The organism is Pseudomonas sp. ME-P-057, assembly GCF_030208975.1.
GTDB lineage: Bacteria > Pseudomonadota > Gammaproteobacteria > Pseudomonadales > Pseudomonadaceae > Aquipseudomonas > Aquipseudomonas lutea.
In genome coordinates, this window is sequence record NZ_JARVSX010000042.1 from 1 (window position 1) to 115,343 (window position 115,343).

Annotated in this window: 98 protein-coding genes, 2 tRNA genes, 2 pseudogenes and 1 riboswitch (1 of these 103 running past the window's edge); of the genes and pseudogenes, 34 read left to right on the top strand and 68 right to left on the bottom strand. The window is 59.7% G+C overall.

Annotation, left to right across the window (positions count from 1 at the left end; genetic code table 11):
* Positions 1–109: 109 nt before the first annotated feature.
* Together QRN48_RS22345 and QRN48_RS22350 are read right to left on the bottom strand one after the other, a co-directional pair.
* Positions 110–1,120, bottom strand: a complete 1,011-nt coding sequence (locus QRN48_RS22345; RefSeq protein WP_037015619.1) for an AI-2E family transporter — start codon at positions 1,118–1,120, stop codon at positions 110–112.
* 188 nt (positions 1,121–1,308) lie between these two features.
* On the bottom strand, positions 1,309–1,599 hold the full coding sequence (locus QRN48_RS22350; RefSeq protein WP_037015622.1) for a PsiF family protein: 291 nt from the start codon (positions 1,597–1,599) through the stop codon (positions 1,309–1,311).
* 151 nt (positions 1,600–1,750) lie between these two features.
* Between QRN48_RS22350 and QRN48_RS22355 the strand changes: the two genes are divergently transcribed.
* Entirely contained in the window at positions 1,751–2,635 is an 885-nt protein-coding gene (locus QRN48_RS22355) for a DMT family transporter (RefSeq protein WP_285353484.1), read from the top strand.
* A 26-nt stretch (positions 2,636–2,661) separates the two neighbouring features.
* Here QRN48_RS22355 and QRN48_RS22360 read toward each other — a convergent pair whose 3' ends face one another.
* Entirely contained in the window at positions 2,662–2,898 is a 237-nt protein-coding gene (locus QRN48_RS22360; protein WP_037015625.1) for a hypothetical protein, read from the bottom strand.
* A 58-nt stretch (positions 2,899–2,956) separates the two neighbouring features.
* A complete protein-coding gene (locus tag QRN48_RS22365) occupies positions 2,957–3,847 on the bottom strand; it encodes an esterase/lipase family protein (protein WP_285353364.1) in 891 nt (296 codons plus the stop codon).
* A 187-nt stretch (positions 3,848–4,034) separates the two neighbouring features.
* Between QRN48_RS22365 and osmE the strand changes: the two genes are divergently transcribed.
* Entirely contained in the window at positions 4,035–4,373 is a 339-nt protein-coding gene (osmE, locus tag QRN48_RS22370; RefSeq protein WP_037015634.1) for an osmotically-inducible lipoprotein OsmE, read from the top strand.
* 272 nt (positions 4,374–4,645) lie between these two features.
* Positions 4,646–5,179: a ferritin-like domain-containing protein gene (locus QRN48_RS22375; RefSeq protein ID WP_191942755.1), complete on the top strand. Its 534-nt coding sequence runs from the start codon at positions 4,646–4,648 to the stop codon at positions 5,177–5,179.
* Positions 5,180–5,469: 290 nt separating this feature from the next.
* Here QRN48_RS22375 and QRN48_RS22380 read toward each other — a convergent pair whose 3' ends face one another.
* Positions 5,470–7,539 carry an AsmA family protein gene (locus tag QRN48_RS22380; RefSeq protein WP_285353365.1) on the bottom strand — a complete coding sequence of 690 codons (2,070 nt, stop codon included), beginning with the start codon at positions 7,537–7,539 and terminating at the stop codon, positions 5,470–5,472.
* A 315-nt stretch (positions 7,540–7,854) separates the two neighbouring features.
* Here QRN48_RS22380 and QRN48_RS22385 point away from each other — a divergent pair, with 315 nt between their 5' ends.
* From QRN48_RS22385 to QRN48_RS22415, 7 genes are all read left to right on the top strand, one after another.
* Positions 7,855–8,076, top strand: coding sequence for a hypothetical protein (locus QRN48_RS22385; RefSeq protein ID WP_037017492.1), 222 nt, complete (start codon positions 7,855–7,857; stop codon positions 8,074–8,076).
* Between the two features lie 125 nt (positions 8,077–8,201).
* The gene (locus QRN48_RS22390) at positions 8,202–8,834 is read left to right on the top strand and encodes a TetR family transcriptional regulator (RefSeq protein ID WP_037015642.1); all 633 of its coding nucleotides are present in this window, start codon (positions 8,202–8,204) and stop codon (positions 8,832–8,834) included.
* A gap of 423 nt (positions 8,835–9,257) precedes the next feature.
* The gene (ureE, locus tag QRN48_RS22395; protein WP_285353366.1) at positions 9,258–9,758 is read left to right on the top strand and encodes an urease accessory protein UreE; all 501 of its coding nucleotides are present in this window, start codon (positions 9,258–9,260) and stop codon (positions 9,756–9,758) included.
* Positions 9,755–10,429, top strand: a complete 675-nt coding sequence (locus QRN48_RS22400; RefSeq protein WP_285353367.1) for an urease accessory protein UreF — start codon at positions 9,755–9,757, stop codon at positions 10,427–10,429. Before ureE ends, QRN48_RS22400 begins: the two co-directional genes overlap by 4 nt.
* A gap of 58 nt (positions 10,430–10,487) precedes the next feature.
* Positions 10,488–11,102: an urease accessory protein UreG gene (ureG, locus tag QRN48_RS22405; protein ID WP_191942752.1), complete on the top strand. Its 615-nt coding sequence runs from the start codon at positions 10,488–10,490 to the stop codon at positions 11,100–11,102.
* Between the two features lie 49 nt (positions 11,103–11,151).
* A complete protein-coding gene (locus QRN48_RS22410; protein ID WP_191942751.1) occupies positions 11,152–11,724 on the top strand; it encodes a HupE/UreJ family protein in 573 nt (190 codons plus the stop codon).
* Positions 11,725–11,998: 274 nt separating this feature from the next.
* Complete coding sequence (locus QRN48_RS22415) at positions 11,999–13,135, top strand: AGE family epimerase/isomerase (protein WP_285353368.1); 1,137 nt, start codon at positions 11,999–12,001, stop codon at positions 13,133–13,135.
* 659 nt (positions 13,136–13,794) lie between these two features.
* On the opposite strand, the gene QRN48_RS22420 is transcribed toward QRN48_RS22415, so the two are convergent.
* The 8 genes from QRN48_RS22420 to amaB form a co-directional block, all read right to left on the bottom strand.
* On the bottom strand, positions 13,795–14,565 hold the full coding sequence (locus QRN48_RS22420; RefSeq protein WP_037015656.1) for an SDR family oxidoreductase: 771 nt from the start codon (positions 14,563–14,565) through the stop codon (positions 13,795–13,797).
* 771 nt (positions 14,566–15,336) lie between these two features.
* Positions 15,337–16,053 carry an ABC transporter ATP-binding protein gene (locus tag QRN48_RS22425; RefSeq protein ID WP_037015659.1) on the bottom strand — a complete coding sequence of 239 codons (717 nt, stop codon included), beginning with the start codon at positions 16,051–16,053 and terminating at the stop codon, positions 15,337–15,339.
* Positions 16,050–16,925 carry an ABC transporter ATP-binding protein gene (locus QRN48_RS22430; protein WP_285353371.1) on the bottom strand — a complete coding sequence of 292 codons (876 nt, stop codon included), beginning with the start codon at positions 16,923–16,925 and terminating at the stop codon, positions 16,050–16,052. The genes QRN48_RS22425 and QRN48_RS22430 overlap by 4 nt, the downstream gene beginning before the upstream one ends.
* A complete protein-coding gene (gene livM / locus QRN48_RS22435; RefSeq protein ID WP_037015665.1) occupies positions 16,925–18,220 on the bottom strand; it encodes a high-affinity branched-chain amino acid ABC transporter permease LivM in 1,296 nt (431 codons plus the stop codon). The genes QRN48_RS22430 and livM overlap by 1 nt, the downstream gene beginning before the upstream one ends.
* Before the next feature lie 2 nt (positions 18,221–18,222).
* Positions 18,223–19,137 (bottom strand): ABC transporter permease subunit, encoded by a 915-nt coding sequence (locus QRN48_RS22440; RefSeq protein WP_037015668.1) that lies wholly within the window; start codon positions 19,135–19,137, stop codon positions 18,223–18,225.
* A 184-nt stretch (positions 19,138–19,321) separates the two neighbouring features.
* Positions 19,322–20,458, bottom strand: a complete 1,137-nt coding sequence (locus QRN48_RS22445) for an ABC transporter substrate-binding protein (RefSeq protein ID WP_037015671.1) — start codon at positions 20,456–20,458, stop codon at positions 19,322–19,324.
* A 357-nt stretch (positions 20,459–20,815) separates the two neighbouring features.
* Positions 20,816–22,099 (bottom strand): L-pipecolate oxidase, encoded by a 1,284-nt coding sequence (gene amaA, locus QRN48_RS22450; RefSeq protein ID WP_285353375.1) that lies wholly within the window; start codon positions 22,097–22,099, stop codon positions 20,816–20,818.
* 161 nt (positions 22,100–22,260) lie between these two features.
* A complete protein-coding gene (amaB, locus tag QRN48_RS22455; protein ID WP_285353377.1) occupies positions 22,261–23,751 on the bottom strand; it encodes an L-piperidine-6-carboxylate dehydrogenase in 1,491 nt (496 codons plus the stop codon).
* Between the two features lie 156 nt (positions 23,752–23,907).
* Here amaB and QRN48_RS22460 point away from each other — a divergent pair, with 156 nt between their 5' ends.
* The 4 genes from QRN48_RS22460 to QRN48_RS22475 all read left to right on the top strand — a co-directional run bounded on the left by QRN48_RS22460 (position 23,908) and on the right by QRN48_RS22475 (position 28,935).
* On the top strand, positions 23,908–24,789 hold the full coding sequence (locus QRN48_RS22460; protein WP_285353379.1) for a LysR family transcriptional regulator: 882 nt from the start codon (positions 23,908–23,910) through the stop codon (positions 24,787–24,789).
* An 800-nt stretch (positions 24,790–25,589) separates the two neighbouring features.
* Positions 25,590–26,789: a nicotinate phosphoribosyltransferase gene (pncB, locus tag QRN48_RS22465; protein ID WP_285353486.1), complete on the top strand. Its 1,200-nt coding sequence runs from the start codon at positions 25,590–25,592 to the stop codon at positions 26,787–26,789.
* A gap of 60 nt (positions 26,790–26,849) precedes the next feature.
* Complete coding sequence (nadE, locus tag QRN48_RS22470; protein ID WP_191942744.1) at positions 26,850–27,677, top strand: NAD(+) synthase; 828 nt, start codon at positions 26,850–26,852, stop codon at positions 27,675–27,677.
* Positions 27,678–27,909: 232 nt separating this feature from the next.
* Positions 27,910–28,935 (top strand): DUF1338 domain-containing protein, encoded by a 1,026-nt coding sequence (locus QRN48_RS22475; RefSeq protein ID WP_191942743.1) that lies wholly within the window; start codon positions 27,910–27,912, stop codon positions 28,933–28,935.
* A gap of 3 nt (positions 28,936–28,938) precedes the next feature.
* Here QRN48_RS22475 and azu read toward each other — a convergent pair whose 3' ends face one another.
* Positions 28,939–29,385 carry an azurin gene (gene azu / locus QRN48_RS22480; protein ID WP_191942742.1) on the bottom strand — a complete coding sequence of 149 codons (447 nt, stop codon included), beginning with the start codon at positions 29,383–29,385 and terminating at the stop codon, positions 28,939–28,941.
* A 424-nt stretch (positions 29,386–29,809) separates the two neighbouring features.
* Between azu and QRN48_RS22485 the strand changes: the two genes are divergently transcribed.
* On the top strand, positions 29,810–30,022 hold the full coding sequence (locus tag QRN48_RS22485; RefSeq protein ID WP_037015685.1) for a hypothetical protein: 213 nt from the start codon (positions 29,810–29,812) through the stop codon (positions 30,020–30,022).
* 136 nt (positions 30,023–30,158) lie between these two features.
* Here QRN48_RS22485 and QRN48_RS22490 read toward each other — a convergent pair whose 3' ends face one another.
* From QRN48_RS22490 to QRN48_RS22500, 3 genes are all read right to left on the bottom strand, one after another.
* Positions 30,159–31,079, bottom strand: a complete 921-nt coding sequence (locus QRN48_RS22490) for a transglutaminase family protein (RefSeq protein WP_191942741.1) — start codon at positions 31,077–31,079, stop codon at positions 30,159–30,161.
* Positions 31,079–33,580 (bottom strand): circularly permuted type 2 ATP-grasp protein, encoded by a 2,502-nt coding sequence (locus QRN48_RS22495; protein WP_285353385.1) that lies wholly within the window; start codon positions 33,578–33,580, stop codon positions 31,079–31,081. The genes QRN48_RS22490 and QRN48_RS22495 overlap by 1 nt, the downstream gene beginning before the upstream one ends.
* Before the next feature lie 135 nt (positions 33,581–33,715).
* Complete coding sequence (locus QRN48_RS22500; protein ID WP_285353387.1) at positions 33,716–37,009, bottom strand: transglutaminase family protein; 3,294 nt, start codon at positions 37,007–37,009, stop codon at positions 33,716–33,718.
* Between the two features lie 288 nt (positions 37,010–37,297).
* On the opposite strand from QRN48_RS22500, the gene QRN48_RS22505 reads away from it, so the two are divergent.
* A complete protein-coding gene (locus tag QRN48_RS22505; protein WP_285353390.1) occupies positions 37,298–37,621 on the top strand; it encodes a hypothetical protein in 324 nt (107 codons plus the stop codon).
* Positions 37,622–37,652: 31 nt separating this feature from the next.
* Here the strand turns inward: QRN48_RS22505 and ssp4 are convergent, their stop codons facing one another.
* The 3 genes from ssp4 to QRN48_RS22520 all read right to left on the bottom strand — a co-directional run bounded on the left by ssp4 (position 37,653) and on the right by QRN48_RS22520 (position 40,442).
* Complete coding sequence (gene ssp4, locus QRN48_RS22510) at positions 37,653–38,570, bottom strand: Ssp4 family T6SS effector (protein ID WP_285353393.1); 918 nt, start codon at positions 38,568–38,570, stop codon at positions 37,653–37,655.
* A 283-nt stretch (positions 38,571–38,853) separates the two neighbouring features.
* The gene (locus QRN48_RS22515; RefSeq protein ID WP_285353395.1) at positions 38,854–39,639 is read right to left on the bottom strand and encodes a hypothetical protein; all 786 of its coding nucleotides are present in this window, start codon (positions 39,637–39,639) and stop codon (positions 38,854–38,856) included.
* A gap of 2 nt (positions 39,640–39,641) precedes the next feature.
* Positions 39,642–40,442, bottom strand: a complete 801-nt coding sequence (locus QRN48_RS22520; protein WP_285353397.1) for an NAD synthetase — start codon at positions 40,440–40,442, stop codon at positions 39,642–39,644.
* A gap of 254 nt (positions 40,443–40,696) precedes the next feature.
* On the opposite strand from QRN48_RS22520, the gene QRN48_RS22525 reads away from it, so the two are divergent.
* Positions 40,697–41,185: an Hcp family type VI secretion system effector gene (locus QRN48_RS22525; protein ID WP_285353399.1), complete on the top strand. Its 489-nt coding sequence runs from the start codon at positions 40,697–40,699 to the stop codon at positions 41,183–41,185.
* 48 nt (positions 41,186–41,233) lie between these two features.
* Here QRN48_RS22525 and QRN48_RS22530 read toward each other — a convergent pair whose 3' ends face one another.
* From QRN48_RS22530 to rnr, 8 genes are all read right to left on the bottom strand, one after another.
* On the bottom strand, positions 41,234–43,534 hold the full coding sequence (locus QRN48_RS22530) for a YgiQ family radical SAM protein (RefSeq protein WP_191942734.1): 2,301 nt from the start codon (positions 43,532–43,534) through the stop codon (positions 41,234–41,236).
* 303 nt (positions 43,535–43,837) lie between these two features.
* The gene (gene dnaB, locus QRN48_RS22535; RefSeq protein WP_037015699.1) at positions 43,838–45,235 is read right to left on the bottom strand and encodes a replicative DNA helicase; all 1,398 of its coding nucleotides are present in this window, start codon (positions 45,233–45,235) and stop codon (positions 43,838–43,840) included.
* 148 nt (positions 45,236–45,383) lie between these two features.
* On the bottom strand, positions 45,384–45,830 hold the full coding sequence (gene rplI / locus QRN48_RS22540; protein ID WP_037015702.1) for a 50S ribosomal protein L9: 447 nt from the start codon (positions 45,828–45,830) through the stop codon (positions 45,384–45,386).
* 20 nt (positions 45,831–45,850) lie between these two features.
* Positions 45,851–46,747, bottom strand: coding sequence for a YybS family protein (locus QRN48_RS22545; RefSeq protein ID WP_037015705.1), 897 nt, complete (start codon positions 46,745–46,747; stop codon positions 45,851–45,853).
* A gap of 38 nt (positions 46,748–46,785) precedes the next feature.
* Positions 46,786–47,016 (bottom strand): 30S ribosomal protein S18, encoded by a 231-nt coding sequence (rpsR, locus tag QRN48_RS22550; RefSeq protein ID WP_037015707.1) that lies wholly within the window; start codon positions 47,014–47,016, stop codon positions 46,786–46,788.
* A gap of 28 nt (positions 47,017–47,044) precedes the next feature.
* Positions 47,045–47,467, bottom strand: coding sequence for a 30S ribosomal protein S6 (gene rpsF, locus QRN48_RS22555; protein ID WP_037015709.1), 423 nt, complete (start codon positions 47,465–47,467; stop codon positions 47,045–47,047).
* 333 nt (positions 47,468–47,800) lie between these two features.
* Positions 47,801–48,550: a 23S rRNA (guanosine(2251)-2'-O)-methyltransferase RlmB gene (rlmB, locus tag QRN48_RS22560; protein ID WP_037015712.1), complete on the bottom strand. Its 750-nt coding sequence runs from the start codon at positions 48,548–48,550 to the stop codon at positions 47,801–47,803.
* On the bottom strand, positions 48,547–51,156 hold the full coding sequence (rnr, locus tag QRN48_RS22565; RefSeq protein ID WP_191942732.1) for a ribonuclease R: 2,610 nt from the start codon (positions 51,154–51,156) through the stop codon (positions 48,547–48,549). Before rnr ends, rlmB begins: the two co-directional genes overlap by 4 nt.
* A gap of 213 nt (positions 51,157–51,369) precedes the next feature.
* Between rnr and QRN48_RS22570 the strand changes: the two genes are divergently transcribed.
* Both QRN48_RS22570 and QRN48_RS22575 read left to right on the top strand, forming a co-directional pair.
* Positions 51,370–51,456: transfer RNA gene (locus QRN48_RS22570), tRNA-Leu, on the top strand.
* Between the two features lie 190 nt (positions 51,457–51,646).
* Positions 51,647–51,733: transfer RNA gene (locus tag QRN48_RS22575), tRNA-Leu, on the top strand.
* 53 nt (positions 51,734–51,786) lie between these two features.
* Here the strand turns inward: QRN48_RS22575 and QRN48_RS22580 are convergent.
* From QRN48_RS22580 to QRN48_RS22635, 12 genes are all read right to left on the bottom strand, one after another.
* Complete coding sequence (locus QRN48_RS22580; protein ID WP_285353410.1) at positions 51,787–53,721, bottom strand: methyl-accepting chemotaxis protein; 1,935 nt, start codon at positions 53,719–53,721, stop codon at positions 51,787–51,789.
* A 150-nt stretch (positions 53,722–53,871) separates the two neighbouring features.
* Positions 53,872–55,164, bottom strand: a complete 1,293-nt coding sequence (locus tag QRN48_RS22585; RefSeq protein WP_037015720.1) for an adenylosuccinate synthase — start codon at positions 55,162–55,164, stop codon at positions 53,872–53,874.
* A 54-nt stretch (positions 55,165–55,218) separates the two neighbouring features.
* The gene (locus QRN48_RS22590; protein ID WP_285353413.1) at positions 55,219–56,406 is read right to left on the bottom strand and encodes an ATP phosphoribosyltransferase regulatory subunit; all 1,188 of its coding nucleotides are present in this window, start codon (positions 56,404–56,406) and stop codon (positions 55,219–55,221) included.
* Positions 56,407–56,695: 289 nt separating this feature from the next.
* Positions 56,696–57,565: a protease modulator HflC gene (gene hflC, locus QRN48_RS22595; protein WP_037015724.1), complete on the bottom strand. Its 870-nt coding sequence runs from the start codon at positions 57,563–57,565 to the stop codon at positions 56,696–56,698.
* Positions 57,565–58,743: an FtsH protease activity modulator HflK gene (hflK, locus tag QRN48_RS22600; RefSeq protein ID WP_191942729.1), complete on the bottom strand. Its 1,179-nt coding sequence runs from the start codon at positions 58,741–58,743 to the stop codon at positions 57,565–57,567. The genes hflC and hflK overlap by 1 nt, the downstream gene beginning before the upstream one ends.
* A 96-nt stretch (positions 58,744–58,839) precedes the next feature.
* The gene (gene hflX / locus QRN48_RS22605) at positions 58,840–60,141 is read right to left on the bottom strand and encodes a ribosome rescue GTPase HflX (RefSeq protein ID WP_037015730.1); all 1,302 of its coding nucleotides are present in this window, start codon (positions 60,139–60,141) and stop codon (positions 58,840–58,842) included.
* 12 nt (positions 60,142–60,153) lie between these two features.
* Positions 60,154–60,414 carry an RNA chaperone Hfq gene (gene hfq, locus QRN48_RS22610; protein WP_037015731.1) on the bottom strand — a complete coding sequence of 87 codons (261 nt, stop codon included), beginning with the start codon at positions 60,412–60,414 and terminating at the stop codon, positions 60,154–60,156.
* A 90-nt stretch (positions 60,415–60,504) separates the two neighbouring features.
* The gene (gene miaA / locus QRN48_RS22615) at positions 60,505–61,476 is read right to left on the bottom strand and encodes a tRNA (adenosine(37)-N6)-dimethylallyltransferase MiaA (RefSeq protein WP_285353416.1); all 972 of its coding nucleotides are present in this window, start codon (positions 61,474–61,476) and stop codon (positions 60,505–60,507) included.
* Positions 61,476–63,425 (bottom strand): DNA mismatch repair endonuclease MutL, encoded by a 1,950-nt coding sequence (gene mutL / locus QRN48_RS22620; protein ID WP_285353488.1) that lies wholly within the window; start codon positions 63,423–63,425, stop codon positions 61,476–61,478. The genes miaA and mutL overlap by 1 nt, the downstream gene beginning before the upstream one ends.
* A 32-nt stretch (positions 63,426–63,457) precedes the next feature.
* Positions 63,458–64,885 (bottom strand): N-acetylmuramoyl-L-alanine amidase, encoded by a 1,428-nt coding sequence (locus tag QRN48_RS22625; protein WP_037015737.1) that lies wholly within the window; start codon positions 64,883–64,885, stop codon positions 63,458–63,460.
* Between the two features lie 25 nt (positions 64,886–64,910).
* Complete coding sequence (gene tsaE / locus QRN48_RS22630; RefSeq protein WP_037015740.1) at positions 64,911–65,381, bottom strand: tRNA (adenosine(37)-N6)-threonylcarbamoyltransferase complex ATPase subunit type 1 TsaE; 471 nt, start codon at positions 65,379–65,381, stop codon at positions 64,911–64,913.
* On the bottom strand, positions 65,369–66,865 hold the full coding sequence (locus QRN48_RS22635) for an NAD(P)H-hydrate dehydratase (protein ID WP_191942726.1): 1,497 nt from the start codon (positions 66,863–66,865) through the stop codon (positions 65,369–65,371). Before QRN48_RS22635 ends, tsaE begins: the two co-directional genes overlap by 13 nt.
* A gap of 62 nt (positions 66,866–66,927) precedes the next feature.
* On the opposite strand from QRN48_RS22635, the gene queG reads away from it, so the two are divergent.
* Entirely contained in the window at positions 66,928–68,046 is a 1,119-nt protein-coding gene (gene queG / locus QRN48_RS22640) for a tRNA epoxyqueuosine(34) reductase QueG (protein ID WP_285353419.1), read from the top strand.
* A 10-nt stretch (positions 68,047–68,056) separates the two neighbouring features.
* On the opposite strand, the gene QRN48_RS22645 is transcribed toward queG, so the two are convergent.
* Positions 68,057–68,668 (bottom strand): trimeric intracellular cation channel family protein, encoded by a 612-nt coding sequence (locus QRN48_RS22645; RefSeq protein WP_037015750.1) that lies wholly within the window; start codon positions 68,666–68,668, stop codon positions 68,057–68,059.
* 119 nt (positions 68,669–68,787) lie between these two features.
* The gene (gene orn, locus QRN48_RS22650; RefSeq protein WP_191942725.1) at positions 68,788–69,324 is read right to left on the bottom strand and encodes an oligoribonuclease; all 537 of its coding nucleotides are present in this window, start codon (positions 69,322–69,324) and stop codon (positions 68,788–68,790) included.
* A 114-nt stretch (positions 69,325–69,438) separates the two neighbouring features.
* Here orn and rsgA point away from each other — a divergent pair, with 114 nt between their 5' ends.
* Positions 69,439–70,470 carry a small ribosomal subunit biogenesis GTPase RsgA gene (rsgA, locus tag QRN48_RS22655; protein ID WP_037015758.1) on the top strand — a complete coding sequence of 344 codons (1,032 nt, stop codon included), beginning with the start codon at positions 69,439–69,441 and terminating at the stop codon, positions 70,468–70,470.
* Positions 70,471–70,682: 212 nt separating this feature from the next.
* On the opposite strand, the gene motB is transcribed toward rsgA, so the two are convergent.
* Complete coding sequence (motB, locus tag QRN48_RS22660; RefSeq protein WP_037015761.1) at positions 70,683–71,738, bottom strand: flagellar motor protein MotB; 1,056 nt, start codon at positions 71,736–71,738, stop codon at positions 70,683–70,685.
* A gap of 3 nt (positions 71,739–71,741) precedes the next feature.
* On the bottom strand, positions 71,742–72,593 hold the full coding sequence (motA, locus tag QRN48_RS22665) for a flagellar motor stator protein MotA (RefSeq protein ID WP_037015764.1): 852 nt from the start codon (positions 72,591–72,593) through the stop codon (positions 71,742–71,744).
* Between the two features lie 211 nt (positions 72,594–72,804).
* On the opposite strand from motA, the gene QRN48_RS22670 reads away from it, so the two are divergent.
* The 4 genes from QRN48_RS22670 to QRN48_RS22685 all read left to right on the top strand — a co-directional run bounded on the left by QRN48_RS22670 (position 72,805) and on the right by QRN48_RS22685 (position 78,178).
* Complete coding sequence (locus QRN48_RS22670) at positions 72,805–74,340, top strand: HDOD domain-containing protein (RefSeq protein WP_285353423.1); 1,536 nt, start codon at positions 72,805–72,807, stop codon at positions 74,338–74,340.
* A gap of 46 nt (positions 74,341–74,386) precedes the next feature.
* Positions 74,387–75,202 carry a rhodanese-like domain-containing protein gene (locus QRN48_RS22675; RefSeq protein WP_285353425.1) on the top strand — a complete coding sequence of 272 codons (816 nt, stop codon included), beginning with the start codon at positions 74,387–74,389 and terminating at the stop codon, positions 75,200–75,202.
* Positions 75,203–75,253: 51 nt separating this feature from the next.
* On the top strand, positions 75,254–76,123 hold the full coding sequence (asd, locus tag QRN48_RS22680; RefSeq protein ID WP_285353490.1) for an archaetidylserine decarboxylase: 870 nt from the start codon (positions 75,254–75,256) through the stop codon (positions 76,121–76,123).
* A gap of 270 nt (positions 76,124–76,393) precedes the next feature.
* Positions 76,394–78,178 carry a cyclic-di-GMP receptor FimW-related protein gene (locus QRN48_RS22685; protein ID WP_285353427.1) on the top strand — a complete coding sequence of 595 codons (1,785 nt, stop codon included), beginning with the start codon at positions 76,394–76,396 and terminating at the stop codon, positions 78,176–78,178.
* A gap of 45 nt (positions 78,179–78,223) precedes the next feature.
* On the opposite strand, the gene serB is transcribed toward QRN48_RS22685, so the two are convergent.
* Entirely contained in the window at positions 78,224–79,441 is a 1,218-nt protein-coding gene (serB, locus tag QRN48_RS22690) for a phosphoserine phosphatase SerB (protein ID WP_285353429.1), read from the bottom strand.
* 130 nt (positions 79,442–79,571) lie between these two features.
* Here serB and QRN48_RS25470 point away from each other — a divergent pair.
* Positions 79,572–80,324, top strand: a pseudogene (locus QRN48_RS25470) (AhpA/YtjB family protein); the annotation flags it as partial.
* Positions 80,325–80,396: 72 nt separating this feature from the next.
* Positions 80,397–81,101 (top strand): annotated as a pseudogene (locus tag QRN48_RS25475) (histidine kinase); the annotation flags it as partial.
* 72 nt (positions 81,102–81,173) lie between these two features.
* Here QRN48_RS25475 and QRN48_RS22700 read toward each other — a convergent pair.
* The 10 genes from QRN48_RS22700 to QRN48_RS22745 form a co-directional block, all read right to left on the bottom strand.
* Positions 81,174–81,881 carry a PqiC family protein gene (locus QRN48_RS22700; RefSeq protein WP_037017498.1) on the bottom strand — a complete coding sequence of 236 codons (708 nt, stop codon included), beginning with the start codon at positions 81,879–81,881 and terminating at the stop codon, positions 81,174–81,176.
* A 180-nt stretch (positions 81,882–82,061) separates the two neighbouring features.
* Positions 82,062–84,320, bottom strand: a complete 2,259-nt coding sequence (gene parC, locus QRN48_RS22705) for a DNA topoisomerase IV subunit A (RefSeq protein ID WP_285353433.1) — start codon at positions 84,318–84,320, stop codon at positions 82,062–82,064.
* Positions 84,321–84,330: 10 nt separating this feature from the next.
* Entirely contained in the window at positions 84,331–84,813 is a 483-nt protein-coding gene (locus QRN48_RS22710; RefSeq protein ID WP_285353435.1) for a retropepsin-like aspartic protease family protein, read from the bottom strand.
* A gap of 35 nt (positions 84,814–84,848) precedes the next feature.
* Entirely contained in the window at positions 84,849–85,826 is a 978-nt protein-coding gene (locus QRN48_RS22715; RefSeq protein WP_191942718.1) for an esterase-like activity of phytase family protein, read from the bottom strand.
* Positions 85,826–87,730, bottom strand: coding sequence for a DNA topoisomerase IV subunit B (parE, locus tag QRN48_RS22720; RefSeq protein WP_191942717.1), 1,905 nt, complete (start codon positions 87,728–87,730; stop codon positions 85,826–85,828). Before parE ends, QRN48_RS22715 begins: the two co-directional genes overlap by 1 nt.
* A 101-nt stretch (positions 87,731–87,831) precedes the next feature.
* Positions 87,832–88,449 (bottom strand): YqiA/YcfP family alpha/beta fold hydrolase, encoded by a 618-nt coding sequence (locus tag QRN48_RS22725; protein WP_285353438.1) that lies wholly within the window; start codon positions 88,447–88,449, stop codon positions 87,832–87,834.
* Between the two features lie 140 nt (positions 88,450–88,589).
* Positions 88,590–89,399, bottom strand: a complete 810-nt coding sequence (cpdA, locus tag QRN48_RS22730; protein ID WP_285353440.1) for a 3',5'-cyclic-AMP phosphodiesterase — start codon at positions 89,397–89,399, stop codon at positions 88,590–88,592.
* Positions 89,400–89,511: 112 nt separating this feature from the next.
* Entirely contained in the window at positions 89,512–89,868 is a 357-nt protein-coding gene (locus QRN48_RS22735; RefSeq protein WP_285353442.1) for a hypothetical protein, read from the bottom strand.
* 181 nt (positions 89,869–90,049) lie between these two features.
* Positions 90,050–90,502, bottom strand: a complete 453-nt coding sequence (locus tag QRN48_RS22740; RefSeq protein WP_037015821.1) for a DUF1249 domain-containing protein — start codon at positions 90,500–90,502, stop codon at positions 90,050–90,052.
* Complete coding sequence (locus QRN48_RS22745; protein WP_037015825.1) at positions 90,493–91,110, bottom strand: NUDIX domain-containing protein; 618 nt, start codon at positions 91,108–91,110, stop codon at positions 90,493–90,495. Before QRN48_RS22745 ends, QRN48_RS22740 begins: the two co-directional genes overlap by 10 nt.
* A gap of 221 nt (positions 91,111–91,331) precedes the next feature.
* Here QRN48_RS22745 and QRN48_RS22750 point away from each other — a divergent pair, with 221 nt between their 5' ends.
* A complete protein-coding gene (locus QRN48_RS22750) occupies positions 91,332–92,078 on the top strand; it encodes an RsiV family protein (RefSeq protein WP_037015827.1) in 747 nt (248 codons plus the stop codon).
* Here QRN48_RS22750 and cytX read toward each other — a convergent pair.
* Together cytX and thiC are read right to left on the bottom strand one after the other, a co-directional pair.
* Complete coding sequence (gene cytX / locus QRN48_RS22755) at positions 92,047–93,336, bottom strand: putative hydroxymethylpyrimidine transporter CytX (RefSeq protein ID WP_285353446.1); 1,290 nt, start codon at positions 93,334–93,336, stop codon at positions 92,047–92,049. The genes QRN48_RS22750 and cytX overlap by 32 nt on opposite strands.
* Before the next feature lie 149 nt (positions 93,337–93,485).
* Positions 93,486–95,387, bottom strand: coding sequence for a phosphomethylpyrimidine synthase ThiC (thiC, locus tag QRN48_RS22760; protein WP_191942713.1), 1,902 nt, complete (start codon positions 95,385–95,387; stop codon positions 93,486–93,488).
* A 170-nt stretch (positions 95,388–95,557) separates the two neighbouring features.
* Positions 95,558–95,662, bottom strand: a riboswitch (TPP riboswitch).
* Positions 95,663–95,842: 180 nt separating this feature from the next.
* On the opposite strand from thiC, the gene QRN48_RS22765 reads away from it, so the two are divergent.
* Positions 95,843–97,282, top strand: a complete 1,440-nt coding sequence (locus tag QRN48_RS22765) for a TolC family outer membrane protein (protein WP_037015836.1) — start codon at positions 95,843–95,845, stop codon at positions 97,280–97,282.
* Positions 97,283–98,662: 1,380 nt separating this feature from the next.
* Here the strand turns inward: QRN48_RS22765 and waaA are convergent.
* Positions 98,663–99,937 carry a lipid IV(A) 3-deoxy-D-manno-octulosonic acid transferase gene (gene waaA / locus QRN48_RS22770; RefSeq protein ID WP_191942712.1) on the bottom strand — a complete coding sequence of 425 codons (1,275 nt, stop codon included), beginning with the start codon at positions 99,935–99,937 and terminating at the stop codon, positions 98,663–98,665.
* Positions 99,938–100,082: 145 nt separating this feature from the next.
* Between waaA and QRN48_RS22775 the strand changes: the two genes are divergently transcribed.
* From QRN48_RS22775 to QRN48_RS22790, 4 genes are all read left to right on the top strand, one after another.
* On the top strand, positions 100,083–100,415 hold the full coding sequence (locus tag QRN48_RS22775; RefSeq protein WP_037015848.1) for a DMT family transporter: 333 nt from the start codon (positions 100,083–100,085) through the stop codon (positions 100,413–100,415).
* Between the two features lie 63 nt (positions 100,416–100,478).
* The gene (locus QRN48_RS22780; protein WP_285353450.1) at positions 100,479–101,654 is read left to right on the top strand and encodes an NAD(P)/FAD-dependent oxidoreductase; all 1,176 of its coding nucleotides are present in this window, start codon (positions 100,479–100,481) and stop codon (positions 101,652–101,654) included.
* On the top strand, positions 101,651–102,460 hold the full coding sequence (locus QRN48_RS22785) for an aldo/keto reductase (protein ID WP_191942710.1): 810 nt from the start codon (positions 101,651–101,653) through the stop codon (positions 102,458–102,460). The genes QRN48_RS22780 and QRN48_RS22785 overlap by 4 nt, the downstream gene beginning before the upstream one ends.
* 36 nt (positions 102,461–102,496) lie before the next feature.
* Positions 102,497–103,462 (top strand): metal ABC transporter ATPase, encoded by a 966-nt coding sequence (locus QRN48_RS22790; protein WP_191942709.1) that lies wholly within the window; start codon positions 102,497–102,499, stop codon positions 103,460–103,462.
* 8 nt (positions 103,463–103,470) lie between these two features.
* On the opposite strand, the gene QRN48_RS22795 is transcribed toward QRN48_RS22790, so the two are convergent.
* From QRN48_RS22795 to msbA, 7 genes are all read right to left on the bottom strand, one after another.
* A complete protein-coding gene (locus QRN48_RS22795) occupies positions 103,471–104,283 on the bottom strand; it encodes a hypothetical protein (protein WP_037017501.1) in 813 nt (270 codons plus the stop codon).
* A gap of 68 nt (positions 104,284–104,351) precedes the next feature.
* On the bottom strand, positions 104,352–105,062 hold the full coding sequence (locus tag QRN48_RS22800; RefSeq protein WP_285353453.1) for a hypothetical protein: 711 nt from the start codon (positions 105,060–105,062) through the stop codon (positions 104,352–104,354).
* On the bottom strand, positions 105,062–106,036 hold the full coding sequence (locus QRN48_RS22805; protein ID WP_285353455.1) for a glycosyltransferase family protein: 975 nt from the start codon (positions 106,034–106,036) through the stop codon (positions 105,062–105,064). The genes QRN48_RS22800 and QRN48_RS22805 overlap by 1 nt, the downstream gene beginning before the upstream one ends.
* A 72-nt stretch (positions 106,037–106,108) precedes the next feature.
* Positions 106,109–107,533 (bottom strand): bifunctional D-glycero-beta-D-manno-heptose-7-phosphate kinase/D-glycero-beta-D-manno-heptose 1-phosphate adenylyltransferase HldE, encoded by a 1,425-nt coding sequence (gene hldE / locus QRN48_RS22810; protein WP_191942706.1) that lies wholly within the window; start codon positions 107,531–107,533, stop codon positions 106,109–106,111.
* 91 nt (positions 107,534–107,624) lie between these two features.
* The gene (locus QRN48_RS22815; protein ID WP_037015866.1) at positions 107,625–109,028 is read right to left on the bottom strand and encodes a PIG-L deacetylase family protein; all 1,404 of its coding nucleotides are present in this window, start codon (positions 109,026–109,028) and stop codon (positions 107,625–107,627) included.
* Between the two features lies 1 nt (position 109,029).
* Complete coding sequence (locus tag QRN48_RS22820) at positions 109,030–109,926, bottom strand: GNAT family N-acetyltransferase (RefSeq protein ID WP_191942705.1); 897 nt, start codon at positions 109,924–109,926, stop codon at positions 109,030–109,032.
* Positions 109,920–111,740: a lipid A export permease/ATP-binding protein MsbA gene (gene msbA / locus QRN48_RS22825; RefSeq protein ID WP_037015872.1), complete on the bottom strand. Its 1,821-nt coding sequence runs from the start codon at positions 111,738–111,740 to the stop codon at positions 109,920–109,922. Before msbA ends, QRN48_RS22820 begins: the two co-directional genes overlap by 7 nt.
* Before the next feature lie 121 nt (positions 111,741–111,861).
* On the opposite strand from msbA, the gene QRN48_RS22830 reads away from it, so the two are divergent.
* Positions 111,862–112,503 (top strand): lipopolysaccharide kinase InaA family protein, encoded by a 642-nt coding sequence (locus QRN48_RS22830; RefSeq protein ID WP_191942704.1) that lies wholly within the window; start codon positions 111,862–111,864, stop codon positions 112,501–112,503.
* On the opposite strand, the gene QRN48_RS22835 is transcribed toward QRN48_RS22830, so the two are convergent.
* The 3 genes from QRN48_RS22835 to QRN48_RS22845 form a co-directional block, all read right to left on the bottom strand.
* Complete coding sequence (locus QRN48_RS22835; RefSeq protein ID WP_191942703.1) at positions 112,484–113,377, bottom strand: WaaZ-like lipopolysaccharide core biosynthesis protein; 894 nt, start codon at positions 113,375–113,377, stop codon at positions 112,484–112,486. The two genes, QRN48_RS22830 and QRN48_RS22835, sit on opposite strands and share 20 nt — an antisense overlap.
* Positions 113,364–114,527 carry an O-antigen ligase family protein gene (locus tag QRN48_RS22840; protein ID WP_285353461.1) on the bottom strand — a complete coding sequence of 388 codons (1,164 nt, stop codon included), beginning with the start codon at positions 114,525–114,527 and terminating at the stop codon, positions 113,364–113,366. The genes QRN48_RS22835 and QRN48_RS22840 overlap by 14 nt, the downstream gene beginning before the upstream one ends.
* Before the next feature lie 123 nt (positions 114,528–114,650).
* Positions 114,651–115,343, bottom strand: partial view of a glycosyltransferase gene (locus QRN48_RS22845; protein WP_037015879.1) — the 3' portion only. It continues 438 nt past the right edge of the window; 693 of the gene's 1,131 nt are visible here — the last part of the coding sequence; its start codon lies off the right edge, out of view; its stop codon occupies positions 114,651–114,653.

Consider the following 115,343-nt stretch of genomic DNA (forward strand, 5'->3'; position numbering starts at 1 on the left):
CCGCGAAATTGAAGTTGTTCGCGCAGGCCTCTTCCCGGCTGAAGCCGGTCCCACTAACCGCGTGCAGCCGTGAAAAGGGTGCGCATCACTTGAGCGCCTGGCGCCGGCGCTAAACCAACTCTGCCTTGCGCAGCTCGCTCTTCAGGTAGGCGTAATAGATCGGCCCCGCGACCACGCCGGGAAGGCCGAAGGCGGCTTCGAAGATCAGCATCGCCAGCAGCAACTCCCACGACTTGGCACTAATCTGCCCGCCGACGATCCGCGCGTTGAGGAAGTACTCGACCTTGTGGATCACGATCAGATAACCCAGCGCCGCCATTGCCACCCAGATCGACAGCGACATGCCGACGATAAAAATCAGCGTGTTGGACATGAGATTGCCCACCACCGGAAGCAAGCCCAGCAGGAACGTCAACACAATCAGCGTTTTGGTCAGCGGCAGGTGCACGCCACACAGTGGCAGGATGACCGCCAGGAAGATCGAGGTGAATGCCGTGTTGAGCAGTGAAATCTTGATCTGAGCGAAGACGATGTTGCGGAACGCCTGACTCAGCAGGTGCAAGCGCTCGAACAGCGCGGCGGCCAAAGGCTTGCGCTTGGTGACATCGGGGATGCGTTGCAGCGCGATGATCGCGCCCAGGACCATGCCAATCAGCAGCGTGACGAACATATGCGCCGCGCCTTTGCCGAGCAGCTGCAGCTCGCCGAGGTGCTTGGTCAGCCAGGCGCTCAGGGACACCTGAAATTCAGTGGCGCTGGCCGGCAGATAGTTGTCGATGAAAGGCGGCAGTTGACCGCGCGCGCGGTCCACCAGAATCATGAATTTATCCAGTGACGCCCCGGGGTTTTCCGCCTCATGCAGGAGAAAGCTGATCGCCCCTGCAAACAACAAGGCCAACACCGTAACCACCAGCGTGCCCAACAACGCCACGGCGAGCCAACGCGCGCGCTCGCCGGCGATCAGCCGCTGTAGCTGAGGCGTGAGCATGTCGACCAATTCATACACCAGCAAGCCCGCCAAAAGACTGGGCAACAAGTTGAGCGGCAGCACCAGCAGCAACCCGCCAAACACGAGAATGCAACTGGCCAGATACACTTGACGGGGCGAAAACGTTGGCATACAGCCTCAAAACGAGCGGCGTGGAGGATGGGCAGTCTGCCAGCGTTCTGAGTGGAGAACCAGCGACGCGAAAGCCCTTGAAGGCTCAAGCGTGAGGACGCTGCGATTGCAAAGGGGGTCATCGGCCGCAATCGCAGAAAATGCAGGGGGCGGCGCCGCATTTTGGCGCCAGGAATCGATCCGCGAATTTATTTCTTTTTAAGACAATCGCTCATGAAGGACTTGCGTGCATCGCCCTTAAGCGCCTGAGTGCTGGCCGTAGCGTTGCAGGTCTTCATCTTGTCTTGCTGAGTGGCAACCGGTGCGGGCGCAGCCTTGAGGCACGTGCTCATGAACGCCTTGCGCTCATCGCCCTTCAGGGATTTCGCCGAGGCGTCGGCGTTGCACGTGGTCATTTTGTTTTGCTGGGCCGTAGCGGCAAAACCTTGGGCACTCAACAGCAAGCCCATGACCAACAAGGGGATACGCAGCATCGTCATCGCCATTCTCCTGAGGCGCCATGCCCTTGCATGGCTCTGAAAGGAGTGTAGCCAAAGAATGTTGCTGCATATTTCTGACAAGCCGTTCCCTGCGCTGGACGTGCGGACTGACAGGCCGATAATGGCGCCTCACTCAACTGCCGGTCCGGTCATGCCATACCTTTATCCACTGCTCACCGTCATGATTTGGGCGGGCAACAACGTCATCACCAAAGCAGCGGCAGGGCGTATTTTCCCTGCCGAGATCGGTTTTTATCGCTGGGTCCTGGCGGCGTTGCTGTTCACGCCGTTCCTGCTGGCGCCCGTGCTGCGTAACCGCGCGCAGATCAAGCCGATCCTCGGCAAGGTCGTCGTACTGGGCGTGCTGGGTATGGCGATTTATCAAAGCTTGGCGTACTACGCGGCAAACATCACCACGGCCACGAATATGGGGATCATTCTGTCGCTGGTGCCGGTGATGACGTTGGGCATGTCGATCGCCAGCCTTGGTACGAGGCTGACTGCGGGCGCATTGGTCGGTGCGTTCGTGTCATTTGCCGGTGTGCTGTGGGTGGTGTCGCAGGGCAGCTGGAGTGCGTTGATCGCCCATGGCGTCAACGTTGGTGACGTGATGATGCTGGTGGCGACGCTGGCGTATGCAACCTACAGCACGCTGCTCAAGAAATGGCAGCTACGCATGCCGCCGTTGCAGCTGCTGTACCTGCAGATACTGGTAGCGATCATCGCGCTGTTTCCGCTGTATGTGATTTCGCCAAAGACGGGCCTGAACGCAAGCAACATTCCATTGGTGCTCTATGCGTGCATTCCGACCTCAATGTTGGCGCCGTTGCTGTGGATGAAAGCGATTTCAATCCTCGGACCCAGCCGCACCACCTTGTTTTTCAACCTGGTGCCCATCCTGACTGCGCTGGTTGCCGCGCTCGCGCTCGGCGAGCAACTGGCGTCTTATCACTTTATCGGCGGTGCCCTGACGCTGGGCGGGGTGATCCTGGCAGAACGCTGGACCACACCGCTGCGCAAGGCCGCGATCAGTTAAGGCTGCTTGCCCGACTTACCGGGCAATCAGGCTTTGTCGTGATCCTCCGCAGCGTGAATCGACACATCGGTAATGCCCAGCACATGCGGCAGGCCGATGGTGTCTTCACCGGTATCAAAAGGGTCATCTTCCACAGCGACGTTATGCTTGAGGGCCAGTTCGTGCACGACCTCAATAATCGGCACGTCGAGGTTTTCAATCAGATCGACATGGTGCTCACCGGCCAACGTGTATTCGATTTCATAAAGCTCTTTATCGCTCATCGCATCACTTCCTACGCGACCCCTCGGGTCGACTGATCACGAACAACGGCTAAGTAAGTCAAAGACCGGCGGCTTTTAAACGCGCGGCATGCTCCAGGAACAACCTCACGGGATCGGCTCCCTTGCCTACCAGCCCGAAGTGCTGGTTGACGATGTCGAAATGGTCGAGCGGATAGTCATCGCCAATGACTTTGCCAAGGTGAGAACTGAAACGCCCGACCATGCCATCAGATTGACCTCGCTCTTTCGTGAACGTGCGAGCAAATATTCGACAGGTAAGATTTGAGCTATCGAAGAGGTTCTTGCCGCGGTCGGTGCGCCCTGTTTGCAGCGTTCCGGACCAGGAGTAATAACGCACCCCGGCCACCTCTTCGTCGCCCTCCCCGCCCCAGTTTTTGGGGAGCCCCTGAGGGAATCGCAGGTTGAATCGCGCAACCCCGCAGGTGGTGAGGGAGTGGTGCGCAGCGTCGACATCCACGGGCAGCCGAGTGCCGCGATAACCGGTGTCGAGCGCACCGGTGATGAGCGTGGTGACGCGAATGGCAGCGTTGACCACACGCCCTTTTATCGTATGCGGCGGGAAGTGCTCTTCAAGGTAATCGGCCAATTCGGAGCCGTGATTGGGACCCGCAATGGAAGTGACCGACGCGACCAGGTCCGGGCGCATGCCCGCGACGTAGCGGATGGTCAGCGCACCCTGACTGTGCCCGATCAGGTTGACCTTGGCGGCTCCGGTTTGCTCAAGAATTTCCTGCACGCGGGCCAGCAACTGCTCGCCGCGAATCTCGGTGGAGTTGACCGCCGAGACCATGACCGGGATCACCTGCGCGCCACCCCGACGCAACGCTGGCACGATACCGAACCAGTACGGATAAACCACGAGCTTCACAAAGCCCAGCAACCCGGGCACCAGCACAATGGGGTAGCGCGTGGCCTGTTCTTGCGGCATGAAAGGGCGATCCCTGAGAGTGCATGATGGGCCGAGGTAGTCACTCCAAAAGTAGTCGGCAAACGTTCCTGGAACATGACAAAAAACAGTAATGCCCCATCGCCATCAATTTGATCGAACTCTTGGGCGGCTTGACTGCTCATAACAGCAACGGGCCAACAATGGTCTTTCTCGTGGAGCAATTCGAATGTTCAAGCAATCTCTGGCAGTAGTGATTTCCATGGCCGCGTTGGCGGGTTGCGCATCGACCACCCTGCCGAACCCGGTTGACTACGCGACCTACCGCAATGAACCACTGGTCAAGCAAGTCGAAGAAGGCATGACCAAGGAACAAGTCCTGACCATCGGCGGCACGCCGTCGACCACTACCCAGCGCCGCGCTCACCCTGGCACTTGCAACAACTATGTGCTGAACCGCGAAGGCCACCAACAGGCTTACTACGTCACTTTCGACAACAACGGTCGCGTGAACAGCAAAGGCTTCATGACGTGCGAACAGCGTGACGCCAACGAACGCGCCATGTGATTTAACGCTCTTCGTTTGAATGGTTGAGCCTGCCTTTGGCTGCACCCGCCGGAATATCGCAACGATGACCGGCGCGCATCGATAACGCTGGCGGCTCAACCCTCGTAGATTCCTGCATGCCATGCCTGCGCGTTAAATCAGCGCGAACAAAAATCAAACTTTTGCCAGCGCCCACCACTCACACCTATGACCCGATCCTGCCGGGCGCCTGCTTTACGCATGGCGCATACAGAGCGCGACGGAACAAACCGGAAAAGCCCTGGAGATACCTGATGATCAATCTGCACCCTATGACCGACGTCGCCACGTTACGAGAGCGCGCGCGCCACAACGTAGAGAACGGCGCCGTTACCGAGAGCTATGGCGCTGATCGTGAAGAGGTCCTGCGCCTGCTGAACGCATCGCTGGCAACCGAGCTGGTCTGCACCCTGCGTTACAAGCGCCACTACTTCATGGCGAAGGGCATCAAATCCCACGCCGCAGCCGATGAATTTCTGGAACACGCCAATCAGGAGCTTGAGCACGCTGACAAGCTGGCCGAGCGCATCGTGCAGCTGGGCGGCGAGCCGGAATTCAACCCCGACCTGCTGAGCCGCAATTCCCACGCGCAGTACGTCGCCGGGAACACGCTCAAAGAGATGATTACCGAAGACCTGGTGGCCGAGCGCATTGCCATCGACAGCTATCGCGAGATCATTCAGTACATCGGTGACCAAGACCCGACGACTCGCCGCATCTTCGAAGAAATTCTGGCTCAGGAAGAAGAACACGCCGACGACATGGCAGACCTGCTCGACGGTCTCTGATCCGCGGCACGCAATGTAAAAAGCCAGGGCATATGCCCTGGCTTTTTTGTGGGTGAGGGTTGCGCCTTTGCATCGTGGCCAGCCGTGTTCGCCAGCAAGCCGGCTCTTACAGAATAACTGCGACCTCCGTCGGAATCGGCATACAGGGCAACCGCGACTTTCGTCGGGACCAGCTCTACAGGACATCCGCGAACTTTGTAGGAGCCGGCTTGCTGGCGAACGCGTCAGACGGGCCACCGCACTCCGTGCGCTACCAACAACGAATGATCAGTCAACCTCGAGAGCCCCCTTCACTTCACCGTTTTCGGCGCCTTGCCCGAGCGCATCTGTTCCAGCAATGGCGCGCACTGGTTAGGCGCATCACCACTGCTCGGCGCCACCAGCGCCAGCAACCCGGCCGCTGGCCCTACGGCCGCGCCCAACAACACCATCCCTGCGCCGCGCAGTAACAGCGGGCCCGACTCGACCCCTGCATTAGGCTTGGCAAACGGGCCACGTACGTACAGCGGCGAGCGCAACGAAAAGACCCTGAAGCCTTTCGACTCCGGCGTGATTTTCATGTCCAGTTGCTCGGTTTTCAGATTCGCCGTACCGTCCACGTAAATAATCGCGTTCTCGGTGTCAAAGACGAACAGCTTGGTGCTCGCCAGGCCATCCTTGAAGTTAACGTCAGACGCTGCGCAATTGATCTTCACGTCCTTGTCGCCAAACAACCTGCCCACCACGTAGTTGCCGACGTTCAGGCCTGCGATTTCCATGAGCCCGCGGCTAACGGCGCCGTCATTGACCAGCATTTTCATTTCACCGTTGGAGGTGCCCAGCAGCGCAGCCACGGAATTGCCCCGACCACTGATGTCAGCGTCGCCGTTGAGCTCGCCGAAGCTGGTCTTCATGGGTTCGAACGTCGGGAACAGCTGCTTGAGTTTGAAACCACGCGCTGAAAGCTTCGCGCGGCCCTCAAGCGGCTGGGTATGACCGTTGAGCTTGATGTCGGCGTCAAGCTTGCCGCCTGCAACACCGAAGCGCAGGGGCTGCAAACTCAACACGCCATCATTGAGAATCACATGCGTGTACAGGTCATTGAAGGGCAGCTCGGCGCTCTGCACGATACGCTTGCCGGTGAACTCGACATCCGCGTCCATGGCGGCCCAGCGGTCGGTTTTAAACTCCTCGACCGGCAGCACTTTGCCCGTCGGTTGCTTGCTCTCGCCGCCCCGGGTTTTCTGCTCGGCATTGGAGTCGGCGCCAATAAGCGGCTTGAGGTCGGCCATGAGTAACTGGTTGGACACCAGCGCACCGGTCAGCTTGGGACGTGGCTGACTCGCCACGAAGCCCAGATCACCATGAATGTCGCTCTCGCCGATCTTACCGTTGAAGCCCTTGTACTGAAACGAGGCTCCGGCAGGGTCATGCAGTTTCGCGACCAGGCGGCCATCGGTGGAATACGGTGGGGAGTCCGGCAGGGTCACGCCGGTGAGTGGATACAGGTTGCTGAGGCTGTCGCCGGACAGCTTCAACCGCAGGTCGAGCTCTCCCAGGTTTTGCGGATCAGTGACAGTGCCCGCAACAGCGACGCGCAGGGCGCCGGCGCTGACATCGGCTTGTACCGGGAACGGCAGCGCTGCATCCTTGAGCGCCAACAAACCGCCCACCTTGCCACTGCCGTTAACCGGCTGACCGTGATACTGGCCTTTAGCGGTGAAGCCGAAGGCGTAGTCCTGTGCCGAGGCGCCCTTGTCCTGAACCTTCTTCGCCTCACTGCTGCCGACGATGTCGCTGTAGGGGATCGGCTTGCCCAGCAGGTCGATCACCACGTCGACGGCGGTGTTGATCTTCTGGTCGTTGTAGCTGACAAAGCCTTTATCGAAGCCAATCGAACCGATGTCGATGACCCAATTGGAGGGCTTGGCATCGGGATCGCTCTTGGGCAGGTCAAACACCCAGTTGGCTCGGCCATCGGCCAGGCGCTCGATACGGGCATTGGGTTCGGTCAGGTTAATGCGCGGGATGACCACACGCTGAGCCAGCAACGGCAAGGGCGACAAACGCAGGTCAACGCGCTTGAGGGTGACCATCTGCGGCGTTTTAGACCACTCGGGGTTGCCCAGCGCAATGTCTTCCGCAGAAAGATGGGGCCACGGAACCCAGGCGCGCCAGCCGCCTTCGTCAGGCTCACGGTGCCAGCTTACGGCCAGGTTGCCGTTGATGGCGAACGGGCGATGCAACTCGGCGGACACCTTTTCGTTGATGGTCGGCTTGAGCCGGTTCCAATCGAACGTCGCGATCACGATGATCAGAATCACCAGCAACAGCAGCAGGATGGCGGCTGCCCAGGCAAAGATTTTACGGCCTCGCGTCATTGCGTTTTCTCCCCAAAAACCGACGCGCCGTCCAGGGCACGTCTCGTACGTCGTAACGGTTCGACTGACAAAAGCGGCTTCGGTTTGATCGAATCCCGATTCGAGCCCAGAAAGTTCCGCAGTGGCCGACCTCTTGCGCCTGAACGGCGTCGGGAATGCGCATGAAAAACTGCCGAAAGCCCCGCCTGAGGCGGGCCCTCAGCTCGCATCATTTCTGTCGATGGTCACCATCAGCCCGTTGAACTTCTTTCTCCACCGGGCGGCGGTAAAATCCCCAGCACGTTCACACAACCTTTAGCACCCGAGCATCCGTCCATGAAACGCCAATTGATTGCCCTGACCCTTTCCCTTCTTGCCTCGAGCGCTTTCGCGATGCCTGCCAGCGAACAAGCAGTACTCGGCGAAGCGAAGGCGACGCAGCACATCGGTTTGCCGACACTCGCTCAGGATGGCCCTGACCGGTTGATCAACCAATACCAGCGCGTCGCCGACAATGGCCCCGATCGGTTGATTCAGCAGTATCAGCGCGTTTCCTGAGCACAAGCGGTTAACCAAAGCCCGGCATATTCGCCGGGCTTTTTATTGGACGGCATACCGGGTTCGACGCAACGCGAACGCATTTGCTAGAGTTGCCGCCCACACCCTTGTCAGATACATGCCCCATGCTGCCCCGCGCCGAACAGAAACAGCAGACCCGTCATGCCCTGCTTGATGCAGCCAGGGGCCTGATGGAGAGCGGACGCGGCTTCGGCAGCCTCAGCCTGCGCGAAGTGGCCAAAACCGCTGGCATCGTGCCAACCGGCTTCTATCGGCACTTCGATGACATGGACCATCTGGGGCTGGCACTGGTCAGCGAAGTGGGCCAGACGTTCCGCGAAACCATCCGCCGAGTGCGCCACAACCACAACATCGACAGCGGCATCATTGATGCGTCCATCCGCATCTTTCTGGATGTGGTGGCGGCCAATCGATCGCAGTTTCTGTTCCTGGCCCGCGAGCAATACGGGGGTTCGCTGAAGGTGCGCCAGGCCCTCGGCGCCCTGCGCGAAGGCATCATCGCTGACCTGGCCACCGATCTGGCGTCGATGCCCAAGTTCCAGCACCTGAATACCGACGACCTCTCGGTCATGGCGGACCTTGTGGTGAAGAGCGTGTTTGCCATGCTCCCCGAATTGATCGACCCACCGCCCTCGGCCTTGGCCGAACACCTCACGCCCCGCGCCAAAATCACCCAGCAATTGCGCTTCATCTTCATCGGCGCCAAGCGCTGGCAGGGGTTGGGCAGCACTGAGTAATTCGGCGCCTGCGAAGGCCATTCGCGGGCAAGCGCGCTCCTACAAAGGATCGGGCTGCCGAACTCAGGCTTCAGTCGCTGGTGACCGCGTTTCGAATAGGATTATCCAGCCTCACCAGTGGCCGTGCATCCGACCGTAGGAGCCGGCTTGCTGGCGAATGCGCTTAATCATTCAACGCAGCGTCGTCAGCGCGTATCGGTTCGCCAGCAAGCCGGCTCCTACAGGCGGCAGTTTGGCCTCATGACCACTTGCTGCCAGCGCGCGCCAAGCCAGTGCACTGACAACACCCCTCGCACCAGTTGCGTGCGCATTACTTGGGCGACGATTCGTCTCTGCACTGTATTCACGCAATTTCTGTTTGCTGCGCCTGTTGGCAAGCCGCTTGCTCTGGTTGTTGTATCGCACATTGCTGGAAGCTTTCTAATGCTGGTGATTCATCAACGGATCGACCCTCAAGCCGAATGGGCTGCAGAACTGCATTTGAATTTCGAGGCGCGCAGTAAAAGCCGGCTGCGCTGTTTCAGTGCCGAGGGTGAGGACGTCGGGTTGTTTCTGGAGCGCGGTCAGCCTCCGCTCCGTGACGGCGATTTTCTCCAGGCCAAGGACGGACGCGTCGTGCGCGTCTGCGCTCGGCCGGAGCAATTGATGCACGTGACCTGCAGCAGCGCATTCGAGTTGACCCGCGCGGCGTATCACTTGGGCAACCGCCATGTGGCGTTGCAGGTGGGCGATGGCTGGCTGCGCCTGCTCGACGACTACGTGCTCAAGGCCATGCTTGATCAGTTGGGCGCATCGACCGTATCGCTGGAGGCGCCCTTTCAGCCTGAGCACGGCGCTTACGGTGGCGGTCACCACCACTCGCGCGCCGGCGAGGAAGACTTCAATTACGCGCCGCGCATCCATCAGTTTGGCGTGCGCACGTGAACACGGCCTGGGCGCTGCTGCGCCTTGCGAGCCCGCAATTGCCGATTGGCGGCTACAGCTATTCCCAAGGTCTGGAGATGGCGGTGGAGCAAGCCGTCGTCAGTGACGCGGCCAGCGCCGCCCGATGGATTGGCGACCAATTACTGCTCAACCTCGCCTGCTTCGAGGCGCCGCTGTTGCTCGCGCACTGCACCGCCGCTGCGCAAGACGACTGGACGACGTTGCGCCAACTGAGCGAAACCCACCGCGCCAGCCGTGAAACCCGTGAATTGCACCTTGAAAGCCGCCAGATGGGCTACTCGTTGCAGCAACTGCTAAACGGCCTGCCCGAAATGGATCAGCCCGCCAGGGACCTTCTGCTGCAGGTAGGCGAACCGCATCTGGCGCTGGGCTGGGCCCTGGCTGCACGCGCCTGGGGGATCAATCCACAGGATGCGCTTGCCGCATGGCTCTGGAGCTGGCTGGAAAACCAGTTGGCCGTGCTGATGAAAACTCTGCCGTTGGGTCAACAAGCTGCCCAGCGCCTGACCAGCGAATTGCTGCCACTGCTTCAGTCCGCCCAACTACACGCCACTGCCCTTGACCCGGAACACATCGGCAGCGCGCCGTTCGGGCTGGCGCTGGCGAGCATGAACCATGAGCGGCAGTACAGCCGCCTGTTTCGATCGTGATGCAGTGGCTATCGCTGCAGCACCACGAACCGCACCACACGCTTAACGGAGAGAAACAATGAACAGCCAACCTTTGCGCGTCGGCATCGGCGGTCCGGTCGGTTCCGGCAAGACGGCACTGACGCTTGCGCTATGCCTGGCCCTGCGTGACCGCTACAACCTGGCGGTGGTCACCAACGACATCTATACCCGCGAAGATGCGGACTTTCTGGTGCGCAACGAAGCCCTGGCGCCGGAGCGCATCATCGGCGTGGAAACCGGCGGCTGCCCGCACACCGCGATCCGCGAGGATGCTTCGATCAACCTGGAAGCGGTCGACCAACTCAATCGCCGTTTTGAGGGGCTGGACCTGATCATCGTCGAATCGGGCGGGGACAATCTGTCCGCAACGTTCAGTCCGGAGCTGTCGGACCTCACCATTTATGTCATCGACGTATCGGCCGGCGACAAGCTGCCACGCAAAGGCGGCCCGGGCATTTGTAAATCCGACCTGCTGGTGATCAACAAGATCGACTTGGCGCCGTTGGTAGGGGCATCGCTGGAGATGATGGACCGCGACACCAAAAAGATGCGCGGCGACAAACCCTTTGTGTTCAGCAATCAGAAGACCGGCCAGGGCCTAGAGCAGATCGTTGCGTTCATCGAGCGCCAGGGCCTGCTGACGGCTGCCTGATTTCGGATACCCAAGCGGCTAACCCCCAAGTGAAGCAAGGAATTCATTCATGAACTGCAAAAAAATACTCAGCGCGCTGGCACTGCTGATCGTTCCGGCATTGGCTTTTGCTCACCCTGGCCATGATGAAAGCGGTCTGGTGGCGGGCATCAGCCATCCACTGGGCGGTGTCGATCACTTGCTGGCGATGATTGCCGTCGGTCTTTGGGCAGCCCAGCAGAAAGGCGCGGCGCGTTGGGCACTACCTTGCACGTTTGTCGGCACCATGCTGATTGGCGGACTGCTCGGTTTTGAAGGCCTGGCGTTGCCCGCGCTGGAAAGCGGTATCGCAGCGTCGGTGTTTGCGCTGGGGCTGGCGGTCGCGCTGGCCGTGCGTCCGCCCTTGTTTTTGGCAGTGACGGCGACCGCGCTGTTTGCGATGTTCCATGGCGTCGCGCATGGCCTGGAGCTGCCTGAAATGTCCAGCCCTTGGGGTTACGCACTTGGTTTTGTCGGCGCGACGGCCGCACTGCATGCGGCAGGTTATGCCGTGGTGCGCTTCCTGCCGGCAGCCGCCGCCCCCGTTGTGCGCGTCGCTGGCGCTCTGGCTGCAGCGACAGGCGTCTGGTTGTTCGCGGGCTGAATGATGCTGCGATAAAACCACATCGCGGATATATGTCTTCCGACAGGACAATTGTGGGAGCGAGCTTGCTCGCGAAGAGGCCCGAACATCCGCTAATCTTCAGCGGTTGAAATGCCGTCTTCGCGAGCAAGCTCGCTCCTACAGGGATCGCGTTTTTCGTTGAACGGCAGGCATTTCCGACCGGGTTCGGCGGGGATCGATCGATCCCCGCTGCCCTGCCCACCCCCCGCCTGCTACCATGTCGCGCAATTTGAGCCTGCCGTGACGCCATCCAATGCCTGACGCTTCCCTCTCCACTGCCAAGTCCGAGCTGTACGCCATGTTCACCGAGGTGCAGCAGCACTTTATGCGGGTGGTCGTGCCGTTGTGGCAGGGGTCTGGGTGGAATGCCGAGTTGGCGCTGCCCTACGAGGCGGTCGATGCGCAGCATCGTCCACTGCCACCGCAGCGCTACCGGGCCATGGCGTGTGCGCGCCAGCTGTTTCTCTTCTCCAGCCTGATCGGCCATCCCGACGTGCCTGACGCTGCCACCCGCGCTGCCGCACTGTTTCGGTCACTGCAACAACACTTTCATGATGCCGAGCATGGCGGCTGGTTCTACAGCATCGATCCCCATGGTGCGCCGCTGGACCGTCGCAAAGACCTCTACACCCACGCCTTCATCGTATTTGCGTGCGCGCATTACTGGGGCAACGTCCGAGAGCCGCTGGTGGAGTCGGTACTGAATGCCGCACTCAGCGTCGTTGCCGAACGCTTCGCCGACGGCAACGGGCTGTACGAATCCATGCTCGCCGAGAACTGGGCTTCGCTGCAGGCGGGGCCATTGCAAAACCCGTTGATGCATCTGGCTGAGGCCTTTCTCGGCACGCTCGCCGTGCGTGAGGATGCTGGCACGCTGGCGGCGCTCGACGGCTTGGTTGAAGCCATGCAGCGGCGTTTTGTCGATGTCGAACACGGGGTGATGCTGGAGAAGCCGCTGGACGCTGTGGATAACTGGTCCGAGCCGGGTCACCAGTTCGAGTGGTTCTATTTGCTGGGTTCCAGCGAGCATTTGCGCAGCACGCCGCTGTACCGTTCGCTGGAGACCGCCTTCGCCCACGCCGAGGCACAGGGCGTCGATCAAACGACGGGCGCTGTAGCGGCGACGCTGGAAGTGGATGGTTCGGTCAAAGACGGCACCCAGCGGATCTGGGCGCAGGCTGAGTACTTGCGTGCTTTGACCTTGAGATCTGATAGCGAACATCTGCTAGCGCGCCAGTTGAAAGCGTTGCAGGAGCATTTTCTGCACCCCACTGGCTGGAACGAGTGCCTGGACAGCCAGGGCCAGGTCAGCCGCAGCGACATGCCGTCCACGACGCCGTATCACCTGGCGACGTGCTACATCGGGTTGGCCGAATATTTCAGCGGCTAAACGGCTTCAAGCGCGGGACGGCCCTCGTCTGTAGGAGCCGGCTTGCTGGCGAAGGCGGTGGGTCATTGAAAATCTGGCCGCTGCTGAAGCCGGTTCGCCAGCAAGCCGGCTCCTACAGATCGGCGTCTTAGCATCGGTAATCGTTAAGATCGTTCCCACGCTCTGCGTGGGAACGCAGCCCGGGACGCTCCGCGTCCAGCCGGCCACCGCCGACCGGCAACCGCCAACCAGCAGCCAGCAGCCAGCAGCCAGCAGCCAGCAACCGACAACGCAGAACGTCGGTCTGGCGCCGGCCGAGTTTTTCAGTGGCTAAACGGCTTGAAGCGCGGGACGGCCCTCGTCTGTAGGAGCCGGCTTGCTGGCGAAGGCGGTGGGTCATTGAAAATCTGGCCGCTGCTGAAGCCGGTTCGCCAGCAAGCCGGCTCCTACAGATCGGCGTCTTAGCATCGGTAATCGTTAAGATCGTTCCCACGCTCCGCGTGGGAACGCAGCCCGGGACGCTCCGCGTCCAGCAACCGGCCACCGCCGACCGGCAGCCGCCAACCAGCAACTGGCAACCGGCAACCGGCAACCGGCAACGCAGAGCGTCGATCGGCGCATTCCCAAGCAGAGCGTGGGAACGATCAAGCGACGGTCAATCGACGATCAAGTGGAGCTGATTACTTTTCGCCACGGCTACGGTCGATCGAAAAACCCGCCCACGTCTGGCTGACGGGCATCAGTTCCAGGCTATTAACGTTGACGTGCGCAGGCGTGTTCATGATCCAGAAAATGGTGTCGGCAATGTCCTGAGGCTGAACGGGCTCTGCGCCTGCGTAGGTCGCGTCGTACTTGGCCTGATCGCCGCCGAAACGTACCAGCGAGAACTCGCTCTCACAAAGACCCGGCTCAAGGTTGGTCACTCGTACCCCGGTACCGACCAAATCATTGCGCAGGTTCAGTGAGAACTGCCCGACGAATGCTTTAGTGCCGCCATACACGTTCCCGCCCGGGTAAGGATAATTCCCCGCCACAGAGCCGAGGTTGACGATGCTTGCACCGCGTCCATAAGCGATCAGGCGAGAAAGCAGCACACGCGTGGTGTAAACCAGCCCTTTGATATTGGTATCGATCATGGTGTCCCAATCGTCCAGATCGCACTTGGGTGCAGGATCGATGCCCAGCGCCAGGCCCGCGTTGTTGATCAGGCCACGAATCTTGGCGAACTCCGCCGGCAGGCTGTCCACCGCGCTCTCCACGGCCGCGCGATCACGCACGTCGAGCGTTAGCGTATGAACCTTGGTCTGCTTCGACAATTCGGCGCTCAGCGCCTGCAAGCGGTCTTCACGGCGCCCGGTCAATACCAGCGACCAACCCGCCTCGGCAAAGCGACGGGCGCAGGCTTCGCCAAACCCGGAGGTGGCCCCGGTAATGAATACGGTAGAGGTCATTTTTTTCTCCTGATCAACGATGCGGGCTTTTCAAGCCAAAACGGAAAGTCACGCACACTGTGATGCGTGTGGGAAAGTTCTGAAGAATGCCCGCGCAGGCGGGGCAGTATCAAGCGTCATCACCCACATCGTCGTACAACTTCCCAGCTGTATAAAAAACAACCAAGTTCTTCAAAGCCTTGTTCTGCTTGGCCTGCGGGTAGTTTTGCCCACCTTATCCACAGTCAGGCTCACAATCTCTGGGGGCAACTTAAATTCGTGAGGGTCCCGGCATACGGGGGCTGTGGCGCATCATTGGGCGTTTTTTACTTGACCACGCAAGGGCTATCTGCTGTTGCGCGCTTGCGAAATCTGGGTGTCTGGACAGGAATGTGCGCCCGAAGCCAGAGATTGCGCTATCTACGGCACTCTTTCCAACGGTTGCACACAGAGTTATCCACAGGCCGCTGCTATGCAAAGCCTGTATAAAAAACCAGCTGCAAAAGCGTTGACAAGTGCCTCTGAAATACCGGCCGAAACTGCTGATCAATATTTGATCAACCCCTTGGAACGCCCGAAAACAAAGGCCTGCAGGCACCTACCACCAACTTATTCACAGTCACCTCCACAGTAAAACTGAACAAGTCAAAAGCGTGACAAAACAGCGATTTGCAGCGGCTATATGTCGCGTTTTCACGCAGGCTCAAAATTGTTTTCCACAATTCGGAACAGCCACAAAAAAGCCCCGGAAGTTATCCAACCGGGGCTTGTTATAACTGCAACGCTCGGTGCTCAGTGACCGCCCAGATAGGCGTTTCTGACCTCCTCATTACTGAGCAATTCCTTACCCGTCCCGGTCAGACGAATCTCCCCGTTGACCATCACATAAGCACGATCCGACAACCTCAAGGCGTGGTTCGCGTTCTGTTCGACCAGAAAGATGGTCATCCCGGTCTGCGCCAACTCGCGCAGCGTTGCGAAAATCTGTTTGACGATGATCGGAGCCAGGCCAAGGCTCGGCTCGTCCAGCAACAGCAGCTTGGGACGGCTCATCAGCGCGCGCGCAATGGCGAGCATCTGCTGCTCGCCGCCGGACATGGTCATCGCCCGCTGATTGCGCCGTTCCTTGAGCCGGGGAAACATTTCAAACATGCGCTGCATGTCTTCGCCGGCGTGTTTGTCACCGATGGGGATGGTGCCCATCATCAGATTTTCTTCCACCGACATGTCCGGGAACACGCGGCGTCCCTCGGGCGACTGGGCAATGCCGTTGGACGCGATGTAATGCGACGACTTGTGCGTGATGTCAGTGCCTTGATAAATGATCTGCCCGCTCGCAGCGCGCGGCTGGCCGAAGATCGACATCAGCAGCGTCGATTTACCCGCCCCGTTGGAACCGATCAGGCTGACCGTTTCGCCCTCATCAATGTGCATCGATACTTTCTTCAAGGCCTGAATCGGCCCGTAGTACACATCGATCTCTTTCAATTCGAGGATCGGCTTGCTCATACCAACTCCTCTTCATCAGCACCCAGATACGCCGCGATGACCTTCGGATCGTTGCGGATCTGCTCTGGTTTGCCCCTGGCAATCACATTGCCGTGGTCGAGCACGACGATGTCATCGGAAATGCCCATCACCATGCCCATGTCGTGTTCGATCAGCACAATGGTCATGTCGTGGTCGTCACGCAGATGGCGAATCATGCCGCTGAGCGCCTCGGTTTCCTGAGGATTAAGCCCTGCGGCAGGTTCGTCCAGGCAGATGACCTGCGGTCGTGTGCACATGGCGCGGGCGATTTCCAGGCGGCGCTGCTGGCCGTAGGAAAGCTCACCGGCAAGACGGTTGGCGCAATCCACCAGGTCCACCACTTCGAGCCAGTAGAACGCCGTGTTCATGGCGTCTTCCTCGGCCTTGCGGTAGGCCTTGGTGTTGAGGATGCCCGCCAGCATGTTGCGATTGACCCACATGTGTTGTGCGACCAGCAGGTTCTCGACGACAGACATTTCCTTGAACAGCCGAATGTTCTGGAACGTCCGCGCTAGCCCCGCCCGGTTAACCAAGTGCGTGCCACCGAACATCTTGTAGTACAGCCGGCTGCCGAATCGCCTAGGCGAGGCGAAGTCGGTAGCCCGGAACTGCTCGCCGAGCAACTGGATGACGTTGGTTTTCTTCCCCCGCGCGTTCAGCTCGATGCGCCCGCCGGTGGCTTTATAGAAGCCGGTCAGGCAGTTGAACACGGTAGTCTTGCCGGCGCCGTTCGGGCCGATCAGGGCGAAGATCGAGTTGCGTCGCACCTGCAGGCTCACGTCGCTGAGCGCCTTGATGCCGCCGAAATGCATCATCAGGTTTTCGACGGACAGAACGATTTCGTCGCTCATTACGCGCCCTCCACTTTGGCCAGCACGCCTTTGCGTGGTTGCACGCCGGTGCGGCTGATACGGATCAAGCCACGCGGACGCCAGATCATCATCAGCACCATCAGGATGCCGAACAGCAGCACGCGGTATTCAGCGAAGCTGCGCAGCAATTCCGGCGCGACCGTCAGCACAAAGGCCGCGATGACCACACCGACCGTGGAGCCCATGCCGCCGAGCACGACGATGGCGAGAATAAGCGCCGACTCGAAGAAGGTGAACGATGTCGGGTTGACGAAGCCTTGATAACTGGCGAAGAACACCCCGGCCAGCCCTGCCGTCGAGGCGCCGATGGTGAACGCCGAAAGCTTGACCAGCACATGGTTCAGGCCCATCGAGCGGCAGGCGATTTCGTCCTCACGCAGCGCTTCCCATGCACGGCCCACTGGCATGCGGGTCAGGCGGTGCTTGACGTACAGCACGGCCAGCACGACCAAAAACAGCACGGTGTAAATGAAGATGAATTTCAGGTCCGGGTTGTATTCGAAGCCGAAGTACTCATGGATAGGGATACCGCCGTCTTTGGCGCGGCGTCCGAATTCCAGCCCGAAGAAGGTCGGCGCAGGCACAGGCACACCATTCGGCCCACCGGTGAACGACAGCCAGTTGTTGAGCACCAGCCGGATAATCTCGCCGAAGCCAAGGGTCACGATCGCCAGATAGTCCCCATGCATGCGCAGGACCGGGAAGCCCAGAATGCAACCGGCCAGCGCCGCCGCGATCGCCGCCAATGGCAGCGCCGACCAGAACCCGAGCCCCAGATACTGGTAGCCGAGCGCCAGGCCGTATGCGCCAATCGCGTAAAAGGCCACGTAGCCCAGATCCAGCAGCCCGGCCAAGCCGACGACGATGTTGAGCCCCAGGCCCAGCAGCACGTAGATCAGGCCAAGGATCACCACCGTCAGCACGTACTTGTCGGCAAAAACGGGGAAGATCACCGCGATCAGAATCATCAGCGGAATGATGAAGCGCAGGCGCGTTTTGTAACCCGGTGGCAGCACGTGCACACCAGAGCCCGAGCTCTCAAAGCTCTGCGCAATGGCAACCCCTTTTGGCGTCTGCAAAAACAGGCTCATGAAGAAGCGGCCGACGACGACCACACCAACCAGCACTGCAACGCGGGTGGGCTGCAGATTAAAACCGTAGCCGTCCAGCACGATGCCGACGATCGGGCCGAATACGATCAGCGCCAGCAGCCCGGCGATCACCGCGTCGATCAGGCTTTGTTTGATATCGATGGGTTTAGTAGGTGCAGACATGGTTATACCTTCGCCACGAGTGGGCGACCCAGCAGGCCTTGGGGACGAAAGATCAGAATGACTACCAGCAGGCCGAAACTGAACACGTCTTTGTAGTCGGAGTTGATCAGACCGGAAAATTGCGACTCAGCAACGCCCAGGATCAGCCCGCCGAGCATCGCGCCCGGCAGCGAGCCGATGCCGCCCAATACCGCTGCGGTAAAGGCCTTGATGCCGATGACGAATCCGGCGAAGAAGTCGAACGTGCCGTAGTTCATGGTAATCAGCACGCCAGCCAGTGCCGCCATGGCCGCACCGATGACGAACACGTAGGAAATGACCCGATCCGTGTTGATGCCCAGGATCGAAGCCATTTTGCGATCCTGCTGCGTGGCGCGGCACATGCGGCCCAGCTTGGTGTACTTGATGATGTAGGTCAGCACGCCCATGCCAACAAAGGCGGCGATCAGGATGAAAATCTTGGTGTAGGTAATTTGTACGAAGCCGCTGCCGACATCGAAGCGCATGGCGCCTTCAAGCAGGGTCGGTACGCCTTGCTGACGCGGGCCCTGCGCGATCTGCGCGTAGTTTTGCAGGATCAACGATATGCCGATTGCACTGATCAGCGGTGCCAGTCGGGTCGAGTTACGCAGCGGTTTGTAAGCGACTCGCTCAATGACGAAGCCGTACACGCCGGTCACCACAATGGTGAAGATCAGTGTGCCGAGAATCAGAAAGGGGAATGACTCGACGCCGAAAAACGACAGCACGGCCAAGCCAATGGCTGCCAGGTAAGCGGAGATCATGTACACGTCGCCGTGGGCGAAGTTGATCATGCCGATGATGCCGTACACCATCGTGTAACCGATGGCGATCAGGCCGTAGACCGAGCCCAGTGTCAGGCCGTTGACCATTTGCTGCAGGAAAATACCATCCATCACGCACGCTCACGAACTTGAAAGGCCAATCCGGCGCGCGGCAACCAGTCCCTCGTGAGGAGTGGGGAAGCGCCCGGGTGGCAACAGAAGAAATCCGGCGCTGCCGTCAGACAGCGCCGATTACCGGATCAGTCTGCTTCCCGGCTCACCCCCGAGAAACAGCCAATCCGACTAAGTGCGCAACTTACTTCTGCTTTTCAAGCTGGTGATATTTGCCGTCCTTGTCCCACTGGTAAACCACGTAGTCAGAGACTTTCAGGTCGCCCTTGGTGTCCCAGGCTTTCTCGCCCATGACGGTCTTCACAGGATGGGCCTTGAGGAACTTGGCAGCGTCTTCGCCTTTGTTCGACTTGGCGCCGTTGAAGCCTGCGGCCAGCGCCTGAACCGATGCGTAGGCGTAGAGGGTGTAGCCTTCCGGCTCGTAACCCGACTTGCGGAACTGCTCAACCACAGCCTTGCTGTCGGGCAGCATGCGCGGGTCGGCGCCGAAGGTCATGTAGACGCCATCAACGTATTGCGCGCCGCCAGCGGTGGTCACCAGCTCGTCGGTGACAACGCCGTCATCGGACATGAACTTGACGTCTTTCAGACCCTGCTCGCGCAGTTGGCGAACCAATGGGCCGGCTTCCGGGTGCAGCCCGCCAAAGTAGACGACGTCAGCGCCGGTGCTGCGGATCTTGGTGACCAGGGCGCTGAAGTCTTTCTCGCCACGGGTCAGGCCTTCTTCCAGGACGGGCTTCACGCCGCGTGCAGTCAGCTGCTTGGCAGTCGCGTCGGCCAGGCCTTTGCCGTAGGTGTCCTTGTCGTTGATAACGGCTACTTTCTTGGCCTTCAGCACGTCAACGATATAGTCACCGGCAACGATGCCTTGCTGGTCATCACGGCCGCACATGCGGAACATTGCGCTCAGGCCGCGCTCGGTAACGGTTGGGTTGGTGGAGCCCGGAGTGATCGCGATGATGCCGGCCTCGTCATAGACTTCCGATGCCGGGATGGTGGACGAAGAACAGAAGTGGCCGACTACGCCGGCAACTTTGTCGGACGCGGCCTTGTTGGCCACGGCAACGGCCTGTTTCGGTTCGCAGGCATCGTCATAGGCAGTCAGCACGATTTTGTCACCGTTGACGCCGCCTGCAGCGTTGATCGCATCGGCTGCCGCTTGCGCACCCTTCATGTACTGCTCGCCAAATGAGGCGTTGGCGCCGGTCATAGGGCCTGCAACGCCGATCTTGATGTCGGCTGCCTGTGCAAATGACGCCGCACCCATGGCAGTAGCCACTGCCAATGCCAGAAAGCCTTTCCTGTAGAACGTCTGCGACATGAGTTGGTGCTCCTAGGTTTTTTAATTAGCACTGCGACCACGCTGCTGCTGCGAGCAAGTGGCGTGCCATCGGTTTTTTATTCTGAGAAAAGTCGTTGTTTTGTTGTTATCCGACTGATTTCTGCCCTTTTTGTCAGGGCGTGCAACCGTCTAAACCGCGCAAGGTGCAACCCTGCGACTTCGAAAGAGCAACCCTCCAGTGACGAGCGCGCAACCGCGCATTTCCGACCTGTACAACCCTGTTGTTACAGCGTGCGTCACCGAACTGCACACTGCGGGTGCGCTCGCGCTACGGGACGCACCATTTAAGGATAGAGGATAGGAGGAAAAGCGTTGTTTTGTGACACAAATTTCTGCTCAGATCACGATTCTGAGGCACTGGCCCGCATGGTATAGCGAAAAGCCAGCCTCGTACAAAGAGCTGCGCAATCCGACGCCCGCCAATGGCTGCATACGTGAGAAGGGAATCGGGAGTACACCCGCATCGCCGCTGCACAGGTAATCGGCAAAGGCCTTGCCGACTACGGTTCCGGTGGTATTGCCGCGCCCGTTGTACCCCGTTGCTGCGACCAGTCCTGGTGCAGGCTCGAACATTCGCAGGAGGTGATCGGGCGTGAAGGCAATACAGCCGGTCCACGTGCATTCCCAGTCCACAGGCTTGAGGTAGGGGAAATAGTGCTGCTGAACACGATCGGCCCATGCTTTGAGAAACCAGCCGGGCTTCTGATTGCCGTTGCCCAGACTGCCCAGCAACAGACGGCCATCAGCATCGCGACGAATGCTGCTGAGCACCTGACGCGTGTCCCAGGAGCCCTGCCCGCCCGGCAGAATCTGTTGCGCGGCCTCTTCAGTCAGCGGCGCCGAAGCCACTTGGTAGTAGTAGCCCGGAAAGAAGCTGCGGCGCAGCTCCGTCCATTCGCCCTCGGTGTAGGCGTTGGACGCAATGACGGTTTGCTCGGCAAGCACCGCGCCGTTTTCAGTGATCACGCACCACCGTGCGCCCTGTCGCTCAAGGCGTTTGACCGGTGAGTGATCGAAGCGCTGACCGCCCAGTTGGGTGACGGCGGCAGCCAGCCCGCTGGTGTAGGCCATGGGATTGATCGTGCCGGCGCGATGGTCGAGTAATGCGGAGGTGATTTCGATGGTGCCGGTCGCTTCCTGACAGGCCTTGCCGGTGAGCAACTCCACCGGAGCGCCGCGACGCTTCCATTGTTCTTCACGGCTGCGCAGGTCCAGCTCGCCCTTGGCGTTGTGCGCCATGTGCAGCGTGCCTTTGCGCGTTGCCTGGCAGTCGATGCCATATCTTTCGATCAGACTGAACACCAAAGAGGGTGCATTGCCCAGCATTGTGTTGAGCTGGCTGCCGACTTTCTCGCCGAACCCGGCTTCAATTTCGTCAGGCGGAATCCACAAACCCGCATTGACCAACCCTACGTTCCGGCCGGACCCGCCCTGCCCCGTGCGATGGGCTTCGACGACAGCAACGGTCTTGCCCTGCTCAAGCAGATGAATGGCTGCCGATAAACCCGTGATGCCAGCGCCGATGACGCACACATCGACAGTCACTTCCCCGCGCAACGCGGGCGCTTCCGGCCTCTGCGGCGTCAGCGTTTCCCACAGACATTCTTCGCGTAACGGCATCGCAAAACCTCGGAGAGAGACAACGATGATTATTCAGTGGTGTTTGTAAAGACCACTTCGCGAGCAAGCTCACTCCCACATGACTTGCGCAAATAGGTGGGAGCGAGCTTGGTCGCGAATGAAGTCAACGCGGTGCGATGACTACACTCCGTCTCTGCTAATCAATCAAACGTAATCCCCTGGGCCAGCGGCAGCTCGCGGGAGTAGTTAACGGTGGCCGTCTGGCGGCGCATGTAGCCTTTCCACGAATCCGACCCGGATTCACGCCCCCCGCCGGTTTCCTTCTCGCCACCAAACGCGCCGCCAATCTCTGCACCACTCGGGCCAATGTTGACGTTGGCAATGCCGCAATCGCTGCCCAATGCCGAGATGAACTGCTCCGCCTCGCGCACGTCCGTGGTAAAGATGCAAGAAGACAGGCCCTGCGGCACGTCATTGTTCAGCTTTACCGCCTCGCTGAAATCGTCGTACCCGACCACGTACAAAATCGGTGCGAAGGTCTCGCTGCGTACTACGTCGCTCTGTTCCGGCATCTCGACGATGGCGGGCGAGACGTAATAGGCATCGGGAAACTTATCTTCCAACTGACGCTTGCCGCCAAACACCTTGCCGCCTTCGCTCAACGCCTGCTCCAGGGCTTCCTGCATGTTTTCGTAGCTCTGCCGGTCGATCAGCGGGCCAACCAGGTTGCCTTCCAGCGGATGACCGATGCGCACTTTGGCGTACGCCGCTTTCAGACGCTCGACGAACTCGGCCTTCACCGACGTGTGAGCAATCAATCGGCGCAGGGTGGTGCAGCGTTGCCCGGCCGTGCCGACGGCGCTGAACAGCACCGCGCGCACTGCCAGGTCCAGGTCGGCGCTTGGGGTAAGGATCATCGCGTTGTTGCCACCCAGCTCCAGAATGCTGCGGGCGAAACGTGCCGCGAGTTTTGGCGCCACTTCGCGGCCCATGCGCGTGCTGCCGGTCGCGCTGATCAACGCCACGCGAGGGTCATCAACCAATGCCTCGCCGGCTTCGCGGCCGCCGACAATGCACTGCGTGAGGTAAGCCGGAGCGTCGGAGAATTGCGCTGCGACTTTATCGAACAGCGCTTGACACGCCAGCGCTGTCAGTGGCGTCTTTTCCGACGGTTTCCAGATCACTGAGTTACCGCAAACCAACGCCAACGCGGTGTTCCACGACCAGACCGCCACCGGGAAGTTGAACGCGCTGATGACACCGACAACCCCCAGCGGATGCCAGGTTTCACGCATGTGGTGGCCAGGGCGCTCGGAGGCGATGGTCAGGCCGTACATCTGGCGTGACAACCCGACCGCAAAGTCGCAGATGTCGATCATTTCCTGCACTTCACCCAGCCCCTCCTGAGTGATCTTGCCCGCTTCCCACGACACCAGTTCGCCGAGGTCTGCCTTGTGCGTGCGCAACGCTTCGCCGAATAACCGGATCAGCTCGCCGCGACGGGGCGCAGGCACTTTGCGCCACGCTTCGAATGCATGGTCGGCACGGGTGATGCGCTGTTCGACTTCGGCGGCGCCTTCCCAGCTCACCGAAGCGACCTGACTCCCGTCAATTGGCGTATGAACAGGCTTGTCGCCCTGCTGATAAAGCGCGGCATCGACACCGAGTCGGGTAAGCAGATCGTTGAGCATGGTTTCTCCTGAGGCGGATCGTAGGTGCGAAAGCGGAATGTCAGGCTTTGGCAATTTTGTCAGCCTGTAGTAATAGCTGGCACACGGCACTGCAACAAACGACGATTAAGCGAGATATCATTCCGTTTTTTCATGCTGACGCTGAACGAGCCGAATATGTTGAATAAACGCCATCTCCCGTCGGTCACTGCGCTGCAATGTTTTGAGGCGGTCACACGCCATTTGAGTTTTACCCGCGCGGCCGAGGAGCTGAATCTCACGCAAAGCGCCGTGAGCAAGCAAGTCGCGCAGCTGGAAGAATTGGTACAACACCTTTTGTTTCGCAGGGTTCGCCGGCGCTTGCAGCTAACCCCTGCCGGCGCGCTCTATCTGGCTGAGGTGCGCAAAGTCCTGATGCAGATGGAGATGTCGACGCACTTCCTGCGTTCCTACGGCGGCGAGACTGAAGTCCTGCGCGTGTCGACGCCTTCGACCTTCGGCGCCCGCTGGCTGGTTCCGCGCCTGAAAGGCTGGCGCTTGCGTCATCCCCACATTCATCTGGACTTGGTCAACGAGCAGGAGAGCGACGACCTGGCACAGAGTCGCTGCGATGTGTCGTTCTATTTCGGCGGTGGTGCTCGGCCTGGCGCCGAGAGCGTAAAGCTGTTCAATGAAGAGCTGATCACCGTCTGCGCTCCGGCCAGTATCCCCGAACGGCCGTTCACCGATCCGACACAGCTGAGCGACTTGGTCCTGCTGCAAAATGCGCATCGCCCACAAGCCTGGCACGACTGGTTTGAAAGCCAGGGTTATCAGACCGAACACAGCTACCATGGCCCGCGCTTCGAAACGATCTATATGTGCATCCGTGCCGCGCAGGTGGGTTGCGGGGTTGCGCTGTTGCCCCGGTTCCTGGTTGAAGAAGAACTGGCGGACGGCAAGCTGGTGATGCCATGGCCCCATGCGCTGCCCAGCCAGGATGCGTATTACCTCGCCTACCCGGAACACGCTGCCGAAGTGCCGAAGATCCGGGTATTCGTCGAATGGATGCTTGAGTAAATCGACGCGCCCACCCCGCAGTGAAAACATCCCCGGCTGAAGCCACAGTCACGGTTTGAGCCCGGCACACTGGATCCCACAATCAGGGTTTCAGCCACCCCCACTGGATACACCAGTTGCTTTAAGTGGGACCGGCTTCAGCCGGGAAGGGGCCGGTTTGCGCACCTTCAAATCTGCGGTGTGACCACCGACGCCTTCCCGGCTGAAGCCGGTCCTACAGTCAGGGTTTCCGCTAGCCCACTGGCTACACGCAGTGCTTTAAGTGGGACCGGCTTCAGCCGGGAAGGGGCCGGTTTGCGCACCCTCAAATCTGCGGTGTGTCCACCGACGCCTTCCCGGCTGAAGCCGGTCCCACAGTCAGGGTTTCCGCTAGCCCACTGGACACACGCAGTGCTTTAAGTGGGACCGGCTTCAGCCGGGAAGAGGCCGGTTTGCGCACCCTCAAATCTGCGGTGTGACCACCGACGCCTTCCCGGCTGAAGCCGGTCCCACAATTGGTGCTCTTGCCATTTTCACTCAATTGGTGCTCATGCCATTTCCACTCAATTGGTGCTCATGCCATCCCACACAATGGGTGCTTAGGCCAGTCCCAACAACTGGCGTTCCACCCAGCGCGACCAGGTGCAGGCAGTCAGTCGCTGAAACATTTCTGCCCCTCCCGCACGACGACTGGCATTATGTCGGCCATCGTCAATAACAAACCGGACGTACCGCCACAGCGCTACCGCAAGGTTGTATGCGACACCCAATTGAATCTCCCCGGCCGCACCCTGGCGGCCGCTGCTGGCTGGAGCGACACAATGAGCGAGAGCGCTTTCGCGGATCGCATCGTGCAGAACCTGCTCGATACCGACCTCTATAAGATGAGCATGATGCAGGCCGTACTGCACAACTACCCCAACGTTGAAGTGGAGTGGGAGTTTCGCTGCCGCAACGGTGAGGACCTGCGCCCCTATCTGGCCGAAATCCGTCATCAGATCGAGCAACTGTGCGAGCTGTCGCTGAGCATCGAGGAGACCGGCTTCCTCGAACGCATCAACTTCATGAAGCCCGATTTCCTGCGTTTCCTCGGTTTGTTTCGCTTCAACCTGCGCTACGTCCAGACCACCATCGAAAACGATGAGCTGTGCATTCGCCTCTCCGGCCCGTGGCTGCATGTGATCCTGTTTGAAGTGCCTGTGCTGGCTATCGTCAGCGAGGTTCGTAACCGTCATCGCAACCCTGAGACCTTGCTGAGCCAGGCGCGCGATCAGTTGTACCGCAAATTCGACTGGCTGACCGCCACCGCCACCGCCGATGAATTGGCCGAATTGAAAGTGGCCGACTTCGGCACTCGCCGGCGCTTCTCCTTTGCGGTGCAGGAAGACGTCGTTGCAGTGCTTAAAAAAGACTTCCCCGGCCAGTTCGTTGGCACCAGCAACGTCCATCTGGCACGCAAATTCGACCTCAAGCCGCTCGGCACCATGGCCCATGAGTGGATCATGGCGCATCAACAACTCGGCCCGCGACTGATCGACAGCCAGATCGCCGCCCTTGATTGCTGGGTCCGTGAGTACCGCGGATTACTGGGTATCGCGCTGACAGACTGCATTACCACCGACGCTTTTCTGAATGACTTTGACCTGTTTTTCGCCAAGCTTTTCGACGGCCTGCGCCACGACTCGGGCGACCCTGTGCAGTGGGCCGAGAAATGCATCCGCCACTACCAGAAGCTGGGCATTGATCCGATGAGCAAGACGCTGGTGTTCTCCGATGGGCTGAATCTGCCGAAAGCGTTGGAAATATTCCGTGCATTGCGTGGTCGCATCAATGTCAGCTTCGGCATTGGCACCAATCTGACTGCGGATATTCCTGGCATAAAACCCATGAGCATTGTGCTCAAAATGACCGCATGCGCCGGCCAGCCCGTTGCCAAGATTTCGGACGAGCCCGGCAAGACGCAGTGCAAGGACCCTGAATTTGTGTCCTACCTGCGCCATGTCTTTAAAGTGCCAGCGTGAGTCGAACACCGACAGCCGCCCTATTTTCATGCCATTCCTTTTTTGCTCAAGGAGTCAATCATGCAAGACGTACAGCGCGAGATCGCCCGGCAGCTCAATGTCCAGCCACCTTTCGCCAACGATGACGCGCTGCAGGCCGAAGTCAGTCGCCGCGTACAGTTCATCAAGGAGCGCCTGCAGGAAGCTCGCCTGAAGGTCCTCGTACTGGGCATCAGCGGCGGCGTCGATTCACTGACCGCAGGCCTGATGGCCCAACGTGCGATCCGTGAGTTGCGTGAAGCCACGGGTGACGATGCGTATAAGTTCATCGCCGTGCGCCTGCCGTATCACATCCAGCAAGACGAGCACGAAGCTACCGCGTCGGTGGATTTCATCAATGCAGACGAGCGCCATACGGTGGACATCGCGCCTTCGGTCAAGGCGCTGGTTGAGCAAATCAAGGCTTTTGAAGGCCAGCCCGCTGCAACGGTCGATTTCGTCAAGGGCAACATCAAGGCCCGCGCGCGCATGGTTGCGCAATACGCCATCGCCGGTGTGAAGGGTGGTCTGGTGATCGGCACCGATCACGCTGCCGAAGCAGTTATGGGCTTCTACACCAAGTTCGGCGACGGCGCGTGCGACCTGGCGCCGTTGAGTGGACTGGTAAAACATCAGGTGCGAGCCATCGCGCGCAGCTTCGGAGCCCCGCAGAACCTGGTGGAGAAAGTCCCCACTGCCGACTTGGAGGAGCTCACCCCAGGCAAGCCGGACGAAGCATCTCACGGCATCACTTACGCGGAGATCGATGCGTTCCTGCACGGCGAACACGTGAAGCCGGAAACCGCCGAGATCATCGTCAACACTTACCGTAAAACCCAGCACAAACGGGATCTGCCTTACGCGCCATAGAGCGTGCCGTAGCGGCAATCCATGCGTCTACGGTTTGAAGCCATCTCCCGGGCACGCATATGCTGCAGGAGCGCCACCCCGGTCGCTCCTCCAGCCATTCCCGCGATCTGCGACACAGGCTAAACGCCGCTGTATTCAAAAACGGAATGAGCCCGTTCGTTCTTTTCGCTTGATGCTCTTCGCCATCACGGCTTACATAGCGCTCTGACTTCTTCGCTCAGAGCCGCTATCCATGACTGCTTTCAAAGGCCTCTTCGATCTCGTTGCGTCCACCGTCGGCCAGCCCGCTGCAGCGTGGCTAGAACACCGCGTTGAGGTGCCTCAGGCATTGGCCGGGTTTTCCTGGTCCGACGAAGCTATCCACCGGGCATGGCTCGCCGAAGCACTGAACCTGTGTCTGTTTCACAAGTTGGTGCAGGCCGTCCCGGACGGACTTCGCTACGTTGATGAGCAATTTGAAGGGGGGCGCAAAGTGGTCTTCGACCATGGCGCCATCCGCACCGTCGATTGGGCAGACAACGGCGAATTGCCGCGGGGGCGCCAGGCGTTTTCGCGACTGCTGGAGCCCCTGGGTTTCACCGACGTGCGCACTTATCCGCTAACCAGGCTGAACATGACCGGTTGGGGATACCGCCAGATGGACCTGCCTGAAGACATCGCGCAGTTCTTCGTTTCCGAGCTTCACCCTGGTCGTCTTAGCCAGGGCTTTCAAGACGCGGTGAGCCGCGTGATAGGTTCAAGCCGAGATCCGCTAAGTCCCGAGCATCTGAGTATCCTCGCTCGCCTGCGTAACACCCGACATTGCAGCATGGCCGAAGCCACCCGATTGTTACCGGCGCTGTATCGCGCATTTGGCCGTCAACATGGCACCGTTCGAGAAGATGACTACCGTCAGTTGCTCAAGGAAAGTGCCGAGATGGCGTGGATTGCCACCGAGGGGAATAGCTTCAATCACCTGACCGATCGAGTCGTGGACCTGGAAGCAACCGTAGCGGAGCAAAACCGCCGCGAGCGCCCGATGAAGGACACCATTGAGGTGTCTGGTTCCGGGAGAGTGATGCAAACCGCTTATAAAGCCTGCGCGGTGGAGCGTGGGCTGATCAACGCCGAGGGCGTCGTGGCCGTACACAAGGTGCCGGGCTCGTTCGTCGAGTTCATCCAGCGCAAGATCGACCCTGACAACGGCAAGATCGACCTCAACTTTGACAGCAGCAACGCCCAGGGCATCTTCAAGATGACCGACTCGACGCGGGCCTGAAGGTCACTTCAGCGTGACAGTGCCTTTCATCATGCCAATGTGGCCCGGAAACGAGCAGAAGAAACCGTATTTCTCGGCGGGGTCCAACTTGGATACGTCGAACGTGACCGAGTCCGTTTCGCCGCCGCCGATCACCTTGGTGTGGGCAATCACGCGGGCATCACCGTCCTTTAGATAACTCTTATCAAGACCGACGCTCATGCCGTCAGTTGCGATCTGCGACATGTCATCGTATTTGCTGATGACCAGGTTATGACCCATGACGGCCTTCGGCAGGCTGCCGGAGTGTTTCAGGTTGACGGTGAACTGCTTGCAGCTTTTGTCGATCTCGATGGCTTTGGTGGTGAAGGTCATCTGATCGGTTGAATCGACATCGACCGAACACTCGGCCGCCAGCAGGTGGCCGCTGGCCAAAGTGAGTATGGATATTGCGACAAGCTTGCGAATCATTGTGCGTCTCCTGGTGGGCCAGCCCTGGAGTTCGTCTCCAAAGACTGTCCTGAAATAAAACAATTTAACATCGCTATTGCCAAACCTGCCCGGAAGGCCTCTATCAGGGCCATCAAGACAATCAAACAGTCAGCGCTACTTTCGCTGCATAAGATCGCCCTGTCATTCATCTTCAGGACGATCCCATGCAACTCTCCAGTATTTTCCGCAGTTTGCTCGCCGCTTACGCCTGTGGCGCTTCAGGTAATTACGACCGTGCGAGCCAGGATTACAGCGCTTACCCGCGCGCCATTTGCAATCGCTGAAACCCTCTGTGGCCGGAGACTGAGGCTGATCGGGGCCCGTCAAAGGAAAAATACCACGCCGGGTTTGCGTCATTCTCAGGCAGAATGGGCTGACTTATCGTCTGCCTCGAGGACTGCCCATGGCCAAACCCAACTATTCCTTCGCCAAACGCCAACGCGACCTGGCAAAAGAGCAAAAGAAAGAGGAGAAAGCACAGCGCAAGCAGGCCGAAAAAGCTGAGGCACTGGCTGGAGAAGGTGAAGTCGTCGAAGGCGAGAGCACTGAAGGCTCTACTGAGGGCCACGCCCCTGCCGACGTCAACGGCTCTGCCGAAGAAAAACCCGCTGAGTGATCCCCCCTCAGGTGGCCGCGGAACCCTGCTGGCCATGGCTAAATATTTAAACGTCGCATAAGCGCTTGCCCGCGATGCATTACTGAACCCCGCGCCTGTGCGTCGTCAGTAATACTTTTCGAGGGCAACCGCGCTCCTAGACTGCACGCTGCGCTTCAACCTCCGGCTCAACCGGCATCACCGTTACCCTGACTTCCGGGTCGTGGCTCCCGCCGCCCAGAATGACGCCGCGCAATGGCGACACGTCAGAGAAATCCCGCCCCCATGCCAGACTGATGTGCTCAAGCGCAGGTTGAACATTGTTGGTCGGGTCGAAATCAACCCAGCCCATTCGTGGACAAAACACCGATACCCATGCGTGAGACGCGTCGGCGCCGATCAGCCGTTGCTGGCCAGGTGGCGGCTGGGTGAGCAAGTACCCGCTGACATAGCGCGCCGCCAAGCCCCGAGACCGCAGGCAAGCCAGCATCAAATGGGCGAAGTCCTGGCAAACACCCCGACGCGTTTCCAGCACCTCAACCAATGGCGTTGCAACCTGCGTGGCCTCGCCATCGAAGGTGAACTCTCCGAATATCTTCTCCATCAAGGCTTGCGCGCATTGCAGCATTGGCCGCCCTGCGGGAAAACAGCTGGCAGAGAACTCGATGAATGTCTGTTTCAGGTGAACGTAAGGCGACTCGAAACGGTAGCGGCAGGCATCGAGGATGGCAGGTGCCATTTTCGACGCGCTGTAGCTCAAGGCATGGCGCGCTTCATCCCAGGCAGCCGACGCATTGAAATCCATCTTTGGACGCTCCAGTACCTCGACAAGCAAGCGCGCGTTGACCTGCAGTTCGTCGTGAGGACGTTCGAAGGCCAGCCGCGTCAGTGGATTGCCAAACACATCCAGTTCGTCGCGACGCGTCGTCGGGGTCGGGCTGATGTCCAGTTGCTGCGCCAGGCAGCGTAACCAGGGGCTGCGCCGTGGCCACAAATGGGCAAGCTGCTGCGCCAGAGAAACCGGGCTGTCGTATTTGTAGTGTGTGTCGTGAAGTATTTGGTAGCGAGCGCTGTTCATCAGACCGACACCGTACGTTGACTGACATCATCCACATGAGCGAAGTGGCGCAACGCGAGCCGGTCAGACACCTGACCGCTGGTCTCGCCAATCGTCTGCAGCAGATCCGCCAGCCCGTGCAGCGCAGCCTTCACGCTGCTTTCTCCAAACAGCCCTTCCTCGAGACACCCCAGATCAAAAGCCGTCAGACGCTGGATCAGCCCTTTAAGGCTGCTGTCATGCGGCACACCAAAGTCCTCGTTCAAGCGTTTCACCGAGCGAGCCACCAGCTTGAGCTGGAATAACACCGCATGAGGGTTCTGATCATCGAGCACCAGCAGGTCGAGCACCGGGATCAGTTGCGGCAATGCCAGGTAGCGCGAGCGGTAGGTGATGCCGCTGTTGCCCAGTTCGAGCAGGCCGTCGAGCGCATCCTGATGAAACACCGCCTCGCTGCGCAGAAACGCCGCCAGCGTCGTGCAGAGAAACTGCAAGCGCTCGATACGCCGCCCGATCATCAGGAAACGCCAGCCTTCGTCCCGGGTCATGTCATCGAGCGCAAAACCGGACAACGCTGCCAGCGACATCACCAGACGGTTGAGAAAGTCCAACAGCTCACCGAAATCGGGTGTCTTGGTCTCCAGGCTCATTGCTTCACGCTGCAGCTCTACCAGCGCCTGCCAGTTCTCTCGAGACAACTTGCCGCGCACTTGCGACGCTGCCCACTGCAAGCGCTGCAGATTGGAGCGCAGGCTGAACGGCCAGTCCTCGCCCAACAAGGCCTCAAGCAAACGTTCATGCAGTTCGCGGGGCTCGTCCTCATCCTGTAACGGCAGAAGATTCAAACGCTCGGCCAGCTCGACCGCCGCTTGCAGCGCCACCGGATCATCGCCGTCAACGTAGCGGGCCAGCATGATCCGCAGCAGGCGGGCACTGTCATCGCTGCGCTCGCAATAACGCCCAAACCAGAACAGGTTTTCCACAACGCGCGACGGCAGATACGGGTCGCGGCGAACCAGGTCATGCACGCCGAGCGAGTGACGATGTTTCCATGCCTCACTGCCAAGCGGACGTTCGCCAAGGATCCAGGTGTCCTTGCTCGCGCCGCCGCGTTGCATCGAGACCACGTCGGCATCAGCGTCGGCGGCGACCCGGGTCAGCCCACCGGGCAGAACCCGATAGCCCTCGGCCGTGGCCACTGCGTACACGCGCATGCCGATGGCCCGGGGCTGCAACTGATGCTCCTGGCCTTGCCAGACCGGCGCGTGGGACAACTGAGCCAGCTCCTGGGCGACGTAGGCATAAGGACGAGCCTGCATGCGCGCGGCCAGCGCCTGGCGTTCTTGGCTGTCGAGATCGCGACCGAACACCGGCGCAAAGCTCTGCGACGGGAAGGCAGGCTTGATCAGCAATTCCGGCAATTTCTCCATCGCTTGAGCCAGCACCGGTGGCTCTCCGCACCACCACGTAGCGATGGACGGCAACAGCAGTTCTTCACCAAATAAGTGTTCGTTGATTTTGGGCAAAAAGCCGAGCAATCCCGGCGATTCCAGTACGCCGCTGCCCAACGCGTTAGCCACCAGCACGCGGCCCTGCCGTACCGCTTGCAGCAGGCCAGGCACCCCAAGGGCCGAATCGGTGCGCAATTCGAGCGGATCGCAGAAGTCGTCGTCCACCCGGCGCATGATCGCGTGAACACGGCGCAGCCCGCTGAGGGTCTTCAGGTAAACGGTGGCATCGCGTACGGTCAGATCATTGCCCTCAACCAGCGGATAGCCAAGCTGACCGGCAAGGTAAAGATGCTCGAAATAGCTCTCGTTGAAACGTCCTGGTGTCAGCATCACCACCAACGGTGCTTCCTGGCCGGCCGGGGCCTGTCGCGCCAGGGTTTGCTGCAACGAGCGAAAGAAATTCGACAGATGCTGGACTTCCAGATCGCGGTACAACTCAGGAAACGCCCGAGACACGCTCAACCGGTTTTCCAGCGCATAACCGGCACCCGACGGCGCCTGGGTTCGGTCCGCAGTGACCCACCAGCGGCCATCAGGCGTGCGCGCCAGATCCACCGCGTAGACATGCAGAAAGGTCCCTTCGGGCGGCGTCACACCCTGACATGGCCACAGAAAATTGTTGTGACCAAACACCAGTTCTGCCGGTAGCAGGCCCTCAGCGATAAGCGCTTGCGGGCCATACAGATCAGCCAGCACTGCGTTAAGCAAACGCGCTCGCTGGGCGATGCCGGCCGCCAAGGGTTGCCACTCTTCCAGGGGAATGACGTGGGGCAGCATGTCCAGCTCCCAGGGCCGATCCGCACCCTTGGGGTCCGCGTAGACGTTATAGGTGACGCCGTTTTCCTGAATCTGCCGGGCGAGCAGCGCCTGCCGCTGGATCAGCTGCGCGGGCGTGCTGCGTTGAAGGTGCTCATACACGCGCCGCCAGTGCGGCCGAATGGCGCCGCTGGCATCAAGCATTTCGTGATAGGTACCCGGTGTAAGCGGATAGTGGTCAAGCAGGTCAGGCATGGAAAGCTCGGCAGACAGCAAAGGGACTCGAATCAACAGCGCTTAGACTAGCGCAGACAACATGACACGCCGGGGCGCTTTCCATGTTTCGACCGTATGGCTCGGCGGCCCGGCTCCCGCCCGGTCGCCGTACTCCTATCGATGCAGGCGCATATCCAGCGTCATGGGTAGCTCATCGTTAAGCGTCAACGCTGGAACATGTCGCTTGCCGGGGCTGTGACCGATCCGGAAGAACCGCGCCAGACGGCGGCTTTCGGCCTCATTGCCGTTCACCGGCAAGGTCTCGTAATTGCGGCCTCCCGGGTGGGCGACATGATACTCGCAGCCTCCCAGCGAGCGCTGCATCCAGGTATCTACAATGTCGAATACCAGCGGTGCGTGTACCGGGATCGTGGGCTGTAGCGCATTGGTCGGCTGCCAGGCGCGATAACGCACCCCGGCAACGAACTCGCCCAGGCGCCCGGTTGGCCGCAGCGGCACCGGCACGCCGTTGCAGGTGAGCACGTAGCGCTGCGGTGGCAGGCCCGAGACTTTCAGTTGCAACCGCTCAAGCGACGAATCGACGTAGCGAACCGCGCCGCCCGCTGCACCCTCCTCGCCCAACACATGCCACGGTTCCAGCGCCTGACGCAGCTCCAGTTCGATGCCGCTCACGGTGTAGTCGCCGACCTTCGGAAAGCGAAACTCCAGATGCGCCGCAAACCATTCGGCACGTACGGGATAACCGGCGCTGTTGAGTTCGGCAACCACGTCGGCAAAATCCTGCTCAATGAAGTGCGGCAGCATGAAGCGGTCATGCAGTTCAGTACCCCACCGTGCCAATTTTGCCGGCGCATAAGGTTCCCGCCAGAAACGCGCCACCAGCGCCCTGAGCAGCAGCTGCTGCGCCAGACTCATGCGCGCATGGGGCGGCATCTCGAACGCGCGCAGCTCCAGCAAGCCCAGGCGGCCAGTGGCGCCGTCAGGCGAGTAGAGCTTGTCGATGCAGAACTCGGCGCGATGAGTGTTGCCGGTGACGTCGATCAGCAGATTGCGCAGCAAGCGATCCACCAGCCACGGCGCACACTCCTCTCCCGGCTCAGGCATTTGTGCAAAGGCGATTTCCAGCTCATACAGAGAATCATTGCGCGCCTCGTCAACCCGCGGCGCCTGGGAGGTCGGCCCGATGAACAAGCCTGAAAACAGGTAGGACAGCGACGGATGGTTGTGCCAGTAGCTCAGCAGGCTGCGCAGCAGGTCCGGTCGGCGCAGGAACGGCGAGTCGCCCGGCGTCGCACCGCCAAGCACAAAATGGTTACCCCCACCGGTGCCCGTGTGGCGCCCATCGATCATGAATTTTTCGGTGGTCAGCCGGGTCAGTCGCGCCTGCTCGTAAAGGAACTCGGTACGCTCGACCAGCTCATCCCAAGTAGAGGAAGGTTGAACGTTGACTTCGATCACTCCAGGGTCGGGCGTGATGCGAAAATTCGCCAGACGCGGATCACTCGGTGGCTCGTAGCCTTCCAGCAATACCGGGCAGCGCATTTCCTCGGCGGTCGCTTCGATGGCTGCCACCAGTTCCAGGTAGGCCTCAAGCGATGGCAGCGGCGGCATGAACAGGTACAGACGCCCGCCCCGCGCCTCCGCGCTCAGCGCGGTACGGGTCAGCCAATCGGCTGACTCATCGATCTCCGGCTCACGGTCGGTGCTCTGTCCGGCCTGTTCAGTCAGGTTGTCCAGGCGCAGCTGGAGCTCATCGCGATCAGGAAGCTCGGCGAATGCCTGATTGTGATCCGTGGGATGGATGTACGGATATTCAGCCGCCTTGACCCACGGTTGCGAAGCCAGCGGCAAGCGATAGCCTAGCGCCGAATCACCGGGGACCAGATGGCAATGCTCGTCGCGCAGGTACCATCGACCACTCTGCCAGAGGTCGTCCGCGGCGGTTCGCGCCAGTGGCAATACGTGGCCGATGACCGTATCCAGGCCCTGGGAAAATACCTTACGAAGACGCGCGCGCTCCAGTGGATCATCCAGCCGAGAGAGCTCGGCGCTCACGTTTTTGGGCAGCGTGCCTTCGCGCCACACATAGTAGAACTTGTCCTCATACGCCGGGAAAACGTAGCGCGTCGGCAGCTTCAACCGCTCGGCGACGCGGCGCAGAAAGCCACCTGCCATCTCGCTGTCGGCACCGTAATCCAGCGTTTCGTCTGCGACCAGCGCGTTGTTGCGCCACACCGGTTGCCCATCCCGGCGCCAGAAACAGTTCAGCGACCAGCGAGGCAGTTGCTCACCGGGGTACCACTTGCCCTGACCAAAATGGACGAGGCCGTGTGACGCGTAATGGTTGCGCATTCGCTGGTACAGCTCGGCTGACAGCAACCGCTTCTTCGGACCCAATGCGGCGGTATTCCACTCGTCGCCGTCTCGGTCGTCGATGGACACAAACGTGGGCTCGCCACCCATGGTCAGGCGCACGTCGTGAGCCACCAGATCGCTGTCAATCTGACGGCCCAGCGCCTGAATGTCCTGCCACTGCTCGTCGCTGTAAGGCTGGGTAACGCGCGGCGCTTCCCAGACCCGTTCAACCGACATCTCATGGCTGAACTCGGTATTGCAGGGCTCGACCATACCGCTGATGGGCGCCGCCGAAGACGGCTCAGGGCTGCACGCCAGTGGAATATGACCCTCGCCGGCGAACAAGCCGGACGTAGCATCCAGGCCAACCCAACCGGCGCCGGGCAAATACACCTCACACCAGGCATGCAGATCGGTGAAATCAACGTCGGTACCGGAAGGGCCGTCGAGCGCTTTGACATCGGCCTTGAGCTGAATGAGGTAGCCGGAAACGAAACGCGCGGCCAGGCCCAGGTGACGCAGCAATTGCACCAGCAGCCACGCCGAATCGCGGCATGAGCCAGAGGCGTTCTGCAGGGTGAATTCAGGGGTCTGAATGCCGGGCTCCATGCGAATCAGGTAACCGATGTCGCTGGCCAGACGCTGGTTGAGGCCAACCAGAAAGTCGATGGCCGGTATGGGCGTACGGTCGATGCTGTTCAGGTACTCCTGAAACCTCGGCGTCAGCGGCAGCTTTTCCAGGTAAGGCTGCAGCTCATGGTGCTCCTCCCTCGCATAGGTGAAGGGGATCTTTTCAGCGTACGGCTCCAGGAAGAAATCGAACGGATTGAACACCGCCATCTCGGCGACCAAGTCGACTTCGATGCGCAGTTCGTTGGTCTTTTCAGGGAAGACCAGACGCGCCAGATAATTGCCTTGAGGGTCCTGCTGCCAGTTGATGAAGTGATTTTCAGGCAGCACTTTCAGCGAGTACGACAGCACCCGGGTGCGGCTGTGAGCCGCCGGGCGCAAGCGGACGATCTGCGGCCCCAGCTCAACCGCGCGTTCGTAGCGGTAATGCGTGACGTGGTGCAAGGCAATGTGAATCGACACGGCGTGCCTCCTGCGAGCCTGGACGGTAACGGAGCTGCGCAAGACTTATGCCACCCCGGCCAGTCAGGTGCCTCCGGCGTAGAGGGGGCCTGATCAGTCAGGCACAGCACCAAAAACGCGCCCGCCTCAACGAATGGTGCAAGGGTCGCACGGAAATGAGGCGGGTGGGGTTATTTGCGCTGTTCCGCTTTCAACCGGCGAAGCCGCGCTTTATGAATTCCTTGAAGACGCGACCTTTTATAACGGATTACTAGCAGGATTTTCCTCATCGCTCGGTGGCGCTCTGAATTGAGAATTACCAAACCAATAAGTGGAAATGCGACCGCTGCTAAGTACATAACCTTGCCCGGGCGTTGTGCGCTTATTGGCAATACCAGCAAGAGGCAAGCCAACAAAAGCATGGCAACGGCCCAAACCCATATCGGTCGACCCCTTATTAGAAAAATGTGGCAAATGCACATCAGCGCCGTTGCGACTATCATCACAGCAAATCCGACCATCAAGCATTTTTTCAACGCGGCGCTTTGGCAGAAAGCGTCAAAATACAAAACCAACGTCGTGGCGAATGAAAAAATTGCTGCAAATATTCCCCCGATAAAAACAGGAAAGTAACGCCGCATAAAAATTAAAAATTCAACGGGCCTCATTGCTGGATGATCTCCTCGTATATAGCGACGCCTATAGTGTGGATGTTGCCTGATAACGCACTTCCTCCAATCGCAAGCCTTCCAGCAATAAGATCTTTAATTTGGGTTCTGAGACCATCACCTACCTCAGCAGGTGTATACCGCTTCGGCAGTTTTTTGGAGACGCGCTGCAGTTGAATCATTTTTGCGCTTAGACTTGGATATTTAAGACTCAATAGCTCGGTTGTTAATTGGTAGCGTTCTTGTCGACTTAGCCCGCTCAACGCTTGTCGAATTGACTTATCCGTCGTCTTCAATAAGGCCTTTTTTAGTACTTGAGTTCCGATTACGGAAACGCTACCTCCGGCTACACTGATCGCATCGAGTATGCTCATTACCGCCTGGTACCACTCACTTGAATCAAGAACATCGTTGGTGAACGGGGTTGTTGACTCAAACATCACTCGAGTGATTCCGACCACACATTGACCAGAACCCGCTATCGCCGCCGACCATCCCAGCGCAGTCAAAACCCCGCTGCTCCCCATAGAAAATGGAACCAATGCACTTCCGCTAATCACGACTATCCAGCTGAGGACAGCACCTGCACAAGCCACTCCGGTAACGATGCTCTCTTTGACCATCTCTGACTCACGCGAACTCGACTCCAGCGCCCTTACAAACTCTTGCGCGCCCATATACCGCGGCGCCTCTCGCAAGACCACCCGCTTTACAGCTACGCTGCAAATCGGCTGAAATTCCCTTAGAGTCACCACATTGAAATCGCTATCGATAAAAACTACGCCAGCCCCCACTATCGCTGGATCAGCATCAATAACACGAAACAGTTTATTAAGATCCATTGCGTTTTCAACGCGATCTCTCGTTTGGCTTCGCGCGACTGAAAAACCATCCCGTACCGATAGGCCGCTCATGCTTATTCTCCCATCATGGCTGAAGCGAACGAGATTACGTAATGGCCAAACTGACTGCTGTAGGAAACCTCTCTACCTGTTGTGTGACGGGTCTCGATCCGTCTTCGCCCCCTTGCGATCAACGCACGAGTAAGAAAAAAGTGCCAGCGACGATTCGTCGACCACTGTTTCCGGGAGCGATAATGGCTATCGATATGTTTTTTGAAATTGGGGGCTCGATCATTGGCAATCCACAGACAGGCAAGCGAAAACACCACATTCCCAAGAGTAGGTTGTGTAGACCCTACTCACTGCGCAGCAATAGCATTAACCGTAGAAACAAAGCAGAGACCGCCACCGTCAAAAGATGCAGAAACATCGACAATCCGTACATCCAGGGTTCATTGGTAAATGAATAGCTTTTAGGCGGACCATATCTGTTTGCAGCGACGACAACGCCGTTAAACAGACCGTCACAAACAAAATACAGCTTCACTCCTATCACAAAAACAAACAATAGAGAAAGACCCCAACAAATTACGACCATGATGGTAATGCTGCGATCGCTGCCGTCAGCGGCGTAATCACTCCTGATTCGGAGTTGTTCGGCCATAGCGGTCTTTTTCTTCGAGCTATTGGGCTTGGGTTGGGTTTGGCGTTGGGGCTCGACACTTTTTTCCAAGCGGATTTTCTCTGCTGCTCGCAGCATCGCGCGATAGCGCTTGCTGTTGACGCAGAACAATCCCGCTAGCGAAGTAGTCAGCGCAAAAAAATACAATCCCGGAGGTGGATTGTATGCAATAGCAAAAACCGAGACCAGCAAATGGAAATAGAATAACGACGCTATCCCAAACACGTAGCGCGGACGCCCACAAAGGATATTAAAGCCAGAGATCGTCTGAATTAAAGTTGTGACCATTAGTCCAGCAAACGCAATCTTCAAACCGAGATCTGTGTCTGCAGTCACAAAATAGCTTGTTATCGCCAAAGCCAATGCAGACACACTGGAAAATATCCCCAGAAATATGGAAGATGCAAATATAGAGAAATGTCTCTTCCTGAACTCAATCGCACTCTCGAGTATCAACATATTCAGAACTCCCCATAAACGGCAACTGCTATCGGTTTTAAATTCCCCGAGACCAAGCTGCCGCCTAAAGACGCCGCCCCGGCCAATACATCTCTGAGCTGTGTATATGTTTGTTGCTTTATTTCCGAGTTCGAATAGCGCCTGGGAAGTCCAAACGTCTCTTTTCTGTATTTGTGAATTTCTGTCGTTAACGCCAGCCGCTCTTGGCGAGACAATCCCCCCAGCAGGTCTCGGTAGCCCTTATGAGTGACAGCTTTTGTTGCCAAAACATATCGAATAGTAGAATAAACAGATAAAGACGCCCCTGCCAGGGTGATCCCATCCAGCAGGGCCATGACTGCCTTATACCATTCAGCAGAGTCTATTTTGTCCAACCAGTTAGGGTCAAAAAGCTCAATTGCAACTCTTAATACATTCACTCCACACTGTAGAGTTCCTGCGGCAGCCGCTACGACGCCCGTAACCGACACCACTAAACTTATGCCGCCGGTGAAAGGAGCAGCCATAGCCCCGCCGTAAACGACCTTCCAGCTTAGATACGCCCCGCCGCACGCCAGCACAGCACCTGCAGCCTCTATGACCAGCTTGGACTCGCGGACGCTTGAAAGCAGATTTCTCTGAAATTCAAGCTCCCTCATGTGTCTGGGCGCCTCTCGCAAGACCACCCGCTTTACAGCTACGCTGCAAATTGGCTGAAATTCCCTTAGGGTCACCACATTGAAATCGCTATCGATAAAAACTACGCCAGCCCCCACTATCGCTGGATCAGCATCAATAACACGAAACAGTTTATTAAGATCCATTGCGTTTTCAACGCGATCTCTCGTTTGGCTTCGCGCGACTGAAAAACCATCCCGTACCGATAGGCCGCTCATGCTTATTCTCCCATCATGGCTGAAGCGAACGAGATTACGTAATGGCCAAACTGACTGCTGTAGGAAACCTCTCTACCTGTTGTGTGACGGGTCTCGATCCGTCTTCGCCCCCTTGCGATCAACGCACGAGTAAGAAAAAGTGCCTCCGACAATCCGTCGACCACTGTTTTCCGGGAGCGATAATGGCTATCGATATGTTTTTGAAATTGGGGGATATAAAGGGTGAGTCCAGAGATAGCGTTCACAAGGAAGAAATCGATATCCATACGCTGCAATGGGGCATGTCGCAGACGGGTTCGATGCACCAGGGTGGTGGCGGCGGCGCGGGCAAGGTCAGCATGCAGAACCTGAGTTTGAACAAGGCGCTGGACAAGGCGTCGCCTAATCTCATGATGGCTTGCTCAAGCGGAGTACATTTTCCGGAAGCCACTCTCACGGTACGCAAGGCGGGTGGCAGCGCTCCCGTGGAATACATGGTCATTACGCTCAAGGAAGTAATGGTTGCTTCCTATCAGACAGATGCTGGTAACAGTGATGAAACGCTGAAGGAGACCATCGCCTTAAACTTCGGCAAAGTCGAGGTCAGCTATCAACCGCAAAAAGCCGATGGCACCAAAGATGGCGGTCCGGTGAAGTACGGCTGGAACATCCGTGAAAACGTGAAGATGTAAGATGCAAAACGCCAGCTCGAAAGCTGGCGTTTTGTTGTCCGTTATCGCTTAGCGCGGAAAGACCGGCTGACGCGTTGGCTTCTTGCCTTTGCCGGGTTTGGCCGCATCCGCACGATCCTTGGCTGCCTGCTTGTTACGAGCAGCCGCCGCAGCCTTCGCCTCTTCGCGCTTGTCCCAAGGCTTGCTGCCATCGCTGCCGCGCTGCGGCAGACCGGTGTGCTGCGTCAGGATCTTGGTGGTTTTGGCAACCTTATGACTACCGGCTGGCGTCGAGTTTTTGCGACGCGCGCTTTGATAGGCATCGGTATCCGGCTGGTGCAGAGGAATCAGCTGGTGCTTGGCAGGGCCGATCAGATCGGTGCGCCCCATGCGTTCCAACGCCTCGCGCAACATCGGCCAGCCCTTCGGATCGTGGTATCGCAGGAACGCCTTGTGCAGACGACGCTGCTCCTCGCTCTTGACGATGGTGACCGAATCGCTCTTGTAGGTGACCTTGCGCAGCGGGTTCTTGCCGGAGTGGTACATGGCGGTCGCGCTCGCCATTGGCGACGGGTAGAACGCCTGCACCTGGTCAGCACGGAAGCCGTTGCCCTTGAGCCACAAGGCAAGGTTCATCATGTCTTCGTCGGTGGTGCCCGGGTGGGCCGCGATGAAGTAAGGAATCAGGTACTGCTCTTTGCCCGCTTCCTTGGAGTACTTCTCGAACATGCGCTTGAACTTGTCATAGCTGCCAATGCCCGGCTTCATCATCTGGTTGAGCGGACCTTCTTCGGTATGCTCCGGCGCAATTTTCAGATAACCGCCAACGTGGTGCGTGACCAGTTCCTTGACGTACTCCGGCGACTCGACGGCCAGGTCATAGCGCAAACCGGAAGCGATCAGGATTTTCTTCACGCCGGGCAATTCGCGGGCGCTGCGGTACAGCTGAATCAGCGCCGAGTGATCGGTATTGAGGTTCGGGCAGATACCGGGGAACACGCAAGACGGCTTACGGCAAGCGGATTCGATCTCAGGGCTTTTGCAGGCGATGCGGTACATGTTCGCAGTCGGCCCGCCGAGGTCTGAAATCACGCCGGTGAAGCCCGGGACCTTGTCGCGGATTTCTTCGATCTCGCGGATGATCGAATCGTGGGAACGGTTCTGAATGATCCGGCCTTCGTGCTCTGTGATCGAGCAGAAGGTGCAGCCGCCGAAGCAGCCACGCATGATGTTCACCGAGAAGCGGATCATGTCGTAGGCCGGGATCTTCTCCTTGCCATACACCGGATGTGGAACACGCGCGTACGGCATGCCGAACACGTAGTCCATTTCTTCGGTGGTCATCGGAATGGGCGGCGGATTGAACCAGACGTCCACCTCGCCATGCTTCTGGACCAGCGCACGGGCGTTGCCGGGGTTGGTTTCCAGGTGCAGCACGCGGTTGGCGTGGGCATAAAGCACAGCGTCGCCGCGCACCTTCTCCATCGATGGCAGACGGATCACGGTTTTGTCGCGTGTCATGCGCGGGCTAGCCAGAATCTGCACGACCTTGGCTTCGTTCGGATCCTCGACGTCACCTTTCTCCTGCTCGATGGCGCAGGCCTGGGTGTCTTGAGTGTTCACGTACGGGTTGATGATCTTGTCGATCTTGCCTGGACGGTCAATGCGCGTGGAGTCGACTTCGTACCAGCCTTCCGGCGTGTCACGACGAATGAATGCCGTGCCGCGCACGTCGGTGATGCTTTCGATGGTCTCGCCATAGGACAGACGTGTTGCGACTTCGACGATGGCCCGCTCGGCGTTGCCATACAGCAGGATGTCGGCGCAGGCATCGATCAGGATCGAGTTGCGAACCTTGTCCTGCCAGTAGTCGTAGTGAGCAATACGGCGCAGCGATGCTTCGATGCCGCCCAGAACGATCGGGACGTTTTTGTACGCTTCCTTGCAGCGCTGGCTATAAACCAGGCTCGCGCGGTCCGGACGCTTGCCGGCCATACCGCCAGGCGTATACGCGTCATCGGAGCGGATTTTCTTGTCGGCGGTGTAGCGGTTGATCATCGAATCCATGTTGCCGGCAGCGACGCCGAAGAACAGGTTCGGCTCACCGAGCTTCATGAAGTCGTCTTTTGACTTCCAGTCTGGCTGGGCGATGATCCCGACGCGGAAGCCTTGTGACTCCAGCAGCCGGCCGATGATCGCCATGCCAAACGACGGGTGATCGACGTAGGCATCACCGGTCACGATGATGATGTCGCATGAATCCCAGCCAAGCTGATCCATTTCTTCCCGGCTCATGGGCAGGAAAGGCGCTGGTCCGAAACATTCGGCCCAGTACTTCGGATAGTCAAATAACGGCTTGGCTGCTTGCATATCGATGACCAGTGTTCGTGTCTGGGGGGCGATTTCTTGTGGAAATTCGCGGGCGCGGAGAATAGCACAAAAAATAACCAATTCCGACCACGGTGGTCGGATTAGCGATTTGATGCCCTTCGGGCCTTTCGCGGGCAAGCGCGCTTCCACATTTGTCTAAACGCGCCGCAGCCTGAAAGACCGCGTTGCTGGCCCTGCTTGGTCAGCCTCGATCGGACAGATGACGAGGCTACCAGCTCAATCCGGCACTTCATGTTGCCGCGAGCGAACCTTGAGCCATCAACTTAACGATCCAGGGGCTCGTTACTCATCATCATCGAAATTGTAACTGCCCGGGGCGAGGTTCTCGAAACGAGTGTACTTACCGATGAAGGCCAGCCGGATAAACCCGATAGGGCCGTTCCGCTGCTTGCCGATGATGATTTCAGCGATGCCTTTGTGTTCGGTCTCGGGGTGATACACCTCGTCCCGGTACACAAACATAATGACGTCGGCATCCTGCTCGATGGCTCCGGATTCACGCAAGTCGGAGTTCACCGGGCGTTTGTTCGGACGCTGTTCGAGGGAGCGGTTGAGCTGAGAGAGCGCGACCACAGGGCAATTGAATTCTTTGGCGAGCGCCTTCAGGGAACGCGAGATCTCGGAGATTTCGTTCGTACGGTTATCGCCGCTTGAGCCGGGGATCTGCATCAACTGCAGGTAGTCGATCATGATCAGACCGACTTCGCCGTGCTCGCGAACCAGACGACGCGTACGCGCACGCATTTCCGACGGACTGATACCCGCCGTGTCGTCGATGAACAGCTTGCGATCGTTAAGCAGGTTGACCGCCGAGGTAAGACGCGGCCAGTCATCGTCGTCCAGTTGGCCGGAACGCACCTTGGTCTGATCGATTCGGCCCAGCGATGAAAGCATACGCATGATCAGCGACTCGCCTGGCATCTCGAGCGAGTAGACCAACACTGCTTTGTCACTGCGCAGCACCGCATTTTCAACCAGGTTCATCGCGAAGGTGGTTTTACCCATCGACGGACGCCCTGCAACGATGATCAGGTCAGACGGCTGCAGCCCGCTGGTTTTCTCATCAAGGTCGGTGTAGCCGGTGGAAAGACCGGTGATGCCGTCGCCGATATTGAACAGCGTGTCGATACGGTCGATCGCGCGGGTCAGCAGGTCGTTGACGCTGACAGGGCCGCCCGTCTTGGGCCGCGCCTCGGCGATCTGGAAAATCTGCCGCTCGGCTTCGTCGAGAATCTCTTCAGCGGTGCGCCCTTCAGGGTTGAACGCACTGTCGGCGATCTCGGTGCTGATGCCGATCAGCTGGCGCAGCGTCGCGCGCTGGCGAACGATCTGGGCGTACGCCTTGATGTTCGCAACGGACGGGATGTTCTTCGCCAGCTCCGAGAGGTAACCAAGGCCGCCCACCTGCGAAGTCTGCCCTTCCTTGTCCAGCTGCTCGGCCAGGGTCACCACGTCGATCGGCTGGTTTTGATCCGCCAGCTTGGCAATGGCGCGGAATATCAAACGGTGGTCATGACGATAGAAGTCGCCATCCGACACCTGATCAAGCACGCGTTCCCAGGCGTTGTTGTCCAGCATCAAACCACCAAGCACGGCCTGTTCGGCCTCGATGGAATGCGGCGGCACCTTCAGGGCAGCTGTTTGCAGGTCATATTGCTCGGGAGCGGAGATGTCGTTCATGGCCACACGGAATCAGGGGATGGAATCAGGATACTCAGAAATGACAAAGGGCACGACCTGCGAACAGGAACGTGCCCAATGCTAACCGGCCGAGGCGCGAGCCACCAGCCGGTCAGACTTCTGCACCGAAGCGCAGAAACCAGACTGCTTACGCAGCTACAACAACGACGCGTACGGTAGCTTCAACATCGCTGTGCAGGTGCACGGCTACGTCGTATTCGCCAACGTTACGGATGGTGCCGTTCGGCAGACGAACTTCAGACTTGGCCACTTCAACGCCAGAAGCGGTCAGTGCGTCAGCGATGTCGTGAGTACCGATCGAACCAAACAGCTTGCCTTCGTCACCAGCGGTGGCAGTGATAGTCACTTCCAGCTCAGCCAGTTGAGCAGCACGAGTTTCAGCAGAAGCTTTCTTCTCGGCGGCGGCTTTTTCCAGCTCTGCACGACGCTCTTCAAACGCAGCCACGTTGGCAGCGGTTGCAGCGGTTGCTTTGCCGAAAGGCAGCAGGAAGTTACGACCGTAGCCGGCCTTAACGTTTACTTTGTCGCCCAGGTTGCCCAGGTTGGCGATTTTTTCCAGCAGGATCAGTTCCATTTGGTAATAACCTCTTAACTTTAACCTTCACCGTTCGCAGAACCGTTATCGGCATCTTTCGACGCCAGACGGCCGCGAAAATCAATCAGGCTGTCGACAATGGCAAACACCACCAGCAACGGATAGATCAGCTGCATAAACAGCAACAGCGTGACGTACAACCCCACCAGCCAGAACCGGGTCAGGCGCTTTGCAGCCACCAGACCGTGAATCAAGGCCAGGCCCGCGAACATGAGCGGCACGCTGCACAACGGTGTCAGCATCGCCAGCTGGGGACCGAAATTCGGCCCCACCAACATGCACACCAGCAGCACCAGCATCGGTGCCCGCGGGAGTTTCAGGCTGCGAAATTCGCGCCCGAAACCGCCCGGGTTATACAACAACGCCTGCCAGTACCGCCCAAGGATCAGGCATACCACGCTGACGATCTGCAACAACGCTGCGATCAGGCCGTTAAGGACCGGAGTAATCAGTGCTCCCAGACGCGCTCGCTCTTCTACCGACATCTGCTGGTAGGCTTCACCGAAGACATGGGGCAAGAGTTTTTGCAGCTCTCCCGCCATGGCCTCGATGGGCTCGCGAAATACCGCGCCCAAAACAACTGCGTACAACAATCCAGCCACTACGCTGACCAGCAGCACGCGGACCCAGGACTCGCTGGCGCGCAATACGGCCGCCAACCCCCATGAACCCAGCAACACCATAAGGGTGCGAGGTTCACCGAAATACCACCAGACCAAAGCCGGCAGCAAAGCCCAGGCGAGTACGCCCATGGCGTCACTCAACCCGCGTCGCAGGAGCACAAGGCAACCTGCGGCAGCACTCAACCAGAACAACAGCGGCAATGCCGCACATCCAACAACTACAAGAGTGGCCTGCACGCGGCCGCGCATGATGAATTCAGCCATGGCGCGCATGCGATCTATCCCTTACTGCGTTTGTCGACTACCTGGTCTCAGCGGCCGTGGCTGTCGGTGTAGGCCAGCAGGGCCAGGAAGCGGGCGCGCTTGATAGCGGTAGCCAGCTGACGCTGATAACGAGCTTTGGTACCGGTAATGCGGCTAGGAACGATCTTGCCGGTTTCGGATACGTAGGCTTTCAGGGTGTTGAGATCTTTGTAATCGATCTCCTTCACATTTTCAGCTGTGAAGCGGCAGAATTTACGACGACGGAAGAAACGTGCCATGTAATGGGCTCCTCAAAAGGTCCGTGGATTACTCGTCAGCGTTATCGCTGTTGTCGCTGTCATCACCATCAACGCCTTCGGCGTCGGAGTGCTCAGGACGATCGCGACGCTCACGGCGCTCACTGCGGTTTTCTTCAGCCTTGAGCATTTCGGACTGGCCGGTAACGGCTTCGTCGCGACGGATGACAAGGTTACGGATCACGGCATCGTTGTAACGGAAGTTGTCTTCCAGCTCGGCCAGAGCCTTGCCAGTGCACTCAACGTTCAGCATCACGTAGTGAGCCTTGTGAACATTGTTGATTGCGTAGGCCAGTTGACGACGGCCCCAATCTTCCAGACGGTGGATCTTGCCGCCGTCTTCTTCGATCAGCTTGGTGTAACGCTCTACCATGCCGCCGACTTGCTCGCTCTGGTCCGGGTGAACCAGAAAGATGATTTCGTAATGACGCATGAATGCTCCTTACGGGTTGTAGCCTGCCGCCAAAGCGGTCAGACAAGGAGTGAATAACACTGGTTTATCTTGCTCAGCGACAGGCACATGCGCGCCTGCCATGACAGCAAGGGGCGTGATTGTAGAGAAGGGGTCTGAGCGGCGCAAGGAGATTGGTGAATATTTGAACAACAGCTGCAAGCTACAAGCTACAAGCTACAAGCTACAAGCTACAAGCTACAAGCTACAAGCTACAGCATGACCGGCTTGTAGCTTGTAGCTTGAGGCTTCAGGCTTCAGGCTTCAGGCTTCAGGCTTCAGGCTTGAGGCTTGAGGCTTGCCGCTCTTAACCGATCACTTCTTCGCGGCAGCGCGCTGGCGCAGGGCTTCGAAAAGGCAAACGCCAGTCGCCACCGAAACGTTCAGACTGCTCACGCTGCCGGCCATCGGCAGGCGCACAAGATAATCGCAATGCTCCCGAGTAAGACGGCGCATGCCTTTGCCTTCGGCGCCCATGATCAGGATGGTCGGGCCGGTCAGGTCCTGCTGGTACAACTCCTGTTCGGCCTCGCCCGCAGTGCCAACAACCCATAGGCCGCGCTGCTGTAGCTTTTCCAGCGTGCGCGCCAGGTTGGTCACGGCCACGAGAGGAATGACCTCCGCCGCACCACATGCCACTTTCCGAACGGTCGGCGTCAATGTCGCAGACTTGTCCTTGGGCACAATCACCGCCAGAGCACCTGCCGCATCGGCAGTGCGCAGGCAGGCGCCCAGGTTATGGGGGTCAGTGACACCGTCGAGGACCAAAATCAGCGGCGGGCCTTCGGTGCGGTCGAGCAACTCGTCCAGCATCGCCTCGCCCCAGACCTGGCTAGGGCTGACGTCCGCAACAACGCCCTGGTGAACACCCTCTACCCAGGCATCCATCTCGCGTCGCTCGGCCTGTCCGACAGAAACACGGTTCTGCGCCGCGAGCTCGATCAGCACTTGAACCCGCGGATCGCTGCGACCTTCAGCCAGCCAGATCTGCTTGACCCGCTTGGGATGATGACGCAACAGCGCCTCTACGGCATGGACGCCGTAGATCTTTTCCAGCTGACTCATGACTTGACCTTAGGTTTACGCACACCGCCACTGCTAGAGGCAGGAGCCGAGCCGGACTTCGAAGAACCTTTCCGATGCTTGCTCGTCTTGCCAGAGGCGCCTGAGGCATCACTCCCCGACTTTCCCGACGATGCCTTGCTACCACCCTTGGCTTCGGTCAGCAGCGCTTTTTTCATCTCGCGGCTCTTGCGAACCTCTGCATTTTTGGCAGCCGCATCACTCGGGCGATAAGCCTCGACAACAGGCTCTTTCGCAGTCTTGCGGCCTGACTTAGTGGCAGGCGACGTGTCCTTGCCCTTCTCTGCCGCTGCAGGTTCGGCTGATCGGCGCTTGCGGCCAATCGGGGCACTGGTGGTCTTCTCCGACATTTCAAAGTCAATTTTGCGCTCGTCAAGGTCGACGCGCATGACGCGCACTTCAACCGTGTCGCCCAAGCGGAAGCTACGGCCGGTGCGCTCACCTGCCAGACGATGGTGTACTGGATCGAAATGGTAGTAATCGCCAGGAAGCGCGGTGACGTGGACCAGGCCCTCGACATAAATATCGGTCAGTTCGACGAACAGGCCAAAGCCGGTGACCGCGGTGATGACGCCGGGGAACGACTCGCCAACGCGGTCCTTCATGAACTCGCACTTCAGCCAGTTCGTGACATCTCGGGTCGCCTCGTCGGCACGGCGCTCGCTCATTGAGCATTGCTCGCCCAATTGCTCAAGCATGGCTTCGTCGTACGGGTAGATACGCGCTTTAGGGATCGCGGCCGCGCCGGCACGACGGACGTGTGGTGTTTCCTGCTTGGAACGGATGACACTGCGAATCGCGCGATGAGTCAGCAAGTCCGGGTAGCGACGGATAGGCGACGTGAAATGCGTGTACGCCTCGTAATTCAGGCCGAAGTGGCCGTGATTATCCGAGCTGTAAACGGCCTGGCTCAGAGAGCGCAGCATGACGGTCTGGATCAGATGATAATCAGGGCGGTCCTTGATGGTTTCAAGCAGTGCCTGATAGTCCTTTGGCGTTGGACCGTCCTTGCCTTTGTGCAGAGACAGACCCAGCTCGCCCAGGAAGGCGCGCAACTTTTCGAGCCGCTCGGGCGGCGGTCCATCATGGACACGATAAAGCGCCGGAATTTCGTGCTTCTTCAGAAATTCTGCAGTCGCGACGTTGGCAGCCAGCATGCACTCTTCAATGAGCTTGTGCGCGTCGTTGCGCGTCGTCGGACGGATCTCCGCGATTTTGCGCTCAGTGCCGAAAATGATCCGGGTTTCCTGAGTTTCAAAGTCAATGGCTCCGCGCACGTGTCGCGCACCCAGCAGCACCTTGTACAGCGCATAAAGCTGTTTCAAGTGCGGGACCACGTCGCCATATTGCTCGCGCAACTGCTTGGCTTCTGCGGCTTTCGGGTGCTCCAGCATCGAGCTGACCTTGTTGTAGGTCAGACGGGCATGGGAGTGGATAACGGCTTCGTAAAAAACGTAATCGGTCATCTCGCCGGTTTTGGAGATGGTCATCTCGCACACCATTGCCAGACGATCAACCAGGGGATTCAGCGAGCACAAGCCGTTGGACAGTTGCTCAGGCAACATCGGGATGACGCGCTCGGGGAAGTAAACCGAGTTGCCACGCACTTGAGATTCGGCATCGAGTGCCGAGCCGAGCTTCACGTAGCTGGACACATCGGCAATCGCGACGTAAAGCTTCCAGCCGCCGGAGAACAGGCGCAGCTTCCCTGGCTTGGCTTCGCAGAAAACGGCGTCGTCAAAGTCGCGCGCATCTTCACCATCAATGGTGACGAATGGCAGATGACGCAAATCAACGCGGTTTTCCTTGTCCTTTTCTTCGACTTCCGGCTTGAGCTTGGCAGCTTCTTTCAGCACTGCCTCTGGCCAGACGTGAGGAATGTCGTAGGTACGCAGCGCGACATCAATCTCCATGCCGGGCGCCATGTAATTGCCCACGACCTCGGCCACGTCACCTTGCGGCTGGAAGCGCGGGGTCGGCCAGTGGGTGATTTTCACTTCAACGAACTGGCCGACCTTGGCGCCACCATTGCGACCCGGAGTGATCAGCACTTCCTGCTGGATCTTCGGGTTGTCCGGCACGACGAAGCCGATACCGCTTTCTTCAAAGTAGCGCCCAACCACGGTCTCGTGCGCGCGGGAGATGACTTCGACGATCACGCCTTCGCGCCGACCGCGACGATCCAGGCCCGAAACGCGCGCCAGCGCACGGTCGCCATCGAACACCAGACGCATTTGCGCAGGGCTCATGAACAGATCGTCAGAGCCGTCATCCGGGATGAGAAAACCGAAACCGTCACGGTGGCCACTGATGCGACCCAGAATGAGGTCCAGCTTGTCGACCGGCGCATAGGTGCCACGGCGGGTGTAGATGAGCTGCGCGTCGCGCTCCATGGCACGGAGCCGGCGACGCAGGGCCTCGATCTGATCTTCAGTCGTCAGGCCAAATTCTTCCACCAACTGCTCACGGGCCGCTGGCGACCCGCGCTCGGAGAGGTGAGCCAGGATCAGCTCACGGCTAGGGATGGGGTTTTCGTATTTTTCCGCTTCACGAGCGGCCTCGGGATCGAGGGACTGCCAATCGGCCATTAGAATGAGTTCACCTTATCTGTATGTAATTAGTTTGGCATATACCAGATTGAAACGCGAAGACAGCATTTGCTGAGACTTTTCGCTATTTCAATTTTTTTTCGTGAAGGGGCTTTACAGCCATTAATCTCATCCGTAAGATGCGCCCCACAACGACGGCACTGCCTAGTTGTAGTTGAAATCGATCGATTTATCGAATGAAATCAACGAACTGCCCAGATGGTGAAATTGGTAGACACGCCAGCTTCAGGTGCTGGTGACCGCAAGGTCGTGGAAGTTCGAGTCTTCTTCTGGGCACCAATTCAACGAAACCGAGCTCAGGCTCGGTTTTGTGCTTTTTGCGTTCCGAAAAATCAGCTCCATCAGGCAGCCATGAGCTTAGATCACATATCCTTGGCTGTCCGCCCTCCTCGCACGCCTCCATCATCCTTCCAAGAAATTCAAAAATTCAGTTGCACTATTACTAAAAATCTAATTAAATCAGCGCCATGCCCAGATGGTGAAATTGGTAGACACGCCAGCTTCAGGTGCTGGTGACCGCAAGGTCGTGGAAGTTCGAGTCTTCTTCTGGGCACCAAACAAACAAAACCGAGCCAAGTGCTCGGTTTTGTGCTTTCTGGGGTACACCCGCTATGCGCGGAACTGACCGAGGCTTGCCTTCAGTTGCGCAGCCAGCTTGTCCAGCGTCTTGCCGCTGGCGGTCGTTTCCACAACCGCCTGGGCGGCCTTCTCCGCCTGAGCGTGAATGACCTCGACTCGACCTCGCACCGCCTGGGCACCTTGAGCCTGATGCTCTGCCGCCCGGGTGGCAAGACCGATTGCCGCGTGCACCTGCTCGACCGAAGCCTGCACCGACTGCTGCAACCGGGTACTGTCTTTTAACACCGCCAACCCCTCTTCTGCCTGACGCCCGGCCAGACCGATTGTCGCCACCGCCTCGCGCGCGCCAGATTGCAGTTTGGCGATGTGTTCCTGGATATCCCCGGTCGAACTCTGCGTCTTGCTGGCCAGGGCGCGGACTTCGTCGGCCACGACAGCAAACCCTCGGCCAGTTTCGCCGGCACGTGCAGCCTCAATAGCAGCGTTGAGGGCGAGCAAGTTGGTCTGCTCGGCGATGCCATGGATCACCTCCAGCACCACTTCAATCTGCTGGCTCTGCAACGCCAATCGCTCGATCACCTGAGCACCGGTCTCTACCTGGCCGGCCAGCGCCTCGATCAGGCCGCCGACCTGGTTGGAGGTTCGTGTGTTCTCGTCCGTCGCTTGACGGATATCGACCACCTGCTGAAGCGCGGCCTGCATCGCCTGGCTTTCGGCCTGCGCTTCGTCTGCCATCTGCGCCAACGCTTGAAGGCTGGCGGCCACCTCATCGCGCTGTAACTCGGCTGCGGCGCCAGCACCGGCATTGCGCTTGCTCATGGCGCCGATCTCCAGCCCCGTCTGCTGAGCCACGTCGCCCGCCTCGCGAACAATGGGTTGCAGCTTGTCGACAAAGCGATTGACGGCCGCAGCCATGTCACCGATTTCATCGTTGCTATTGAGTTTGACCCGCTTGGTCAGATCACCCTCGCCCGCTGCCAGATCATCCAGCGCGCGATTGAGCAACTGCAGGCGCAGCACGACGCGGCGCCCCAGCACAATGGCCAGCAAAACCAAGACACCCAACCCGACCAGAGACAAGCCCACGCCGATTCTCCAGCGCAGGGTACTTGCGGCGCCTTGCACCGCAGAGCGGGTATTGGTCGCCATCGCAGCTGCGGACGCCTGAGCCGTTTGCAGTCGCGAACGCAACGCAGAAGAACTCTCCGCCGCAGCGCCGCCAAGGCTTTCAGATACCAACTGGTCGCCGCTACCGATCAGCGCAATAAATCGCTTGTCCAGGGTCGCAAGGTTTTCCTCAACGGACGCCGTGGATACACCCATCCGCACCTTGCCGATCTCGACACCGTTAGGGCTGATTGCCGCTTCAACGTAATACACCGAAGGATCTTTCTGGGCGGCGTTCAGAACTTTATCCATCGCACGCTCGCCCTCGCCTTTGGCCAGCAAAGCCTTGATCGACTCGTTTTCGCGGTTCAGATAACGCGTCAGGTGCTCGCCCTGAGCATCGTCATACACCACAAACAGAACGTTCGGATTGCGCTGCGCACGGCGCGCGAACTCAGACAGTGTCGGCGTATCACCATCCCACATGGCTCGTGGCGCGACGGCGGCCAGTAACTCGGCCATGTCTGTCGCCGAGTCCTTGAGGTCCTTCTCAAGTGTCGCGCGCAGCTGCTTTTGCTCGTCCTTGAGGCGCGCGGAAAGCCCGGCGCTCAGGCGCTGACGCGTACTCTGCGATAAGCCATCCAGACTGGAGGTCACATCGCGGCTCGCCTGCTCCAGTTCGCCGGACAACCGCTGCGAATCCTCACCCAGACGCGTCGCCAGCTCAGCTTCAAGCGCGGTAACCGTGCTCCGAGTGAGGGCGACGGCAATCAGGACCTGCACCAGAAGCGCAATTCCAAGAGCAATGAACACGGGGCGCAGCAAACGGCTGCGCAGAAGAGAAGTAACGGCTGACACAGGAAATCCCCCACAACACACGCCAGTAAAATGATGGCATCGTCTTATAAATGGATTCACAGCAAGGGTCGTGCCGCAGCGCTCCGCAGTTTTCAACAGGCAAAACAAAGGGCCGCCGAGGCGACCCTTTGTTTGTGTTTCAACGACTTATCAATCGAACGGGTGACGCAGAACGATTGTTTCGTTGCGGTCAGGGCCCGTCGAAATAATGTCGATTGGCGCGCCGACCAGTTCTTCAAGGCGCTTGATGTACGCACGAGCGTTGGCAGGAAGCTCTTCCAGCGTCTTGGCACCCAGCGTGGACTCGGACCAGCCCGGCACTTCTTCGTACACGGGCTCCAGGCCGATGTAACTGTCAGCGTCGGTCGGGGCGTCGATGACTGCACCGTTTTCGTTCTTGTAACCCACGCAGATGTTGATGGTCTCAAGACCGTCCAGCACGTCAAGCTTGGTCAAGCAGATGCCGGAGATGCTGTTAACGTCGATGGCGCGGCGCAGGATAACCGCATCGAACCAGCCGCAGCGACGGGCGCGCCCGGTGGTTGCACCGAACTCATGACCACGCTTGGCCAGAAACGCGCCGACATCGTCGAACAGCTCAGTCGGAAACGGACCCGAACCCACTCGAGTGGTGTAAGCCTTGGTGATGCCCAGGATGTAATCCAGGTACATCGGCCCCATGCCCGAACCCGTGGCGATGCCGCCCGCGGTGGTATTGGAACTGGTGACGTACGGGTAAGTACCGTGGTCAATATCCAGCAGCGAGCCCTGGGCGCCCTCGAACATGATGTCTTTGCCGGCACGACGCATTTCGTGCAGCACTGCCGTCACGTCGAGCATCATCGGCTTGAGCAGCTCTGCGTATTCCATGCACTCGTCGAGTGTCTTCTGGAAGTCGATCGCCGGCTCTTTGTAGTAATTGACCAGCACGAAATTGTGGTAATCCAGCAACTCGCCCAGTTTGGCGGCGAAGCGCTCACGGTGGAACAGATCACCGATGCGCAGGCCACGACGCGCAACCTTGTCTTCGTAAGCCGGGCCGATACCGCGACCGGTCGTACCGATCTTGTGTTCGCCGCGGGCTTTTTCGCGCGCCTGATCCAGAGCCACGTGGTAGGAAAGGATCAAAGGGCAGGACGGGCTGATGCGCAGACGCTCGCGCACCGGAATACCTTTCTCTTCCAGTTTGGTGATCTCACGCATCAGGGCATCGGGTGCGACAACCACGCCGTTACCGATCAGGCACTGCACGCCTTCGCGCAGTACACCGGAAGGGATCAGGTGCAGGACGGTTTTTTCACCGTCGATCACCAGCGTGTGGCCGGCGTTGTGGCCACCTTGGTAGCGCACCACCGCCGTTGCATGTTCGGTCAGCAGATCAACGATCTTGCCTTTGCCCTCATCACCCCATTGGGTGCCCAGGACTACGACATTCTTACCCATAACACTTGTCCTCATTCGCGCAAACTTGGTGCCGGCAGCGGCCGGCAGGGAAACTCAAGAGGCCAGCGGCAGTACTTGCCAAAACTCGCCTTGCTGAATCAATTGCCGGTCGCAGTCGGCGTCTTTTGCCGCCGAAACCGGTTGTCCTGGCAGCGCCTGGACCACACGTTGACCGTCGGCACGCAGCTGGCAAACCTTTCGCCACAATGCTGCATCGGTGCTGTCGGGCATCCAGATACCGCCAGATGGCAGCTCGATCTGCGCTCGACCTCGCGTCACCAGTGTCTTCAAATCAGTGGAAAAGCCCGTTGCCGGGCGGGCGCGACCGAAATCGGCACCGATGTCATCGTATCGGCCGCCCTGAGCGATCGACTGACCGACACCCGGCACGAATACCGCGAACACCACACCCGTGTGGTAGTGGTAGCCGCGCAACTCGCCGAGGTCAAAATACAACGGTAGCTCAGGAAAACGAGCCGAAAGGCGTTCGGCAATTTCCTGCAGATCATCCAGCGCTTCAATGACGGGCGCCGGCGCGGCCGCCAAACGGTCGCGCGCCTGGCCCAGCACCGTGCGGTCACCGCACAGATCAACCAGCGCCCGCAGCATGCCGGCCAAATCGGCGGGTAAACCTTCGGTCAACGCAATGACCTCGTCGATGGCTTTGCGCTGCAATGCATCAAACAGCTGCTGCTCGACTTCGCCAGACAAGCCGGCAGCGCGAGCAAGGCCACGGTAGATCCCCACGTGACCCAGATCCATGTGGACATCCGGAACGTCCGCCAACTGCAGCATCGCCAGCATCAAACTGATGACCTCGACGTCACTGCTCGGACTTGCATCGCCGTACAGCTCGGCGCCTAGCTGGATCGGGCTGCGAGAAGACGACAGCGCACGCGGCTGCGCATGCAACACGCTGCCAGCGTAGCAGAGCCGGCTCGGGCCTTCGCGACGCAGAGTGTGTGCGTCAATGCGTGCGACCTGCGGAGTGATGTCCGCGCGAAAGCCCATCTGCCGACCCGATTGCGGATCGACGACCTTGAAGGTGCGAAGATCCAGATCCTGGCCCGCACCTGTGAGCAATGATTCGAGGTATTCGATGTGCGGGGTCACGACGAATTCGTAGCCCCAGCTCTGAAACAGATCCAGCACCTGACGACGCGCGACTTCAATGCGCGCAGCTTCCGGCGGCAGTACTTCTTCGATGCCATCCGGCAGCAGCCAGCGGTCAACCGTTGCCATTACGCCTTTCCCCTATGATCCGGGCGGCCGGCCCTTGGGCAAGCCTTGAGTGAAGCAGACAGCATTCTGCGGACGCGGGCATGGAAAAGTCCCGTGCCTGATGCGCCGCGTTAAGGTGAACACCGTCCTCGAAAAAACTGCCGCGCACGGAACACGCCACGGCCAATCAATCGTGCAGACGCAAAAAAGCCGGGAATTTCCCGGCTGCCGCATCATACACACGTTTCGTCGCGCGATCACCCCGACGGGCTGTTTTGCCGCCCGGCGGGATGATCATGTGCTGATGCGATTACGGCTTGGCTTTTTCCAGATAGCGGAAGAACTCGCTGCTTGGGTCCAGCACCATCACGTCGCTTTTGTTCGCGAAGCTTTCACGGTAGGCGCGCAGGCTGCGATAGAACGCATAGAACTCCTGATCCTGACCGTATGCCTTCGAATAGATCGCAGCCGCTTGAGCATCACCGTCACCACGCGCCTCTTCAGACTCGCGATACGCTTCGGCGAGCAATACACGACGCTGACGATCGGCGTCGGCACGGATGCCTTCTGCCAGCTCGTTACCCTTGGCGCGATGCTCACGCGCTTCACGCTCACGCTCGGTGCTCATCCGCTCGAACACGCTGCGGTTGACTTCCTTCGGCAGATCGATGGCCTTGACCCGCACATCCACGACTTCGATGCCCAGCTCTTTGCCGGCCATGGTGTTAAGCGAAGCGGTGATGTCAGCCATCAACGCGTCACGCTCACCTGAGACGACTTCGTGCAGGGTACGTTTACCGAACTGGTCACGCAGACCCGATTCCAGACGACGCGACAAGCGCTCATCGGCAATCTGCTTCAGGCCGGATGTCGCGGTATAGAAACGCTCAGCGTCCTTCACGCGCCATTTGGCATAGGCATCTACCATGACGGCTTTCTTTTCCAGCGTCAGAAAACGCTGAGTCGGCGCGTCGAGGGTCATCAGTCGACCATCAAACTTGCGCACCTGGTTCACGTAAGGAATCTTCACGTGCAGGCCAGGTGAGACGTCGGCCTGAACAACACGACCAAACTGCAGCAACACCGCTCGCTCGGTCTGAGCGACGATGTAGAAGCTGTTCCATGCGACCACAGCCAGCACGACACAGACAATCAGGGCCACCAGAGATTTGTTGCTCATCAGCGAGTCTCCCTAGTGCGCGTGTCGCGTTGCTGCTGCATATCCGCAGCTCTGGAGCCTGGATCAACGACAGGGGCAGCAGTGCTGCCGCCAGACGAAGTGGAACCGTTACGGCTGCTATCGATCATTTTGTCCAACGGCAGATAAAGCAGGTTGTTTTGACCTTTATCGCCGGTCACAAGCACCTTGCTGGTGTTGCTGAAGACTTCCTGCATGGTGTCCAGATACAGACGCTCACGCGTGACCTCCGGCGCCTTGCGGTACTCGGCGACCAGCTTGGTGAAGCGGTCCGCCTCACCCTTGGCCCGCGAGACCACTTCGTCACGATAACCGTTGGCGTCTTCCACGATGCGCTGAGCCTGACCGCGAGCTTCCGGGATCACGCCGTTGGCATAGGTTTCAGCCTGGTTGCGCGAACGTTGCTCGTCCTCACGTGCGCGGATCACATCGTCAAACGCTTCCTGGACTTCACGCGGCGCCGCAGCGCTCTGAACGTTGACCTGGGTGACGGTGATGCCGGTCCGGTAGGTGTCGAGGAAACGCTGCAGGCGCTCCTTGATTTCGCTGGCCATGAGTTCACGACCTTCAGTCAGCACCTGATCCATCGCAGTAGAACCGACGACGTGCCGCAGGGCACTTTCGGTCGCATGCTGCAAGCTGACTTCAGGCTGATCAACGTTCAGCACGAAGTCCTGCAGATTGGTGATCTTGTATTGCACGGTGAGCGGCACCTCGACGATGTTTTCGTCTTCGGTGAGCATCTGACCCTGCTTGCTGTAAGCACGCTCGCGCGTCACGTTCTCGAGATATTTGCGATCAAACGGCGGGAAATAGACGTTCAGACCCGGCCCTACGGTTTCGTAGTATTTGCCGAAGCGCAGCACAACAGCCTGCTCCTGCTCGTCGACCACATAGATGGCGTTGTACAGCCAGATCGCAAGCAGCACGACCAGACCGATGCCGAGCAGACCCAGACCACCGCCCTTGCCCGAACGACCGCTGCTGCCGCCGCCATCGCCACTGCGTTTCTTACCACCACCGAACAACCCATTCAGGCTTTCCTGCAGCTTACGGAAGGCCTCGTCGAGATCCGGTGGCCCCTTGCGGTCGCCGCCCTTGCGCTTACCACCCCAAGGATCCTGATTATTCGAGTTGCCACCCGGCTCATTCCAAGCCATAGCGCTCTCCATCTGATAAAGCAAAGACGCGCCCACGGCGCGCCGACCAATGCTACAGAATGCCCGTCATAGCGGTACAACCGCTTTGTCAGGCTTTTATTGCAAAGTGTGTTGCTCGATGAATTCCAGCGGCTGCAGTCCTTCGCGACTCACCAGGCGATTGAATTCAACTCGGGGTAACCGTACAGCCAGAAGGCTCTGCCCTTCTTCGTCATGCTCTTCGCTCTGCACCGCACCCAGCTTGAAAAACTGGGCACGCAGCCGGGCAAATTGTTGTGTCAGCCGCAACGTTCCTACAAAGAGGTCATTACCCAACACCTCGGCAATGGCCTGCTTGAGCAAATCCAGACCACGCCCGTCACGGGCAGAGACCCAGACCCGCTGCGGCTTGCCGTCGGCGTCCCGCTGAATCTGAGGCTCTACCCCTTCAAGCAGATCGAGTTTGTTATAGACCTCAAGCATCGGCAAGTCCTGGGCACCAATCTCACCCAATACCACCATGACTTGCTCGATCTGCTCCAGACGCTCGGGCTCGTGAGAGTCGATCACATGGAGCAAAAGGTCGGAGTTGCTGGACTCTTCGAGCGTAGCTCGAAAGGCCTCGACCAGCTTGTGCGGCAGATGACGGATGAAACCCACTGTATCGGCCAGCACGATCGGACCAAGGTCGTTTATTTCAAGACGACGCAGCGTCGGGTCGAGGGTCGCAAACAGCTGATCGGCTGCGTAGACGTCGGAGTCGGTCACTGCATTGAAGAGCGTTGACTTGCCGGCGTTGGTATAGCCGACGATCGAAACCGTAGGGATATCGGCACGGGAGCGGCCGCGACGGGCCTGATCCCGCTGACTGCGGACTTTTTCAAGCCGGCCTTTGATCTGGCGTAAACGCACACGCAACAGACGACGGTCGGTTTCGAGCTGCGTTTCACCCGGACCGCGCAGGCCGATACCGCCGCCCTGGCGCTCAAGGTGAGTCCAGCCTCGCACCAGACGCGTGCTCATGTGCTCAAGCTGGGCCAGTTCGACCTGCAGCTTGCCCTCATGGGTACGCGCGCGTTGCGCAAAGATGTCCAGGATCAAACCCGTACGGTCAAGCACGCGGCACTCGAACACGCGTTCAAGGTTGCGTTCCTGACTGGGGGTCAAAACATGGTTGAAGATGACGATATCTGACTTTTCGGTTTTGACCAGGTCACGCAACTCCTCGACCTTGCCGCTACCCACCAGATACTTGGCCGTCGGACGGTGCCTGGGCACGTTGACGAACGAGACGATGTCGGCGCCTGCCGACAGCGCCAGCTCCCGGAACTCCTGCGGATCTTCGCGCGCCTCAGGGTCCTGACCATCCAAGTGAACGAGTATGGCCCGTTCACCACCACTGTGGCGCTCAAAGAACAAAGCAGACTCCTATCAGGCGTTACCTGGCTCGGCGTCAGCCTGTTCGGATTCGGAAGCGCTAGGCAGACGAATTGGGCGAACAGGAACGACAGTCGAGATAGCGTGTTTGTAAACCATTTGGCTGACCGTGTTCTTCAGCAAAATAACGAACTGGTCAAAAGATTCGATAGTGCCTTGCAGCTTGATACCGTTTACCAGATAGATCGAAACCCCAACCTTTTCTTTACGCAAAGTGTTCAGGTAAGGGTCTTGTAGCGAATGCCCTTTTGACATGTGCCGCACTCCTTTAAGGATCAATAGAATAATTTCGAAAACGTTGGCTTGGGCCGTTACCCCCCAAGGATAGACGGCTATTGCAAGGACTCAGCTCAATATGGAGACCGACCCCAGGTATTTCAAGGCGCGTGGCAGATTGTCGCAAGCCAGGCTGTCCAGCCAGTGCAGATCCTGCCAGCTGCGCAGCCATGTAAACTGCCTCTTGGCCAGCTGGCGCGTGGCGATGACGCCCCGCTCCTGCATCTCGTCCCAAGTCAGTCTGCCGTCCAGGTGATCCCAGACCTGGCGATACCCTACAGCTCTTATGGACGGTAAATTCGAGTGCAGATCACCCCTCGAACGTAGCGCTAAGACCTCTTCAACAAACCCTTCATCAAGCATTTGCCTGAAACGAACAGCAATTCGGTCGTGCAGCACCTTGCGATCCGTCGGAGCAATGGCGAGATTTGCGACAGTATAGGGCAATTGATGACGCCCCGAAGCGCTCGCTTGAGCACTTTGCTCAGTTTGTTGCTGACGGTGCGCTGTCATGCTCATGCCGCTGACCCTGAAGACCTCCAGCGCGCGAACCAGCCGCTGAGGATCGTTTGGGTGAATTCTGGCTGCCGACACCGGATCGATGCTCGCCAACTCGTCGTGCAAGGCCTGCCAACCTTGACTGGCCGCTTGCGCTTCGATTTGCGTACGAATTTCAGGGTCGGCGGCAGGCATATCGGCCAACCCTTCCAATAGAGCCTTGAAATACAACATCGTGCCGCCCACCAGCAGAGGAATTTTTCCTCGGCTGGTAATTTCAGCCATCGCCTGCAAGGCATCGGCACGAAACTCCGCCGCAGAATAGCTCTGGCTCGGATCGAGAATATCGATCAACCGATGCGGATACTTGTCCAGAAGCGCTTTGGATGGTTTGGCAGTGCCAATGTCCATGCCACGGTAAACCAGTGCAGAGTCGACGCTGATCAGCTCGCATGGCAGCACTTTAGTCAGCTCGATGGCCAGATCGGTTTTGCCCGCGGCGGTCGGCCCCATCAGAAAGATGGCCGGAGGTAGACTGCTCATCAGCGACCGCGCAGGAACAGTTTGTCCAGATCATCCAGACCCAACTGGGTCCAGGTGGGCCGTCCATGGTTGCACTGACCGCTGCGCTCGGTGTTTTCCATATCACGCAGCAGGCCGTTCATTTCCGGAATGGCCAGCCGGCGGTTGGCGCGAATGGCACCGTGACATGCCATGGTGCCGAGCAACTCATTCATGTGCGCCTGGACACGGTCGCTCGTGCCGTACTCCATCAGGTCACTCAGTACGTCATGTACCAGCCGATTTGCTTCGGCCTGTTTGAGAAGCGCGGGAATCTGTCGAATCGCCAGGCTCTCAGGGCCAAGACGCTGCAATTCAAAGCCCAACTGCTGGAAAATTGCCATGTGCTCTTCGGCGCAGTCAGCTTCACGCTGGCTGACTGCAATTGATTCGGGCACCAATAGAGGCTGGCCACTCAGGCCTTCGCTGGCCATCGCGATCTTCAGGCGCTCGTACATGATTCGCTCGTGAGCCGCGTGCATGTCGACCAGCACCAGCCCGTGGGCGTTTTCAGCAAGGATATAAATGCCTTTGAGCTGTGCCAGTGCATACCCCAAGGGCGGAACATCGCCCTGGGAATCTGGCAGCGCAACAGCGCCAGTAACTGGGGGTGCAGAGGCGCCCGGCAGAGGGGCAAAGAATTCACTGTACGCGGCGCGCGCCTCTTCGGCAGGCAGCACCGATGACGGCCGTGGCGTGTACTGGTATTGATAGCCCGCGCCACTGCCAGAGCCGGGCACGGAACCGGCCGGTGTATTCCAGGCCTGCCCCTGCGGGGTTTCCAGCACGCTATTGGCCAGGCGCATTTCGCCCTGCGGCCCGAACTCGCCGGCGTCCGGCCCGGTCGGCCGCACCAGCGCCGTGACAGAGGTCGTTCCGGCGAGCTGATCTTCAGGCCTGACGTCACCGAGTGCTCGGTGCAGCGTGCCGTAAAGAAAGTCGTGAACCATGCGCCCGTCGCGGAAGCGCACCTCATGCTTGGTGGGATGGACGTTGACGTCTACCACCGCAGGATCAACTTCAAAAAACAACACGAACGTAGGGTGACGGCCATTGAACAGCACGTCGCGATAAGCCTGCCGAACCGCATGGGCAACCAGTTTGTCGCGCACGGCACGGCCATTCACGAAGAAATATTGCAAGTCGGCCTGGCTGCGAGAGAAGGTTGGAAGCCCCACCCATCCCCACAGCTTCAAGCCGTTGCGTTCAACCTCAATGGGCAGTGCCTGCTCCAGGAAGCCAGGGCCGCAAATCGCCGAGACGCGTCGCGCCCGCGCTACATCATCCCTGGCCTCATGCAGGCTCAAAATGGTTTTGCCGTTATGGCGCAAATGAAAGGCGACGTCGAAGCGCGCCAGCGCCATGCGCTTGATCACTTCCTGCAAATGGTCAAATTCGGTTTTTTCGGCCTTGAGAAACTTGCGCCGCGCAGGGGTGTTGAAAAACAGGTCCCGCACTTCGACGGAGGTGCCAACAGGATGCGCAGCCGGCTGAACCCGCGAGGCCATGTCTCGGCCTTCGGTCTCGACCTGCCAGGCCTGATCGGCATCGCGGGTCCGAGACGTCAGGGTCAGGCGCGCCACAGAGCTGATCGACGCCAACGCCTCACCCCGAAAACCAAGGCTCATCACCCGCTCAAGGTCTTCCAGGTCGCGTATCTTGCTGGTGGCATGTCGCGCCAGGGCGAGGGGCAGGTCATCTGAAGAAATACCGCCCCCGTCGTCACGCACGCGCAGCAACTTGATGCCGGCCTGTTCGACGTCGACATCAATGCGCCGCGCGCCGGAGTCGAGGCTGTTCTCCAGCAGTTCCTTGATGACCGAGGCCGGTCGTTCGACGACCTCACCCGCTGCAATCTGGTTGGCAAGTCGGGGGCTCAGCAGCTGAATGCGTGCAGCCTCCGCAGCAGGCGCTTCGGCGCTTACACCAATGTCGAGATCTTGATCGCCCAGCAGCAGGTCAGTCACGGCTCACCCGCCAGTTCTGCGCTGGGAATCCTGAGTTGCTGACCGACTTTCAATTCGTCCGAGCTCATGTGGTTGACCGCACGGATCATCGGCATGGTCATGTCGTAGCGCGCAGCGATCATGCTCAGCGATTCACCGGGCCGCACCGTATGCTCGCGGGGACCCATGGCCAGCTTTCCGTTATCCCGTAGCCAGGCAATGTAGGTCCCTTGCGGCGGATTCTGCTGGAAGAACTGTTTCACGCCAGCCGTGATCGAGCGCGCCAAGGCTTGCTGATGGCTCGCACCTTCCAGCTTGTTGGCTTCGGCGGCATTGGAGATGAAACCGGTCTCGACCAGGATCGACGGAATATCGGGCGACTTGAGCACCATAAAGCCAGCTTGCTCGACCCGGGACTTGTGCAGTGACGTAACCCGCCCGATGTTGGTCAAGACCTTCTGCCCGACGTTGAGGCTCGACGTCAGCGATGCGGTCATGGACAAGTCCAGCAACACGCCAGCGAGCATGCGGTCCTTGTCGTCCAGGCTCACGGCGCCAGCACCACCGATCAGGTCGGAACGGTTTTCACTGTCGGCCAGCCAGCGCGCGGTTTCAGACGTCGCGCCGCGCTCGGACAAGGCGAACACCGAAGCGCCAAACGCCGCCGATGAAGGCGCTGCGTCAGCGTGAATGGACACGAACAGATCAGCACCCTTGGCCCGAGCGATTTCCGTGCGTTTACGCAGCGGGATGAAGTAGTCGCCGGTACGCGTAAGCTCGGCGCGGTAACCTTTCTCGCCATTGATCTGGCGCTGCAACTCCTTGGCAATTGCGAGCACGACGTTCTTTTCTTTCTCGCCTCTGCCACCGGAAGCGCCCGGGTCTTCCCCGCCGTGCCCGGCATCAATGACAACGACGATGTCTCGTTTGCCATTAGGCACCGGGGTGAGTTTGATTTCAGGCTTGGACGGGGAGATTGGCACCGCAGGCGTCGCGGGAGCCGCCGCCGCAGGTGTATCGGCAATGGAAGGCGCGGGGTTGGCATCCGCGGCGTTGTCGTACAGATCGACCACCAGACGATTGCCGTATTGCTGATTGGGCGCAAGCGTGAAGCTTTTCGGCGTCACTGCCTTTTTCAGGTCGATGACTACGCGCAGATCGTCGGGGGTGCGCTGAGCGGAGCGCATGCTGGTGATCGGCGTGTTCGCTGTCGGCACATTCAGCGCACCGCCGAGGGTCGCGCCATTGATATCGATGACCAGACGATCAGGAGATTGCAGGGTGAAAACGCTGTGCTGAACAGGCCCGGACAGGTCGAAAACCAACCGAGTGTTATCCGGAGCACGCCATAAGCGGACACTTCGTACCTGTGAAGCGGCCAACGCGTCGACAGCCAGTGTCGCCATCAGCAGTCCAATCACAGTAACCAGCGCGCGCATGCGCATACCAAACCCCATATCTATTGAGTGTCTATTTGAATTCCGGCGCCAAAGCGGCACACCACGTCTCGCCACGCGAGCTTTTTGGGCTCAGGGTCAATGTCCGACCCTCATCACGCGGCCTTATGGTAATGATCAGGTCGGGCTTTGGCAAAAAGCCTGCACCCAGATTGGGCCACTCGATCAGACAAAGAGCGTCGCCCTCGAAGTAGTCCCGGATGCCGAGGAATTCTAGCTCTTCTGGGTCAACAAGTCGGTAGAGATCAAAGTGATACGCGCGGTTTCTCCCAATTTCGTAAGGTTCTACCAACGTAAATGTAGGACTTTTGACCGCGCCGGCATGCCCCAGCCCGCGGATAATGCCTCGGGACAATGTGGTCTTGCCCGCCCCCAAGTCACCCTCCAGAAAGATAATCCCATTGCTTTCAGTCACTTGGGCGATACGTGCGCCGAATTGGGTCATGGCTTCTTCACCCATGAGGTCCAGGGTTAACTCAGACACGGCTGGTGCTCCTCCAGAAGCTGACGAATAACAGGAATCAGATCAGCGGCAGCGAGCCCGCGCCCGCTGGCGCCGCATTTCTCGCCCGCCAGCGCATGGAGCCAGACGCCCAGACAGGCAGCGTCGTAGGCCGGCATCTTTTGCGCCATCAGCGCGCCGATGACACCGGACAGCACATCGCCCAAGCCACCGGTCGCCATCGCCGGATGACCATGATTGGCCAGTGCGAGGTCGCCCGCTGGATTGGCGACCAGACTGCCGCTGCCTTTCAAGACACACACGGTATTGAATTTCTTTGCCAGCGCCCTGGCCGCAGCCGGACGATCGGCCTGCACCGCTTTCGTATCGATACCCAGCAAGCGCGCGGCTTCCCCCGGGTGCGGTGTGATTACGCTGTCCGCAGGTAGCCGCACTGCACCTGTCGCCAACTGGTTCAAGGCGTCGGCGTCCCAGACCTGCGCCCGTGAAGCGTTCGCCGCAGCGGACAGGAGGCTGCGCCCCCAACCGTGCTGGCCCAGGCCTGGACCGACCACAAGCACCGAGGCGGGCTCGATCAGGGCATAAAGTTGATTGGCAGAGCTGACGCCAGCGCTCATGACCTCCGGAAACCGCGCCAGTGCAGCGGTGATGTGTTCCGGACGCGTTGCCAGCGTGACCATGCCAGCACCGCACCGCAGCGTGCTTTCAGTGGCGAGCAGCGCAGCGCCGCCAAAACCCAGATCGCCGCCCACTACCAACACTCGACCGAACATGCCCTTGTGCGCAGTCGGTGGACGAGGCGCCAACCTTGGCAGGTTGAAGGTGTCCAGCCGTTTGATGCTGACTGGCGTCTGGCGAATGATGTCAGGATCCGCCTGCAGATCATCGAACACGCACTCCCCCACTTGATCGGGCGCATCGCCTGTGAACAGGCCAATCTTCAGACCGATGAAGGTGACGGTGAGGTCAGCGCGAACAGCACACCCCAGCGTTCGTCCGGTGTCTGCGCACAGTCCCGAAGGGAGGTCGACGGCTACCACGGGCCGGCCGCTGTCGTTGATCGCCTCGATAGCCTGTGCATAAGGCGCGCGCACATCTCCTTTGAGCCCGGTACCCAACAGCGCATCGACGACAATGCCGGTCAGCGCTTGCTGCTGCCACGGCTGGATGTCGACGTGTGCGGCCATCGCCTCTTCGTAGGCTGACCTGGCGTCGCCCGCCAAAGCGGCGCAATCGCCTACCGCCAGTACGGTGACTTGCCAGCCGGCGCGTTTGGCCAACGCTGCGATAAGGTAGCCATCGCCAGCGTTGTTGCCGCGACCGGCCATTACCGTGAGTTGCTTGGCATCGGGCCAGCGGCGACGTATCGCACGCCACGCAGCATGAGCGGCACGCTGCATCAGCTCGAATCCGGGTGTGCCCGCGGCAATCAGGCGCGCGTCGAGGTCGCGCACCTGGGCGGCGCTATACAGTGCGTCGGGAAATAGGGGTTTGCTGTGCAACATGCGTCTTCGGGCTCCGATGTCTGGCAGAATTATACGCACCTGCGCCCCGGTGTCCTCCTTGCATGTCCGCGATAACTGTAGATCCATCCACAGCCTCAGTGCGCCTCACGGCAGCCGAACTGACAGACCTTGCCCAATCGATCAAGGAATGGGGGCGTGAGCTCGGCTTTCAGCAAGTCGGGATCTCGGGGCTGGACCTGGCTGAACATGAGCGGCACCTTGAGCGCTGGCTCGAAGCGGGGTACCACGGCGAGATGGACTATATGGCAGCGCACGGCAGCAAACGTTCGCATCCGGACGAACTGGTGCCGGGAACGCTGCGGGTGGTGTCGTTGCGGATGGATTATCTGCCCGGCGATACGCAAATGGCGCAGTTGCTGGGTCAGCCGGAAAAAGCCTACGTCTCCCGTTATGCGCTGGGCCGTGACTATCACAAGCTCATTCGCAAGCGCGTACAGCAGTTGGCCGAACGCGTCCAGCAGGCCATCGGCCCCTTTGGGTTCCGGGCTTTTGTCGACAGTGCACCGGTGCTGGAGAAGGCTATCGCCGAGCAGGCAGGGCTTGGCTGGATCGGCAAGAACACATTGGTGCTCAATCGTAAGGCCGGCAGTTACTTCTTCCTGAGTGAATTGTTCGTTGACCTGCCCCTGCCCGTCGATGCGCCGCACGTGACGGAACATTGCGGTCGCTGCACGGCGTGCCTGGATGTGTGCCCGACCAACGCCTTTGTCGGACCGTACGTGCTGGATGCACGCAAGTGCATCTCTTACCTTACGATCGAGCTGAAAACGTCGATCCCCGAAGACTTGCGCTCACTGATTGGCAATCGGGTGTTTGGCTGTGATGATTGCCAGATTGTCTGCCCCTGGAATCGCTTTGCCCGGCCGACTGATCAATCGGATTTCAAACCGCGCCACGGCCTCGACAACGCTGAACTGACGACGCTGTTTTTGTGGGACGAAACGACGTTTCTGAGCAATACCGAAGGGTCGCCCCTGCGGCGCGCCGGCTATGAGCGCTGGCTGAGGAATCTAGCGGTGGGACTGGGCAATGCACCGTCTACCATCCCGGTGATCGAAGCCCTGAAAGCCCGGCTGGGCCATCCGTCGGAGATGGTGCGCGAGCATGTGGAATGGGCGCTTAAACAGCATGAGATCAAGGCTGCAGCGCGCATCCTGTAGCAGCGCTCTGTCAGTGGCCATCCTTGTAAACAAACTTCGGCATCTCCCAGCGAAACCTGATCGCGAGCAGCCTCAGTAACAGCCCGCCAAACAGCGTGATCAGCGTGCCCTGCTCCACTGGCAGCCCGGCGTACTGACACAGCAAAAAGCACCACGCCGCTGCAAATGACACGCTCGCATACAGCTCGCGACGAAAGATGAGCGGGATGTCGTTGCAGAAGATGTCTCGCAGAATCCCGCCGAACACGCCCGTGATTACACCGCTCACGGCGGCGACGGTCATGCTCAATCCCATGTCCAGCGCGGTCATGCAGCCAATCAGGGTGAACGCCACCAGACCCAGCGCATCGAGCACCAGAAACAATGAACGTAAATGCCGCATCAGCGGCGCAATGAAGATAGTCACCAGCGCCGCGATGCTGGTGAGAATCAGATACTCGGGGTGCTTGACCCAGGTCAGTGGGTAATGCCCCAGCAGCACATCGCGAACCGACCCGCCGCCCAGTGCGGTGATGCAAGCGATCAGTACCACACCGAACCAGTCCATACCGCGGCGACCGGCAGACAGCGCGCCGGTCATGGCTTCTGCAGTAATGGCGATCAGGTAGAGCATCAACAACATGGTGGCAGTCCCTGCGAGAAAGGGGCGCAGTCTAACCATTCGACCGAAGCACCCATATAGAGAGCACTTCTACCTGAGCGCTATCTTGTCGGCGAGACCCGGCGACCGACGCCCTGCCCTCATGCCTTGATGAAGTGCTCGCGATAAAAACGCAGCTCGGCGATCGATTCGCGGATATCGTCCAGCGCCAGGTGAGTGCTGCCCTTCTTGAACTTCAGTTCCGGCGACCAGCGCGCGGCCAGTTCCTTGAGGGTCGATACGTCGAGGTTGCGGTAATGGAAGTAGTTTTCCAGCGTGGGCATGCGCTTGTACAAAAAGCGGCGATCCTGGCAGATGCTGTTGCCGCAGATGGGCGAACTGCGCTCGGGCACCCATTGCTTGATGAACTCAAGCGTCATGGCCTCGGCTTCATCGTTGGAGATTTTGCTCTCGCGCACGCGCTGGGTCAGGCCGGAACCACCGTGCTGACGGGTGTTCCATTCGTCCATGCCGTTCAGCAGCTCATCGCTTTGGTGAACCGCGATGACCGGGCCCTCGGCCAACGTGTTGAGCTCGCTGTCGGTGATGATGGTTGCCATCTCGATGATGACGTCGTTATCCGGGTCCAGACCGGTCATTTCCAGGTCGATCCAGATAAGATTCTGTTTGTTCTGCATATGTCGGCTCCTCAGCGTTGGCGCGCAGTTTAGCCCACCCGGGCGTGCTAGACTCGCTCGCGCTCTATCAAATCAGCAGCTTTTATGCGTCTTCAAACGGAACACTGAACACCCATGGCCAAACGCCAACTCAACCGCCGCCAGAACTGGCGCATCGAAAAGATTCAGGGCGAACGTGCAGCACGTGCCGCCAAACGCGAATCAAACGCCCTCGAAACGCTGGAAGGCGGCGATCTGGGTCCCGAGCAAACGGGTCTGGTCATCGCGCACTTTGGCGTGCAAGTGGAAGTCGAGGCGCAGGACGGCGAGCTGCAGGGTCAGGTTTTCCGCTGCCATTTGCGCGCCAACCTCCCGGCCCTGGTTACTGGCGACCGAGTTGTGTGGCGCGCCGGCAATCAAGGCATCGGAGTCATCGTGGCGCAGTTGCCGCGGGACACCGAACTGAGCCGCCCGGACAGCCGAGGCCAGCTCAAGCCGGTCGCCGCCAACGTCGACCTTATCGTCATCGTCTTCGCGCCCATGCCCGAACCCCACGCCAACCTGATCGACCGTTATCTGGTGGCCGCCGAGCACGCCGGCATTCGCCCGCTATTGCTGCTCAACAAATTCGACTTGATCGACGATCAAAACGCTCCTGCACTCAATGCGCTGCTGGCGGTGTACCGCACGCTGGGTTATCCGGTGCTGGAAGTTTCAGCGCACCACGGCGACGGCATGCAGCAGTTGCAAGACCAGCTTGATGGCCACATCAGTGTGTTCGTCGGTCAGTCCGGCGTCGGCAAGTCCTCGCTGGTGAACAGCCTGTTGCCGGAAGTTGGCACCCGCGTGGGGCCGTTGTCGGAATATTCAGGTCAGGGCACGCACACCACGACCACCGCGCGTCTGTTCCACTTTCCGCGTGGCGGCGACTTGATCGATTCCCCCGGCATTCGGGAGTTCGGGCTGGGCCACGTCAGCCGAGCTGACGTCGAAGCGGGCTTCATCGAGTTCAACGACCTGCTGGGCAGATGCCGCTTCCGCGACTGCAAACACGACCGCGAACCCGGCTGTGCATTGCTGCAAGGCTTGGCAGACGGTCGCGTGCAACAGCAGCGGATGAACAGCTATCGTTCGATCATCGCGAGCTTGCCGGAAAGCAGCTACTGACGGGCGCCGCCCAACCTGGCACCGCGGTCGGAGATCAACTGTAGGAGCCGGCTTGCTGGCGAACGCGGTGGGTCAGTTACGCTTCCGTGCCTGACCTGACGCGTTCGCCAGCGAGCCGGCTCCTACGGACTTCACCGTTCCAGATGAAAGGTTTTAGAGGGCAAACAAAAACGCCGCGATCATCGCGGCGTTTGTGTATGTGCAGCCAGGCGTCAGTTCCTGGTTTCGTCGATCTTCAGCTGGCCCTGATCGAAAATGTTCAGCTTCTGCCGAATCTCGTGGGGCTGGGCATACGCCTGGGGATCAACGGCGGGCGTCGAGATCGATGCCCCCGGTTGATTGGCAGGTGCAATGGCGCCTGGCGTCGGCGCTGGCGCAGCGCCGCTCGGTGCATCCGGCGTTTGCGGTGCTTCACCCGAGTTCTGCGCGCCTTCGATACGCTGCTGCGCTTTCTTGGTCATCACCACGATGTCGATACGGCGGTTGATCGGGTTCTGCGGGTGCTGCTTGTCGTACAGCGCCGACGAGGCGTAACCCACCACACGTGCCACTTGCGGATCGGGGTAACCTCCCGCCACCAACGCCCGGCGTGCGGCGTTCGCGCGACCTGACGACAGCTCCCAGTTACCGAAGCCGTTGTTGCCCACGTAAGGCGTCGCATCGGTGTGACCGCTGATGCTGACTTTGTTCGGCACCGCTTTGATGGTGTCGGCCATGGCCAGCAGGATGTCTTCGAAATACGGTTTAAGCTTCGCGCTGCCGATATCAAACATCGGGCGGTTGTCCGCGTCCGTGATCTGGATACGCAAACCGTCCTGAGTAATCTCGAACAGAATCTGGTCCTTGAACTTCGCCAGTTGCGGGTTCTCGTTCACCTTGGTCTGCAGTTCCTGCAGCAACATCTCCAGACGGTCCTGCTCAACCTGCTCGGCAGCCGAGTCCTGCTGATCGGCATCAACCGGCACGCGGTCTGGTGCAGGCGTCGATTTGACTTCCGGGTTGAGCGTCTGGTCAGGAGACATCTCCGGCGAGCCGCCCAGGTCGATCACATAGGGCGAGCCGCTGTCGGAGAAACCGACCGGGTCCTTGAAGTAACCGGCAATGGCGACCAGTTGCTCGGGCGTGGCCGACGACATCAGCCAGAGCACAAGGAAGAACGCCATCATCGCCGTCGCAAAGTCGGCGAAGGCAATCTTCCAGGCGCCGCCGTGGTGCCCCCCGCCAAAGCGCTTGACGCGCTTTATGATAATCGGCTGATTATTTTCCATGGATCAACGACCGCGGACAGCTTGTTCCAGCTCACTGAAGCTGGGGCGATGGGCTGGATAAAGCACCTTGCGACCGAACTCTACAGCCAGCGAAGGCGGCACACCGGACGCCGACGCAACCAGCGAGGCCTTGATCGATTCGTAGACATTCATCTCCTCTTTGGCATCGTGAGCCAGAGAAGTAGCCAGCGGGCCGAAGAAGCCGTAGGCCGCCAGAATACCGAAGAACGTACCGACCAGCGCCGCACCTACGTGCATGCCGATCGCGGCCTTGTCGCCCGAACCCAGGGACGCCATGGTCACAACGATACCCAGTACCGCAGCGACGATACCGAAACCGGGCATCGCATCGGCCACCCCGGTGACCGCATGGGAAGGATGCTCAAGCTCTTCTTTCATGCTCAGCAGCTCCATGTCGAACAAGCCTTCCAGCTCGTGCGGCGCCATGTTGCCGGAGGACATGATGCGCAGGTAATCGCAGATGAACGCGATCATGCGGGTGTCTTTGAGCACGCCTGGATATTTGGCGAAAATCGGGCTGTTCTCAGGTTCTTCGATGTCCCCTTCAATGGCCATCATGCCTTCGCGACGGCTTTTGTTGAGGATCTCGTAGACCAGGCCCAACACCTCGAGGTAGTAACCATGGGTGAACCGGGTGCTGAACATCTTCAAGGACTTCTTGATGACCAGCATGGTCATATAGCCCGGGTTGGCTTGCAGGAATGCACCCAGCGCCGCACCGCCGATGATCATGACCTCGAAAGGTTGGATCAACGCAGCGATCTGACCGTGGGACAGTACGTATCCGCCGAGAACGCTCGCGAAAACGACGATGATGCCGATAATTTTTGCCATAGGTAGAAAATACTTACTGAGTCGGGTTCATGGTCATTGCGCGAGAAGCGCCTGAAACTCTTGTCCTGCTTATCGGCATGAATGCGCCAGACTATAGTCAGAACACGCGAAAATCCTGACCGATGTGTGCCGCCGGACCGTGTGCTGCAAGGGCCAGCATGATGCCAGTACTCGACGTCGATCTAATCTCCCAGCCGTACGGGTGTTGTGAATGCAATCAGATAAAGCTACGTCGCTCCCTGTCCCCCGCAGCCTGGATCAATGGATAAAGCAGCTCGACAGCATCGCGTTGCCGGTGCCCGCAGTGGCGCATCAGCGAGTTCAGGCCGCGTTGACCGACAGTCGTCGCTCGTTGCGTGACATCGCAGACCTCATGCAAGACAGCCCGGCCTTGGTGCTCAATGTTCTGCGCGAGGCCAACCTGGCCAATAACGCCCTGACTCAGCCTGCGGAGAGTCTTGAGGTAGCCATCAATCGCCTGGGCCTGGCGCGTACGGAGGCGTTGCTGGCGCGGTTGCCCAGCGTCGACGCACGCGAGATTCCGGTGGCCTTGCGCCAATTGCAGATGATCAGCCAGCACGCGATGCAACAGGCTTACGGTTTATTTGCCAATCAACTGGCACGGCTGTGGCAGGACATCCACCTGGGCAGTCTGCTTTTTCTCTCGCCGCTCTGGCCCATGGCGCTGGCACACCCCACGCTGCTGGAAGAGTGGGAGCTGCGGGTTATCCACAAGGGCGAATGCGCCAAGTCGGTGGAAAACTCGCTGTTTGGCGTGCGGCTGGTGCATCTCTGTCAGGCGCTGGCACACCACTGGCGCCTGCCTGTCTGGGTGACCCAAGGGTACGAACTGCTGACCTCTCAGCAGCGCAGTCTGGTTAAAGTCCTGCGCATCGCTCACGGCAACGACGACGCACTCAAGCAGCGGCAGCAGCTCGATGCCGATCTGCCTCTTCGACGCTGGCTCAATCAGCCCGCCAACACGATTTTGTTGGCCAACGGCCTGGCGCTTTCCGCGCATCAAGCCTGGGACACGCCGCACAGCCTGCGCTGGCAACTGTTGACCAGTCTTTATCTGCAGCAGCCGCTGGACGAGCTTCAACAGCAGGTTCACCAAAATGCTGTGGCCAGTGCGCGTCAGCACTCGACCCCGGACATCTGGCATCCGGCACAGGCGCTGCTTTGGCCGTGGAACGCGCGCCGCGTGCACAATGGCTTGCTGCCAGCGCCAGCGCCCACACCCGATGCGTTGCAGGTATGGCGCAGGCATTGCGCCGACCTCCTCAAAGAGCCCGGCATTTTCATCAACGCGATGCACCTGACAACTTGCGCTCGGGATGCATTGGTAGCGGCCGGTATGCAGCGGGTGGTGTTGCTGATGACTGATCGAAAAACCGACAGCCTGCGTGTGCATCAAATCGCAGGGCTGGACAAGTCAGCCGCCGCGCTGCTGGTTCCCTACAACAACAGTACATTGCTGCAGCGCCTGCTTGCACAGCCCACACAGCTACGCCTGACACCTGCGAACAACGCGCAGTTCTCGGCGCTGCTGCCGGCACAACTGCGCCATTTGTTCAGCGGCGAACATCTCTTGATCCGCTCACTTGCCAGCAATGGTCGCGTGGTGATGTTGGTGATGGCCGATCAGGGGGGTGGGCCTTTTTCTGAAATGTCCGTGCAGGCGTTCGGCAAAACCGGACAGTGCATCGAGAAAGCGCTCACGACCTTTAGCCATCGCAACGGCTGACAGCTGAGCTACAATTCGCAACCTTTTCGCGATCCGGAGACGCCAAATGTCTGCCTTTTCAAGCTTGCCGCTGGTCATCGAGCCCGCAGACCTGCAGGCCCGCCTCAGCGCTCCCGAGCTTATTCTGGTCGACCTGACCAGCCCGGCCCGCTACGAGGCCGGGCACCTGCCCGGCGCACGTTTTGTCGATCCGAAACGCACACAACTGGGCTTGCCCCCTGCGCCGGGGCTGTTGCCAACCCAGACGCAACTGGAGGCTCTGTTCGGTGAACTGGGCCACAATCCTGACGCCGTCTACGTGGTTTACGACGACGAAGGCGGCGGTTGGGCAGGCCGCTTCATCTGGTTGCTCGACGTGATCGGACACAAAAAGTATCACTATCTCGACGGCGGGCTGCTTGCCTGGCAAGGCGAAGGTCTGCAACTGTCGACAGACGTGCCGGCTGCCGCGGGTGGTCCTGTTCAGCTGACGTTGCACGACGAGCCCACTGCGACCCGTGAGTACCTGCACAGCCGTCTTGGCGCCGCTGATCTGGCGATCTGGGATGCTCGCGCACCGACGGAGTATTCCGGTGAAAAGGTCGTCGCGGCCAAAGGCGGCCATATACCGGGCGCGGTGAATTTCGAATGGACTGCGGGCATGGATCAGACGCGCAATCTGCGTATCCGTAAAGACATGCCCCAGATCCTCGAAAGCCTCGGCATCACGCCGGATAAAGAGATCATTACGCACTGCCAGACCCACCACCGCTCCGGCTTCACCTATCTGGTGGCCAAGGCACTGGGCTACCCGAGAGTGAAAGGCTATGCCGGGTCGTGGGGCGAATGGGGCAATCACCCGGACACCCCGGTTGAAAAATGAATCGACGCCCAATGGGGCTCACTGTGCATTTCCCTTTCCAAACGTTTAGGAATCTTGATGAAACAGCGTCTGTTTATTCTTTTCCAGTATTTGCTTCCCCACCATCTGCTGTCGCGCCTGGCGGGCTGTGTTGCCGAATGCCGGGTGCGCTGGTTCAAAAACGCATTTACCCAATGGTTCGTACGCCGCTATCAGGTTGACATGTCCCAGGCCCAGGTCGAGGACATCACCGCGTATCAGCACTTCAATGACTTCTTCACCCGCGCACTCAAGCCGGGCGCCCGCCCGCTGGACGATACGCCGGGCGCGATCCTCTGCCCCGCCGACGGCGCAGTCAGTCAATTGGGTCCGATTGAACATGGCCGGATTTTCCAGGCCAAGGGTCACAGCTACAGCGCACTGGAACTGCTTGGCGGTGATGCGCGTCTGTCTGCGCCGTTCATGGGTGGCGAATTCGCGACCGTTTACCTTTCACCCAAGGATTACCACCGCGTTCACATGCCGCTCGCCGGCACCCTGCGCGAAATGGTTTATGTGCCTGGCCGGCTGTTCTCGGTCAACCAGACCACTGCGGAAAACGTGCCCGAGCTCTTCGCGCGCAATGAACGGGTGGTCTGCCTGTTCGACACTGAGCGCGGTCCGATGGCGGTGGTACTGGTCGGCGCGATGATCGTTGCATCGATCGAAACCGTCTGGGCGGGCCTGGTTACGCCGCCCAAGCGTGGGCTAAAAACGTTCCGCTACGACGAGGCCGCGCGTGCTCCTATCCATCTCGAAAAGGGTGCGGAGCTGGGCCGCTTCAAACTGGGCTCCACGGCCATCGTGTTGTTTGGCCCGAACCAGGTGAAATGGTCCGAACTGCTGGCGGCCGGTTCGCCTGTCCGGATGGGCGAAGGGCTCGCGTTGCCTGTGCAGGCCTGATTCTTGCGTAGGTCTACGGACTGAAAGCACGATGCTGTTTTTCTGACGCGACGGTTGGCCTGCAGGGGTAACCGTCAACGGCCCGCCGGGACGATTTTCTGTGCTCAGGGTCAGCGGCGGCTCGTGTCGGATGCTGCTAGAGTTCCATGTCAATGCTGTAGGAAACTTCACTTTCATTGGACGTAATCGTGCTCTTTTCGCCCGGCGAGGGTGGTTCGCCCCGGAGTTGGACGCCGCCGTTCAGGCCTGCTGTTGGAGTTTGCCCGTCACATGAGTAATTTAAGCCTCCCGCTGTTGTTGCGCGCCCCTGTGCCGACGCAGTCGAGCCTGTCGTTCTGTGACGCGACCCCAAAAGACATGAAGCGCTGGATCGCGACATTGCCCAAGGCCAACCTCGGTGAGATGGCGCGTCAGCTTTACCAGGGTCTGGGCGAGCTGAATCAGTTGCTCACGCCCAGTGACAATCGCATGCAGCTTCTGGAATTGCTTCGTCCGGAAGTGTTCTTTGTGTGCAAGCATCTGGAGCGCCATTTTCTTAACCAGTCGGTGGTGCTCGAAGAGCGTCCGCGAAAAGTGGCCAACCTCTGCCAGGCGCTGCAAAATCATCTGGCCATCGGCTACAAGCAGATCATCGCGCGGGTGGCTCCCAAGCTCAGCAAGGATCGTATCGGGCTGCTGACCACTGCGCTCCAGCGCGCGCTAAGCTGCCTGAACGGTCCGCTGATCCGCGCAAACCAGCTTTACTGCCCGGTGCAGGATGGCTTGTGGCTTGAACTGCACCAGATTTACCAAATTGCTCGTCAGCATCGACTGCACAACGTGCCGGTGGCCGATAGCCTGGCCCTCAACACTCAGGCCATGAGCGTCGAGCACACCTACCTCGTTGCCCTGATGATGGGCTGCTCCCGCTGCAACCAGATGCGCCAGCACAATATCGGCAAGCTGGCCGAAGCGCTTGATGCCTGGAGCGCGATGGTTACGCTGCAGCAACCTCTGGATGACAAGAGCTTGTACGCTGTGGCGCCCGGCACCGACATGGCGCCTCGTTATGCTGCCCTGTACGACGATGACCAACGGGCGAACCTGCTTGGCATCGACCCTCGCCCCCTTTCGGCAGCGCTGGAACGCTACATGGAACTGCCCCCGGCGGAACGCGGAAAGTCACCGCTGAAGGTTCCGCCAGGTTTGTCCATGGACGTGCTGCAGCACCTTGCTGCCGCCTGGGGCGATGTCTCCGAGCGCGCCTTTCAACGCACGCCAGGGCAAGGCACGCTGACTGTTTGCGTGGGCATGAGCGCCCTGCATTACTACGTCGGCGGTCAGCAGTCTTTCAGCGACCTGTTGCAGATGTCGACATTGTCTAGAGCGGCCGAATTCAGCCTTCAGCCGCTCAAGCCGGGCCGTCATGATCCGTGGGCGGAGGCCGCAGATGCAGCCCGCCCGGGCACTGCGAACACCATGTTGCCGTTCGAGGAAATTGAATATAAGCGCGACGATGCCGAAGGCAACGCTGCTTCGGACGGGCAGAAAAGCTTTCCGACTTATGCTCTGCACATCGTAAATCACAGCCCTGGCGGCTATTGCCTCGCCTGGCCGAAAGAAGTGCCTGACCAGTTGCAGGCAGGCGAGATGATCGGTATTCAGGATCACGGCCACGGCTGGAGTATTGCGGTCGTTCGCTGGGTACGGCAGGTGCGGGGCGGCGGCATGCAGATGGGGGTCGAGCTCATCGCCCCGTTTGCCCAGGCGTGCGGCATGCAGTTGACGCGTGCCGAGCAGAGCAGCCAGTTCCTGCGCGCTTTGCTACTGCCAGAGGTTCGCGCCATAGACGTGCCCGCGACGGTTATCGCACCGCGTGTACCATTCGAGGATGGCTCCAGGGTGCTGATCAATACCAGCGGCGAAGAGCGGCGCGCCAGCCTGAGCAACCGCCGTGCAACGACGGGCAGCTATAACCAGTTCGAGTATCAGATCATCGAGGGGCCGAAGAAGACCACGCCTTCAAACGATGGCGGCCCAGAGCAGGAATTTGATTCACTGTGGACCGTGCTTTGAGCCAGTGAGGCATCCCTCGGAATGCCTCGACGACGTCGGTGCCGTTTAAAAGCCCCGCCCTTCCCGATCACGAACCCCCAGCAAATACAGCACGCCGTCCAGTCCCAGGGTCGAGATGGCTTGCTTTGCCGACTGCTTGACCAGCGGCTTGGCGCGGAACGCAACGCCGAGACCGGCGATGGCAAGCATTGGCAAGTCGTTTGCGCCGTCGCCAACTGCAATGGTCTGCTCCAGACTCAAGCCTTCCTTGCTCGCCAACTCCCGTAACAGGTCGGCCTTGCGCTGAGCGTCCACGATAGGCTCGATGGCATTGCCCGTGCATTTGCCGTCGAACACTTCCAGTTCGTTGGCAAAAATGTAGTCAATGCCCAACCGGGCCTGCAATTGGCGGGCAAAGTAGGTGAAGCCGCCCGACAGAATCGCGGTTTTATAGCCCAGCCGCTTGAGTTCGGCGAACAGGGTTTCGGCGCCTTCAGTCAAGCGCAACGAAGCGCCGATTTCATCGAGCACTTTGACGTCCAGCCCTTTGAGCAGCGCCAGCCGCTCTTTGAAACTGGCCCGAAAATCAAGCTCGCCGCGCATCGCGCGCTCAGTGATCTCCGAAACACGCTCGCCGACGCCATGGGCCTTGGCCAACTCGTCGATGACCTCGGCCTCGATCAGGGTCGAGTCCATATCGAACACTGCAAGGCGGCGATTGCGGCGGTACAGGGAATCCTGCTGGAACGCGATGTCGACGTTCAGCGCTTGTGCAACCTGCAGGAACTCGGCTTGCATCTGCTGGGCATCCGCCGGTTCACCGCGTACGGAGAACTCGACGCAGGCCTTGCCTTTCGCGCTTGGTGCGTCCAGCGGCACGCGCGCAGAAAGCCGGTCGATTCGATCGATGTTCAAACCGTACTTGGCGGTGATCGCGCTGACGGTCTGCAATTGCTCGGCGGTGACCTTGCGCGTCAGCAGCGTCACGATGTGCCGCGCCTTGCCTTGCCCGTCGACCCAATGCTGATAGTCGGCTTCGCTGACGCGGCTGAAACGCACTTGCTGGCCCAGTTCGTCAGCAGCCGTTTGAAGGCTCTGAAGCACGGACGCGCCTGATTCGGTGTCAGGCAGTTCAATCAAGAGGCCGAAGGACAGCACGTCATGAATCACCGCCTGACCGATGTCGAGAATGTTCACGCCGCCTTCGGCCAGCACACCGGTGATGGCCGCAGTGAGGCCGGGACGGTCTGCACCGGTGATGTTTATCAGGACGATTTCGCGCAAGGCGCACCCCCGCAGTTGAAAAAAACCGCATTCTACGCACTTTCAGTGACCGCCGGGCACAGCCAGCGCTTTGCCGCTACAGGGTCGCTCGCTATACTGCGCCCCAACTTCACCAAGAGAGCCGTGCTCAGTGAACCGGCCCACGCCAGTAAAAACCGATAATTTCTTCTTGCTGATCTTCCGGGCATTGCGTCATCGACGTGTACCGATTGCTTTGCGCATCGCCAGCCATAACGTGATCCTCGTCGCGCTGGCTCTGGTGATCTACGCCTGCGTCATGGGTTTGCAGTTCAAGCAAGCCATGCACGAACAGGCCGACGCATTGGGGCAAGCCCTGACCACTCAGACCGCCACGTCCGCGACCGAGCTGCTGGTGTCCAATGACATCCTCAGCCTGAACGTGCTTCTGGGCAATCTGGTGAAAAATCCGCTGGTGGCCCATGCGGCTATCTATAGCCCCGACAACCGCATCCTTGCCGAAGCCGGCCAGCGCCCGAAAAACGGTTTGCTGGGCGAAGCGGAGGGGCTCTACGAAATCAAGATCACCTTCCAGGACGTGGTCGCCGGGACGCTGCGCATCAGCCTGGACATGGGGCAGTTCCAACAGCCACTGACCATCAGCCTGCAGAGCATGGCGATTCTGGCCGGTATCCTGCTGGCACTGGCGCTGGCCTTGAGCCTTCGTCTGGGACGGCACATTTCCACGCCCATGCTGCAACTGCGAATGTGGTTGCGCTACATCGACCCCTATACGCCGGCCACAGAGCGTCAGGACGAAATCGGGGACCTGGCTCGCCAGCTGAAGACCTCGTATGCGCCGCCCGAGCCAGAGCCGGTGCCTGTTCCCGAGCCTGTACAGGTCGAGGATGAAGAGGACGCCTCCCCCGAGTTCGATAGCAGTGATCTTTCCGACCCTGACTTCGACGACGCGCCCAAGCCACGTGCCACGGTGATTCCGGCGCGCCGCATCGTCGCCGAGGAAGATGAAGACGACGAAGAAGATCCGTTCGCGGACCTTCGCGATCACTCCCCCGTTGCGCCGAAACCTGCGCCACGGCCGATTTTGCCTGTCGTCCCCTCGCAGCCTCAGTACAGCGCGGTACTGGCGGTGCAACTGGGTTCTCAGGAGCAGCTTCGCCGGCTCCCACGCACGCGTCTGACCGAACTGCTCGAGCGCTACCGCGACTGTATTGATCAAGCCGCTTCGCTGTACGACAGCGAACTGCACACATTGAACGACGGCAGCTCGCTGATGGTGTTCAGCACGCAGGACAGCGGGGACGATTACCTGACCAACGCAATCTGCTGCGGCGAGTTGCTGCGTGCGTTGAGCCATGCGTTGCAGATCGAAGTCGCCGACAGCGGGATCACCCTTCAGCTTCAGCTGGGCCTGACGTTGGGCGAGGGTCTTCACGGGATGAATCAGATCGATCTGCTGCTGACCGAAACCGCCCAGGACGCGCTGGCCCTTTCTCAGCACAGCCGCAATTTGCTGCTGGTAGAGCGCAAGATCAGCGAAGACCCGACCATTCGCCAGCGTGCGCGCATACGCCCGATCGCCAGCCCGGAGGGTGCAAGCTGCGTGGAGCGTTTGATGGAGCCCTATCCATCGATGCTCGAACGCCAACTGGCGCGTATGCACGAAGCCCGCAAGGTCTGACGGTTATAGCAGCCATAAAAAAGCCCGCATCGCTGCGGGCTTTTTAATGGCTCTTTTTTGTGGCCGCCAATACTAGAAGCGAAACACTTCCAGGTCGGTGCGGATCGGTGATGCCATCGGGATCTTGGGCTTGTCCTGATCGGTACGGGTCTTGGCTGGCGTGGCCGCTCGCTTGGGCTCGTCCGCCACCAGCGGCTGACTGGCGATAGGTTTGACCGCGACGCTCAGCTTGTCTGCCAGGCGTTGCAGCAAGACCCCTTGAGCCTTGACCTGCGCAGCGGAAGAGCCAGCGTGCGGTTCTTCCAGGTGGATGATCTTGCTGTCGCGAACGTTGCCGCGGCGGTCGAGCAAACGCCACTGGGCATCAAGTACCGCGGGTTGTTTGACACCCGAATCCAGTCGGGTGATCGACAGCACCACTTGCACATCCGGCGTGAAGTTGGCCGCTGCAGGCGCCATGACTACCCGTTGGCTGTCGAGCTTCCAGGCCAGCTGGCGCAGAAGCAGTTGGTCAATATCAGAGGACAGGCTACCCGCCCAGCGACCCTCGGTGGATGCTGTGAGACTGCCATCCGGTTGACGCTGAAGTAAGGTTTCGCGTTGTAGATAGTCGGCGATTGCCACCGGGCCCAATACAACTGCGACCCCGCCATTTTGTTTCGGTTGCCCAGGTTCGCCGCTGTCGAGCTGATAGAGCGACGTGGGCTGATGAACGCTGCAACCGGCCAAACCCAAAACGCCGGCTAACAACAGAACACGGGGAACACGTAGAAAATTCATCATCCCGTCCAAGTGAACGCCGTGTAACGCGCTCACGCTGTTAAATGCTTTGAAGACATGAAGGCATTCCGCCACGGCGGCGCCAGATGACGTCATATCATCCGTGAATATGTGCGCTGACTCCAGCGATTCTGAGTCGCTCTCGTGACGAAACGAAGAGCGACTGCGCAACCAGCCGCTTTAGCTGGCGCTTTCCACCAGCAAGGCATCGACGCGCTGGAATCCGCGCGGCAGCTTGTTACCCCGGCGTCCGCGCTCGCCTTTGTAGTGTTCGAGATCGTCGGGTTTGAGCGACAGATGGCGCTTACCGGCCTGCAGCACCAGTGTTGCGCCATTGGGGATGACGGCCAGGTCGGTGACGTACTCCTCCCGGCTGGCAACACGATCGCCCGGAATACCAATGATCTTGTTGCCTTTGCCTTTGCCAAGCTGTGGCAGGTCGCTGATCTTGAATACCAGCAGGCGGCCTTCAGTGGTCACCACAGCGAGCCAGTTCTGTTCGCGGTCAGGCACAGGGCGCGGCAGAATCACCTTAGCCCCGGCCGGAAGACTCAGCAGCGCCTTGCCCGCCTTGTTCTTGGCCTGCAGGTCTTCACCCTTGACCACAAAACCGTAGCCGGCGTCGGAAGCAACCACGTACAAGGCGTCGTCCTCTGGCAGCAGCACGCATTCGAACGTGGCGGCCGGCGGCGGTGTCAGGCGACCCGTCAGCGGATCGCCCTGCCCTCTGGCGGACGGCAATGTATGCGCCGCCAGCGAATAGCTGCGCCCTGTCGAGTCGATGAACACCGCAAACTGGTTCGACCGGCCCGCTGCTGCTGCCTTGAAGCCATCGCCTGCTTTGTACGAAAGCCCGGTAGCGTCGATGTCGTGGCCTTTGGCGCAGCGCACCCAGCCTTTTTCCGACAGCACCACGGTGACCGGTTCTGTGGGCATCAGCTCGTTTTCCGACAGCGCTTTGGCCTCCGCACGCTCAACAATGGGCGAGCGACGGTCATCGCCGTAGGTCTGGGCATCAGCAATCAGTTCAGTGCGTACCAGCTTGCGCAACTTTGTTTCGCTGCCCAGCAGGGCGAGCAACTTGGCTTGCTCCTTGAGCAGTTCATCCTGCTCGCCGCGCAGCTTCATCTCTTCCAGACGGGCCAGCTGACGCAACCGTGTGTCGAGGATGTAATCAGCCTGAATCTCGGACAACGCAAAACGCGCGATCAGCTCGGCTTTCGGGTGCTCGGCGGTACGGATGATATGAATCACTTCATCCAGGTTCAGATACGCGGTGAGCAAGCCTTCCAACAGGTGGAGACGACGCTCGACTTTATCCAGGCGGAACTGCAGCCGGCGGCGCACGGTGTTAATACGGAAGGTCAGCCACTCCGACAGCAGTGCTTTCAGATTCTTGAGCTGCGGCTTGCCGTCCAGACCGATGATGTTAACGTTCACGCGATAGCTGGATTCCAGCTCGGTGGTGGCGAACAGATGCTGCATCAGCTCTTCAGGGTCCACGCGATTGGAGCGCGGAATAATCACGATGCGGCACGGGTGCTCGTGGTCTGACTCATCGCGCAGGTCCGCCACCATCGGCAGCTTCTTGGCCTGCATTTGCGCCGCGATCTGTTCCAGCACCTTAGCGCCTGAAACTTGATGCGGCAGCGCGGTGACGACGATATCGCCGTCTTCAACCCGGTAAACCGCCCGCATCCGCACCGAGCCACGGCCGGTTTCGTAGATTTTCAGCAGGTCGGCACGCGGAGTGATGATTTCCGCTTCTGTCGGGTAATCAGGACCCTGAATGTGTTCGCACAGTTGTTCGATGGTCGCTTTCGGCTCGTCGAGCAGGCGCACACACGCCGACGCGACCTCTCGCAGGTTGTGCGGCGGGACATCAGTGGCCATGCCGACAGCAATGCCGGTGGTGCCATTGAGCAGGATATTTGGCAGGCGCGCAGGCAAAACGGCCGGCTCGTCCAGCGTGCCGTCAAAGTTCGGCACCCAGTCGGCCGTACCCTGTCCCAACTCGGAAAGCAGTACCTCGGAATACCGCGACAGCCGGGCTTCGGTGTATCGCATGGCTGCGAATGACTTGGGGTCGTCCGGCGCACCCCAGTTGCCCTGGCCATCGACCAGCGTGTAGCGATAGCTGAAAGGCTGCGCCATCAGCACCATTGCTTCGTAGCAGGCGGAGTCGCCGTGCGGGTGAAACTTGCCGAGGACGTCACCTACGGTACGCGCCGACTTCTTGTGCTTGGCGTCAGCGTCCAGGCCCAGCTCGCTCATCGCGTAGACGATGCGTCGCTGCACCGGCTTCAGGCCGTCGCCAATATGCGGCAGCGCCCGGTCCATGATCACGTACATGGAGTAGTTGAGATAGGCCTGTTCGGTGAAGTCAGCCAGCGATCGGCGTTCTACGCCGTCCAGGCTGAGGTCAAGGGAATCGCTCATGCGGGCCTCATCATTTTGTCGTCTGGCGCAGCAGCAAAGTGCCGCCACGCTGTGTGAATTCGAGTTGTTTCACGGCGCTCATGCCCAGCAGCACCTGTTCACCGTCCAGGCCGGGCACCACCAGGGCGCGCACGTTGTTCAGGACGATGTCGCCTATCTGCAGCCGCTGCAGCGTGGTCCTGAACGCATCGGTGCGCCCGTTGGCCGTACTCACCTGAACACGCTCGCCGCGCTCAAGACGCAGCGTCTCTGCGACGCTCTCCGGCACGGCGACGTTGGTCGCCCCTGTGTCGAGCATGAACTGCACGGGGCGAGCGTTTATCTGCCCGGTCATGACGAAATGTCCGTCACGATTGCTCGTAAGCTTCACCTCGACATAGCCGTCGCCGTGCTCGAAGGCAACGACCGTGTTCGGATTTTCCTGACGCTGCTCCCACTCGCCGAAAAAGCGTGTGGCCAGAAACAGCGCTGCAGCCCAGGCGATAATCATCATGATCCGCCCGGCGCGTCGGCCAGGAGGTGCCTGGATCAAGGCTTGCCGCCCCAGCCACCTTCCGGCGCAGCAAAGCGCCACACGACAGGACGTTTTTCGCCATCGGCCCGGACACCGAAGTTGTTGTCAGTACCGATCCATGCGCCTTTGTCGTCGACGATCAACGCCTCGGTCAGGCCGTACTTCTGGTCATATCGTCGATTGGGCTGCAGCGCCTCCCTGGCAAACGACCAGCAGGCTTCCAGCTGCCCCGTCGCCAGGGTGCGGCGACAGATCCGGTAAGCCGCGCGCTCCAGCGTGAACAGCTTGCCCTTGTGCAGCGATATATCGGAAAGGTCTTTGGAGACCCGCTTGCCGCTAACCTCCGGGGGCAAAAGGTCCTCGCCTGATTCCACCCGCACGATGCAACTGGCATCACAGGCCCAACCGTCCTTGCCTAAGTGCGCGGTCAGCAACCCGCGCTTGTCCCGCTCGGCGGCGAGCCACAGTTGGTCGCCTGCCGGATTGACCGCGATGCCTTCGAAGATTGCGTTGAAATGTTGCAGCATGCCGGCCGCCTGCGCTTCTTCGACGATCTTTTTAGGAAGGTCCAGCCACACAGGCGCTCCCTTGACCGGCACTTTGAGCACCGTGGCATAGGCTTCGCTGACGATGTAGCGGTTACCCTCGGCATCGCAGCTCACGCCTTCGAAGTCCAGATCGCCGCCACGAATCAGCGCCGAGGCCTTGGCCATGCCGCGCAGGGTCGCAGACAGCCCGCTGTCTGGAATCGGCGGAATTTCGAGCGTTTGTGCCTTGGCTTTCCAGACCGTAGCCGAGGTGTCGAGGCTATAGAGCAAGGTGTCGTCACGGTCCGAAACCGTCCACAGCACGCCGTTGCATGACGCGAGGCCGGACAGATTGCCGCCGATCATGTCATCCACCGGATGCTCCGACAGCAGCTTGAGTTCGGGCAATGGCGCCGCGAAGACAGGCGTGGCGATCAATACCAACGCTGCAAGCCAGCCCCGCATCAAACCAGCACCTCGGCCAGGTTGCCTTTGGACTCGAGCCAGCTCTTGCGGTCACCCGCGCGCTTCTTGGCCAACAGCATGTCCATCATTTCCGAGGTGGCGGCGAAGTCGTCGAGGGTCAGTTGCACCAGTCGACGCGTGTTCGGGTCCATGGTGGTCTCTCGCAGCTGTGGCGGGTTCATCTCACCCAGTCCCTTGAATCGGGTGACTTGCGGCTTGCCACGTTTTTTCTCGGCCACCAGCCGGTCAAGAATGCCGTCGCGCTCGGCCTCGTCCAGGGCGTAATAAATGTCTTTGCCCAGGTCGATTCGATACAGCGGCGGCATCGCCACGTAGACGTGGCCGGCATCCACCAGCGGACGGAAGTGCTGAACAAAAAGTGCGCACAGCAGCGTCGCGATGTGCAGGCCGTCGGAGTCGGCGTCAGCCAGGATGCATATTTTGCCGTAGCGCAGCTGGCTCATGTCTGCCGCACCTGGATCGACCCCGATGGCCACGGCAATGTTATGCACTTCCTGGCTGGCAAGCACCTCGCCGCCATCGACTTCCCATGTGTTCAGAATTTTCCCGCGCAAGGGCAGGATGGCCTGAAATTCCTTGTCCCGGGCCTGTTTGGCAGAACCACCCGCCGAGTCACCCTCAACCAGAAACAGTTCCGAGCGCATCGGATCCTGCCCTGCGCAATCAGCCAGTTTGCCTGGCAGCGCCGGGCCCTGGGTGATGCGTTTGCGCTCAACCTTCTTGCTCGCCTTGAGACGACGACCGGCATTGCTGATCGCCAGTTCGGCCAGTTGCATGCCCAGTTCAGGGTGCGCGTTAAGCCACAGGCTGAAAGCGTCCTTTACCACGCCCGAGACAAAAGCGGCGGCTTCGCGGGAGGACAATCGCTCTTTGGTCTGACCGGAGAACTGTGGCTCCTGCATCTTCATCGACAGGACGAAAGCGATGCGCTCCCAGACGTCTTCAGGCGCCAGCTTCACGCCGCGCGGCAGCAGACTGCGGAACTCGCAAAAATCGCGCATTGCGTCCAGCAGGCCCTGGCGTAGACCATTGACATGGGTGCCGCCCTGCGCAGTCGGGATCAGGTTGACGTAGCTTTCCTGCACGCTGTCGCCACCTTCGGGCAGCCACAGCAGTGCCCAGTCGACGGCCTCTTTATTGCCGGCGAATACGCCGCAAAACGGCTCGTCCGGAAGGCGCAGAAAGTCTGCCACCGAGTCCTGAAGGTACGAGCGCAGCCCGTCCTCGTAATGCCATTCGACTTTCTCGCCCGTGCCTTTGTCTTCGAAGCTGACCAGCAGGCCCGGGCAGAGCACGGCCTTGGCCTTGAGCACGTGCTTGAGGCGGCTGACGGAGAACTTGGGGGTATCGAAGTATTTGGGGTCCGGGGCGAAATACACGCTGGTGCCGGTATTACGCTTGCCGACGGTGCCGATCACCGCCAGTTCGCTGGCCTTATAGCCGTCAGCGAACGTCATTTCGTATTCGTTGCCATCGCGCTTGACCCGCACCCGGACCTGGGTCGAAAGCGCGTTGACCACGGAGATCCCGACGCCATGAAGGCCGCCTGAGAACTGGTAGTTTTTGTTGGAAAACTTGCCGCCAGCGTGGAGTTTGGTGAGGATCAACTCGACGCCCGACACGCCCTCTTCCGGATGGATATCCACGGGCATGCCGCGGCCGTCATCCGCGACTTCAAGGGAATTGTCGGCGTGCAAAATGACCTGCACAGACCGGGCGTGGCCTGCCAGCGCTTCGTCGACACTGTTGTCGATGACTTCCTGCGCCAGATGGTTGGGCCGTGCGGTGTCGGTGTACATGCCCGGCCGTTTGCGGACCGGGTCGAGGCCCGAGAGGACTTCGATGGCGTCTGCGTTATAAGAGCTAGCGCTGGGATTGGCCATGGGGTCTCGTCATCAAGTCGTTCATGAAATTTCGGAGTAGCACTGTTTGTACAAGTCGGCTCTACATATTTAGTGCAGCTTTGTTGCAGCCATGGCCCCGGTCAGAGCCCGGTCAGATCGACACCCTGGAGCAACGCGGGAGCGAACCCGGCGAAGCTCAACAGCGTTGGCATCTTTGCGGCGAAGCCCTGAAATCCGTGATCGCCGCCCGCTTCGATGCGCAATGCGCAGGCTCGATAGAAGCTCTGCGCCCGGCGGTAATCCAGTGTCTCGTCGCCGGTTTGCAGCCACACCTGAATACGTTGCGGATCCTGTGGGGCAGGCACTTCCAGCTCGGCCAACGCCGTCACATGGTCGTGCGTCAGCTCCCAGCTCTCGCCGGTGTAAAGGTTTTGTTGGGTGCCAAGAAAGCCATCGAAGAGCTGGTGCGGGTTGACCGCGGGGTTGATCAACACGGCCTTGAGGCCATGGCGCTCAGCCAGGTGCGTGGCATAGTAGCCGCCGAGCGAGCTGCCGACCAGCAGCGGCCGACCGAGCTCCTCGATCGCAGCCTCCAACTGAGCCAGCGCCTGACGCGGGTGATGATGCAGCTCAGGCACACGCAGGTATTCGCTCAAACCCAGACGGCCCATTAATGCCGTCAGCTGTGTGGCCTTTTGCGACCTGGCTGAGCTGTTCAGGCCATGAATATAAAGAAGCGTCGACTGGTCCTGATTCACGCTATGCCTCCCAAACGGCAATCGATACATCCCTGATGACTTTCTGCGGGCAGTCATCAGGGCAAAGCCACGCAGTTTACAGGGTCAACTGCGTGAAAACTCGCCTGATGATGAATCGCTGACATTTGAGGACGTTTCTTTCAATAACCCGCGCCATTGACATCAACCTCGAACAGGTCCGGCTCAACGCGTGAAACTCCGGTCTCGATCTGCCCGTCATGGTGCAGCCGCAGCCAACGGTAGCCGGGTGCCGCCGAGTCAAGACCAAAATCGACGCTGTTCGGCGCAAATTGAATACAGGTGGACGGTGAGGCCAGCAGCCTTAATCCGTTTACAGATTGATCGAATGCCTGATGCACGTGGCCCCACAGCACCGCGCGAACCTGGGGAAAGCGCTCCAGTACGGCAAACAGCGCATCAGGATTTCGCAGTCCGATGGGCTCCATCCACGCCGCCCCGATGGGCACCGGATGATGATGGAGGCAGACCAGATGATGGCGCTCCGGCGCTTCGCTAAAGGCTTGCGCCAGCAACTGGAGTTGCGTGTCTTCCAGATACCCGGGCACTGACCCGGAGACGGCGGAATCAAGCATCGTGATCCGCCACTGGCCGACGTCGACGACCGGCTCAAGAAAATCGCTGTTTTGCGCAGCAATCGACATTTCTCTCAGCTCATCGTGATTCCCGGGGATCCAGCGCTTGGGCGCATCCAGACGATCACTCACGTCGCGAAACGCCTGATAGGACTCGACCGTACCGTCCTGAGACAAGTCACCCGTTGCCAGCACCAGGTCGATCGCAGGTTGCTCGCGCAGTACGAGCTCGACCACAGCGTCCAGACTGGCACGCGTGGGCATGCCCAGCAGCGTGCCGTCCGCCTCGGCGAACAGGTGGCTGTCGGTCAGTTGAACGATCAACACAGATGCGGGATGAGAGGATGCGCTCGACAATGGCCGTCTCCTTGAGCGGATGTGGCCGGATTATGATGGCTGAACGAGGGCGGATCAAACCAAGAAATGCGCACCCTTTCGCGGTTACAAGGATTACGCTTCGATCCCGGCTCTACGGCCACCGCGATCTGAATACCTTGTCAGTTAGGTAGCCTGCGACGAGCATACCGACTACAGCACTGCAAACAAGCAAGGGCAGCACTGCCTCATAGCGCGTATCAGGGAAAAAAAACATAAGCGGCATTGGGCCAAACAGTCCCAACAACAAGCCCGCAAAACCGCCGACCGCCCATCCCCATGAAATGTAGCGCGATGCAAAGGCGCCTGCTCCAAGTCCCAGGGCTGTAAAAAGTGCGCAAACGATCGGCTGCAATGGCTCGCCTTGATATAAAAAAAGTCCCACTAATGGCGGCGCCCCGAAGCCGGACAATATCGCGATCAGCACGACCTTTATCCATTTCATCGCCATAGCAAACGACTGTTGATTCCAGCGAAGTTCATATCGCGCTTCCGAAGAAAACGCGAAACATAGACGTGGGGGATGCTCGATAAAACCAAAAAGTCCAGCCGGTGATAATTTTCAGAAGCTACTTACAGACCTGTCCTACATAAACCCTGATTAAGTGGAGCAGTCGCCTGTTTGTCAAACCTCAGCGCACCGCCTCGAACTCATGCCCGCACGCCAGACAATGGCTCAGCCATTCACCCAAAAACACATTGAGCTGAGCCTTTTCATCGGGCTGATGCATGTCGGCGTTGGGATAGGGGTAAATGCCCTGGAAGCGACGTGCATGTTCGGCACCGATGACCTCGGCCATACGGGCGTCGTGGTAGACCTGCACTTCGAGCACGGGCACCGGCAGCCATGGCAGGCTGTGCTCCTGACGAACTTGTAACGTGGTGGTATACGGGCAATCGAGGATGACCTCGACCGCCAGAACGCCCAGCATCTGGTCGCCTTGAGTTACAGCGACCTTACGGGAGCGTTGTTGATTGCGCATATCGGGCAGCAAACGCATCAAGCGCGCGTAGTTGGCCTCACAGGCTGCCTGCAGCCCGGCGAGGTCGACCCGATAGCGCTCGCGCAAAAGATTCACGACCATAGCCCCCTTACTTCGGCGCGATTGAGCGCCAGCCACTGCATTGCAATGATAGTTGCGGCGTTCACGATACGACCGTCCTTGACGGCTTGCATCGCGTCGTCGAATGACCACACCGAAACCCGGATATCTTCGGCTTCTTCTTCCAGACCGTGCAACCCGCCGGCTCCTTCGCTTTCGCACTTGCCCAGATAGAGATGCACGAACTCGTTGCTGCCACCGGGCGACGGGAAGTACTTGGTTATCGGCCACAGAGCGTTGAAGACCAGTCCAGCTTCCTCTTCTCCCTCGCGGTGAGCAACCTGCTCGGGCTCTTCCTGTTTATCGATAAGCCCGGCAACCATCTCGATCAGCCAGGGGTTGTCATGCTTGCCGATGACGCCGACCCGAAACTGTTCGATGAGCACGACTTCGTCACGCTTGGCATCGTAGGGCAGTACGCACACTGCATCATGGCGAACGAACAGCTCGCGCTTGATTTCCGGGCTCATGCCACCGGCGAACAACTCGTGGCGCAACTGGAGGCGGTCGAGCTGATAGAACCCCTTGAAGCAGGTTTCGCGGTGTGTGATTTCGTGCCTGGTCGGTATCGATCTGTTGCTGTCGGTCATATATTTCTCACTGCTTGAGCGCTGTGTTCCGGCCCATCCTAACGCGCTGTCGTGCGGGATGCAGCCCTTTGAGTTGGCAAAACCGGTCGCCGCAGTGGACGGCTGGCAGGGAAAGCACTCTAATCCGTCCGATGGCGAACTGATTGCGCCGCCTATAGTCGAAGGACGTTGCCGTCACCTCCCCCGTGACGTCCCTTTATATGCCGATGCCAAGGATCAACATGTCTTTTCTGAAGATCATTTCAATGGCCTGCCTGGCCCTGATTTTGGGCGCCTGCCAAAGCTTTTTCCAACCTAATCTGCGCAGCCCGCTGACGGTTCAGCGCGACGCTTCGGAACTGATCAAGCCTGGTTGCACCACTGACGATTGCCCACTGGTGAACATCGACACCGTGCACTTCCCGGACGAGCCGAAACTGGACGGGATCGTCCAGCGCACCTTGCTGCAACTGACGCGCAGCGACAGCGATGGTCCGGTGCCGCCTACGTTGAAGGCATATCAGGAGCAGTTCCTGAGCCGGGCGCAAGCACGCAACAGCAGCTACTTGCAGGCCAAGGTACGTGAGCAGCATGACGGAATCGTGGTCATTGAGCTGTCGAGCTATCTGGATTCCGGCAGCGGCCAGGGCAATCCGGGCCGCGCGTTCATCAACTACTCGCGCCAGCAGCAGCGTGTCCTGACACTGGCCGATATGCTGGTCCCGGGTCAGGAAGCCGCGTTCTGGGACAAGGCCCGCCTGGCTCATCAGGCCTGGTTGATCAGCAGCAAGCTGGACAAGGACGCCGAGTTCCAGAACATGTGGGCATTCAAGCAAACTTCAAACGTCGCCCTGACGTACGGTGCAGTGATCCTCAAGTACCCGGTCTCGACCATTGCGCCCTACGCCATGGGCCACATCGAACTGAAGATTCCTTATCCGCAGTTGAACGGCATCATCAAGCCTGAGCTGTTCCCCGGACGGAGCTGATCGCTTTATTGAATATGAGCTGCAACAAGCCAGCGATGATCAGCGCTGGCAGCGTTGCACCGATGTCCGGATAAAGATTCGCCAGCAGATGGTAGGTGCAGATCCCGCCGATCCACGCCAGTAACGTCATCCAGCGCAGGCCCGTCGTCGCGACGCCCTGTTGGCGGCGGCGCAGGACGAAGTGATCCACCAGCACCACGCCGAACAATGGCGCGAACACCGAGCCGATCAGCAACAGGAAGTTCTGGTATTGGGCCAGCGGCGCAAAGCAGGCAATCAGTGTGCAGATCACGCCAATGGCCAGCGCCAGATGCTCGACTTTGGCCTTCAGCAGAATCCCGCTCGACACTGCAGCGGAGTGAATGTCGGCGAAGGCGTTTTCCGATTCATCCAGAAGAATGAGCAGCAGCGGAATTCCCATCCCTGCGCCTGCCAGCGCCATCAGCAAGGCATTGGCTTCGCCGCTTGGCGCAAAGGCCAGGGTGTAGGCGACGCCGAGGGTCATCAGCCAGAAATTGCCGATGAAGAAGCCCAGCGCTGTGCCGCCGAAGACTGCGGTGGCGCGTTTGCCAAAGCGCGAGTAATCGGCGATCAGCGGCAGCCAGGAAAGCGGCATGGCGATAGCGATGTCGAAGCCCACAGCAAACGGCATCGAGCCGTCCCCCGCGCGTGACCACAAGGCCGTCAGATCGGCCTTGCTGACCAGGTTGAATGTCAGCCAAGCGCACGCTGCCAGCAACAGCCAGATGCCCCACTTACGCAAAATTTGCCGGACGAAGGCCAACGGACCGCTGACCGCCAGCAACGTCGCCAGCGCACCGAACACGACAGTCCAGAGCAGCGGACTTGCCCACAAGCTGCCTTCGGAGAACGCGCCGGCGCCCAACAGGCTGGCGGCGTCGCGCATGACGATGATTTCGAAAGAGCCCCAGCCCACCAGTTGCAGCAGATTAAGGACCGCCGGCACACCTGCGCCCTTGCTGCCCAGGCTGAGCTTGAGCGCAGCCATCGACGAAAGGCCGGTGTCACTGCCGATGACGCCGACACCGGCCAGCAGCAATACGCCGACCAGCGTGCCCAGAACGATCGCCAGCATCGAGCCTGACATGCCCAGCCCCGGCGCTAGCAACGCACCGGTTTGCAGGACCATGAGGCCGATGCCGAGGGAAAACCACAGAGAAAACAGATCACGCCCGCCAAACACGCGCTTGGCGGCGGGTACGGGAATATCGGGTGAATAGGTGCCGGGTGTGTTCACTTTTGTGTCTCGCTGAAGAGCCGTTATGAGGTGCAAGGTGCAAGGTGCAAGCTGCAAGCCGCAAGCCGCAAGCCGCAAGCCGCAAGCCGCAAGAGAAGATCAAACGCGGGCCTGCTTTTCCTTGCAGCTTGTGACTTGCCGCTTGTCGCTCACACTTTCTTATAAAGCTGACTGCCTTCCTGCTTGAACCGCTCAGCCTGTTCGCGCATACCTTCCACCACCGACACATCCACCGCGTCGATCTTCTGGTTGGCGGCGTACTCGCGCACTTCCTGGGTGATTTTCATGGAGCAGAACTTCGGCCCGCACATGGAGCAGAAGTGCGCAACCTTGGCCGAGTCTTTTGGCAGCGTTTCATCGTGGTAGGCGCGGGCGGTGTCCGGGTCAAGCCCGAGGTTGAACTGGTCTTCCCAGCGAAACTCGAAGCGCGCTTTGCTCAGCGCATTGTCGCGAATCTGTGCACCCGGGTGCCCTTTCGCCAGGTCGGCCGCGTGGGCAGCGATCTTGTAGGTGATGATCCCGGTTTTCACGTCATCCTTGTTCGGCAGCCCCAAGTGCTCCTTGGGCGTGACGTAACACAGCATCGCGCATCCGAACCAGCCGATCATGGCCGCGCCGATGCCGGAAGTGATGTGGTCATAACCCGGCGCAATGTCCGTCGTCAGCGGACCGAGGGTGTAGAACGGCGCCTCGTCGCAGCACTCCAGCTGCTTGTCCATGTTCTCCTTGATTAACTGCATCGGCACATGCCCCGGGCCCTCGATCATGCACTGCACGTCGTGTTTCCAGGCAATCTTAGTCAGCTCGCCAAGGGTCTCCAGCTCACCAAACTGCGCCTCGTCATTGGCGTCGGCAATCGACCCCGGACGCAGGCCGTCACCCAGCGAGAAGCTGACGTCGTATGCCTTCATGATTTCGCAGATGTCGTCGAAGTGGGTGTACAGGAAATTCTCTTTGTGATGCGCCAGGCACCACTTGGCCATGATGGAGCCGCCACGACTGACGATCCCGGTCACCCGTTTGGCCGTCAGCGGTACATACCGCAGTAGCACGCCGGCGTGGATGGTGAAGTAGTCAACGCCCTGCTCCGCTTGCTCGATCAGGGTGTCGCGAAACAGCTCCCACGTCAGGTCCTCAGCCGCCCCGCCGACTTTTTCCAGGGCCTGATAAATTGGCACGGTGCCGATGGGCACGGGCGAGTTGCGAATGATCCATTCCCGGGTTTCGTGAATGTGCTTGCCGGTGGAGAGGTCCATGACCGTGTCCGACCCCCAACGAATGCCCCACGTCAGCTTCGCGACTTCTTCTTCGATTGAAGAACCCAGCGCGCTGTTGCCGATGTTGCCGTTGATCTTCACTAGAAAGTTGCGGCCGATGATCATCGGCTCGAGCTCAACGTGGTTGATGTTGGCGGGAATGATCGCGCGGCCGCGGGCAATTTCTTCCCGGACAAACTCAGGAGTGATCTCTTTCGGAATGCTTGCACCGAAGCTGTGGCCGGGATGCTGTTGAGTCAGAAGGCCGGCGGCTCGGGCTTCCTGCAGCTTCATGTTTTCGCGCAGCGCGACGTATTCCATCTCGGCGGTGATGATGCCCTGACGCGCATAGTGCATCTGGCTGACGTTTGCCCCCGCCTTCGCCCTGCGCGGGTTGCGAACGTGGGCGAAACGCAATTTTGTCAGTTCGGCATCGGCCAGGCGCTCCTGACCGAAGTTCGACGTCAGTCCTGGCAGGCGTTCGGTGTCAGCCCGAGACTCGATCCAGGGCGAACGCACGTCGGCCAGGCCTTTGCGCACATCGATGATGACGTTAGGGTCGGTGTAAGGGCCGGACGTGTCGTACACGCACACCGGCGCGTTGATCTCGCCGCTGCCACCGGTCCCGGAAAAGCCCGTAGGGGTGACGTCCAGGCTGATTTCACGCATGGGCACGCGGATGTCCGGACGGGAGCCCTGAACGTAGATTTTTCGCGAGCGGGTAAACGGCTGAACCGACCCCGAATCGACTTGGGCGGATTCACTCAGATTGGCATTTTTTAGTGTTGTACTCATCACGGGCTCTCCAGACATCATCCAGCGGCGGAATGAATTGTCGGAGCTTGAGCCTGATGGACACGGACGGATTGCACCCTGAGACGGCATGGATGCTGAGATCGAGCGGCGCGGACTGTTCAGAAAATGAACAAAGACGACCCCGGACGACACTCAAGAGGACTCGCCGGGAGACGAGAAATCTTGTTCCCTACGCAGGCGTTAACCTGATCAGGTTCAACGGGATCCGGATTATCCGATCTCAGCCTCATATCAAGGCACCCCGACAAGAACGGCATCAGTCTAGTCGCCGCGCGCGGCAAACGCCAAGCGGAATTCAAACGTGCGTCAAATGTCTGATTTGCCCGATTGTTGTCCCCACCCTCCGGAACTACACTCGCTACGCGGCGCCAAAGGCATCTGGATCAGACGCAACGTCACCGTCTTCATACCGCTTGAATTACTAGGGAATGTCTATGCTGCGCAAACTTTCACTGGCCTTTGCCGTGTCGTGTGCTTCGAGTGCAATGGCCGGGGCAGCAGACATGCCGTTGCCAACCAGGACCGGTTTGGTCAGCGTGTATCAGGAGGCGGTGAACAACAATGCTGATTTGGCTGCAGCCCGCGCCAGCTATGACGCCCAGAAGGAAATTGTGCCTCAGGCGCGTGCTGGCCTGTTGCCAAACATCTCGGGCGGCGCCGACATCAATGACACTCGCACCTCGATAGATCAGCCCTCCGCCGTCATCAGCCGCAGCGGGACGGTCTATCGGGCGACGCTCAGCCAGCCCATCTTTCGTGCTGACCGCTGGTTTCAGCTCAAGGCAGCGAAAGATGTCAGCGAGCAGGCGCTTTTGCAGCTGTCGGCCACCGAGCAGAACCTGATTTTGCAAAGCGCCGAGGACTACTTCTCCGTCTTGCGCGCGCAAGACAATCTGGCGTCGACGAAGGCCGAAGAAGCAGCCTTCAAGCGCCAACTTGATCAGGCCCGGGAGCGCTTCGACGTCGGTCTCTCGGACAAAACCGATGTGCTTCAGGCGCAAGCCAGCTACGACACCGCGCGAGCTGCACGGATCGTCGCCAAGCGACAGGTTGATGATGCATTTCAGGCGCTGATCACCCTGACCAATCGCGATTACAACTCGATCGAAGGCATCGTGCATACCTTGCCGGTGCTGGCTCCGACGCCCAATGACGCCAAGGCCTGGGTAGACACTGCTACGCAGCAGAACTTGAATTTGCTGGCCAGCAATTATGCGGTCAGTGCCGCCGAGGAAACCCTTCGTCAGCGCAAGGCGGGGCATGCGCCCACCGTCGATGCCGTTGCCCAGTATGAAAAGGGCGACAACGACCCGCTGGGCTTCACCAATCCCAACTACACCGGTCAGAGCTTTCACGGCAGCGTCGAGCAACGCACCATCGGCTTGCAGGTGAACATCCCGATCTACAGCGGCGGCCTGACCAGCTCGCAGGTACGCGAGGCCTATGCCCGTCTCGGCCAAAGCGAACAACAGCGTGAAGGCATGCGCCGGCAAGTCGTGGAAAACACCCGAAACCTGCACCGTGCGGTTAATACCGATGTGGAGCAGGTGCAGGCGCGCAAGCAATCCATCATCTCCAACCAGAGCGCGCTGGAGGCCACTGAAATTGGCTATCAGGTCGGCACGCGAAACATCGTCGACGTACTGGATGCACAGCGGCAGTTGTACGCGTCGGTACGTGATTACAACAACACCCGCTACGACTATATTCTGGACAATCTGCGCCTCAAGCAGGCGGCAGGTACGTTGAGTCCGGGGGATTTGCAGGACCTGTCCCGCTTCCTCAAAGCCGATTACAACCCCGACAAAGACTTCCTGCCGCCGGACCTTGCAAAGGAAGCGGCAAAGAATTTCGAGCGGCCGACGCAGCGGTAATCAACGAACGTTGAAGGTGTACGCGCTTGCCTGGGGACATTGGCAAATTTAGCGAGGTGGCCGGCTGACACCCCGCGTTCGCCAGCAAGCCGGCTCCTACAGATGCGTTTTGCCCCATAGAATTCAGCCCGGCAGTCCGTGCGTGTTGCTCCATCGAATACAGAGCAGCAGTGCGCGTTGCTCCATCGAATACAGAGCAGCAGCAGTGTTGCTCCATCGAATGCAGGCCAGCAGTCGGTGCGTGTTGCTTCATCGAACGCAGGCCAGCAGTCAGTGCGTGTTGCTTTATCGAATGCAGGCCAGCCGTTAGTGAGAGCAGCGTTGTGGCGGTAATCGATTCGCGGGCAAGCGCGCTCCTACAATGGTGGCGTCACATGCATAATCGGCGTCTGCACAGAGGTTTTTGCCAGCGTTGCTAATCAAAGCCCGGCGCAAGACGTTGCCGCTTCGCTGGCCACGGATGCCCAGCGCAAAAAATGGCACCTTGCTGTAACGCATGCCCTGCGCAAAACCTGTAGGAGCGCGCTTGCCCGCGAAAATTGGCACATTCAGCGCCATGGTCGGCTGACAGACCGCGTTCGCCAGCAAGCCGGCTCCTACAGATGCGTTTTGCGCCTTCGAGTGCAGATCAGCAGCAGTGCGCGTTGCTCCATCGAATGCAGAGCAGCAGCAGTGCGCGTTGCTCCATCGAATGCAGAGCAGCAGCAGTGCGCGTTGCTCCATCGAATGCAGAGCAGCAGCAGTGTTGCTCCATCGAACGCAGGCCAGCAGCCAGTGCGTGCTGCTTCATCGAATGTAGGTCAGCAGCCAGGGGATGCAGCGTTGGGCGGCAAACGATTCGCGGGCAAGCGCGCTCCTACAGTGGGTGGCGTCACATGCATGATCGGCGTCTGCACAAGGATTTGGACAGCGTTGCTAATCAAAGCCAGACGCAAGACGTTGCCGCTTCGCTGGCCACGGATGCCCAGTGCAAAAAATGCACCTTACTGGAACGCGCGCCCTGCGCAAAACCTGTAGGAGCGCGCTTGCCCGCGAAAATTGGCACATTCAGCGCCATGGTCGGCTGACACCCCGCGTTCGCCAGCAAGCCGGCTCCTACAGACGCGTTTTGCCCCATAGAATTCAGCCCGGCAGTCCGTGCGTGTTGCTCCATCGAATGCAGATCAGCAGCAGTGCGTGTTGCCCCATCGAATGCAGATCAGCAGCAGTGCGTGTTGCTCTATCGAATGCAGATCAACAGCAATGCGTTTGCCCCATAGAATTCAGCCCGGCAGTCCTTGCGTGTTGCTCTATCGAATGCAGATCAACAGCAATGCGTGTTGCTCTCTCGAATTCAGCCCGACAGCCGAGCGTGTTGCTCAGTTGAATGCAGGCCGGCAGTCACTGCAGCAGTCGCGCGATCCCATCCAGAAGTTTCTGCAGCGCGCCCTGATTGGCCTTCATCACGGCAAGGCCGGCGTCGGCCATCTTTTTCGCTCGCTCGGGCTGGTCGATCAATCTCCGAACGGCTGCGGCCAATTCGGCTGAGTCACTGACCTCTTCGAGAGCCCCGGAATTGCGCAGCATCGCGGCGATTTCGAGGAAGTTGAACAGGTGGGGGCCACTCAAAACGGGCTTACCGAGTGCCGCCGGCTCCAGCAGGTTATGACCGCCGTTGGGGACCAGACTGCCGCCGACGAAGGCAAGGTCGGCCAGTGCGTAGAGAAAAAGCAACTCCCCCATCGTATCGCCCACCAGAACCGAAGTGCCGTGGGTCACTGACTCTCCGGTCGAACGCCGCACGCTCATAAACCCCTGTTGCTGGCTGAGCTCAAACACGCTGCTGAATCGCTCCGGATGACGGGGCACCAGAATCAACAGCGCGTCAGGATGGCTTTCCATCACTGCGCGGTGGGCGGCCAAGACCACTTCATCTTCGCCCGCGTGAGTGCTTGCGGCTATCCACACTGGACGCGCCAGGGTTTGCCACTGCTTGCGCTGCTCAATGGCACTGGCCAGCAGTTGCGGATCAATGGTCAGGTCGAATTTGATCGAGCCGGTCACGGTGACGCACTCCGGCCGGGCGCCCAAATCGCGAAAGCGCTGCGCTTCGGTTTCGGTCTGCACGGCAATCAGGCTCATCTCGGCAAGCATCGGACGCGTCAGGCCGGCAAAACGTCCATAGCCGCGCGCGGAGCGTTCCGACAGCCGCGCGTTCGCCAATACCGTCGCGATGCCGCGCTTCGCACATTGGTGAATGTGGTTGGGCCACAGCTCGGTTTCCATGATCACGCCAATCTTCGGCTGGACGTGATCGAGAAAACGCGCGGCTGCCCATGGGAAGTCGTAGGGCAGATAACAGTGCTGGACGCGTGGTTCGTTGGCAAAAAGGGATTGAATCCGCTCCGACCCCGTGGGCGTCATGCACGTAACAGTGATCGGCAACTGCGGATAGCGGGCCAGCAACGCCCGAATCATCGGTGCTGCCGCAATACTTTCGCCCACGGACACCGCATGGACCCAGATACCGCCGCGCTGCATGGCGGGCAGACCCAGCGCAAAGCGCTCGCCGACACGCTGTGCATAGGCCGGCGCCTTGCGCGCGCGCAGCCAGAGGCGCAGGGCGATCAGTGGAAGGCCAAGGTGAAACAGGATGCTGTAGAGGGTTCTATTCATGGGCGCGGAGTTTATCAGTCAATCGCTGTCAAATTCGCATCAAGAGTCGCTTCCAGAATCGCTTCCGGCGCAGGACAGGCGAGCCTGGTTGTTCCCCACCGGGATAGCCGCTTTAATGTCGGCCACTGAAAAGGAGCTGCACCGAATGTCCGCCTACTACCTGTTGGCCATCGCTATTTGTGCCGAGGTCATCGGCACTGTCTCCATGAAAGCCGTAAAAGGCTTCAGCACGCCGATTCCCTTGCTGCTGGTGATCGTCGGCTATGCCATCGCATTCTGGATGCTCACGCTGGTGGTGCGAACCATCCCGGTCGGCGTTGCGTATGCCGTGTGGGCCGGCATGGGGATTGTCATGGTCAGCATCGCTGCGCTGTTTATCTACGGCCAGAAACTCGATTTGCCTGCCATCGCCGGTATGGGGCTGATCGTCGCAGGGGTCGTGGTGATCCAGCTATTCTCGAAGACGGCGGGACATTAAGGGGTTACTGAAAACAGCCATCCCCTATAATGCCCGGCATTCGTTTCGCCATTTGAGGTGCCCATGTCATCTGCTATTTCCACTGATGTCCTGATTGTCGGCGCAGGCGTTGCCGGCCTCTGGCTCAACGCGCGGCTGCGGCATCAAGGCTTCTCGACGGTGGTGGTGGAGAAGGCCAGCCTTGGTGGTGGCCAGACATTGAAGTCCCAGGGGATCATTCACGGCGGTGCAAAATATGCGCTGCACGGCGCGCTGTCGGGCGCGTCGGAAGCCATCGCCGACATGCCTCGTCGGTGGCGCGAAGCGCTGGCCGGCAAAGGCGAACTGGATCTCTCGGGCGTACGCCTGCTCTCTGAAGCTCACTATCTCTGGTCGCCTGGCACCATCGCGGGCAACCTGACCAGTTTCTTCGCCAGCAAGGCCGTGCGCGGCCGTGTCGATCAGGTCAAGGGCAGCGACTTGCCGCCAGCACTGCAAGACCCTAGGTTCAAGGGCAAGGTCTACCGGCTGGCCGAGCTGGTCATCGACATCCCCAGCCTGGTGAAAAAACTGGCCGACCTGGCCGGCGACAGCTTGCTGGCGGGCCAGAACATCGAACCGCTGCGCCAGGATGGCGAACTGGTCGGACTGCGCGTCGACGGCCGCGACATTCATGCCCAGCGAGTGGTGCTCAGCGCCGGCGGTGGAATGGCTGACCTGCTGCAGGCACTCAACGTGAGTCAGCCGGCCATGCAACGCCGCCCCCTTCACATGGTGCTGGTCAAGGGTCCGACGCTCAGACCGCTCTATGCGCATTGCCTGGGCGGCGGGCCCAAGCCGCGGATCACCGTGACCACACACCCTGCGGCCGACGGCCAGTGGGTCTGGTATCTGGGCGGCGACATCGCCGAGGCTGAAGGCGTCGCTCGTGAACCCGCCGAGCAGATTGCCGCAGCCAAAAAAGAGCTCACCAACCTGCTGCCCTGGGTGGACCTCAGTCAGGCGCAATTCGCCACCTTGCGTGTGGACCGTGCCGAGCCGCAGCAAAGCGGGCTGGTGCGCCCCGACAACGCCTTTCTGGACGTGCAGGGCCGCTTGATGGTGGGCTGGCCGACCAAACTTGCTCTGGCGCCCGATTTTGCCGACCGCGTGCTGGCATCGCTGTCGCGCGATGATATCCACCCCACACCCCAGCCACCCTACACGGACTTTCCAAAGCCGCCCCTTGCCATTCCGGTCTGGGATCAACTGCTGCCATGAATACCCTGCACGATCTGCATCGACCGCTCGGCGCGCTTGGCATCAACGTTTCCCCTCTGGGCCTGGGTACGGTGAAACTGGGTCGGGACCAGGGTGTTAAGTACCCCAATGGCTTCAAAATTCCCGATGACGTCGAAGCGCAGATGCTCCTCAAGATGGCCCGGGATTTGGGCATCAACCTGATTGATACCGCGCCGGCGTACGGTCGCAGTGAAGAGCGTCTCGGGCCTCTGCTGCGCGGACAACGTCAGGATTGGGTGATCGTCAGCAAGGTCGGCGAGGAGTTCGAAGCCGGTCAGTCGCGACACGATTTCAGCGCTGCCCACACGCGCCTGTCGGTGGAACGCAGTCTCCAGCGCCTTGAGACGGACTTCATCGACCTGGTGCTGGTGCATTCCGACGGCAATGATTTGCACGTGCTCAACGAGTGCGCCGTTTACCAGACCCTGACCGAGCTCAAGCGCGAGGGCAAGATTCGCGGGTTCGGGTTTTCCGGCAAGACCGTCGAGGGCGGACTGTTGGCGTTGCAGCAGGGCGACTGCGCAATGGTCACTTACAACCTCAACGAACAGGGCGAGAAACCGGTTCTGGACTACGCTGCCGCACACAACAAAGCGGTGCTGGTCAAAAAGGCGCTGGCGAGCGGACATGTATGCCTGAGCCCCGGTGTCGATCCGGTGCGCGCCAGTTTCGAGCTGCTGTTTGAGCATCCTGGCGTAACGGGTGCTATCGTCGGCACCATCAATCCGCTGCATCTGGCCCATAACGTGGCAACCGCCGCTGCCGTGATCCGTCGTCAGTCCTAAGACGCACGGCCGACCCCAACGCAAGAAGGAGCCGAAATGCCGCGCACCCTGATTCGGAAAAACCCGAGTAACTTCAAAACCCTGCCGTTATTTGTCGAAGCCACTCCCGAAGGTCTGACCTACCAGAGCGTCGGGATGCCGCTCAATTTCGCTCAGACCCTGGCACGGCGTCGCAAAATCGAGGTGCAGGACTGCGACCGGTTTTCCACCGAGCTGGCCAACCTCGGTGTCTCGGTACGCCTCACGCTCAGCTGGCAAAACCGTGACTACTGGGTGCTGGTTCGCCAACGTCGGCAGGATCGGGGCGATGTGGTGCTCAAGCTGATCTCCGGCTATGTGCCGGCGCACGAGCTGAATCTGCCCCTGCACACCGCAGTTCAGGAAGTCGCCGAGGAATGCTTGATCGAGACCCCCCAGGGCTGGCTCGGCGGGCGCTTCAACGACACTTGGCTGCCGGCGCCCTACGCCGCAGCCCTGCATTACCGTGAAGCGATGCCGTTTCGCCTGAGCCCGCTGTCCGGCGCGGCACGGCCTGTAAAGTGCGGCAGCCTGACGTTGATCGAGCGGCCCCGCGCTTACGTGCATCTGCCGACTGCCTCGCTGCAGTTGATTTACGACATGCGCCTGGAAGTCCCGAAAGAGGCGCGTCCGCTGAGCCTGTTTCATGTCGATGAGAGCCTGGAGAACAACGAACTGGTGGCGCGGCTCAATCGCAGCAAACCGGATCTGTATTTGATGCCACTGGAAAACGGCTCTCCGCTGCCCGAGCTGTACACGCTGAAAAACGACAAACTGTCACCGGCCGGCACCCGCGGTCTTTATCTGGCTGAGAGTTTCGCCGCGCAGGAAGGCTGGGTGGTACGTGAGGAACGCATTCGCTGGAAGGACTGGTTGGTGCAGCAGGGCATGACGCCGAAGAAGAAACCCAAGTCAGGGTTGACCAAACTGCGAATCAAGGCGCGGCGATTGGTCAGACTGGTTCGTGGCGGCTTGCACAAATAACCCGCTCTTCAGCCCTTGGGAGTGAGGCGCCTGTCACGCCAGGTCCGCAACTGGGCGAAGAAATGGAAATACCGGTTTTCGCGCTTGCCCATTCCGCGCTTCGGCGAAAAAGACTCCTCGGCAAAGGCCCCGGTGATGCGCACCCTAGAAGCAGTCGTTGGCAGGGTGCAAACCCGGGCGTCGGCCTTCAGGAGTGCGTATTTGAGCAAGCGTTCCGAATGTAGCTTGCGCCCTGTCGCTTCGCAGAACTCGAAGATGCGCTCGATCCGCTTGCCATAAGCGCGGTACACATCGCGACCGCAGATGGCGAAACGATCGTTCAACCCGCCCCACCACTGCCAGTCCGGTATATAGGCATTCATGCGCCGGGCCTCTGGAGAATGGAAGACATAGTCCGGCAGCGGCGAATGAAAGAAGTTGTCGGGGCGGACGAATACCACGAAATCCGGATCAAAGGACTCCATCATGCCCGTCACGGTGTGGAGGGAGTTGAGCTGGTAGATCAGGTTGCGCAGTGAGACGTGCTCATCGGCCCACGTATCCCCCAGTGCTTTCACACGTTCGAAATCCCAGCGTTCAAGCACCCCGTCGGTGGACTCGAGAACGCCCGTCATCGGTTGGAAAACGGTGTAGTTTTCAGCCTTGAGTTCGCCCTTCTCGGCCGAGCGCTGGTTGTGCACTTCGTCGATCTTGTACAGGTGGTAAAAGCATTTGACGTTGCTGCCCTTGGGCAACTGGCCAAGCACGTTCGCCTCGATCGAGGGAAAACAGATTTCCGAGTTTCGCGGAATACCAAAAAACGCGACCGCAATGTTCAGCACTGACGAACTCTCCGAATGCACGGCCATGGGCCCGAATGCATTTTAAAGGCCATGGACTTCCTGCCTGCTCATTGACGCAAAAACACCCTGCGCCACCAACTTTGGGGCTTGAGCGCGATCACCTCGACGTCCGCGCCCAGCAGCCAGTTGCGCTCGTAGTCCCAGGCATGACCGCCCCACAGTTTGCCGGCTTCATTCGAAAAACCGAGGGTGAGCAGCCGGTAGCGGTAACCGGAATGAGCACGAAGCCAATCGAGCAGCACCAGCACGTTGAAACCCGTGGAGGGGCCAACGAAGCGCTTGCCGTTGGCGCGATGGACCGGGTAAAGATCGGCCAGGGCAGGCAGCGGGATGCGATCCCAATACAGCGCAACCTCAGGCAGCGGACACAGCGGCACGGCGCACCCGACCAGCAGCGTGAAACAGCGCTCGCCAGGCTGGTCAGTCAACCTCTGGACATCGCGCGACGCCGGCAGCCCGAAGAAATAGCAGTCTGGCGCGTTGAAGCCGTGGACGAACAGATTGACGCTCTCGGGCTTTAACAAAGCGGCTTTGGTGCACAGGTTGAAGCTGACCACGACGTCGTCGGGGCCGACACCCAACGCATCGAAATCGGCCTGACTGATGGCAGGGTTGTTGGCGATGAGGATGACCCGGGCGGCGCTCGCGAGGCATTCGCGCAGTGCAGACGGCAATGCGCCGAACACGTCCTGATCGCCACCCGGCAATTCGACAGGCGACTGGCGCGCGGCGCTATCGTGGTCTGAGGGCTGCGGCATCAGGCCGGCACCTGCATACCGTGGCGCAGCTTGACCCAGGCACGGGTCAGGACCGATGGGCGCCGCCATGGACGCATTTCCCTCTGGATTTCGCCAGCAAGATCACGCCCGACTCGAGCAAACGAATAACGCTCCTCAGCGAAGGCCTGACCGGCAGCGGCGATGCGGGCGGCAAGGTCGGGGTCACTCTGAAGCAGGCGAATCTTCTCGACGGCTTCTTCTTCGGAGCGATAGAACAGGACGTTTTGACCTTCCTTGAAACCCAGCAGGTCGTCCTCTTCACCCTGGCTCCACGCGAGCAGCACGCAACCGCAGGCCATGGCTTCAAAGTTTTTGATCATGAACTCGCCCATACCGATGTCGGCGCTGACGAAGATCCGGATGCGATTGAGCGTTTCGAGGTACTCGGCCCCTGACGCTGTGCGAGTAACCAGCATGCCGGCGCGCTGTGCAAGGTTTTCCACCAGTTGCTTGCGCTGCGAATACTCGCGGCTTTTCAGACTGCCCAGAAAGCCCACCGGAATGTCCCGAGGCTGGCCGAGATTGCGCAGCATCTGCTGGTCGTAGCCCTTGGAGACAAACACCGCGTCGATGCCTTCGCCACGCATGCGGCGGGCCACGACTGCGCCGGACAGCAGCGCTCGGCTCCATGGCAACTGGCGGTACAGGCGTGAATACAGACCGCAGTATTTGCTGGCGTCCATGTAATTCTGATACGCATCGTGCTCAAGAAAGATCAGCCCGGGAATGCACTTGAGCACTGCGCGTTGGCGAGCAAGCCGCTTGACCCTGGAGAAGATCACCACCCGGTCGTAGCGCTGGTAATCGACCGAGGCGAGAAACGGGCCGAGGTTCAGCTGCTGCTGCTTGCTCAGGCGAAAGATGTCGCAGGCGTCACAATGCTGCCGTACGGTTTCGTACAGGCCGTCCAGAATGACGCGCTGCTCATCCATCACCAGTAACATGACTTTCATACGTTCACATACCGAACTGCGAATACAAAAATGGCAGCGGCAACGGTGCCACTCTGCACGATGAGCCGTGGATCAGTCCTGGCCGCGGATCTTCTCGACGATGGCTGTCGTCGAACTGTTTGCCACTAGCCCCAGCACTTTCACGGTCCCGCCATAAGACGCAACGATGTCAGCGCCGACGACCTGATCGACCGAGTAATCGCCGCCCTTCACCAGCACGTCGGGACGGACATGGGTCAGAAGATTTTCAGGAGTGGCCTCCGGGAAGCTTATTACCCAGTCCACCGCGCCAAGTCCCGCCAGTACCGCCATGCGTCGATCAACGCTATTGATGGGGCGCCCCGGGCCCTTCAGGCGACTGACCGAGGCATCATCGTTGACCGCTACGATCAGCCGATCGCCCTGCGCACGCGCCTGCTCCAGATAGGTGACATGACCTGCGTGCAAGATGTCGAAGCAGCCATTGGTGAACACGATCTTCTCGTTGTGGGCCCGCGCATCGTCGATCGCCAGCAGCAATTGATCGAGTGTCAGCACGCCGCGCTCGGAGCCTTCGGCGCGCTGTATGGCACGGCGCAATTCCGGAGCGCTGATCGCGGCAGTGCCCAGCTTGCCCACGACGATGCCCGCCGCCAGGTTGGCAAGCGCCACGGCGTGCGGCAGTTCCTCACCCGCAGCAATGGCCGCCGCCAGCGTGGAAATGACCGTATCGCCAGCACCGGTTACGTCGAACACTTCGCGGGCGCGGGCTGGAAGGTGCAGCGTCGGTTGGTCCGGACGCAGCAAAGTCATGCCATGCTCGCCGCGAGTGACCAGCAACGCACCCAGGTTCAGGTCTTGCATCAGCGCCGCGCCTTTGGCAACCAACTCTGCTTCATCAACGCAGTGGCCGACGATGGCTTCAAACTCGCTCAGGTTCGGGGTGATCAGACTGGCGCCGCGATAGATCGCAAAGTCTTTGCCCTTTGGGTCGGCCAAGACCGGGATCCCGCGATTGCGAGCGGCGTTGATCAGAACCTGGTGATTCTTCAGGGCGCCTTTGCCGTAGTCGGACAGAACCAGCACCTTGATGCCGTCGAGCAACGCATCAACCTCACGACTCAGCGCCTCGGGATCAGTGGCAAAGGGCTCTTCGAAGTCGATGCGCAGCAGTTGCTGGTGCCGGCTCATCACGCGCAGTTTGACGATGGTGGGCTGATGGGCAATGCGCTGAAAGCTGGCGTGGACGCCAGCGGCCTTGAGGCTGTTGCTCAGGCTGTCGGCGGCTTCGTCGACACCGGTGACACCGACGAGGGATGCCTTGGCGCCGAGCGCTGCAATGTTAAGGGCAACGTTGGCGGCACCGCCCGGACGGTCTTCGATTTGATCGACTTTGACCACCGGGACCGGTGCTTCGGGGGAGATTCTTGAAGTGCCACCGTGCCAGTAGCGGTCGAGCATGACATCGCCGACGACTAACACTTGAGCCTGATCAAAACGCGGCATGGACAACTTCATCGAACAACCCGTGGCAGAAATGGACAAGGACGGAATCTTAGCACAGCGATCAGCGCTGGCTGGCCGGATGGCCTTGAATCAAACGGCACTGCTAGGGCCGCGGAAAGCGGCGCACCCAGAACACCTCATGACGGCGAACGGCCTTGCGGAAGAATTCGTCGTCTCCCGTCAGCGGCCATTCGCGACCTGCCAGCCAGCGTTGAATCTGCCGGCGCAGGCGTTTCTTCAGCGCCAGAGGGCCTTGAAGGTCGTGCTGCATTGCCAGGGCCATGGCTTTGTCCAGCTGCACTTGCGAGCTGAGTGAGGTGCTCCAGAGCTGATCAACCGACGGCGCCTCCACGAACGGAGGCAAGGCGACGCCTTTGCCCGCCAGGCCCATGGGCCAGCGGTCGTTGTCGTGCAGGTGATTGGCGTAGAACAGCGCCACTTCTGGCGTGTGCGCACTTTTGTGGACCGCCTCGTATAACGCCTGGGTGGTGGCGATGTGGTCGGCATGGGGATCGAGCTCCGGGTGCGGCAGCACGATGACATCCGGACGATAAGCGTCTAGCAGGGCTGCGAGATCGGCGACAAGATTGTGCCAGGTCGGCGCGCCGTCCTGATCACCCGGCAATGGCGATGGGTTGTGCTGCCGTGCGCTGCGAATATCGCTCTCCGATGAATCGCGGGAGCCGAAAGGCTCAGCCGGCGCCTGTGCCATGGCTGGCAATTGCAGGCAGTAATAACCCAACTGCACGCAGTGACTCTGCGGCACCCCGCCCCACAGCGGAATCGCCAGGCTGTCCCAGGTCCGCAGGCGCCCTTTCAGGCGCGCGGCTTCGGCACGGTCCAGCCCGAGCTGTTCATAGCGCTCGGCCTCGATTTCGCCCTGGGTCACGGTGACGATGCAACGCTCGGCGGCCCGACTGTATAGACCGAAGGCTGCCAGCTCCGCGTCGTCGGCGTGAGGCGCGAGGATCATCAGACGTTGCTGGCTGTAATCCGGGTTGCTCAGCACATACAACCGCGCGCTGTCGCCGACTCGGCAAAAACCGCCTTTGAGGCGAAGCGTGCCGTCCGCGACGACGGCCCGCTGCCCGGTGAGGTTCACATAGCGGCGCCCGGCGAAACCTCGTTCGAAATCCTGGCGGTCATCCCCTGCCAGCACGTACGGGTCGAGCCAGCGACCGAGCCAGGTGCTGCGCAGGTCGAGCTCCAGCAGCAGAGTTTCGCCCTCGCCCAACGGCTCGCTCAGCTGCAGCTTGTCATTGATGACGGAGACCGTTTGCACGTGGGCAGCATCGGGGAACTGGTAGTGGTAATCGCTCTTGGGCGAATAAAACAGATGGTCGGAGAACCAGGCCTCGTGCGCGATCCAGGCGGCAGCGATCAGTATCGGCACCCACCACCATGCGACCCCAATGCCGATCACGGCGAGCAGCAGCAGCCCGATGATCAGCGTCAGGCGCTTGTTGCGTCGGTGTCGTTTGAGAAGCTGCTGCTTGCGCCCGGACATGTCATCCAACCCTGTAGACAGGCACCGTCTGGCACCAGCGGTCTTTGTATTCGCGATCGGAGCGCCCGAAGGAATAGCGCAACGGTTTGTTCACCGCCCTGGCATCGGCCCAGGCGTTCTGGGTGTTGACGAAGCTCAACACGCTGCCAGCGCTCAACGCCTGATGCGCCGGATCGACGCCGCCGTTGATGTACTCCACTGACACCCATTCTGGCGACTCCACCCGGTAAAGCACCTGTGCGGCAATGGGCTTGCCTTCCAGGAGGATCATCGAGCCGGTCATGAATTCGCGCATCAGTTTGAAGACGCTGGCCAGATGGTCCTTGCCCGGTACGTCGAACCCCCAGCGCGCATGGAACAAGTCGGAGTAGATGCGGGCCTGATCCTCGGACGAGAAATCCAGCATTGGCTGCATCACCCCGCCCGCCTCTTCGAGCAATCGCTGCTCGCGGCGCTGGTTGTAGCGAAATTTCTTGGAATAGTCCTCGGGCGCCCGGGCGATCGCCAGGCTCTCGGCCTGCGGTTTAAGCGTGGCGATCCGGCCGGCGTTCAGCTCCGAGACATAACTCATCCGCTGACGCACGGGCACCTTCGCGGCCTGGGCGACCGGCAAAATGATCTCCGCGTTGCCGAGATCGAAAAAGCGCCGATTACGCTGCTTGAGAACCTTCTTGGCCAATGCCAGATCCCGGCCCCAGCACGCTACGGCAGCGACGATATTGCCGTCCTGCTGCCAACCGAGATAACGCACCGGTATATCGACCAGCCCCGCCAGACGCGCGATGACCTGCGGGTGAGTGGCAACGCTGCCGCCGTACTGCTGCCATACCGTGGCGTACGTCGGCGCATCAATGACCGTCCAGCCTCGCTCACGCCATGCGCGCAAGTGGCTCAGCATGCATCGACTGCCCGGTCAATTTCGACAGGCTCGTCCTCTTCGAACTGTTTGGCGTGAAGACGGGTGTAGTAACCGTTCTTCGCCAGCAGCTCGGCGTGCGTGCCGCGCTCGACGATACGGCCCTCGTCCATCACCAGAATGACGTCGGCCTTCTCGATGGTCGTCAGACGGTGCGCGATGACCAGCGTGGTCCGGCCCTGCATGACTTTTTCCAGCGCCTTCTGGATATGGCGTTCGGATTCGGTATCGAGCGCCGAGGTGGCCTCGTCGAGAATCAGCAGCGGCGCGTTTTTCAACAACGCGCGCGCGATCGCCAGACGCTGACGCTGACCGCCGGAGAGGAGCACGCCGTTTTCGCCAACCAGGGTTTGATACTGCTGGGGCAGCTTATCGATGAATTCGTCCGAATACGCATCGGCCGAGGCTTTCTTGATTTCTTCGAGGGGCACGCCAGCCAGATCGCCATAGGCAATGTTATTGGCAATGGTGTCGTTGAACAGCGTCACGTTCTGGTTCACCAGTGCGATCTGACGACGCAGGCTGCGCAGGGTGTAATCCTGAGTCTCGACGCCGTCGAGCAGAATCTCACCCTGGACGTGGTCATAGAAGCGCGGGATCAGGCTGGCCAGCGTGGACTTGCCACTGCCGGAGCGGCCGACCAGCGCTACCATCTGCCCTGCCTCGGCGACAAAGCTCACGTCGTCCAGCACACGCTTTTCAGTGCCTGGATAGGTGAAGGTAAGGTTCTTGACCTCAAGACGGCCCGACACCTTGTCGCGCTCTATGCTGCCCAGGTCCTGCTCGGTCTCTTCGTCCAGCTGTTCAAAGATGCTCTCTGCACCGGCGACGCCTTTCTGAATGGTGGAGCTGACTTCGGACAACTGGCGAATGGGCTTGGGCAGCAGGCCCGCCATGGTGATGTATGCCACCAGGTCGCCAGCCGAAGAGTCACCGCGCAGATACAGGACCAGAAACATCACGATCGCCATGCCGCTGTAAGTGACCAATTGCAGCATCGGCGTATAGACGGCGCCGGTCTTGGTCATCGCCAACTGCTTTTTGGTATTGCTGCGGCTGGCCTTCTCGAAACGCGCCTTTTCGTAGTCTTCGCCACCGAAGCTGCGGACCACCCGGTAGCCGTGGATGGTTTCCGACGCCACATGCGTGACGTCACCCATGGCCACCTGAATCTTCTTGCTCTGCTTGCGAAACTTCTTGCTGGTGCTGTTCACCATGACAGCGATCAGCGGCAGTATCGCCAGCATCACCAGGGTCAGTTTCCAGTTCATCCACAGCAGTGCGCCGAACAGGAAGATGACTGTCATACCCTCACGAATCACGACCTTGATCGCGTCCGTGGCGGCGCCGGTGACCATGGTCACGTTGAAGGTAATGCGCGAGATCAGATGCCCGGAGTTGCTGTTGTCGAAAAAGCGGTTGGGCAACGTGAGCAATTTGTTGAACAGCACGACACGCAGGTCATGCACCAGCCCGAGGGAGACGCGGGCCAGGAAGAAGTTACCCAGATAAGAACCCGCACCCTGCCAGGCCGCTATCAATACGATCATCAGCGGCACCGCCTGCAGCAATTGCAGGTGGCCGATATAAGGGTTACCGGGGAACAGGCTGGCTTCGGGATTGGCCAGGCCGTCGACGAAGTATTTGAGAATGTAGGCGAGCATCGGCTGGGTGGATGCAAAGATAAGAAAGCCGACAATGCTCAAGCAGAAAAGGCCAATGTACGGCCGCACATAGGTCAATAGACGAAAGTAAATCGCCAGGGTCGTTTTAGCTTGAGGATCAGGACTGCTCATGGGAATCCGCACGAAAAAATTAGGCGGGCATGGTAGCACAACCCATATTTGTCGACCCCTGCTGCGACCCAAGCGGGGCCGACTCGGGTAACATGCCGCATTTGTTCAGGTAAGTATGCCGATGCACCCATTGGAACACAGCGCCTATCTGGCTTTGCGAGAAAACGCCACCGTGCTCGAAGCGGACGGATCCGGGGACAAGGTTCTGTTGCTTGAGGACGGCACTATTCTCAAGCTGTTCCGCCGCAAGCGCCTGCTCAGTTCGGCCTTGTTGTTTCCTTACGCGCAACGCTTCGCTGACAATATCGACGCGCTGAAAAAGCGCGGTGTTCCCTGCCCGGACGTCATCGCTACTTACCGGATTTCCAGCATCAGCCGCGATGCGGTGCGTTACACACCGCTGCCTGGGCTGACCATCCGGCAAGTACTCAAGCAAAGCGGTGAAAACGCGCCATTACGGGCCGAGCTGGGAACGTTCATTGCCAACTTGCACGACCGCGGTGTCTATTTCCGCTCGCTGCACTTGGGCAACGTGATCCTTACTCCTGAGTCAAAGCTGGGCCTGATCGACATCTCTGACATGAAGTGCCAGCGACGGGCGCTGAGCGAATCCAAGCGGCTGCGTAATTTCCAGCACCTGCTCCGCTATAAGGAAGACCGCGCGTGGCTGGTCGACAGCGATGCGGGAGCAGCTTTTGTCTCTGCTTACACCCGCGGCCGAAGCCCGCACTTTACGACGCGTCTCAACGCGTTGCTTGACTAGAGGCGGCACTAAGGCCGGCAAGCTCGGCGCCCAGTAATTCGTCGAGGCGCTGCAGCGTGATTTTGGGGATGACACGCTCCGGCATTCGGCTTACGGCGGACAGGTTGAACACTTGCATGCCGGTTCTGGGCAGAATCCTGCGGGCCATCAGGGTGAAGCTGGGCAGGATGTACTGTTCGAAATCTTCATCCAGGCTGCTGGGCAAAGCCGCCGCGCCCTTTTCATAAAACCGCCCCCCGCTCTGGCGCAGGTCCATTCCGACGACGAAGACCTGGCGAAACCCCAAATGACAGGCCAGCTGCAGCGCACCGAAGGGGATCGTGCGGCTGCCAAAATAGCCTCGCTTCAGGTTCAGGCTGAAGCCGATGCGATTCGGCTTGCGACGCAGCAGCGAGAAGTCTGATATGAGCTCCTCGTCATGACGGATTGACCATGCGTAGGCGCGGTCTGACAACACGGCCTTGCCATCTTGGCGGTTGACCCGCTCCAGCAGATAAATCTTTTTGCCATTCAACGCGGTGGCGTCAGCGGCATGGATCGCCTGAAGCACATCCAGACTCATCGCCAGGTGCTCGCCGTGGGCAACACCCAGCAGCGCCAGCTCAGGCCGACCGATGACGAAGTTCGGGTCGTCACACAGGTAATAGAAAGGCTTTATGCCCTCGTCGACGCAACGCACGATCGAGCCGTTCATGGCGACGACGGGCAGGCTTCGGTAGCGCTGCAGCGGGAACTCGCTGGCTGAAGGCCCGGATGCCAACAAAAACACCGGCCCGGTGGCGGAGTGACGTGAGTGGCCAAAATCCTGCAGACACACTTCTAGATCCCTGCCGAGCAACCAGCGCCGGTCGCCTCGGGTTTCAACCCTCAGCACGTCGCGCCTCCCTGGAGATTGCCACCGCACCGGCCAGGGGCAGCCACAACCATTCCCACACCACATTGGGCGAGCCGACGAAGGTGTGCAGCTCAACGGTCATGACGACGCCTGCTGAACAGAGGATCGCCAGCCAAAGCCGTGCGAGCTCAGAGGTCTGTCGAGCGCGCAGCAGGCAGGCGCCGGCGTGCAGCATGGTTGTCAGCAGCAATGCCAGACCGACAACACCGAACTGGTACAGAACTTCAAAATACAGGCCGTGTGTATTGCGCACGACTTGCCCGGTCGAGAGGCGTACATCCCCCAATGGCGTGCCCGCGCCAACGCCAAACCACCAATGGCCTGACAGGCGCTCGAACACCGCGGCCCAGACCTCGTTGCGGCCTGTTACACCGCGGGTCTGGACCTCGTAGGCCAGCTCGCTGAACCCGAATACGACCACCAGCGCCACGATCACGGCGGCAGGTATAAGGATATTGCGGCGCAGCTTTCCGCTGGTCATCGTGCTCAGCAAGACCAGCCCGCCCACCGACGAGGCCAGCCAGGCGCTGCGCGCGAAAGTGAAATAGATATAAATAGCGATAACAGCACAACATACCAGCCAGAGCGCGATCTCTGTGCGGCGCCGCGACCGCAATGTCAGCCAGACTCCGGCCAAGAGAAACAAGCCGTAGTTCATGCCAGCCACGATGGTGTTACCAAAGTCAGCGACATCCGGAACGCCCGAGCTCGCCAGCGACATCTGGCGATAGCCGAGGACAAAGGCGCCATGGGCGGCGAGGTTGATCATCGAAAACGCTGCAAAGAGCGCGACCACCACCACCGACAGTTTGAGGATTTTTTCCCAGTCAAAGTTGCCGATCGGCCGCACCAGCCCCACGCCGACGAAGAACACGAGGATGAGCAGAATCCGTCGCATTGACTTCAAGTCGTCGTCCGCCATCACGCTGTTGATGAACAAGTAGGCAAACAGCAGCAATACGGTGCAGACCAGCGGGCTAATGGCAAAAGATCGCCGGCTCATTGCCGGAGCTGCACAGAGGAGTGCTATGACGAGCGCCGCACGGATGAAAGCGGCCCAGGAACTTGACTCACCGGGCCACCAGAATGGCCCCAGGAACAGGATAAGCATCACCACTGCAAGCAGCAAAGCCGCTACGTAGCCCGCACGCGCCGGCAATTTTTTTACCACCATTCCCATCCATATCCTTTGCTATGTAGCGGCGTTTTCAGTGTGATCGGACGCTAATGATCACTGACTGCAGTAATGACTTCAGGTTTCAGAAGTAAGCGCTACAACCTGCGGCAATTGCCAGAACACAGCTTTCACCGCCTCATCGCTAAAGCGATCGTTCAGCCGCTGCAACATGGCCTCGGCGCAGGACTGCCGCAACTCGGCGTCCATACGCGAAAGATGTACCAGCCCTTGAGCCAAGCCATCGACACCGCCGAGAGGAAACAGAATGCCCACGCCCTCGACGACCTCTCTGGCGCCGCCACAGGCTGTCGCCAGCAACGGCACGCCTGCAACCATGGCCTCCAGCAAAACCATGCCAAAGGGCTCATGGTCGGAGCTCAACGCGAACACGTCGAACGCCCTAAAGTAGCGGCTGGCCTGAAGCACCTGTCCCGTCAACAGGACGTGATTGCCAATGCCCAGCTCGCCGGCCAGATGTTTCAAGTCTTGTTCCAGTCGACCCTGACCGAGAATCACCAGTTGGCTGCCGGCAGGAAGATCAGGCAAAGCCTGCGCGAATCCCTTGAGCAGCGTCGATTGGTCCTTGTCGGGGTGCAGCCGTCCGACATTACCTACCACCCATGCATCCTGGGCCAGCCCCAACGCTTCGCGTGCCTGCTCGCGGGACAGCAATGTGGCGGTCAGTTGATCGACGTGGATGCGGTTATAGAGGGTTTGAATCCGGTCGGCCGGCCACTTCGGCAGGCATTTACGGATGTCATCGCGCAC

Excerpts from the sequence above, each read along its gene's own strand:
- QRN48_RS22740 (WP_037015821.1), bottom strand. The coding sequence starts at position 90,502 with ATGGTCGTGAATCTTTTGCGCGAGCGCTATCGGGTCGACCTCGCCGGG.
- QRN48_RS22360 (WP_037015625.1), bottom strand. The coding sequence starts at position 2,898 with ATGAGCGATAAAGAGCTTTATGAAATCGAATACACGTTGGCCGGTGAG.
- QRN48_RS22380 (WP_285353365.1), bottom strand. The coding sequence starts at position 7,539 with ATGACGCGAGGCCGTAAAATCTTTGCCTGGGCAGCCGCCATCCTGCTG.
- QRN48_RS22635 (WP_191942726.1), bottom strand. The coding sequence starts at position 66,865 with ATGTTGCACAGCAAACCCCTATTTCCCGACGCACTGTATAGCGCCGCC.
- QRN48_RS22375 (WP_191942755.1), top strand. The coding sequence starts at position 4,646 with ATGATCAATCTGCACCCTATGACCGACGTCGCCACGTTACGAGAGCGC.
- QRN48_RS22585 (WP_037015720.1), bottom strand. The coding sequence starts at position 55,164 with ATGGGTAAGAATGTCGTAGTCCTGGGCACCCAATGGGGTGATGAGGGC.
- QRN48_RS22390 (WP_037015642.1), top strand. The coding sequence starts at position 8,202 with ATGCTGCCCCGCGCCGAACAGAAACAGCAGACCCGTCATGCCCTGCTT.
- rsgA (WP_037015758.1), top strand. The coding sequence starts at position 69,439 with ATGGCCAAACGCCAACTCAACCGCCGCCAGAACTGGCGCATCGAAAAG.
- QRN48_RS22525 (WP_285353399.1), top strand. The coding sequence starts at position 40,697 with ATGGCTATCGATATGTTTTTGAAATTGGGGGATATAAAGGGTGAGTCC.
- QRN48_RS22495 (WP_285353385.1), bottom strand. The coding sequence starts at position 33,580 with ATGCCTGACCTGCTTGACCACTATCCGCTTACACCGGGTACCTATCAC.
- waaA (WP_191942712.1), bottom strand. The coding sequence starts at position 99,937 with ATGAATAGAACCCTCTACAGCATCCTGTTTCACCTTGGCCTTCCACTG.
- ureE (WP_285353366.1), top strand. The coding sequence starts at position 9,258 with ATGCTGGTGATTCATCAACGGATCGACCCTCAAGCCGAATGGGCTGCA.
- hldE (WP_191942706.1), bottom strand. The coding sequence starts at position 107,533 with ATGAAGTTGTCCATGCCGCGTTTTGATCAGGCTCAAGTGTTAGTCGTC.
- QRN48_RS22675 (WP_285353425.1), top strand. The coding sequence starts at position 74,387 with ATGTCTGCCTTTTCAAGCTTGCCGCTGGTCATCGAGCCCGCAGACCTG.
- QRN48_RS22460 (WP_285353379.1), top strand. The coding sequence starts at position 23,908 with ATGTTGAATAAACGCCATCTCCCGTCGGTCACTGCGCTGCAATGTTTT.
- rpsR (WP_037015707.1), bottom strand. The coding sequence starts at position 47,016 with ATGGCACGTTTCTTCCGTCGTCGTAAATTCTGCCGCTTCACAGCTGAA.
- rnr (WP_191942732.1), bottom strand. The coding sequence starts at position 51,156 with ATGGCCGATTGGCAGTCCCTCGATCCCGAGGCCGCTCGTGAAGCGGAA.
- QRN48_RS22745 (WP_037015825.1), bottom strand. The coding sequence starts at position 91,110 with ATGACCGACAGCAACAGATCGATACCGACCAGGCACGAAATCACACAC.
- thiC (WP_191942713.1), bottom strand. The coding sequence starts at position 95,387 with ATGAGTACAACACTAAAAAATGCCAATCTGAGTGAATCCGCCCAAGTC.
- QRN48_RS22410 (WP_191942751.1), top strand. The coding sequence starts at position 11,152 with ATGAACTGCAAAAAAATACTCAGCGCGCTGGCACTGCTGATCGTTCCG.
- QRN48_RS22365 (WP_285353364.1), bottom strand. The coding sequence starts at position 3,847 with ATGCCGCAAGAACAGGCCACGCGCTACCCCATTGTGCTGGTGCCCGGG.
- QRN48_RS22515 (WP_285353395.1), bottom strand. The coding sequence starts at position 39,639 with ATGTTGATACTCGAGAGTGCGATTGAGTTCAGGAAGAGACATTTCTCT.
- motB (WP_037015761.1), bottom strand. The coding sequence starts at position 71,738 with ATGGAAAATAATCAGCCGATTATCATAAAGCGCGTCAAGCGCTTTGGC.
- QRN48_RS22425 (WP_037015659.1), bottom strand. The coding sequence starts at position 16,053 with ATGAGCAAGCCGATCCTCGAATTGAAAGAGATCGATGTGTACTACGGG.
- QRN48_RS22430 (WP_285353371.1), bottom strand. The coding sequence starts at position 16,925 with ATGAGCGACGAAATCGTTCTGTCCGTCGAAAACCTGATGATGCATTTC.
- QRN48_RS22345 (WP_037015619.1), bottom strand. The coding sequence starts at position 1,120 with ATGCCAACGTTTTCGCCCCGTCAAGTGTATCTGGCCAGTTGCATTCTC.
- hfq (WP_037015731.1), bottom strand. The coding sequence starts at position 60,414 with ATGTCAAAAGGGCATTCGCTACAAGACCCTTACCTGAACACTTTGCGT.
- QRN48_RS22815 (WP_037015866.1), bottom strand. The coding sequence starts at position 109,028 with ATGTCCGGGCGCAAGCAGCAGCTTCTCAAACGACACCGACGCAACAAG.
- QRN48_RS22350 (WP_037015622.1), bottom strand. The coding sequence starts at position 1,599 with ATGACGATGCTGCGTATCCCCTTGTTGGTCATGGGCTTGCTGTTGAGT.
- QRN48_RS22440 (WP_037015668.1), bottom strand. The coding sequence starts at position 19,137 with ATGGATGGTATTTTCCTGCAGCAAATGGTCAACGGCCTGACACTGGGC.
- QRN48_RS22625 (WP_037015737.1), bottom strand. The coding sequence starts at position 64,885 with ATGCGCATGCGCGCGCTGGTTACTGTGATTGGACTGCTGATGGCGACA.
- QRN48_RS22785 (WP_191942710.1), top strand. The coding sequence starts at position 101,651 with ATGAATACCCTGCACGATCTGCATCGACCGCTCGGCGCGCTTGGCATC.
- QRN48_RS22805 (WP_285353455.1), bottom strand. The coding sequence starts at position 106,036 with ATGAAAGTCATGTTACTGGTGATGGATGAGCAGCGCGTCATTCTGGAC.
- QRN48_RS22385 (WP_037017492.1), top strand. The coding sequence starts at position 7,855 with ATGAAACGCCAATTGATTGCCCTGACCCTTTCCCTTCTTGCCTCGAGC.
- ureG (WP_191942752.1), top strand. The coding sequence starts at position 10,488 with ATGAACAGCCAACCTTTGCGCGTCGGCATCGGCGGTCCGGTCGGTTCC.
- queG (WP_285353419.1), top strand. The coding sequence starts at position 66,928 with ATGTCCGCGATAACTGTAGATCCATCCACAGCCTCAGTGCGCCTCACG.
- orn (WP_191942725.1), bottom strand. The coding sequence starts at position 69,324 with ATGCAGAACAAACAGAATCTTATCTGGATCGACCTGGAAATGACCGGT.
- QRN48_RS22830 (WP_191942704.1), top strand. The coding sequence starts at position 111,862 with ATGCACCCATTGGAACACAGCGCCTATCTGGCTTTGCGAGAAAACGCC.
- QRN48_RS22670 (WP_285353423.1), top strand. The coding sequence starts at position 72,805 with ATGCAATCAGATAAAGCTACGTCGCTCCCTGTCCCCCGCAGCCTGGAT.
- QRN48_RS22520 (WP_285353397.1), bottom strand. The coding sequence starts at position 40,442 with ATGGATCTTAATAAACTGTTTCGTGTTATTGATGCTGATCCAGCGATA.
- QRN48_RS22775 (WP_037015848.1), top strand. The coding sequence starts at position 100,083 with ATGTCCGCCTACTACCTGTTGGCCATCGCTATTTGTGCCGAGGTCATC.
- rpsF (WP_037015709.1), bottom strand. The coding sequence starts at position 47,467 with ATGCGTCATTACGAAATCATCTTTCTGGTTCACCCGGACCAGAGCGAG.
- QRN48_RS22780 (WP_285353450.1), top strand. The coding sequence starts at position 100,479 with ATGTCATCTGCTATTTCCACTGATGTCCTGATTGTCGGCGCAGGCGTT.
- azu (WP_191942742.1), bottom strand. The coding sequence starts at position 29,385 with ATGATTCGCAAGCTTGTCGCAATATCCATACTCACTTTGGCCAGCGGC.
- QRN48_RS22530 (WP_191942734.1), bottom strand. The coding sequence starts at position 43,534 with ATGCAAGCAGCCAAGCCGTTATTTGACTATCCGAAGTACTGGGCCGAA.
- QRN48_RS22590 (WP_285353413.1), bottom strand. The coding sequence starts at position 56,406 with ATGGCAACGGTTGACCGCTGGCTGCTGCCGGATGGCATCGAAGAAGTA.
- QRN48_RS22445 (WP_037015671.1), bottom strand. The coding sequence starts at position 20,458 with ATGTCGCAGACGTTCTACAGGAAAGGCTTTCTGGCATTGGCAGTGGCT.
- QRN48_RS22485 (WP_037015685.1), top strand. The coding sequence starts at position 29,810 with ATGGCCAAACCCAACTATTCCTTCGCCAAACGCCAACGCGACCTGGCA.
- QRN48_RS22735 (WP_285353442.1), bottom strand. The coding sequence starts at position 89,868 with ATGGCGATGAAATGGATAAAGGTCGTGCTGATCGCGATATTGTCCGGC.
- QRN48_RS22800 (WP_285353453.1), bottom strand. The coding sequence starts at position 105,062 with ATGCCGCAGCCCTCAGACCACGATAGCGCCGCGCGCCAGTCGCCTGTC.
- ssp4 (WP_285353393.1), bottom strand. The coding sequence starts at position 38,570 with ATGAGCGGCCTATCGGTACGGGATGGTTTTTCAGTCGCGCGAAGCCAA.
- QRN48_RS22545 (WP_037015705.1), bottom strand. The coding sequence starts at position 46,747 with ATGCGCGCCATGGCTGAATTCATCATGCGCGGCCGCGTGCAGGCCACT.
- QRN48_RS22750 (WP_037015827.1), top strand. The coding sequence starts at position 91,332 with ATGTCTTTTCTGAAGATCATTTCAATGGCCTGCCTGGCCCTGATTTTG.
- miaA (WP_285353416.1), bottom strand. The coding sequence starts at position 61,476 with ATGAGCAGTCTACCTCCGGCCATCTTTCTGATGGGGCCGACCGCCGCG.
- QRN48_RS22715 (WP_191942718.1), bottom strand. The coding sequence starts at position 85,826 with ATGCGGGGCTGGCTTGCAGCGTTGGTATTGATCGCCACGCCTGTCTTC.
- QRN48_RS22820 (WP_191942705.1), bottom strand. The coding sequence starts at position 109,926 with ATGCTGAGCCACTTGCGCGCATGGCGTGAGCGAGGCTGGACGGTCATT.
- msbA (WP_037015872.1), bottom strand. The coding sequence starts at position 111,740 with ATGAGCAGTCCTGATCCTCAAGCTAAAACGACCCTGGCGATTTACTTT.
- pncB (WP_285353486.1), top strand. The coding sequence starts at position 25,590 with ATGAGCGAGAGCGCTTTCGCGGATCGCATCGTGCAGAACCTGCTCGAT.
- QRN48_RS22355 (WP_285353484.1), top strand. The coding sequence starts at position 1,751 with ATGCCATACCTTTATCCACTGCTCACCGTCATGATTTGGGCGGGCAAC.
- motA (WP_037015764.1), bottom strand. The coding sequence starts at position 72,593 with ATGGCAAAAATTATCGGCATCATCGTCGTTTTCGCGAGCGTTCTCGGC.
- nadE (WP_191942744.1), top strand. The coding sequence starts at position 26,850 with ATGCAAGACGTACAGCGCGAGATCGCCCGGCAGCTCAATGTCCAGCCA.
- QRN48_RS22685 (WP_285353427.1), top strand. The coding sequence starts at position 76,394 with ATGAGTAATTTAAGCCTCCCGCTGTTGTTGCGCGCCCCTGTGCCGACG.
- rlmB (WP_037015712.1), bottom strand. The coding sequence starts at position 48,550 with ATGAGTCAGCTGGAAAAGATCTACGGCGTCCATGCCGTAGAGGCGCTG.
- QRN48_RS22415 (WP_285353368.1), top strand. The coding sequence starts at position 11,999 with ATGCCTGACGCTTCCCTCTCCACTGCCAAGTCCGAGCTGTACGCCATG.
- QRN48_RS22420 (WP_037015656.1), bottom strand. The coding sequence starts at position 14,565 with ATGACCTCTACCGTATTCATTACCGGGGCCACCTCCGGGTTTGGCGAA.
- QRN48_RS22790 (WP_191942709.1), top strand. The coding sequence starts at position 102,497 with ATGCCGCGCACCCTGATTCGGAAAAACCCGAGTAACTTCAAAACCCTG.
- rplI (WP_037015702.1), bottom strand. The coding sequence starts at position 45,830 with ATGGAACTGATCCTGCTGGAAAAAATCGCCAACCTGGGCAACCTGGGC.
- QRN48_RS22710 (WP_285353435.1), bottom strand. The coding sequence starts at position 84,813 with ATGATGATTATCGCCTGGGCTGCAGCGCTGTTTCTGGCCACACGCTTT.
- parC (WP_285353433.1), bottom strand. The coding sequence starts at position 84,320 with ATGAGCGATTCCCTTGACCTCAGCCTGGACGGCGTAGAACGCCGATCG.
- QRN48_RS22490 (WP_191942741.1), bottom strand. The coding sequence starts at position 31,079 with ATGAACAGCGCTCGCTACCAAATACTTCACGACACACACTACAAATAC.
- QRN48_RS22475 (WP_191942743.1), top strand. The coding sequence starts at position 27,910 with ATGACTGCTTTCAAAGGCCTCTTCGATCTCGTTGCGTCCACCGTCGGC.
- dnaB (WP_037015699.1), bottom strand. The coding sequence starts at position 45,235 with ATGAACGACATCTCCGCTCCCGAGCAATATGACCTGCAAACAGCTGCC.
- parE (WP_191942717.1), bottom strand. The coding sequence starts at position 87,730 with ATGGCCAATCCCAGCGCTAGCTCTTATAACGCAGACGCCATCGAAGTC.
- QRN48_RS22700 (WP_037017498.1), bottom strand. The coding sequence starts at position 81,881 with ATGAATTTTCTACGTGTTCCCCGTGTTCTGTTGTTAGCCGGCGTTTTG.
- hflC (WP_037015724.1), bottom strand. The coding sequence starts at position 57,565 with ATGAGCAACAAATCTCTGGTGGCCCTGATTGTCTGTGTCGTGCTGGCT.
- livM (WP_037015665.1), bottom strand. The coding sequence starts at position 18,220 with ATGTCTGCACCTACTAAACCCATCGATATCAAACAAAGCCTGATCGAC.
- amaA (WP_285353375.1), bottom strand. The coding sequence starts at position 22,099 with ATGCCGTTACGCGAAGAATGTCTGTGGGAAACGCTGACGCCGCAGAGG.
- osmE (WP_037015634.1), top strand. The coding sequence starts at position 4,035 with ATGTTCAAGCAATCTCTGGCAGTAGTGATTTCCATGGCCGCGTTGGCG.
- amaB (WP_285353377.1), bottom strand. The coding sequence starts at position 23,751 with ATGCTCAACGATCTGCTTACCCGACTCGGTGTCGATGCCGCGCTTTAT.
- QRN48_RS22765 (WP_037015836.1), top strand. The coding sequence starts at position 95,843 with ATGCTGCGCAAACTTTCACTGGCCTTTGCCGTGTCGTGTGCTTCGAGT.
- hflK (WP_191942729.1), bottom strand. The coding sequence starts at position 58,743 with ATGGCTTGGAATGAGCCGGGTGGCAACTCGAATAATCAGGATCCTTGG.
- QRN48_RS22645 (WP_037015750.1), bottom strand. The coding sequence starts at position 68,668 with ATGTTGTTGATGCTCTACCTGATCGCCATTACTGCAGAAGCCATGACC.